Annotated in this window: 99 protein-coding genes (1 of these 99 running past the window's edge); 55 read left to right on the plus strand and 44 right to left on the minus strand. The window is 48.2% G+C overall.

Annotation, left to right across the window (positions count from 1 at the left end):
• Positions 1-166: 166 nt before the first annotated feature.
• Both LJ740_RS05365 and LJ740_RS05370 read left to right on the plus strand, forming a co-directional pair.
• Positions 167-748 (plus strand): carbon-nitrogen hydrolase family protein, encoded by a 582-nt coding sequence (locus LJ740_RS05365; protein ID WP_229528878.1) that lies wholly within the window; start codon positions 167-169, stop codon positions 746-748.
• 151 nt (positions 749-899) lie between these two features.
• Positions 900-1,556 carry a type 1 glutamine amidotransferase gene (locus LJ740_RS05370; protein ID WP_229528051.1) on the plus strand — a complete coding sequence of 219 codons (657 nt, stop codon included), beginning with the start codon at positions 900-902 and terminating at the stop codon, positions 1,554-1,556.
• A gap of 138 nt (positions 1,557-1,694) precedes the next feature.
• On the opposite strand, the gene LJ740_RS05375 is transcribed toward LJ740_RS05370, so the two are convergent.
• Positions 1,695-2,855: a DcaP family trimeric outer membrane transporter gene (locus LJ740_RS05375; RefSeq protein WP_229528052.1), complete on the minus strand. Its 1,161-nt coding sequence runs from the start codon at positions 2,853-2,855 to the stop codon at positions 1,695-1,697.
• A gap of 205 nt (positions 2,856-3,060) precedes the next feature.
• Here LJ740_RS05375 and acs point away from each other — a divergent pair, with 205 nt between their 5' ends.
• The 5 genes from acs (at position 3,061) to LJ740_RS05400 (ending at position 9,231) form a co-directional block, all read left to right on the plus strand.
• Positions 3,061-5,004, plus strand: coding sequence for an acetate--CoA ligase (gene acs, locus LJ740_RS05380; protein ID WP_229528053.1), 1,944 nt, complete (start codon positions 3,061-3,063; stop codon positions 5,002-5,004).
• Between the two features lie 12 nt (positions 5,005-5,016).
• On the plus strand, positions 5,017-5,661 hold the full coding sequence (locus tag LJ740_RS05385) for a response regulator (protein ID WP_229528054.1): 645 nt from the start codon (positions 5,017-5,019) through the stop codon (positions 5,659-5,661).
• A 134-nt stretch (positions 5,662-5,795) separates the two neighbouring features.
• Positions 5,796-6,761, plus strand: coding sequence for a calcium/sodium antiporter (locus LJ740_RS05390; RefSeq protein ID WP_229528055.1), 966 nt, complete (start codon positions 5,796-5,798; stop codon positions 6,759-6,761).
• Between the two features lie 166 nt (positions 6,762-6,927).
• On the plus strand, positions 6,928-8,187 hold the full coding sequence (locus LJ740_RS05395; protein ID WP_377307174.1) for a mechanosensitive ion channel family protein: 1,260 nt from the start codon (positions 6,928-6,930) through the stop codon (positions 8,185-8,187).
• Between the two features lie 168 nt (positions 8,188-8,355).
• Complete coding sequence (locus LJ740_RS05400) at positions 8,356-9,231, plus strand: type 2 periplasmic-binding domain-containing protein (protein ID WP_229528057.1); 876 nt, start codon at positions 8,356-8,358, stop codon at positions 9,229-9,231.
• A 28-nt stretch (positions 9,232-9,259) separates the two neighbouring features.
• On the opposite strand, the gene LJ740_RS05405 is transcribed toward LJ740_RS05400, so the two are convergent.
• Entirely contained in the window at positions 9,260-10,531 is a 1,272-nt protein-coding gene (locus tag LJ740_RS05405) for a PepSY-associated TM helix domain-containing protein (protein ID WP_229528058.1), read from the minus strand.
• A gap of 62 nt (positions 10,532-10,593) precedes the next feature.
• Positions 10,594-12,705, minus strand: coding sequence for a TonB-dependent receptor (locus LJ740_RS05410; protein WP_229528059.1), 2,112 nt, complete (start codon positions 12,703-12,705; stop codon positions 10,594-10,596).
• Between the two features lie 378 nt (positions 12,706-13,083).
• Here LJ740_RS05410 and LJ740_RS05415 point away from each other — a divergent pair, with 378 nt between their 5' ends.
• Positions 13,084-13,890, plus strand: coding sequence for a sporadic carbohydrate cluster 2OG-Fe(II) oxygenase (locus LJ740_RS05415; RefSeq protein WP_229528060.1), 807 nt, complete (start codon positions 13,084-13,086; stop codon positions 13,888-13,890).
• Positions 13,883-14,356 (plus strand): LIC12192 family sporadic carbohydrate cluster protein, encoded by a 474-nt coding sequence (locus LJ740_RS05420; RefSeq protein ID WP_229528061.1) that lies wholly within the window; start codon positions 13,883-13,885, stop codon positions 14,354-14,356. The genes LJ740_RS05415 and LJ740_RS05420 overlap by 8 nt, the downstream gene beginning before the upstream one ends.
• A gap of 64 nt (positions 14,357-14,420) precedes the next feature.
• On the opposite strand, the gene LJ740_RS05425 is transcribed toward LJ740_RS05420, so the two are convergent.
• Positions 14,421-17,837, minus strand: a complete 3,417-nt coding sequence (locus LJ740_RS05425) for a PAS domain-containing hybrid sensor histidine kinase/response regulator (RefSeq protein ID WP_229528062.1) — start codon at positions 17,835-17,837, stop codon at positions 14,421-14,423.
• 132 nt (positions 17,838-17,969) lie between these two features.
• Between LJ740_RS05425 and LJ740_RS05430 the strand changes: the two genes are divergently transcribed.
• The 4 genes from LJ740_RS05430 (at position 17,970) to LJ740_RS05445 (ending at position 22,530) form a co-directional block, all read left to right on the plus strand.
• Positions 17,970-18,236, plus strand: a complete 267-nt coding sequence (locus tag LJ740_RS05430) for a DUF4212 domain-containing protein (RefSeq protein WP_229528063.1) — start codon at positions 17,970-17,972, stop codon at positions 18,234-18,236.
• A gap of 9 nt (positions 18,237-18,245) precedes the next feature.
• Entirely contained in the window at positions 18,246-19,952 is a 1,707-nt protein-coding gene (locus tag LJ740_RS05435; RefSeq protein WP_229528064.1) for a sodium:solute symporter family protein, read from the plus strand.
• 71 nt (positions 19,953-20,023) lie between these two features.
• Positions 20,024-21,871 (plus strand): DUF294 nucleotidyltransferase-like domain-containing protein, encoded by a 1,848-nt coding sequence (locus tag LJ740_RS05440; protein WP_229528065.1) that lies wholly within the window; start codon positions 20,024-20,026, stop codon positions 21,869-21,871.
• Between the two features lie 2 nt (positions 21,872-21,873).
• A complete protein-coding gene (locus tag LJ740_RS05445; protein ID WP_229528066.1) occupies positions 21,874-22,530 on the plus strand; it encodes a 3'-5' exonuclease in 657 nt (218 codons plus the stop codon).
• Here the strand turns inward: LJ740_RS05445 and LJ740_RS05450 are convergent.
• The 3 genes from LJ740_RS05450 to LJ740_RS05460 all read right to left on the minus strand — a co-directional run bounded on the left by LJ740_RS05450 (position 22,527) and on the right by LJ740_RS05460 (position 25,430).
• Positions 22,527-23,009 carry a hypothetical protein gene (locus LJ740_RS05450; protein ID WP_229528067.1) on the minus strand — a complete coding sequence of 161 codons (483 nt, stop codon included), beginning with the start codon at positions 23,007-23,009 and terminating at the stop codon, positions 22,527-22,529. The genes LJ740_RS05445 and LJ740_RS05450 overlap by 4 nt on opposite strands.
• Positions 23,010-23,062: 53 nt before the next feature.
• Entirely contained in the window at positions 23,063-24,391 is a 1,329-nt protein-coding gene (locus LJ740_RS05455; protein WP_377307173.1) for an alpha-amylase family glycosyl hydrolase, read from the minus strand.
• Between the two features lie 205 nt (positions 24,392-24,596).
• The gene (locus tag LJ740_RS05460; RefSeq protein ID WP_229528069.1) at positions 24,597-25,430 is read right to left on the minus strand and encodes an alpha/beta hydrolase; all 834 of its coding nucleotides are present in this window, start codon (positions 25,428-25,430) and stop codon (positions 24,597-24,599) included.
• A 168-nt stretch (positions 25,431-25,598) separates the two neighbouring features.
• On the opposite strand from LJ740_RS05460, the gene LJ740_RS05465 reads away from it, so the two are divergent.
• The 4 genes from LJ740_RS05465 to LJ740_RS05480 all read left to right on the plus strand — a co-directional run bounded on the left by LJ740_RS05465 (position 25,599) and on the right by LJ740_RS05480 (position 29,430).
• Positions 25,599-26,474, plus strand: a complete 876-nt coding sequence (locus LJ740_RS05465) for a helix-turn-helix transcriptional regulator (protein ID WP_229528070.1) — start codon at positions 25,599-25,601, stop codon at positions 26,472-26,474.
• Between the two features lie 95 nt (positions 26,475-26,569).
• Entirely contained in the window at positions 26,570-27,349 is a 780-nt protein-coding gene (locus tag LJ740_RS05470) for an alpha/beta hydrolase (RefSeq protein ID WP_229528071.1), read from the plus strand.
• A gap of 228 nt (positions 27,350-27,577) precedes the next feature.
• Positions 27,578-28,480, plus strand: a complete 903-nt coding sequence (locus LJ740_RS05475) for a class I SAM-dependent methyltransferase (protein WP_229528072.1) — start codon at positions 27,578-27,580, stop codon at positions 28,478-28,480.
• 2 nt (positions 28,481-28,482) lie between these two features.
• Positions 28,483-29,430, plus strand: coding sequence for a GNAT family N-acetyltransferase (locus LJ740_RS05480; protein ID WP_229528073.1), 948 nt, complete (start codon positions 28,483-28,485; stop codon positions 29,428-29,430).
• A gap of 32 nt (positions 29,431-29,462) precedes the next feature.
• On the opposite strand, the gene LJ740_RS05485 is transcribed toward LJ740_RS05480, so the two are convergent.
• From LJ740_RS05485 to LJ740_RS05500, 4 genes are all read right to left on the minus strand, one after another.
• Positions 29,463-31,661, minus strand: a complete 2,199-nt coding sequence (locus LJ740_RS05485; RefSeq protein WP_229528074.1) for an outer membrane protein assembly factor BamB family protein — start codon at positions 31,659-31,661, stop codon at positions 29,463-29,465.
• Between the two features lie 78 nt (positions 31,662-31,739).
• Positions 31,740-33,119: an ATP-dependent RNA helicase DbpA gene (gene dbpA / locus LJ740_RS05490; protein WP_229528075.1), complete on the minus strand. Its 1,380-nt coding sequence runs from the start codon at positions 33,117-33,119 to the stop codon at positions 31,740-31,742.
• A gap of 140 nt (positions 33,120-33,259) precedes the next feature.
• Complete coding sequence (locus LJ740_RS05495) at positions 33,260-34,648, minus strand: M16 family metallopeptidase (protein WP_229528076.1); 1,389 nt, start codon at positions 34,646-34,648, stop codon at positions 33,260-33,262.
• Positions 34,632-35,978, minus strand: a complete 1,347-nt coding sequence (locus LJ740_RS05500; protein ID WP_377307164.1) for a M16 family metallopeptidase — start codon at positions 35,976-35,978, stop codon at positions 34,632-34,634. The genes LJ740_RS05495 and LJ740_RS05500 overlap by 17 nt, the downstream gene beginning before the upstream one ends.
• Positions 35,979-36,450: 472 nt before the next feature.
• Between LJ740_RS05500 and LJ740_RS05505 the strand changes: the two genes are divergently transcribed.
• The 5 genes from LJ740_RS05505 to LJ740_RS05525 all read left to right on the plus strand — a co-directional run bounded on the left by LJ740_RS05505 (position 36,451) and on the right by LJ740_RS05525 (position 39,809).
• Complete coding sequence (locus LJ740_RS05505; RefSeq protein WP_229528077.1) at positions 36,451-36,828, plus strand: helix-turn-helix domain-containing protein; 378 nt, start codon at positions 36,451-36,453, stop codon at positions 36,826-36,828.
• Positions 36,828-38,165 (plus strand): type II toxin-antitoxin system HipA family toxin, encoded by a 1,338-nt coding sequence (locus LJ740_RS05510; RefSeq protein WP_229528078.1) that lies wholly within the window; start codon positions 36,828-36,830, stop codon positions 38,163-38,165. The genes LJ740_RS05505 and LJ740_RS05510 overlap by 1 nt, the downstream gene beginning before the upstream one ends.
• A 252-nt stretch (positions 38,166-38,417) precedes the next feature.
• Entirely contained in the window at positions 38,418-38,567 is a 150-nt protein-coding gene (locus LJ740_RS05515; RefSeq protein WP_229528079.1) for a hypothetical protein, read from the plus strand.
• Positions 38,564-38,854, plus strand: a complete 291-nt coding sequence (gene nadS, locus LJ740_RS05520; protein WP_229528080.1) for a NadS family protein — start codon at positions 38,564-38,566, stop codon at positions 38,852-38,854. Before LJ740_RS05515 ends, nadS begins: the two co-directional genes overlap by 4 nt.
• Before the next feature lie 88 nt (positions 38,855-38,942).
• On the plus strand, positions 38,943-39,809 hold the full coding sequence (locus LJ740_RS05525; protein WP_229528081.1) for a formyl transferase: 867 nt from the start codon (positions 38,943-38,945) through the stop codon (positions 39,807-39,809).
• 8 nt (positions 39,810-39,817) lie between these two features.
• Here the strand turns inward: LJ740_RS05525 and LJ740_RS05530 are convergent, their stop codons facing one another.
• The 6 genes from LJ740_RS05530 to LJ740_RS05555 form a co-directional block, all read right to left on the minus strand.
• The gene (locus LJ740_RS05530) at positions 39,818-40,711 is read right to left on the minus strand and encodes a carbon-nitrogen hydrolase (protein WP_229528082.1); all 894 of its coding nucleotides are present in this window, start codon (positions 40,709-40,711) and stop codon (positions 39,818-39,820) included.
• Positions 40,704-41,759 carry an agmatine deiminase family protein gene (locus LJ740_RS05535; protein WP_229528083.1) on the minus strand — a complete coding sequence of 352 codons (1,056 nt, stop codon included), beginning with the start codon at positions 41,757-41,759 and terminating at the stop codon, positions 40,704-40,706. The genes LJ740_RS05530 and LJ740_RS05535 overlap by 8 nt, the downstream gene beginning before the upstream one ends.
• A 149-nt stretch (positions 41,760-41,908) precedes the next feature.
• Complete coding sequence (locus LJ740_RS05540; RefSeq protein ID WP_229528084.1) at positions 41,909-42,667, minus strand: 3-hydroxybutyrate dehydrogenase; 759 nt, start codon at positions 42,665-42,667, stop codon at positions 41,909-41,911.
• Entirely contained in the window at positions 42,664-43,692 is a 1,029-nt protein-coding gene (locus LJ740_RS05545) for an extracellular catalytic domain type 2 short-chain-length polyhydroxyalkanoate depolymerase (protein WP_229528085.1), read from the minus strand. The genes LJ740_RS05540 and LJ740_RS05545 overlap by 4 nt, the downstream gene beginning before the upstream one ends.
• A 2-nt stretch (positions 43,693-43,694) precedes the next feature.
• A complete protein-coding gene (locus LJ740_RS05550; RefSeq protein WP_229528086.1) occupies positions 43,695-44,891 on the minus strand; it encodes an E22 family MetX-like putative esterase in 1,197 nt (398 codons plus the stop codon).
• 21 nt (positions 44,892-44,912) lie between these two features.
• Positions 44,913-46,220: a GntP family permease gene (locus LJ740_RS05555; protein WP_229528880.1), complete on the minus strand. Its 1,308-nt coding sequence runs from the start codon at positions 46,218-46,220 to the stop codon at positions 44,913-44,915.
• Between the two features lie 370 nt (positions 46,221-46,590).
• Between LJ740_RS05555 and LJ740_RS05560 the strand changes: the two genes are divergently transcribed.
• From LJ740_RS05560 to LJ740_RS05595, 8 genes are all read left to right on the plus strand, one after another.
• Positions 46,591-48,915 (plus strand): TonB-dependent receptor, encoded by a 2,325-nt coding sequence (locus LJ740_RS05560; protein ID WP_229528881.1) that lies wholly within the window; start codon positions 46,591-46,593, stop codon positions 48,913-48,915.
• Positions 48,916-49,248: 333 nt separating this feature from the next.
• The gene (locus LJ740_RS05565) at positions 49,249-49,902 is read left to right on the plus strand and encodes a response regulator (protein WP_229528087.1); all 654 of its coding nucleotides are present in this window, start codon (positions 49,249-49,251) and stop codon (positions 49,900-49,902) included.
• A 37-nt stretch (positions 49,903-49,939) separates the two neighbouring features.
• The gene (locus LJ740_RS05570; protein WP_229528088.1) at positions 49,940-50,383 is read left to right on the plus strand and encodes a hypothetical protein; all 444 of its coding nucleotides are present in this window, start codon (positions 49,940-49,942) and stop codon (positions 50,381-50,383) included.
• A 31-nt stretch (positions 50,384-50,414) separates the two neighbouring features.
• Positions 50,415-50,789, plus strand: coding sequence for a VOC family protein (locus LJ740_RS05575; protein WP_229528089.1), 375 nt, complete (start codon positions 50,415-50,417; stop codon positions 50,787-50,789).
• 150 nt (positions 50,790-50,939) lie between these two features.
• Positions 50,940-51,386, plus strand: coding sequence for a DUF6491 family protein (locus LJ740_RS05580; RefSeq protein ID WP_229528090.1), 447 nt, complete (start codon positions 50,940-50,942; stop codon positions 51,384-51,386).
• Positions 51,387-51,663: 277 nt separating this feature from the next.
• Positions 51,664-52,266, plus strand: coding sequence for a M23 family metallopeptidase (locus tag LJ740_RS05585; RefSeq protein WP_229528091.1), 603 nt, complete (start codon positions 51,664-51,666; stop codon positions 52,264-52,266).
• 181 nt (positions 52,267-52,447) lie between these two features.
• Positions 52,448-54,376 (plus strand): extracellular catalytic domain type 1 short-chain-length polyhydroxyalkanoate depolymerase, encoded by a 1,929-nt coding sequence (locus tag LJ740_RS05590; RefSeq protein WP_229528092.1) that lies wholly within the window; start codon positions 52,448-52,450, stop codon positions 54,374-54,376.
• Positions 54,377-54,525: 149 nt separating this feature from the next.
• On the plus strand, positions 54,526-56,199 hold the full coding sequence (locus LJ740_RS05595; protein WP_229528093.1) for a methyl-accepting chemotaxis protein: 1,674 nt from the start codon (positions 54,526-54,528) through the stop codon (positions 56,197-56,199).
• Between the two features lie 22 nt (positions 56,200-56,221).
• Here the strand turns inward: LJ740_RS05595 and LJ740_RS05600 are convergent, their stop codons facing one another.
• From LJ740_RS05600 to LJ740_RS05615, 4 genes are all read right to left on the minus strand, one after another.
• On the minus strand, positions 56,222-57,868 hold the full coding sequence (locus LJ740_RS05600; protein ID WP_229528094.1) for a hypothetical protein: 1,647 nt from the start codon (positions 57,866-57,868) through the stop codon (positions 56,222-56,224).
• Between the two features lie 155 nt (positions 57,869-58,023).
• Positions 58,024-59,478 carry a hypothetical protein gene (locus LJ740_RS05605; RefSeq protein WP_229528095.1) on the minus strand — a complete coding sequence of 485 codons (1,455 nt, stop codon included), beginning with the start codon at positions 59,476-59,478 and terminating at the stop codon, positions 58,024-58,026.
• A 255-nt stretch (positions 59,479-59,733) separates the two neighbouring features.
• On the minus strand, positions 59,734-60,174 hold the full coding sequence (locus LJ740_RS05610; RefSeq protein ID WP_229528096.1) for a DUF2059 domain-containing protein: 441 nt from the start codon (positions 60,172-60,174) through the stop codon (positions 59,734-59,736).
• A 218-nt stretch (positions 60,175-60,392) separates the two neighbouring features.
• A complete protein-coding gene (locus LJ740_RS05615) occupies positions 60,393-61,304 on the minus strand; it encodes an HPP family protein (RefSeq protein WP_229528097.1) in 912 nt (303 codons plus the stop codon).
• Between the two features lie 171 nt (positions 61,305-61,475).
• On the opposite strand from LJ740_RS05615, the gene LJ740_RS05620 reads away from it, so the two are divergent.
• Positions 61,476-62,693: a Vgb family protein gene (locus LJ740_RS05620; protein WP_229528098.1), complete on the plus strand. Its 1,218-nt coding sequence runs from the start codon at positions 61,476-61,478 to the stop codon at positions 62,691-62,693.
• 49 nt (positions 62,694-62,742) lie between these two features.
• Here LJ740_RS05620 and LJ740_RS05625 read toward each other — a convergent pair whose 3' ends face one another.
• Entirely contained in the window at positions 62,743-66,192 is a 3,450-nt protein-coding gene (locus LJ740_RS05625; RefSeq protein WP_229528099.1) for a PAS domain-containing hybrid sensor histidine kinase/response regulator, read from the minus strand.
• 473 nt (positions 66,193-66,665) lie between these two features.
• Here LJ740_RS05625 and LJ740_RS05630 point away from each other — a divergent pair, with 473 nt between their 5' ends.
• On the plus strand, positions 66,666-66,977 hold the full coding sequence (locus tag LJ740_RS05630) for a cupin domain-containing protein (RefSeq protein ID WP_229528100.1): 312 nt from the start codon (positions 66,666-66,668) through the stop codon (positions 66,975-66,977).
• 57 nt (positions 66,978-67,034) lie between these two features.
• Here LJ740_RS05630 and LJ740_RS05635 read toward each other — a convergent pair whose 3' ends face one another.
• Together LJ740_RS05635 and gltB are read right to left on the minus strand one after the other, a co-directional pair.
• The gene (locus LJ740_RS05635) at positions 67,035-68,450 is read right to left on the minus strand and encodes an FAD-dependent oxidoreductase (protein WP_229528101.1); all 1,416 of its coding nucleotides are present in this window, start codon (positions 68,448-68,450) and stop codon (positions 67,035-67,037) included.
• Positions 68,451-68,461: 11 nt separating this feature from the next.
• Positions 68,462-72,928, minus strand: a complete 4,467-nt coding sequence (gene gltB, locus LJ740_RS05640) for a glutamate synthase large subunit (RefSeq protein ID WP_229528102.1) — start codon at positions 72,926-72,928, stop codon at positions 68,462-68,464.
• A 485-nt stretch (positions 72,929-73,413) separates the two neighbouring features.
• Between gltB and arcB the strand changes: the two genes are divergently transcribed.
• The 7 genes from arcB to LJ740_RS05675 all read left to right on the plus strand — a co-directional run bounded on the left by arcB (position 73,414) and on the right by LJ740_RS05675 (position 86,531).
• Entirely contained in the window at positions 73,414-75,813 is a 2,400-nt protein-coding gene (arcB, locus tag LJ740_RS05645; RefSeq protein ID WP_229528103.1) for an aerobic respiration two-component sensor histidine kinase ArcB, read from the plus strand.
• A gap of 146 nt (positions 75,814-75,959) precedes the next feature.
• A complete protein-coding gene (locus tag LJ740_RS05650) occupies positions 75,960-77,732 on the plus strand; it encodes a sensor histidine kinase (RefSeq protein ID WP_229528104.1) in 1,773 nt (590 codons plus the stop codon).
• A gap of 5 nt (positions 77,733-77,737) precedes the next feature.
• Positions 77,738-79,084 carry a sigma-54-dependent transcriptional regulator gene (locus LJ740_RS05655; protein ID WP_229528882.1) on the plus strand — a complete coding sequence of 449 codons (1,347 nt, stop codon included), beginning with the start codon at positions 77,738-77,740 and terminating at the stop codon, positions 79,082-79,084.
• A gap of 262 nt (positions 79,085-79,346) precedes the next feature.
• Positions 79,347-82,352, plus strand: a complete 3,006-nt coding sequence (locus tag LJ740_RS05660; RefSeq protein ID WP_229528105.1) for a TonB-dependent receptor domain-containing protein — start codon at positions 79,347-79,349, stop codon at positions 82,350-82,352.
• 62 nt (positions 82,353-82,414) lie between these two features.
• Complete coding sequence (locus LJ740_RS05665) at positions 82,415-83,308, plus strand: alpha/beta fold hydrolase (protein ID WP_229528106.1); 894 nt, start codon at positions 82,415-82,417, stop codon at positions 83,306-83,308.
• A 5-nt stretch (positions 83,309-83,313) separates the two neighbouring features.
• On the plus strand, positions 83,314-84,801 hold the full coding sequence (locus LJ740_RS05670) for an SLC13 family permease (RefSeq protein ID WP_229528107.1): 1,488 nt from the start codon (positions 83,314-83,316) through the stop codon (positions 84,799-84,801).
• Positions 84,802-84,845: 44 nt separating this feature from the next.
• Complete coding sequence (locus LJ740_RS05675) at positions 84,846-86,531, plus strand: NAD-dependent malic enzyme (protein WP_229528108.1); 1,686 nt, start codon at positions 84,846-84,848, stop codon at positions 86,529-86,531.
• Positions 86,532-86,629: 98 nt separating this feature from the next.
• Here LJ740_RS05675 and LJ740_RS05680 read toward each other — a convergent pair whose 3' ends face one another.
• The 13 genes from LJ740_RS05680 to LJ740_RS05740 form a co-directional block, all read right to left on the minus strand.
• Positions 86,630-87,082: a YHS domain-containing (seleno)protein gene (locus LJ740_RS05680; RefSeq protein WP_229528109.1), complete on the minus strand. Its 453-nt coding sequence runs from the start codon at positions 87,080-87,082 to the stop codon at positions 86,630-86,632.
• 130 nt (positions 87,083-87,212) lie between these two features.
• Positions 87,213-88,574, minus strand: coding sequence for a magnesium transporter (mgtE, locus tag LJ740_RS05685; protein WP_229528110.1), 1,362 nt, complete (start codon positions 88,572-88,574; stop codon positions 87,213-87,215).
• 359 nt (positions 88,575-88,933) lie between these two features.
• Positions 88,934-89,209, minus strand: coding sequence for an HPr family phosphocarrier protein (locus tag LJ740_RS05690; RefSeq protein ID WP_229528111.1), 276 nt, complete (start codon positions 89,207-89,209; stop codon positions 88,934-88,936).
• Positions 89,206-90,051, minus strand: a complete 846-nt coding sequence (gene rapZ, locus LJ740_RS05695) for an RNase adapter RapZ (protein ID WP_229528112.1) — start codon at positions 90,049-90,051, stop codon at positions 89,206-89,208. Before rapZ ends, LJ740_RS05690 begins: the two co-directional genes overlap by 4 nt.
• A complete protein-coding gene (ptsN, locus tag LJ740_RS05700) occupies positions 90,048-90,491 on the minus strand; it encodes a PTS IIA-like nitrogen regulatory protein PtsN (RefSeq protein WP_229528113.1) in 444 nt (147 codons plus the stop codon). The genes rapZ and ptsN overlap by 4 nt, the downstream gene beginning before the upstream one ends.
• Before the next feature lie 16 nt (positions 90,492-90,507).
• Positions 90,508-90,795: a ribosome hibernation promoting factor gene (gene hpf, locus LJ740_RS05705; RefSeq protein WP_229528114.1), complete on the minus strand. Its 288-nt coding sequence runs from the start codon at positions 90,793-90,795 to the stop codon at positions 90,508-90,510.
• Between the two features lie 27 nt (positions 90,796-90,822).
• On the minus strand, positions 90,823-92,316 hold the full coding sequence (locus LJ740_RS05710) for an RNA polymerase factor sigma-54 (RefSeq protein ID WP_229528115.1): 1,494 nt from the start codon (positions 92,314-92,316) through the stop codon (positions 90,823-90,825).
• Positions 92,317-92,387: 71 nt separating this feature from the next.
• Complete coding sequence (gene lptB / locus LJ740_RS05715) at positions 92,388-93,113, minus strand: LPS export ABC transporter ATP-binding protein (RefSeq protein ID WP_229528116.1); 726 nt, start codon at positions 93,111-93,113, stop codon at positions 92,388-92,390.
• 35 nt (positions 93,114-93,148) lie between these two features.
• On the minus strand, positions 93,149-93,655 hold the full coding sequence (gene lptA / locus LJ740_RS05720) for a lipopolysaccharide transport periplasmic protein LptA (protein WP_229528117.1): 507 nt from the start codon (positions 93,653-93,655) through the stop codon (positions 93,149-93,151).
• Positions 93,618-94,187, minus strand: a complete 570-nt coding sequence (gene lptC / locus LJ740_RS05725; protein ID WP_229528118.1) for an LPS export ABC transporter periplasmic protein LptC — start codon at positions 94,185-94,187, stop codon at positions 93,618-93,620. Before lptC ends, lptA begins: the two co-directional genes overlap by 38 nt.
• Positions 94,184-94,738, minus strand: coding sequence for a 3-deoxy-manno-octulosonate-8-phosphatase KdsC (kdsC, locus tag LJ740_RS05730; protein ID WP_229528119.1), 555 nt, complete (start codon positions 94,736-94,738; stop codon positions 94,184-94,186). The genes lptC and kdsC overlap by 4 nt, the downstream gene beginning before the upstream one ends.
• Entirely contained in the window at positions 94,738-95,715 is a 978-nt protein-coding gene (locus tag LJ740_RS05735; RefSeq protein ID WP_229528120.1) for a KpsF/GutQ family sugar-phosphate isomerase, read from the minus strand. The genes kdsC and LJ740_RS05735 overlap by 1 nt, the downstream gene beginning before the upstream one ends.
• A 15-nt stretch (positions 95,716-95,730) precedes the next feature.
• Positions 95,731-96,690: a calcium/sodium antiporter gene (locus LJ740_RS05740; protein WP_229528121.1), complete on the minus strand. Its 960-nt coding sequence runs from the start codon at positions 96,688-96,690 to the stop codon at positions 95,731-95,733.
• Between the two features lie 478 nt (positions 96,691-97,168).
• Here LJ740_RS05740 and LJ740_RS05745 point away from each other — a divergent pair, with 478 nt between their 5' ends.
• From LJ740_RS05745 to murA, 7 genes are read left to right on the plus strand one after another with little or no spacing between them, the layout of a single operon-like run.
• A complete protein-coding gene (locus LJ740_RS05745; protein ID WP_229528122.1) occupies positions 97,169-97,963 on the plus strand; it encodes an ATP-binding cassette domain-containing protein in 795 nt (264 codons plus the stop codon).
• Position 97,964: 1 nt separating this feature from the next.
• Positions 97,965-98,744 (plus strand): lipid asymmetry maintenance ABC transporter permease subunit MlaE, encoded by a 780-nt coding sequence (mlaE, locus tag LJ740_RS05750; protein ID WP_229528123.1) that lies wholly within the window; start codon positions 97,965-97,967, stop codon positions 98,742-98,744.
• Positions 98,745-98,754: 10 nt separating this feature from the next.
• Positions 98,755-99,222, plus strand: a complete 468-nt coding sequence (gene mlaD / locus LJ740_RS05755; protein WP_229528124.1) for an outer membrane lipid asymmetry maintenance protein MlaD — start codon at positions 98,755-98,757, stop codon at positions 99,220-99,222.
• A gap of 33 nt (positions 99,223-99,255) precedes the next feature.
• Positions 99,256-99,882 carry a phospholipid-binding protein MlaC gene (mlaC, locus tag LJ740_RS05760; RefSeq protein WP_267498172.1) on the plus strand — a complete coding sequence of 209 codons (627 nt, stop codon included), beginning with the start codon at positions 99,256-99,258 and terminating at the stop codon, positions 99,880-99,882.
• A complete protein-coding gene (locus LJ740_RS05765; RefSeq protein WP_229528125.1) occupies positions 99,875-100,186 on the plus strand; it encodes an STAS domain-containing protein in 312 nt (103 codons plus the stop codon). Before mlaC ends, LJ740_RS05765 begins: the two co-directional genes overlap by 8 nt.
• Before the next feature lie 17 nt (positions 100,187-100,203).
• A complete protein-coding gene (locus LJ740_RS05770) occupies positions 100,204-100,467 on the plus strand; it encodes a BolA family protein (RefSeq protein ID WP_229528126.1) in 264 nt (87 codons plus the stop codon).
• A gap of 43 nt (positions 100,468-100,510) precedes the next feature.
• The gene (gene murA / locus LJ740_RS05775) at positions 100,511-101,773 is read left to right on the plus strand and encodes a UDP-N-acetylglucosamine 1-carboxyvinyltransferase (RefSeq protein ID WP_229528127.1); all 1,263 of its coding nucleotides are present in this window, start codon (positions 100,511-100,513) and stop codon (positions 101,771-101,773) included.
• Between the two features lie 54 nt (positions 101,774-101,827).
• Here the strand turns inward: murA and LJ740_RS05780 are convergent, their stop codons facing one another.
• The 3 genes from LJ740_RS05780 to LJ740_RS05790 form a co-directional block, all read right to left on the minus strand.
• Positions 101,828-102,913, minus strand: a complete 1,086-nt coding sequence (locus LJ740_RS05780; RefSeq protein WP_229528128.1) for a trypsin-like peptidase domain-containing protein — start codon at positions 102,911-102,913, stop codon at positions 101,828-101,830.
• 111 nt (positions 102,914-103,024) lie between these two features.
• Positions 103,025-104,398, minus strand: a complete 1,374-nt coding sequence (locus LJ740_RS05785) for a DegQ family serine endoprotease (RefSeq protein WP_229528129.1) — start codon at positions 104,396-104,398, stop codon at positions 103,025-103,027.
• A gap of 73 nt (positions 104,399-104,471) precedes the next feature.
• Entirely contained in the window at positions 104,472-104,903 is a 432-nt protein-coding gene (locus LJ740_RS05790) for a ZapG family protein (protein ID WP_229528130.1), read from the minus strand.
• Positions 104,904-105,110: 207 nt separating this feature from the next.
• Between LJ740_RS05790 and zapE the strand changes: the two genes are divergently transcribed.
• The 9 genes from zapE (at position 105,111) to LJ740_RS05835 (ending at position 111,888) form a co-directional block, all read left to right on the plus strand.
• On the plus strand, positions 105,111-106,208 hold the full coding sequence (gene zapE / locus LJ740_RS05795; protein WP_324255604.1) for a cell division protein ZapE: 1,098 nt from the start codon (positions 105,111-105,113) through the stop codon (positions 106,206-106,208).
• Positions 106,209-106,512: 304 nt separating this feature from the next.
• Positions 106,513-106,941, plus strand: a complete 429-nt coding sequence (gene rplM, locus LJ740_RS05800) for a 50S ribosomal protein L13 (RefSeq protein WP_229528132.1) — start codon at positions 106,513-106,515, stop codon at positions 106,939-106,941.
• A 12-nt stretch (positions 106,942-106,953) separates the two neighbouring features.
• A complete protein-coding gene (gene rpsI / locus LJ740_RS05805) occupies positions 106,954-107,346 on the plus strand; it encodes a 30S ribosomal protein S9 (RefSeq protein ID WP_229528133.1) in 393 nt (130 codons plus the stop codon).
• A gap of 283 nt (positions 107,347-107,629) precedes the next feature.
• Entirely contained in the window at positions 107,630-108,223 is a 594-nt protein-coding gene (gene petA, locus LJ740_RS05810) for a ubiquinol-cytochrome c reductase iron-sulfur subunit (RefSeq protein ID WP_229528134.1), read from the plus strand.
• A gap of 1 nt (position 108,224) precedes the next feature.
• Positions 108,225-109,493, plus strand: a complete 1,269-nt coding sequence (locus tag LJ740_RS05815) for a cytochrome b (protein WP_229528135.1) — start codon at positions 108,225-108,227, stop codon at positions 109,491-109,493.
• Complete coding sequence (locus LJ740_RS05820) at positions 109,493-110,239, plus strand: cytochrome c1 (RefSeq protein ID WP_229528136.1); 747 nt, start codon at positions 109,493-109,495, stop codon at positions 110,237-110,239. Before LJ740_RS05815 ends, LJ740_RS05820 begins: the two co-directional genes overlap by 1 nt.
• Before the next feature lie 138 nt (positions 110,240-110,377).
• On the plus strand, positions 110,378-111,010 hold the full coding sequence (gene sspA, locus LJ740_RS05825) for a stringent starvation protein SspA (protein ID WP_229528137.1): 633 nt from the start codon (positions 110,378-110,380) through the stop codon (positions 111,008-111,010).
• Positions 111,011-111,037: 27 nt separating this feature from the next.
• Entirely contained in the window at positions 111,038-111,484 is a 447-nt protein-coding gene (locus LJ740_RS05830) for a ClpXP protease specificity-enhancing factor (RefSeq protein ID WP_229528138.1), read from the plus strand.
• A 56-nt stretch (positions 111,485-111,540) separates the two neighbouring features.
• Entirely contained in the window at positions 111,541-111,888 is a 348-nt protein-coding gene (locus LJ740_RS05835; protein WP_229528139.1) for a hypothetical protein, read from the plus strand.
• 2 nt (positions 111,889-111,890) lie between these two features.
• On the opposite strand, the gene LJ740_RS05840 is transcribed toward LJ740_RS05835, so the two are convergent.
• The 4 genes from LJ740_RS05840 to LJ740_RS05855 all read right to left on the minus strand — a co-directional run.
• Complete coding sequence (locus LJ740_RS05840) at positions 111,891-112,139, minus strand: beta-lactamase family protein (RefSeq protein WP_229528140.1); 249 nt, start codon at positions 112,137-112,139, stop codon at positions 111,891-111,893.
• A gap of 162 nt (positions 112,140-112,301) precedes the next feature.
• On the minus strand, positions 112,302-113,591 hold the full coding sequence (locus tag LJ740_RS05845; RefSeq protein WP_229528141.1) for a sensor histidine kinase: 1,290 nt from the start codon (positions 113,589-113,591) through the stop codon (positions 112,302-112,304).
• A 2-nt stretch (positions 113,592-113,593) separates the two neighbouring features.
• Complete coding sequence (locus LJ740_RS05850) at positions 113,594-114,277, minus strand: response regulator transcription factor (RefSeq protein WP_229528142.1); 684 nt, start codon at positions 114,275-114,277, stop codon at positions 113,594-113,596.
• A gap of 37 nt (positions 114,278-114,314) precedes the next feature.
• Positions 114,315-115,343 carry the 3' portion of a S41 family peptidase gene (locus tag LJ740_RS05855; protein WP_229528143.1) on the minus strand. The gene runs 384 nt beyond the window's last position, so only the last 1,029 of its 1,413 coding nucleotides appear in the window; its start codon lies off the right edge, out of view — the gene reads right to left on this strand; it ends in the stop codon at positions 114,315-114,317.

The following is a 115,343-nucleotide window of genomic DNA, read 5'->3' on the forward strand; positions in this document are numbered from 1 at the left end:
GGTACTCGACTTAGTCGTAATTTAGGGTTGACAGGTGTCAGTACCACTTCTTTGGCAATAGCCCAGATATAGGCTGCCATTTCTCTGGCAATGGCAGCGATAATGAGATTGTGGTGTTTCCTATATTGTATTTCCGGAACTTTCCCTGACGGGCTACGAGCCTGAGCTGGCAAAAGAATTATCGTTTACTCACGAAGATAGCCGCCTGCAGCCCTTAATTGATATGGCTATTGACAAAAATATTAGTATCGGCGCAGGAGCTCCGTTGAAAGGTGAAAACTTACCTAAAATTGGACTGCTTTTTATTTCCGCAGCAGGAACGGTGGAATCTTACGCCAAGATGAATTTACATCCAGGGGAGGATAAGTTTTTTGATAAAGGGGAGCATTTTCATCATGTTAACTTGGGTGGTTACCTGGTTGACAACGCAATATGTGCAGACACAAATAATGAAAAACACGCGGAACATTATTTTGGGTTAGGTGCCGCAATATACGTTGCTGGTGTGCTTATTACCAAGGGAGGTTACCAGGCGGACACGGAAGTTATGAAGAATTACGCAAAAAAATTTGACCTGCTCGTTGCTATGGCAAATCACAATCGCCCTACCGGTGGGTGGGCAGCAGCAGGAAAAAGTGCGATTTGGAGTAAAGATGGTTTGTTAGCAACAGCAAATGAAACCCAATCAGCAATAGTGGTTGCAGAACAATGTGCCACTGGTTGGAGTGGTTGTGTCATTGCAATCTAACACGGCAGTTTAGGGTCAACATTATGTGGCTGACTGAGTGTTTTTCATATAGCGCTTAACCAACAAGGCACTGCACTTTAATTTTAACATTAGCAATAAAACAGGATGCGAAATGCGGGCACATTATTTACAACATGTACCATTTGAAGGTTTGGGTAGTATTGAATTCTGGCTCCAAAGCGCAGGCTACCAAATATCAGGCACTCAACTTTTTAACGCTGAGGCGTTGCCTAAAATAGAAGATATTGATTTCCTGGTGGTATTGGGCGGTCCCATGAGCGTCAATGATGAAGCGGGTTTTCCCTGGCTGAAAAATGAAAAAGAGTTCATTAAAAGTGCAATAACGGCGGGGAAACCTGTTTTGGGTATCTGCCTTGGAGCACAACTTATTGCAAGTGCCATGGGTGGGCAAGTTTACCCCAACTCATTAGCAGAAATCGGGTGGTTCCAGGTAGAGGCGGTGCAACCAGAAAACGCTTCCGTTTTTCAGTTTCCGGAAGAAATAAACGTATTCCATTGGCATGGAGAAACTTATAGCCTGCCTGTTGGTGCAAAGCAGCTTGCAAGGAGTGAGGGCTGTGAAAATCAGGCTTTTCAAATCGGTAAGCATGTTATCGGATTGCAATTTCATTTGGAAACGACACCTGAATCCGCACGGGCAATTGTGGAAAATTGTAAAGATGAACTCGTTGAAGGTGCCTTTATCCAGACCGAATCCGAGATTTTATCCGTGTCCGATGAGAGCTACTCATCCATAAATTTCTTGATGAGCAATATTTTGGCGTATTTGCATGCGGGTAATCACTGACAGGTGAGCATCTTGCACCAGACATGACGGCAAAACACGACACTGAATGGCATAGAACCCCCGGCCCTTTTTCATAGACAAGCAAACACAATGAAAGTGCTCTTTTAAAAAGAGCACTTTAATGGGGGATATGTACTATCAGAAGGCGTATTTCGCTGAAAATTGCAGCCGATTCATGTCCCCTTCCAGGCCGCTTTCAATTTCCCGTTTCGCAAAGGCGTATTCAGCCCCAAAGGTTAATTCTTTCGACGGCGAGAAAAGCAAATTAGCCCTTGTACTCCAGGTGGATTCGGTTGCGCTTAGTCCGGTAAGGTCGGTATCGTTATCTGCGTTGAAGGCAGAGTAGGTGAAGTTGGAACGCCACTGATTGTTCCAGAGGTGTCGATAGGATATGGCGTAGCCGGTGGAATCAATGGCCTGAAGTTCGTTGTTGGCATCTAATACCGCGCCATTGACGGCATTTAAGGCCGAATAGCGGCCCAATCCGGCACCGGTATTAAACATCAGCCGCAGGTCGTCCTGACCAAACTTAAATTTGGCACCAAGGCTGATACCATAGCTGGTTTCGGTGCTGTCGATATCATTACCGCCCTGTTGATTTTTGTAGGCCAGTTGACGTACCAGTGCGGCCACCATGAAATGGCCCCAGTCGCGTTGATGATTGTAGCGCAATACCAGATCCGGCACGGCATTGTCATCGCTGACGATGCGGCCTCCACCTCCATAAGGCGTAATGGTCGATTCAGGGTTTTCCAGGGCGATTTGAAAAGGGCCTTGCGTATACCGCACCAGCGCCTGACGGGCGAAAATAGTGCCATCGGTAACACCGATAAAATCCAGGGTTTCGGGCAGGGCAGAAACATCCTGAAAGGTGGTCCAGGTTTGCCCAAACAGCCAGTTTTTATAGGTCAGGAAAGCATGACGGATTCGTGGCTGGTGGCTGTTGCTGATACGCTCATCACCATCCGGGACCACCTGCATATCAAACTCCAGTACACCTTTTATAGTGTCCTGATTGTCCAGTTTGGTTGAGGTGGTAAAGCGAAAACGCGATTGTCGGATATGAGCATCAAATTGGGTATCTTCATCCATTCCCGCCACGGGGGTTAAACTGGGAATGTAAAAGTCCCGACCGATATTACCGGATGCCAGGGTGCCATCACTATAATTACTGGCGATGGCGTCCAGTTTTACATAACCGGAAAAACCAAATTCGGTATTGTTGATAGGGTTTGCCAGGCCAAAGTGGGACTGGCCGGCTAACAGAAGCAGGAGCAGAGGCGACATGATTTTTTTCATTTTTTATTACCAGAAGCTATGGAACACGCTTTTAAAAATGACCCCATTTGCGTTATTTTGATATAGGGCTATGGTCTGATGGGACCAAAGTCTGAGAAACGTTGTCCCTGAGCCAGACATCAGAGTCGGGACCAAAGTCCCATATGGAATTTAGCGGCACTATATTAAAGTGGTCGGAATTATCTTAAATCCTGGAAGGGTGGTTATGAATATGCCTGTAGATCAGCAAGCCATTGAGCGCGATTACCAAATTACACAACAAGATTATCTGCAACAGTACCAGGCGTCGATGCAAAACAACGACGACTTTTGGTTGCAAAAAGCCAGTACGCTGGACTGGATTAAAGCGCCCAGCAAAGGGTTTGAAGGCGGGTTTCAGCCGGGTAAAGTGAACATCAACTGGTTTGCCGATGGTGAGCTGAATGTCAGTGCTAATTGTATCGATCGACATCTGGCTGAGCGCGCCGGTGATACTGCGATTATCTGGGAAGGTGACAGCGCTGATGAAGACAAGAACATCAGCTTTCAGGAGCTGCACGACGAAGTGTGCAAACTGGCGAATGGCCTGAAAAAGCTCGGTGTTGAAAAAGGCGACCGGGTGGCTATTTACATGCCCATGATCCCCGAAGCTGCTTATGCCATGCTGGCGTGTGCCCGCATTGGCGCCGTGCATTCAGTGATTTTTGGTGGCTTTTCTCCTAATGCGATTGCCGACCGGGTTAACGATTGTCAGGCCAAAGTGGTGATCACCGCAGATGCCGGGCGTCGCGGCAGTAAATCGGTTCCTCTGAAAGCAAACGTCGATGCCGCATTGAGTGACAAGGCGTGCCCCACTATCAGTCATGTCCTGGTCTTTAATGCTACTGGTCTGGATGTGCCGATGGGCAGCGTTGACGTGGCAGCGGAAACCCTGTTGGCGGAATGTGACTCGCACTGTGAACCGCAGGCGATGAATGCCGAAGATCCGTTATTTATTTTGTACACATCGGGCTCTACCGGGAAACCCAAAGGTGTTTTACACACCACCGGCGGTTATCTGGTTTACGCTGCCACCACGCATCAGGCCGTGTTTGATTATCAACCAGGAGAAGTGTACTGGTGTGCGGCTGATGTGGGCTGGATCACCGGACATACCTATATTGTTTATGGTCCGCTGGCCAATGGAGCCACAACGCTGATGTTTGAAGGTGTGCCCACCTACCCGGATGAGCGTCGCATCGGCCAGATAGTCGATAAACATCAGGTAAATATTCTGTATACTGCGCCCACCGCAATTCGCGCTCTGATGTGCAAAGGCGACTTTGCCGGTGAGGGCTCCAGCAGAGCCTCATTGCGCATTTTGGGGTCTGTGGGTGAGCCAATAAATCCGGAAGCCTGGCAATGGTATCACAGGGTATTAGGTAACAGCCGTTGCCCGATTGTGGATACCTGGTGGCAAACCGAAACCGGGGGCATGATGATTACTCCGCTTCCCGGAGCCACAGAAATGAAACCCGGCTCTGCTACGAATCCGTTTTTTGGTATCGAACCTGAATTGGTGGATAACGAAGGGCGGGCACTGCAAGGTGCGACAGAAGGAAACCTGATCATCAAACGCAGTTGGCCCGGCCAGGCGCGTACCCTGTGGGGGGATCACGAGCGCTTTGAGCAGACCTATTTCTCTACCTATCCGGGCAACTACTTTACAGGTGACGGTGCGCGACGCGATGAAGATGGTCACTACTGGATAACCGGACGGGTGGATGATGTATTGAATGTTTCTGGTCATCGTTTAGGTACAGCCGAAATTGAAAGTGCTCTGGTATCTCATCCGGCTATTGCTGAGGCAGCGGTGGTGGGTTATCCCCATGACATCAAGGGGCAGGGGATTTACGTTTATGTTATTCCGGTCTCCGGAACCCAGGTTACTGATGAATTAACCAAAGAAGTGGTCAAATGGGTACGTCAGGAACTCAGTCCGATTGCTTCTCCAGATTTAATGCAGTGGACACCGGGGTTACCTAAAACCCGCTCCGGCAAAATTATGCGCCGGATACTGCGGAAAATCGCTGCCGATGATTTCGCCAGTCTCGGAGATACTTCTACACTCGCTGATCCGGCGATTGTCGATACCCTGATTGAAAATCGTATGAACCGTTCTCAAGGGTAACGAGAGCCTATCGTGTCGGTTATCCTGATTGCAGATGATCACCCTCTTTATCGGGATGCCTTGCGCATCTCGTTAGGGGCGCGTTTACCCGATTCTGTGATCCTGGAAGCCGCCGATATGCAAAGCACCCTGGCTTTGCTCAAAGAAACCCCTGATCTGGATTTGTTGTTACTGGATTTACACATGCCTGGCAGTGATGACTTATTTGGTTTGTTGCACATCCGCAAGTTACACCCTGAAATTCCGGTGGCGGTTGTCTCCGGCCTGGAGCAGGTGGAGATTGTCAGCAAGGTGATGGACGCTGGTGCTATGGGCTTTGTACCTAAAATAACTCCGGCTGAAGAAGTGGTAGAAGCCATCAAGCAAATGCTGTTGGGGGAAACCTGGGTACCTGAGCGAGTGGCCGGTCAACTGGGCGACAGCGATGAAGAGTTCAGTGCACTGGCGGATAAAGTTGCCACCCTGACACCGTCTCAATATAAGGTATTGTGTTTGTTGCGGGACGGGCTTCTCAACAAACAAATCGGTTACCAACTGGGTATCGCAGAAAAAACCGTAAAAACCCATGTTACCTCGGTATTGCGCAAGCTGGATATTACCAACCGCACTCAGGCGGTACTGATTGCCAATCAACTTAAATTACAGGCGCCGGAATAACGGCAAAACCTGTGCTGTTCACATTCTGGTAAGCGAAACGCAACAAGCGCTGAAATATTGTTTTTGTATTTTCACTGTTTACCCTGATAATCCGGTTTTCTGATAAAGGTCTCAGCGACCGGAGATTTGCACCCATGATTTGGCCCACCCTGGCAATTTTAATCGGATTACCGCTACTGGTCTGGAGCGCTGAGCGTTTCATACGCGGGGCAGCTAAAACCGCCGGATACCTCGGCGTTTCTCCCTTGTTTATCGGTATGTTTATTATCGGGTTTGGTACCTCGGCTCCCGAGATCATTGTGTCTGTGTTTGCCTCTTTGCAAGGCAATGGCGGTCTGGCACTGGGCAACGTTTATGGTTCCAATATCGCGAATACCACCTTGATTGTAGGGTTAACTGCGCTGTTGTGCCCGATTGCGGTGAAATCTGGCATTGTGCGCAAAGAGTTGCCCATCTTACTGGCGGTAACCTTTTTGTCAGTTTGGCAACTAACAGACTTAACTTTGTCCACAGATGAAGCCTTCACCCTGTTGGGTATCCTGGTTATTTTAATAGCATGGAGCGTCTGGCAAACCATTAAACAACCCAAAGATCCGCTGGTGGACGATGTTGCTGACGCGGTTCGTACTGAGAAAACCGCTTTGCGTTCCTATTTGTTTTGGTTGGTGGCCGGGCTAATTTTGTTAGTTGTCAGCTCCCGGGTACTGGTTTGGGGAGCGGTGGAAGTCGCGCAGTATTTTCAGGTTAGTGATTTGATCATCGGTTTAACCATTATCGGCATTGGTACCTCGTTGCCTGAGCTCATATCTTCCATCATAGCCGTGCGGAAAAACGAGCACGAATTAGCGATTGGTAACGTTGTAGGCTCGAATTTGTTTAATCTGTTGGCCGTTGCCGGTGTTGCCGGGGTGATTAATCCTATTCAGGTGGATTCGACCTTTTTGTATCGCGATGGCATGATAATGACGGCATTGACTATCGCATTGATGGTTTTTTGTCTGGGCATTAAAGGGCCTGGCAGAATCAACCGTTACGAAGGTTTCGCATTTTTTACTTGCTTTATTCTGTATAACTATTATTTGATCACAACCCAATTTTAAGCCATCAGGTTCAGCTATACTGAGTACTGTTTGGTATGACCCCAATGAGTAAGCACATTATATGACAACTACTAACCGCGTTTCTGATCCCTTTGATCTTGCCACTAACTCGTTGGGCACAACGTTAAATCAGTATTGGTTAACAGCACAGGAAGCCGTATTAAGTATGGGCTTTGTGGTGCAATTATCTATTATATTGACTATCTATTTGTTCGCGTTTTTGACCGCCGCTCAGATACGCAATCGCATTGCGCCTGCGGCTAAACCACCGGAAAGCGGTGCTCATACTCTGAAAGTGCTGGGGCACAAATTAGTTGGCATTATTTTTCCCATTCTGTCTATCTCCTTCTTAAAACTGTCTACCGTGTTGGGCGAGCAATATCAGTTTGATGCCTGGTTGCTCAATGTCGCTTTGGTGGTCGCGGTATTATTGTTTTTAAATACCGTTGTGCGGGCTTTGGTAGACAGTGAAAACATCGCCATGTTTATGCGCTGGGTAATATTGCCCATCGTATTTTTGCATCTGGTGGGCATATTGCCTGGGATTGTAGCGGTGATGGAATCCATGGCCATAACCATCGGCAACGTACAGGTATCAAGCTACGGTGTCGCCAGAGTGGTGATATTTGGTGTGGTGCTGTTTTGGCTGGGCAGGGCGTCCCGCAATGTTGGTAAAGAGATTATTCGCAATCATCAAAAGCTGGATGTCACCACGAAGGAAGTCTTTACCAAGGTCTTTGAAGTGGCGCTGTTCTGCGTCATGTTTGTGTTGTTGCTCAACATTATGGGTATCAACCTGACTGCCCTGGCGGTATTTGGTGGAGCCGTGGGTGTTGGGTTAGGTCTGGGCCTGCAAAGTATTGCGTCGAACTTTATTTCAGGGATCATCATACTGATGGATCACTCACTCACCATCGGTGATTTCGTGGAGCTGGAAGACGGCAGTAAAGGTTTCGTACGGGAATTTCGCATGCGGTACACCGTGCTGGAAACCTATGACGGCAAAGACATACTCGTGCCCAATGAGAAGTTCATTAATTCTTTGATGATCAACTGGACCCACAAAGATCCGAAACAGCGCTATCGCATTGATTTCAGTGTGGCCTATAAAACCGATATTCGCGCCATGTGCGACATTATCAAAGAGGCCGTAGGCCAACATCCTCAGGTTATCAGTGGTGAAGACATTCCATTTGAAGAGCGCCCTGATTGTGAAATTGACTCCTTTGGCGACTCCGGCGTAAATATGTTTGTGGAGTTCTGGATGGTAGGTATAGACGATGGTAAGAATCGCGTTGGTGGTGATTTGCTGTTGATCGTGTTTGAAACCTTGCGCGAGCATAATATCGAAATTCCGTTCCCGCAGCGCGAAGTGCGGGTGCTGGATGGCTCTGCTATGACAATGCGCAATACCACTTCCGAATAACCGCAACTGTAATCCATAGGTTCTGTTATCGGTGGCGCTTCAGGCTGGTTTTGCCGAAAGCTGACGCTCACCCGCAAAAACAAGCACGCCCTGTCAGTTGCTTGTTTTTGCACTATACTTTGGGCCTGACTGCCGCTGAATTTGGAATTTGAGACAGGCGCATACTTTATGCAAAGTGTTTTTCGTTGTTTCACGATTGTTGTTGTGCTTTTTGTGTGTGGTTTTGCATCGGCAAAACAACCGGTAAAGATTTTAGGACATGCAGAAAATGCCCATACAGGTCAGCTTTTTTTCTCTGAATTTATGAATCTGCTCTGGCGTGAGCCTGAGTTGTCAGACCATTACCAGTTACTTGAAATTGCCGAAGATGGTTACCGAAAACAAAAGCTGGAAGTCCTGTTAAGACGCAAAGTGATTGATATTAACTGGGCGGGTGCCAAAAAGCAGTTGAACAATCAGGCCATCAAAATCCCTTTGCCTGTTGTGGGAGGGCTACTGGGTTATCGCATTGCACTGATCCGCAGCGAAGATGCCGGTCGCTTCGCCGGGATTGCCAGCCTGGATGACTTAAAAGCTTTCCGGGCCTGTCAGGGCAAGACCTGGCTGGACGCTGACATACTCGAATACAATGGTATCGCTGTGGCACGGGTTTCTAACAACCAGTCTATGGTAAAAATGCTGTTTCAGGGGCGTTGCGATATGTTTCCTCGAGGCATCCATGAAGTCGTCAGCGAGCTGGCAAACTATCAACGGACTTTTCCTTCCGTCATGATGGATAAATCCCTTGTCATCCAGTATGACTTTGCGTCATATCTCTATGTCCGGCATTCGGATGCGCTGTTAGCTGAGCGCTTAACCACGGCATTTCGTCGGGTTATTCACAACGGCAGTTATCGCAGGTTGCTCGAGGAACACGACTACACCAAACATATATTTCCACTATCACAATGGGAAACGGCGCGGTTTATCTATTTGCAAAACCCTGAACATGATACAGATCTAAAGGCCAGTCCAAACTACCTCAATCTCAGTGGCCACAAGTGAAGCCACACGGTTCCAGTCAGCTCGGAAGCTAAACTGCCCTGACCCGGTTAAGGGTTTTGTCCAGCAGCCAGACACATAACATACTGAGTCCCGCCAGCGGCAAGGCGATGGCCAGTGTTAATACAGTGATACTCAATGCCCTGGAAGGTTGTATACCCCGGCGCGCTTTGGGGGCTCCCAGGGAACCTTCGGGTTTGCGTCTCAGCCACAGGATCATTCCGCTGATCCCCATCCAGATAAGCACTATCAGGGCTATCAAGTTGATGATCTGATTGCTTCGGCCAAACAAACGCCCTTCGTGCAGGCTGATGCCAATGGACGTGGCTTGTCCTATGGCTCCAATATCCTGCCATTCGATTTTCAGTAACACTGAGCCTGAATACTGATCCACAAACAGGTATCGGTTACCGGCCAGGTCTCGCCCGTGATGGCCTGGCATAATGGCGAAACTGCCGTTTGGCCCCCAGGGAGACTGAATTTCAAAGCCATGATGAAAACCGTTTTGATGGGCCGTATGTACTAATTGATTGACGGATACCTGAGGCTGTCCGGGAATGGTAGCGGGTTGTGATTGCGGGCGACGGCTGAATACTTCCTGGGGAAACGCCTGATTGATACCAATGGCGAATTGATCCAGCAAATTCCCCCAGACTACCGACCAGGGCAGGCCGGTGGCAATAATCACCAGCATCCAGACAGAGAGTAAAAATCCGGGGATGGCATGAAAATCGCGCCAGGCTATGCGACTGGATTGATTGAGTCGAGGAATCAGTGCTCCACGTAACCCCTTTATTCTGGGCCACCATAGATAAAGCCCGGAGACGATCATAATAATGGTCCAACAGGCCACTAATTCAACCAGTACTTCACCCAATGTCCCCGCCATCAATCCGCCGTGAATTTGTTTGGCAATGGCTGTCAGACGCCAACTGTCATTGATGCTGCCCACTGCGGTTAACGTATCAGGGTTCACCATGATTGTGGTCCGCTGCTGGTGGGTATCGGTCAGGGTGACTCTGGCGTTTTCTTGTATACCATGGGCGGGTCGGTAGCTATTTAAAATGCCGCCGGGAAGCTCTTTTTTGGCGGCATTCACTATGGCATCGTGGTCGACATTACTGACCGGTTGCCTGACATCCTGACGGTAAAAAAGCTCGCCATAAAGGGCATCTTCTATTTCATGTTGAAACAGGTAAATGCCGCCGGTAATGGCCATCACCAGCATGATGGGGGTGATCAGAATGCCGGCGTAAAAGTGCCAGCGCCAAATTGTCGGATAAAGCCCGTCGCGAATTGCCATAATATCTGTACCTTGTTTGCCTGGCTTGTGCCTGAGTTGTCATGCCAGGCAGCCTGTTCGGATTAAAATGTGTAACTCAGACCCGCAGAAAAAGTTCTGGGTGAGCCCGGTCTGAACCGGCCTTCTGGTGCCCAAACCGGGGCTTCTGCGGTGAGCAAATATTCGTTATCCAGCAGGTTTTGTACCTTGATATCAAATAGCAAAGCCTCGGTGAACGCGTATTCCATGCGCAGGTTCAACAGGTTTTCAGCGTCGGTTTTGCGGGTGTTAGCTTCGTCCAGGAACCAACTGCCGGTGTGTTGAATTTCCAGTTCTGCGGATAATCCGGACAACACTTTGGGTTGGTATTGCAGGCGCACATTCACAATCGGGTCCGGGGAGTTGATTAGCGTTTTTCCATCAAGTACGCTTTGGGTATCAGAAAACCTGCGCTTCACGCTATTGTCTGTCGTGGCGCCGGCCAGCGTCAGCATCAGTTCGTCGCTGAGTTGCGCCTGTAATCCCAGTTCAATTCCCTGGTACTGCTCTTCACCGCCATTGACTGATATGTTGCCGGCAGGCGTTGCAATTCCTGTTACGATTCCGCCTTTGGCAATCATGCGATAAACCGCGGCATTTAAACTTATGCCTTCACCTAACCAGCCGCGATATCCCAGTTCATAGCTTTGAATGGTCTCAGGCTCCAGTGAGAACTCTGCCTGTGAACTGCTGAGTATGTACAAATCGGAATCATCGGGAATGCGAAATCCTTTGGCGTAGCGCAGATACACATTGTGTCGTTCAGAAATAGCGTAGCTTAAAGAAGCTTTGGGTAGCAATTCACTGAAATTATCTTTTCTTTCTTCCAGAAGTAAAAAGGGTGATGGATTTTCAGCAGAAAAATCAGCGCTACTGAGATGGTTTGTATAGTCATAATCCGAATGCTCGTATCTCAAACCCAGTACCAGGCTAAGTTTTTCCGACAGAGACTGGGTGTGCTGGATGTAGGGAGCCAGGCTGGTGTAATTGACGTCGTAGTCAAGGTGCAATCCTTGCGGGTAGGTTGTGCCCCAAACCACTTGCGTAGTGCGGGTTTGTTCGGTTGTTCTGGCGAAGTCGGTTAGTTCTGCATCCAGACCCAAAATGGTGGAACTGCTTTCGTTCCAATTCAGATACAGTCTGCTAAGCATGCCAAGCGTATCGGTAACCGCTTTGGTGATGGGGGTCGTGGCGGGCTCCCAGGTGTGCATATACTGGCTGTCAATGGTGCGTATATAGGGCGTGATCTGTAGAGTAATGTGTTGCGACAGCGCTTTTTGGATCTCTGAGCTCAGTCGAAAGTACTCGGCTTTATCCCTGGCTTCTGCGCGGTTAACTGCGTCCGCCAGACCATCTGATTTCGGATCGTTTTGCAACGCTTCAGGCGTCAGTGCGCCTGCCATCTGGGAATCGAATTTGGTGTAGCTCAGAATATTGTTAATTTCCCAGCCGTTATCTTCATACAGGTGTCTAGCAATGATCTGAGTTCTGTCCCAGGCGGTGGTATCACGCCAGCCATCGTCACTCTGGTAAGACACTGCCAGACGGGCGGCGTTACTGTCGTTGAGCGCGCCGGATGTATCTAAGCGAATATCCTGTAAATTGTTTTCACCAAAGCGATAACTTACCAGGGTTTCAGGTTCATATACCGGTTGTTTACTCTTTACATTCACGACTGCGGCTAACGCGTCAGAACCATGGATGGCGGTACCTGGCCCTTTTAGTATTTCCATACCACCAGGAGAGGTTAAAGCGCCTGAATACGAGAAAGCCGCGTGATTAAAGGAAATGGGAGACTGCAGGGGGACGTTGTCCTGCAGATACAAATAAACATTATCAAAAGAGACCGGCAGACGGATGGATGGCGCATCCACAGGGCCTCTGAGTTTAGAAAAATACACACCCGGCATACGGTTTACGGTTTCGCCAATCCAGGTGGCACGATCAAATTCACTGTCCTGTGCTGAAACCGTTTCGATAGTCACGGAGGCATTGAACAGTGTTTCCTCATTTCCGGTGGCCGTAACTACAATGACTTCCAGAGCATCGTTTTCGGCACTGCTATCGTCGGGAGATGAGGTCGCGGCATAGGCACTGAGTGACAGGTTTAGAGTGAGCAATGCGCTGTATAGCGGCAATTTCAGAGGCTTTTGCATTAGTAATAGTTACTCTGGGTTAGTAAATTAACGGACTAAAAATTGCCAGTTAATTTACTAAACTGGTGACTAAAATAAATGCGACAAATTGCCGCAGCCAATGCCGAAGAGCGATGGGTTTGACCCGTTGTTGAAATGGTCAAACCTTCCATATACCAGGTGTACTGCGGGTAAAACTAGCACCGGATCATATTGTTCTTTTTGCGACTGAAATTGTTCGACTGTATGCCGATAAAAAATCGTATTGTTGATGAAAATCAAAATCACTCTGCGGTTTACCGATATCTTTGATGTTGCATGATTACAGTGGTTCAGCTTCAGGTTACACTGGTTGTGCACATCGGGCAGATTGCATGTTCCCCTTCAACAGGTAAGTAGATGAATTTATTGAGAGAAAATGAGCGGATAATCACACAGCGTTTTTTAGAAGATGGCTATGTGATCCAGCCGGCAGAAAACCTTGCGGCACTAAATCGCATCCGACAAAAAATTGCAGAACTCACGGCGGCTCACCTTGGGCTGACGTTGCCGGAGGATGTGGGGGCGTTTTTGGATAACATCGCAGAGGTTATTGGTCCACAACAACTAAATGACCTGAGATTGCATTTAATCGCCGGACTGATGGCGACGGATTGGTTTAGAGAGGCCTATTTCTCCACTGCCCAGAGTTTACTGGAAACCTTAATTGGCAATGAGTTGGCGATGCAGCGCAATATGGGCATGAGTGTTTTGCTACCGGAAGACGACAGTTCAATTGTGCATTTACACTCTGACGCCTGGGGCTCAGAATGTTCGCCTTTTGAAGTCGTGCTTTGGGTTCCGTTCGTGGATTGTTTCCGCACTAAAAGCGTATTTCTATGTCCGCCCGCCAAAGATCGGCAATGGCGACAGAAGCTCAGCAGCTTTTCCGAGCAGGGCACTGATGCCTTGTTTCACGCTGTAGAGCCTGATTTGGTCTGGCCAGATGTGCCATATGGCAGTGTACTTTTGTTCACACCAACGGTTATGCATGGTGGCCGGGTTAACAAAGAAGACACTACTCGCTGGTCGATTAATATTCGCTTCAAAGGGCTATTTACACCCTATGCCGGCAAACGGCTTGGAGAGTATTTTGATCCCATTACCATTCGTGGTGCAACCCGCATCGGCATGGAGTTTGAGTATCCGGGAGGCTTCAGTGACTAAGCAACAGGGTTATCGCGGTTATGTCAGCAGTCGCCCAGTCAGGGCGGTATCACATCCGCAACGGGTACAAAACCTGGTGATCCGGGACTACGCCAATAAAAAGCAATTGCACTACCTGCTCAGCTCAACCGAGTTTGCCATGCCCGGTTGTTACATGATGCTGGAGGATATCCTGACCGAACTGCCCAAACTGGAAGGGGTTATTCTGTTTAGTGCGTTTATGCTACCAAAGCGCAAAGCCCGGCGCCTGAGAATTTATGAAAAGCTATTAGCCAGTCAGTGTGTGCTGCATTCAGCACTGGAAGAGATGGTATTGAAAACTGAAGCCGATATTGAGAAGTTTGAGGACGTCATTGATGTAGTAAACAGCCTGCCAGATGCACCTCTAAACGATGTGTACCAATCCTTTCGCTTAAAAATGGACCCGCAGGACCCATTCGTTAAAGCCTTTTTTGCAGCGCTCTGATCATTTCAGTTAAGTCATTGTATGGTGCGCAAGGCCATTTCAGCGTTTTTTAGCTGCGCTATAGTCATATCCTGAAACTCTTTAACAAGGAGCGCAACTTGGCGGGCTTAACGGGTTTTGGCAGGTAGCTGATACCCAGATCCCGGGCTTGCTGGATGATGTTTTCATCCCGCTCTGCAGTGATTAAAATGGCCGGAGTTTGGTTGTTTAGCGCACTGCGAATATGACGCATAAAGTCTAAACCGCTACGACTTTCTCCGAGTTGATAATCCACCAAAATAACATCCGGTTGCTGTTGTTGCAGGGCCAGCAGGGCCGCGTCGAAGTTATCTGCCAGTTGTGTTTTTATCTGCCAGCGGGCCAGCAGGGTTTGCATGGCATCCAGGTTGTGTTTGTCATCATCCAGGCACAGGGCCGTCAGTTTGGCGATGTCTTGCTTGCTGGTTTCTGCGGGGTGCTCCGCTTGTGCTTGTTTTTCGGCCACCGGCATTAGCAAAGCAAAACAGCTACCCTGATGGACCCTGGATTTCAGGGTTAGCGGCATATTCATTAACTTGCTCAACCGTGCGACAACGGCCAGCCCCAGGCCCAGCCCGGTCTCCTGGCCATCGTGGGCGCGATAGAAATCCTGAAAAATGTGCTGTTGGTGTTGTTCTGAAATACCTTCACCGGTGTCCCATACCTGCAACAGCAGTTGCTGCTGTCTCCGTCGGACACTGAGCAACACTCCACCGCGATGAGTGTACTTTAATGCATTGGAAAGCAGATTGCGCACTATGCGATGCAGGTAAACCGGATCTGCGCATACCCAATACTCCCGGGGACAATGCAGGTTGAGTTTTAGTTGCTTCTGTTCAGCCATAGAAGTGAACTCAGTAAGCAGCCCTGATAACAGTTTGCTGAGGTTCTGTGGACTGCTTTTGGGTTTTAAGGCTCCCTGATCCAGCCTGGCAATTTCCAGCAATGTGGCGATCAGGTTTTCACCGGCTTGCAGGCTCTGATCCAGTTTTTGCAAGGTCTGATGTAGTTCCACCGACATCACCATGCCTTCGGTAGCTGATAAATATAACTTGGCGGAATTAATGGGCTGTAAAATATCGTGGCTGGCCAGGGCCAAAAATTGTGTTTTGGAGGCATTGGCCTTTTCTGCCAGCTCCCTTGCTTCCACCAGTTGTCGTTCCACTTCAGCGCGGCGTTCAATTTCTTTGAGGAGCTCTGAATTGATGGCTTTAACCTCATCCGCCCGGGAAGACACCCGTTTTTCCAGGTCGATATTGGCTTCTTTCAGGGCTTTTTGGAATTCGATGTGCTCTGAGATGTCATTAAAACTGGTTACGAATCCGCCGTGGGGGAGAGGATTACCGATCATTTCTATAACCCGGCCATCACTGCGCTGGCGCACAAATTTGTGAGGCTTTCCGGCCCGCAGATGCTCCATGCGTTTATGAACCAGGCTTTCAACATCACCGAATCCACACTCCCCTCGCTGCGCATTAAATCGCACCAGGTTTTCAATCGGTGTGCCTACCTTAATCAAGGTTTCAGGATAATTAAAAATATTCAGATAGCCTCGGTTCCAGGCCACCAGACACAAATCCTTATCAATAACGCTGATCCCCTGTGCCAGACTTTCCAGCGAGGCGAACAGGGTATTTTGATTGGTTTGTATGGCTTGCGTGGTATCGTCAAACACCGAAACTAACTGTTCAAAATTCATTTGCTGGTTTTTCAGTACCGCATTGATCAGCAAATTCGAACTGGGCGCACCGATAACCCCACCCAAAGAGCGTTCACAAAAGACAATAAACTCCTGCTGCGGGGAGTCATCCGGATGAATACTTTGCCGTTGAGTTTGCTCAAAATCAGACAGTAATTGATTGGTGCGGTTACTGCCTAAAAACGTGCGCAATACGGTGATCAGATCTTCATTGCTGATGGCTGAAGTGGTTGGAATATGCTCCAGTGACGGTGTTTCCTGAGTTGAGACAAAACTTTGAGCCTGCAATTTGTCCATCAGATTGGGGCGGGCCATCAGGGAAAACAATACAAAAAACAGCGAATTGATAGCAAGGGCAATGGAGGCAGTAATACTGATGGTATCGCTATCCAGGCTGCTGGTGGCCGTGCCATTCACTAAGGGGAAGATCAGCAACAAAATCCAGGTAAATATCCCGGCAATCAGGCCTGCTATCACACCGTGTGCATGGGCGCGCTGCCAATAAAGCCCGCCTAGCAATGCCGGTGACAACTGAATAACTAGTGAAAAGGCCAGCAGACCAATGCTGGAAAGGGACATATTGCCGGATAAAAAGATGTGGTAGCTAAAACTCAGCAATAAAATTCCGGCAATAACCCCGCGTCGCAACCACAGAATAAAATGGATATGGGAATGTCGGTGATGCAATCGCTCCGATTTGTTGAGCAATTTAGGCAGGATCACGTCATTGCTAAGCATGGTGCTCAGGGTCAGTGTCGAGACAATAATCATTGCGGTGGCCGCCGACAGCCCTCCCAAAAACACCATTGCCTGTAAGAAGCGGTTACCCGATTCCGTGGCAATGGCAATCACATAACTGTCTGGTGTTACCTGCTGGCCTGCAAACAAGTGGGTACCGGCGGTTGCAATGATGGGAATGAGGATTGCGGTAAGTGCCAGATACCCGGGAAACACCCAGCGTGCGGTTGCCACGTGTTTTACATTCAGGTTATCGATGATGGCAACGTGAAATTGCCGGGGTAAACAGAGTACCGCTATGGCTGCAACCAGTGTTTGTAGCCAAAATGCGGGTTTAAAAAAGCTGTTTTCAATCGCCTCTGTTTGTAAAAACTGCTGACTAAACAACTGGGTTTCAGTGGTGGGGCTCCACAGTGCGAATACGGCGATACAGGTTAAGGCGGCAATCTTTAATACTGACTCAAAAGAAATAGACAGCATCAGACCATGGCGATATTCCGTAACATCGGTTTTTTGAGTGCCAAATATCACGCAAAAAACGCCGAGAAATAGGGATGCTGTCAGAACAATCAAAGTGGTGTTTTTTTCCCCGGATACCAGACTAAAGGCAGTACCAATGGCTTGCAATTGCAATGCGATATAGGGAATTGTGGCAAGTAGTACAATCAAAGTGACAATCAGTGCCACATTTTGCCTTTTGCCGTAGCGGGAAGACACCAGATCCGCGATGGTGGTGACATGCTGTTTTTTACTGACCTCGATCAGCTTGATGATCAGCCGGTAGCCGAACAGGTACAGCAGGATTGGCCCCAATAAGATGGGCAGGTAATTCCACTGGTTACGGGCGGCCTCTCCAACGGCACCAAAATAGGTCCAGGCCGTGCAATAAATTGCCAGCGCAAAGCTGTACACCAGAGGGTGAGAGCTGAATTTTTTAGCCTGGCGACTACGACCATCGCCCCAACTGCCCAACCAGAAAATAAACGCCAGGTAACCGGCAGCCAGTGCAAACCAGATAAACGTCATATATCGCTATTCAATCGTTTTTCCGGCAGTGTAGCACAGTAAATCGGGACCATAGTCCCATTGGGACCAAGGTCTTATTTGATGATAACCATTAACTGTCTATCTTAAGCATTGTAATTTGGAGAAATAACTATGGCTTTTCAATCAGAAGAACAAAAAACGGCTTACTGGCGGCGAAATATACGCCTGATGCTGACGTTATTGGCAGTGTGGTTCGGCGTCTCATTTGGTTGCGGTATCCTGCTGGTGGATGTCCTCAATCAGATCCCATTTTTCGGCTTTAAGTTAGGCTTTTGGTTTGCCCAGCAAGGGGCTATTTACGTATTTGTTGCGCTCATCTTTGTGTACGTTGTCAAGATGAATCAGCTCGACAAAGAATTTAACGTTAGCGAAGAATAGGGGAGCGCTATGGGTATTCAAACAATGACCTTTATTGTCGTGGGGATCACGTTCGCGCTGTACATCGGCATCGCCATATGGGCGAAAGCGGGCTCCACCAAAGAGTTTTACGTTGCCGGTGGTGGCATCAATCCGGTGGCCAACGGCATGGCGACTGCGGCCGACTGGATGTCTGCGGCGTCTTTTATTTCCATGGCAGGATTAATTTCTTTTATGGGCTACGACGGTTCGGTTTATCTGTTGGGATGGACCGGCGGCTATGTATTGCTGGCTTTGTGTCTGGCCCCGTACTTACGCAAGTTTGGCAAGTTCACTGTGCCTGACTTTATTGGGGATCGCTATTATTCTCAGACAGCCAGAACCGTTGCTGTGGTTTGCGCTATTTTTGTCTGCTTCACCTATGTGGCCGGACAAATGCGCGGCGTTGGTGTGGTGTTCAGCCGCTTTCTGGAAGTGGACATCACCATGGGCGTGATTATTGGCATGGGGATCGTGTTCTTTTACTCGGTGCTTGGTGGCATGAAAGGCATCACTTACACCCAGGTTGCACAGTATTGTGTGATGATATTTGCCTACCTGGTACCAGCCGTTTTTATCTCCATCATAATGACCGGTCACGTTATTCCGCAATTTGGGTTTGGTGCTGATTTGGCGGATGGCTCGGGACAGTCGTTATTGCAAAAGCTGGATGGTCTCTCCACCGAACTGGGCTTTACGGAATATACCTCCGGTACCAAGAGTATGATTGATGTGTTTTGTATCACTGCCGCACTGATGGTGGGCACCGCCGGGTTACCTCACGTAATCGTGCGCTTCTTTACGGTGCCCAAAGTGCGTGATGCCAGAAAGAGTGCCGGGTGGGCTTTGGTCTTTATCGCCTTGATTTATACCACCGCTCCGGCCATTGCTTCTTTTGCCAGGGTCAACATGATTGAAACCATCAACGGGGAAGAGCAAACCGGTACGCAGTACTCCGAAGCTGCGTCATGGATTAAGAATTGGGAAAAAACCGGGCTAATCCAGTGGGACGACAAAAACGGTGATGGCAAGATGTTTTATTCCGGCGATGAGCGCAACGAAATGAAGGTGGACCGCGACATTATGGTGCTGGCCAACCCCGAAATTGCCGACTTACCGGTTTGGGTTATTGCGCTGGTGGCTGCCGGTGGTGTGGCTGCGGCCCTGTCTACTTCGGCGGGACTGTTGCTGGTAATTTCCACCTCCGTTTCTCACGATTTACTGAAACGCAATCTGATGCCGCAAATTACCGATAAACAGGAACTGTTTTACGCACGTCTGGCGGCGGCGGTGGGGATTGCCATCGCCGGATACCTGGGCATTAACCCACCTGGATTCGTGGCGCAGGTGGTGGCCTTTGCCTTTGGCTTAGCGGCGTCGTCGTTCTTCCCGGCGATTATTCTGGGCATCTTCCATAAGAGAATGTCCAGTCGTGGTGCTGTGGCTGGCATGTTGGCCGGTATCGGATTTACCGCCACCTACATTATTTACTTTAAGTTTATTAATCCGGCAGCCAGCACACCTGACAACTGGTTCCTGGGTATCTCACCAGAGGGTATCGGTACGATTGGGATGATGATCAACTTTACTGTGGCCTTTGTTGTCTACAAATTGGGGGCTGAGGCACCCGATGAGGTACAGCAAATGGTGGAGGATATCCGCTATCCCAAAGGTGCCGGTGAAGCACAGGCTCACTAAATCTGTTGCTACTCAATAAACGGTTCGGGTTGATACCCGGACCGTTTTCCTGTTTAAAAAGAGATTAAATCATGTCGAACCTTCCGCAACAGGCGCTGGATTTTATCTCCGGTATTTCACCCTGGGAGTCACTAACCCACCCGGAGCGGGTGGCATTTGTTAGCGCAGCGAAACTCATCTATCTGAACGAGGACTCACTGCCCTTATTGCAGGCTCAGCAGGAGGCCGGCAACGGATTGTTGCTTATTCAAACCGGCGAGTTTGAAGTTCAGAGCCGGGATGCACAGGATCAGATATCAGGGCGCTACATCAGTGAGTCTGAATACGTTTTCTTGTGTGCAAATCCCTTTCATATTCCCGTTGAAAACATTGTTAAGGTGCATTCGCCCGGGCTGGTGTATTGCCTTGATGTTGCTGCACTCATTAAATTGAGTGACCAGACCCGCGCTGTACAGCGTTTTTTCACAGACCTGGCCCACAGTATTCACTATGACAACCAGCCTTTTCAATCTGCCGAATGGCAGGAAGCATCTTTGCAGCAGCTGTGCCACCGACCTTTGGTGCAGGTAACGCCCGATACCAGTGTTGCGCAGTGTGCCGAGCTGATGACAGAATGCAATGTATCATCTGTGCTGGTTTGCGAAGGCGAGACATTGCAGGGAATTTTAACCGACAAAGATTTGCGCACCCGGGTGCTGGCAAAGCATCTGAGTTCAGATGTGGCGGTTAGTGAGGTGATGACAACGGATCTTCAGGTGGCTAGCCCGCAGCAAGACTGGCTGGATGCCGTGTGCCTGATGTCGGAGAGTGGATTCAGCCATGTGCCGATTGTGGATGAGGACAATCGCCCGGTGGGGATCATGACCAAGTCAGATGTTATAAACCGGCAAAAATCTAACATCGTCTGGCTAATAAAATCCCTTTCCCGCGCCACAAGCTTGTATGAACTTATGCAACACGCCTGGCAAATCCCACATTACATTCGTTTTAACATGCAGGGCAAACAGGGGTTTGCCAATGTCGGGCAATGGTTGGCCAGGGCGACTGATGTTATGACCCGTCGGTTACTGCACTTTTATTTTCGCGAGCATGGTGAGCCACCATTTGCCTGGTGTTGGCTGGTGTATGGCAGTCAGGCCCGCAAAGACCAGTTGCTCACATCCGATCAGGACAACGGCTTGCTTTTGGCGCAAGCGCCTGATACCGGGCAAGCCGATTATTTTCGCGCTATGGCGCAATATGTGTGCAATGGCTTAGCCAAATGTGGGATAGCACTGTGCAACGGCAATATTATGGCCAGTAACCCGGAGCTGCGCAAAACGCTGCAGGAAGCCGTGGTTGAAGCTGAACAATGCGTTTCGGAACCCAGTAGTGAGCGCTTGCTTCATTTCAATATATTTTTAGATGTTCGTCTGGTACAGGGCAGTGAAACACTCTTTGCACAACTGCAATCCCGGCGCGCTGAATTGTTCAAAAAACCGCTGTTTTTGGCCGCGCTGGCCCGAGAAGTGAACCGCTGTGAGGTGCCCCTGAGTTTGTTTCAGCGTTTCATTTATGAAGACAATGAGCACAAAAAAGCCATAAATCTGAAAGTTAACGCGGTGGCCATTGTCAACAGTATTGTGCGCCTGTATGCGCTTTCTGTCGGGTTAAAAGTAGCCAGTACACCGGAGCGGTTAGCGGCGTTGAGCGAATCCGGACTCCTGTCTTCCAGAGACTGTGCTAATCTGAAAAGCATCTGGCTGTATTTAAATGAACTGCGCTTAAATAGCCAGCTGGATCAGCAAAAACCCGATAATCTGGTGGATATCCGTCAGCTAACACCTATGGAAAAATACCAACTCAAAAAAGCGTTTCAGAGTATTAAAAAAGCCCAGTCTGCGTTGCTGCTGAAATTCAGCAGTGGTCTTGGGGGGTAGCTTTGGACTTTTGGCATGCTGTGCTAAATCGACTCGGTTTGCGGATAGCAGATGGCGAGCTGCTGCGGCAACGCATGTCTGAGGTGGCACTATTGGCCGTGGATTTGGAGCTGACCGGACTGGATCCGCAACAGGATGATATTGTGTCTGTAGGCTGGATAAAAGGTGCCGGATTTAGTTTGGATCTGTCCAGCAGCCATCATGCGCTGGTGCAAACCGACAGCAGTTTAAAGCAAAGCCCGGTAATACATGGTATCACTGATGTTGAGTTACAAAGCGCAGTAAGTCTGCAACAGCAACTGGTGCAACTTGCGGCGTTGGCTGATGATCACGTCTGGGTGATGCACTGCCATCGACTGGATTGGGGCGTGTTGCAAAAAAGTTACCGACAGTGCCAGTTAACCTGTCCTTCACCGGTGATCATCGATACTTTGTTGCTGGAGCAATATCTGCTGGGGAAATCCGGCTATCAGAATAGCCCTGTGAGCCTCACCGAGAGTCGCCGACGGTACGGTCTGGCAACCGCGCCTGCCCACAATGCACTGGAAGATGCCGCCGCCACGCTGGAATTATTATTTGCTCAACTGGGGCGCTTAGGAGTTAAACCAGACGGACAATTTAAGCAGCTCTCACATACCGGCGCATTAATTTCAGGCTAACGCAGGTTATTGCCAAGTCGGACAATACCAACTGTAAGGCCCTTGTCTTCAAATACTGCGCTTTGACCGGGGGAAAGCTGTTTCACGGCGGAATAGTCCACCGCTTCACCACTGGTGTATCGGGTTCTGAGTTTAATATTGAACTGGTTTTTTGCTTCGTCTTCGGCCGCTATCAACCCTGTCGTTTTTGAACGATTATCCGGTTGTAGCGGCGCATTCACCGGCGATAGTCCTGCCGTAGGAATGCTCAGCGCCCGGGTTCTTTCGAAGTGAATTTGCGCATAAAACTGCCGATATATCGCTTCCGACTGATTGTTGCATACCACCACGGAAAAGCGATTTGACGAGCCACCAAACAGCCGGTTGGCTTCCAGCACTGCGCCGGTTTGCAGTTCAACCAATGCCTGACAACTTTGGGCCATGGTCTGGCCCGAACAAATACCCGCTAAAACCAGCAGGCCAAGCGCTTTTTTCTTCATTAAATAATACCGCTACAACTAAGTAGCTTAAGTATACATTTTTACAAGCAGGTTTAGTTTTGTAAAACTCTGTAACCCCAGGCTGGTAAGGTCATCTCACTGTTTTCATTAAGGTTTATTTGGTTATCTGAAAATATATCTGAGTATTTGCCGTGATACAGTGTCTCGTTAAAAGAAACGGTTTTAGGACTATCAGAGAAGTTGAATACAGCAAAGATCTTATCGCCGTCTTTTTCCCGGACAAAACTCAATACCGTTTTAGCTTCACTGTTGGGAACATGCACCATGCGACCACCAAACTGACCGTTCCACAGGGCTTTGTTGTCATGTTTCAGGGCGAACAAGGTTTTGTAGAGGTCGCCAATCGGATGGGGCTTCCAGACGATAGGGTCTTTTTCGAAAAACGCCAGTCGTTTGGCGTTGCCGGCTTCCTGCCCGTTGTACATCATAGGAAAACCTTCGCCAATAACTGATAAGGTGATCACTGCGTCCAGTGCCTCCCCATAGTTTTCGAACATGGTGCCTTCCCAGGCGTTCGAATCATGGTTGGCTACATGTACCATGCGATAGGCTTCTGCTGGAAAGGCACTTTCATTCCAGGAGTAATAAACAAATAGGCCATTAACATCGGCATGGCCTTTTACGATCTCATGCATGGTTTTCGACCATGACCAGGCGTAAGTCATATCAAAGGCTTCGGCATGTAGATCCCGAGATTCCCATTCTGCCAGCATTAAAACGGGTTTTATGGCATCTAACTCTTTGCGCACGTTGTTCCAGAAATCCACCGGTACAAATCCGGCCACGTCACAGCGATAACCATCAACACCAACTTCGGCCACCCAATATTTCATCGCTTCGGTCATATACTTGCGAAGCTCAGGCTGAGAAAAATCCAGATCGATAATATCTGACCAGTCCCACCAGGGGGTTGGTCTGAAGTCGCCTTTGTAATCCCGCTCGTACCATTCGGGGTGTTCAAAGCGCATCCAGTTGTCCCAGGCCGTGTGATTTGCGACCCAGTCCAGAATGACGTACATGCCTAAATCATGAGCCGCATCCACAAAAGCTTTCAAATCATCCAGGGTGCCAAATTCAGGGTTGACCTTCATGTAGTCTTTTACTGAATAGGGGCTGCCTAAACTGCCTTTGCGGTTTTCTTCTCCTATCGGGTGAACCGGCATTAACCACAGCACATCAATCCCTAGTGCTTTCAGGCGTGGCAACTGCTCCTGAGCTGCTGCAAAGGTGCCTTCTGGTGTAAACTGACGGGTATTGATCTGGTACATAGTGGCGTTTTTGGACCATTCCGGGTGGGTCAGCTTGACGTAGGGTTGCGGCTGATAGGGGTCCTTCACCTCTGGTGTGCTACCACAGGCCATTAACAGCAGACTTAAACAGACACTCACACAACAACGAATAGATAAACGCATACCACTCCCAAACAAAATGGTTCAAAATTTAGCCTTTAACTATAGTTAACAACCCGCCGCAGTATCAAATATCTGCATACGTATTCAGTTCAAAAGTGCCATAACGCCCGGTGTGGTAGGAGCAGTATTGTCTTAAGTTATCCTTGTTGTGGGGTTATTTTGATTGCAGTGCAAATAGTTCAATAAGACCGTAATAAAAGGCCAGAAACATCACAGTAGCGTGCTGCTCATCCGGAAAGTAGCGAGATCTGATGTGTAAATCAGGATTGTTTAGTGCGTTAAGTCCGGCAATAAACTCATTGCCCCATTGGCGATTCGTCATGCCCAGTTCCCCCAGATGAGCGTTGTTGGCTAACCCGATAAAGACACTGAGCTGGGTGTCTTTCAGTTTATTCTGATTTTTGGTCAGAGTTCGGTTCAGATAATTATCATCCCAGACAAAGGTGGCATCGGCAATCAGATACTGATCGAATAATTCTGGCTGGGTTAAAAGTACATGAGCAACAAATAGCCCGCCAAAAGACATTCCCAAAATCCCTCTTTGCTGGTTGGATCTATAAGTGGAATCAATGTGGGGGATCAATTCCTGTTGAATAAAATGAGCAAAGCGGTCGGCACCGCCACTGTTGTCTTTTAATTCGTCCAGTACTTTGCCTTTGAAAATCAAGTCTGTTTTTGTCGGGGTCAAGTCTCTGGAACGATTGGTATTGGGAATCGCGACAATTATGAATTCTGGTATTTGTTGGTTTAAGTCTTCTGCGCCCAGTGATTCCACCATGCCGGTGATGCCTCTAACCCGTGTCACACCCCCGTCCAATAAATAGAGAACCGGATACGTTTTTTCAGGTTTTTGTTGATAAGAGCGGGGTAAATACACTGCGAATTGCCGGTTTTCCTGCATAATCGTTGAGTTCACCTTATGCCAATAACCACTGATTATAGGCTCGGCTGAATTATCAGTGGCTTGCGCAGACCATGAAAAAGCCATTGCACTCAAAATTAGAAAGATAACTGGAAGAATTGTTTTCATATCGAATAGCATTTTATTTTAAGGGTTATTGTTGCTTTCAACCTTAATGTATTTCGGTGAAGAACAATTGCAAAATCTTGCGCTTTTTGTTTATGCTTCTTCACAGGACAACCACGGATAGTCGTTATGTTAAGGTTTCATGCCAATAAACCTGCCGGGAATACCTCACAGCAACTTGCCTTATCTCAGTCATTGGATTTACCCCTAGGGGTGAATTTCCGGGTATGGGATGTTCCGACGAATAACGTACAATATCAGTACGAACAGGGTCATACACTCAGCCTCTATTTAAGTGGAGGATATCGTACCTACCGCAAAGATATGCCTGATAAAAAAGGTTACCCCGGCGCACTTTGCCTGATGCCGCAAGGTCACTGGAGTCAATGGCAAACACTGGGGCCTATTCGAATAGCGCATTTATATGTCCCAGATACCCTGTTACGGCGAGAAGCGGAGAGACACTTTGACATGGATGCACGGTTCGCCAATTTGCGGGACTTGGTGTATCAACAGGATCAGGCACTTAGTCATCAAATCCTTAGCTTTATCAATACCTTGAACTCTGGTGTGGCAATAGAACACATTTATCTGGAGCAAATGATAAGCAGTTTGTCTTGCGAGCTGTTGGCCAAATATTGCGATACCGGGGCGCTCAAGAACAGTGTCGCTGGCGGTTTATCGGCCCAAGACAAACGCACTATTAAATCTTATATTCTGGATAACCTTGGCAATAAGTTGAGTATTGAAAGGCTTGCCGCCAAGCTTGCACTCAGCCCCTATCACTTCGCACGCATGTTTAAGCTGAGCTTTGGTGACAGCCCTGCGGATTATATTTTACGGCATCGTGTGGAGTGGGCCAAAGTCTTACTTAAAGGGCAAAGTCCCCTGACCGATATCGCCTTGCACTGTGGCTTCAGCCATCAAAGTCATTTCTGTAATTACTTCAAAAAGTTATGCGGCGTGACACCGGCAAAATATCGAAAAATGCTGCATTCGACTTAAAAAAAACTCTATACATCGCGTTTTACTTCGACCCTTTGGGGTTTCAGGTTATACATGTCCCTGCTTTTAATTTTGTTCAGTAAGGGATTGCATTGATGAAACCTGTTTTAAGTATTTTGTTCTGGATTGTGGGTTGTACGTTTGTTCAGGCCACCGAGCGCCAGCTTGATTTAGTTGTGGGGAACGCCACTCAAATTCAGATTGATTCGACGATTCTGCAGCAGCAAAGAAACGTTGTTGTACATCTGCCCGATAATTATCATTCTTCCCAACAGAGGTATCCTACTCTTTATTTGTTGGACGGTGAGCGCCACCTGAACCACGCTGTACTCGCGACGCGACTATATCAGGAGTTAAATCAGGTTCCGCAACTGATCATTGTTGCCATTCATAATCGCCCTCAGGAAGATGCACGCAGCCATGATCTTTACCACAATCGTAAGCAGTTCGCCGAATTCATGGGTAAGGAACTACGGGAATATATTGATGCCAGGTATCGCACAACAGAAGATGCGACCCTTTATGGGCACTCATTAGCTGCCTTTTTCACGGTAGATTTACTCAGTGCTCATCCGGAGTATTTTGACCGGTATATCGCTGCCAGCCCTCCGTTGCAAAACTTCGCTGCCGACTTTTATCAAAAGCTGGTGGGACAAAATCCAATGAAGCCAAAGTCACTCTATCTGACAATGGCCTCAAGAACGGCTGAGGGGGATGAGGTTTTTGACGCCTATCTCAAGTTCACGCAGCTGTTGGAAAATAAGACTCCCGGTAACCTGCAATGGACGGCCGAGGTATTTGCAGATCAAAATCACATTACTAATTATTACATCAGCTTTTTTAAGGGTATCGGCATCGTATTTGATGAACACTGACGTCTACTGAAACATCATTGCACCATCTGAAAGGGCCGCGTTGAATAAAATTCAATTCACTTACTCATGGACTTCTGGTCTGTTTACCTCTAACGTGGAGCTTAACGTTGCACAATTGAACGAGCGAAAGGGTGAAGGACCGAATTCTGGACAAGAAGCTTGAAGCAATGTCGGGCTGGTTAACCTCGTTAAGCTCTTTTGGATGATAAAAACAGAGGGGAGAAAATCGTGAAGGACAATGAAGCCAGTTCTACCGCCTATACCGTGTTACAAGGATTGCTCTTTGTGGCACAAAAACCTGAGCTAAGTCATCTGGTGTCGCCGCGAAATCGCGAGCTGGGTACCCATATCCTGCAAAGTTCCGCCCAGGGACGCAAAAGACTTAATCAAATTAATTCCGCTGCCGGTAAGATTTTACTGCCACTGATGGAGCGGCTGCTGTTACCTTCCATCAGTCTGCATTACGTGCTGCGCAAAGCCTATATTGAAAAGAAAGTACGCGAGGCGATTGACGCCGGCGCCACTCAAATCATTAATCTTGGGGCCGGGTTCGATACACTGCTGTATCGTCTGGCGGAAGAAAATACACAGCTCAATTGTATTGAAATTGACCATCCTGCAACCCATCAGGTGAAAAAGCAGGCCCTGACTTCTGAGCAATTAAAACTGGATAACCTGCATTTTTTACCGGTGGACTTTACCCATCAAACCTTGCAGCAGGAGCTGGGACAGTGCAGTGCTTTTGCGCCAGAAAAGCCGACTGTGTGCATCGTCGAAGGGGTGCTAATGTATTTGACACCAGAGCAAATATACAGCCTGTTGCAGTCTTTACTGGATTTGCTTGATAGCAGCCCCAGACATTTAGTCTTTACTGCGGTAGAACCTGCCAGTAATCATCCGGAATCTTACGGACCCTTGTTGAAGCTTTACCTGAAACTAAAAGGTGAACCGCTAAACTGGCTGTGTGAGGAAAATGACTTAAAAGCCTTTATAGAACGGTCAGATTTTAAATTGCAGGAAACCGCCAACAGTGACGTTTTTCGGCAGTATTTTATGCCTGATTATCCACACCGCCTGCACAAGGGGGAATACGGTGCTTTTGCTGTCTCGACCTCAACAGGGGAGGCGTAAATATGCCGATTTGTATGCGCCTGGCAGGCAGCACCGCAGAGTTGGACAGTGTTTTTCGGTTGCGGCACCTGGTGTTTGCAGAGCAGGAAAATATATTACAAGGCAATAGTGAAAAGCGGCTGTATGATCGCTTTGATGCCTTTCCTTCCTCGGTACAAATGATGGCTCAGCACAACGGGGAAACGGTGGGGGCCTTTCGCTTTTCAATGGATGACAGTTGCGGCTTGCCTGCGGATGAGTATTTTGATTTTCGTCCATATGTACCCAAAGATGCCCGGTTAATGCATTCCGGTATGTTTTGTGTTCACCAGGATTACCGTGGTGAGAAAATCGCCATGGGACTCATTTTAATGGCGGCCTATTACGCCATTTCAAATAACATCACTCATGTTGTGGCTCCAATCAATCCAACCATTGCGCCTTTGCTTCGGCGTATCGGTTTTAAAAAAGTGGGTGAGCAGTTTCATGACCCGCATCTGGATTGTCAGGTTTTACCTCTCTTGATGGATATGGCTGATATTAAAGACTTTTTTGTCGAGTTTATTCGTCAGAATAAACTGCATGACTTCATCATGGATTATCAACGCTGGTTCTGCAAAGCAGGAGAAACTATCGTTAAAGCCGGAGATGAAGGGGCTGAGGCCTTTATTATCATTGATGGCTGTGCCGAAGTGCGAATACCAGAAAAGAACACCGTGCTGGCGACATTAGAGCCGGGAGAAATGTTTGGTGAACTGGCTTTGATCACGGGAGAAAAGCGCAGTGCCGATGTGGTGGCCAAAACCGATTTGCAAATGATGGTGATGACTAAAGAAACCTTCTTGAAGCGCTTTGTAGAAGACTCCAACAAAGCGCTGACGTTGATGCGCATGATCAGCAAGCGCAGTCAAAGTATGATTATGAATCTCAAATACGGACACCTGGCAAAGGAAGATGCATTAGCTGACTAGTGGGCTGGCTTTCTGTCTATTTGAAAATGATGTTAGTTGACACCATTAACCATAGCAACCTTCGCAGCAATAGGCGCTGCGACTGGAATATCTGTCTCCACTTTTCCAAAATTTTGTCGTAAGATATCATCGGAATAAGAGCCTTTTATATAAAAATATTGGTTTGAGGCTCTACGAACTGCAAAGTCAGAGATACCATCGCCATCATAATCTGCTACTACGGGTATATCGGAGGCATCGAGTCCAAACCTGACCCTTTGAATGCCATCTGAAGCCTCAGAGTTATAATTACTTCCTGAAGAATTCAGTACGTACCATGTTTGTGTAGAAGGCCGTCTCACCGCTAAATCAGCTTTGCCATCCCCATCAAAATCACCCGTTACCGGTATGTCTTCGGTTCGTGCACCAAAACGATATCTACTTATTCCATCATCGTGCGCAGAGAGGGCATCAACACCCGAAGAGTTTCGGATATACCAGTATTGATTGGAAGGCCTACGAACGGCAATGTCTGCTTTACCATCGCCATCGTAGTCAGCTACAACAGGAATATCTTCCTTGTTTAAAGCAAACTGAATCCTGCTGATTCCATCGGCAAATCCAGATAGCTCGTCCACACCGGAAGAATTGTGTATATACCACATGAAGTTGCCAGGTCTACGCACCGCAATGTCGGTGATGCCATCGCCGTCATAATCTGCAGGTACAGGGATATCTTCTTCGTCCAGACCAAACTGAAAACGAGTGATGCCATCGTTAAACTGAGTGAGTGGATCAATTCCAGATGAGTTTCTTATGTACCAATATTTATTCGAGGCGCGTCTTACTGCAATATCTGTGATTCCATCACCATCAAAGTCTCCTGAAATGGGGATATCCCCAACAGAAAAACCAAATTCGTGCCTCTGAATTTCACCATCAGAAGAGTTGAGAACGTATTGCATGGAGGTATTTGGCCTACGTACTATCAAATCCGCTTTGCCATCACCGTCATAGTCGAGTGGTGGATTAAAACTATTCGTTTCAACAAGACGGATTTGTGCTCCGGTGTTTTGGTTGTTGCTTCTATATTTAGGCCATGGAGTTTGCGCAAGACCTTGACTATCTGTTTGCAGCGCTATAATTGTCCCTTTTGAATTGGCTACAATTAGTCTGCCCTCATTGTCTAAAGACGGAGATAAAATTAGGTCTCCTTCAGTTTCATAGCGCCATAGTTCAACGCCATCTCTGTTAATTGCATAAACATGATTATCTAATGAGGTAAAATACAGTGTTCCATCATTACCAATAAGAGGGGAAGAAAAAATTATTCCTTCTGTTTGGAATTGCCATTTTTCACTACCGTCGGGGTTTAACGCATATAGCGTACCTCCATAATCCCCGACGTAAATTGTGCCATCAACATCAACTGTGGGTTGCGTTTGTCCAGAAAAGTCAATACGCCAAACTAATTCACCCTCTGGCGAAACAGCGTATAAATACCCTCTTTCACTGCCGATATAAATATTGCCGTCTATCCCTATAGAAGGACTGCCTTTGAAGATATCCTGTAAATCAAATTGCCATCTGGATTGCCCTTCGGGAGAAATCGCTTCGAGATAATAGTTATCCTTACCAAGCATATAAATGGTGCCATCGTCCCCGACAATGGGAAAGGTAAAAGGAGACTGGCTGGCATACTTCCATCGTTCAGTGCCGTCTGCTCTAAGTGCAATCAAATGTTCGTCAGTCGTGAAATAGAGAGTACCGTCTTTGGCAATCGCAATGGCACTGATAGAAAGCCCCGATGTTACGTAAATCCATTTCTCAGTACCGTCTGTATTGAATGCGTATAATGCACTTTGCTCGTCATTAATAGCTACGTCATGGAAATAAAGCGTTTCGTCTGTGCCAATAACCGGTGACAAATAGATACGTCCTTCGGTTTGAATCTCCCAGTTTATATCACCCTCGGGACTTATGGAGTAGAGTTTACCTAAATCGGTGCCGAAATATGAGTTTCCTTCTTGGTCCAGCACCGGCATAGAAATGAGGCGGTTTGCGACGGGTAACGACACACGCCAGATATCTCTGTCTGATTGAATTACCTCTCTGTTCGATTGCGGGGAGACCCGGGCTGGAGAGGTGAGATGGTTACCTATCAACTGCTCAACATATTTAGATCCCGGATTGGCAACTGCCTGGAGACTACAGACAACAAGGAGTAACAGATGTAAATTAAGTAATTTCATAATCGGCCAATGATGGATAACCCTTTGGGATATTCTTGCAAGTTAAAGATACAAGGTACCAGTGTGAAACCCGTTTAGTTAACTGAGCTTTCTGGCCTTAAAGCGTCTGCCTTTAATTTTGCCTTCTTTGAAGTAATTAATGGCGCGCTTAACACTGCGTATTTTCACCGCGACAAACGAATGGGTGGCGGTGATTTTAATTTTGCCAATGTCATCACCGGGAATATCGGCATCCTGAGTCAGGGCACCCAGAATATCGCCCGGGCGTAGCTTGTTCTTTTTGCCACCATCAATGGCCACTGTCTGGAACTTTGGCTCCAAAATGCGATTGGCGTGAAAGCGCAGAGCCTGGATGCCTTTCCACTGGGCTTTTTGTCCCTGTAACTCTTCTATAGCCCGAACAAAGTGTACTTCTTCCGGTGCTGCCAATGTTACTGCCATACCTTCACTATCGGCCCGGCCGGTTCGGCCAATACGGTGAATATGGGCTTCTGATTCCATGGCTACCTGATAGTTGATCACCAGGCTGACGCCATCTATGTCCAGTCCCCGTGAGGCCACATCCGTTGCCACCATGATCAGCTCACTTTGATTGCTGAAACGGGCAATCACCTGATTGCGCTCTTTTTGTTCTAAATCACCGTTCAAGGCAATGGCACTAAAGCCCATGTCTCGCAAATCGTCAGCCAGCTCCTTACAGGCGATTTTGGTATTACAGAAAATGATGCAGGACTCAGGTTGATACTCAGATAATACTGCCGCAGTGGCTTTAACTTTGTGATCCTTTTGCACTTCGAAGAACAGTTGCTCAATCTTTTTGTTGTCGTGGGTGGTTTTTACCACCACTTCTACCGGCGCATTCTGGATAGACTGGCTGATGCGTTTTATGCTCTCAGGGAAGGTGGCTGAGAACAACAGGGTTTGGCGATCCTGGGGCACTTCCTGAATCACAGTGGTCATCTCTTCTTCAAAGCCCATATCCAGCATCCGGTCAGCTTCGTCTAGCACCAGGGTTTTCACATGCCACAAGTTAAGATGCCCTTTCAAAATTAAATCCATGATGCGGCCTGGTGTACCCACAACGACATGGGCGCTGTGCTGTAACGATTGGATTTGTGGGCCTATTGCCGTGCCGCCGTAAAGTGTTAACACCTTGAGATTGGTCATGCGCTTGCCTAGTTTGCGCACTTCTTCGGCCACCTGCTCGGCCAACTCTCGGGTGGGGCAAAGCACCAGGCTCTGTACGCCAAAGCTGCTGGTATCGGTTTTTTGCAGCAAACCCAAGGCAAAGGTTAGGGTTTTCCCGCTACCGGTTTTGGCCTGTCCCAGCACATCTTTACCCGCCAAAATTTCCGGCAAGGCCTTTTGCTGAATCTCGGTCATCTCGGTAAATTGCTGACTTTGCAGCGCTTCGTGCAACGCCGGGTTTAAAGGAAGTAAATCAAATTTGCTATGCACAAGACACCTGTTTAGTTGGAATTGAGATAATCGCGAGGATCAATTGCCGGGAATTATCCCGATTATTGCAGGCAGGTACAAATTTAAAATAAAAAGCCCGGCGAGCCGGGCTTAATATAGAGCGAAATAGCTGTGGTTTTTTACAATGAAAAACCCGGCGCTGTGATATTAACTTCGGTGATGTCACCGTACTTTTTCACGATCTCTTTAATGTCTGCGCTTTTACCGATAATGGTAAATTGCAGGTTTTCACGTGGGAAGTAATTGTTAATCAGGGCTTTGCTGGCTTTGGCATCCAGTTTGTCGACATTACTTTGAAAGTTATTGATAAAACTTTCGTTAAAGCCGTAGATAAACATATCCCCCAATAAACCAGACAGTTGTCCGGTGGTTTCATATCGGGGAGGAAACAAGCCCTTCACATAGGCTTTGGCGGATTTCAGCGTGGCATCATCCAGCCCTTGTTCCCATAGCCGCTGGTAAGTACTCAGGGCCAAATCTATAGCCGCTTCGGTATTTTCTGTGGCGGTAAAGGTGGAAATGTAAAAGCTGCCGGCGTGTTTCATGGCATCGAAACGGCTTCTGGCACCATAGGTTAACCCTGAGTTAACCCGCAGTTCGTCGTTTAGCCAGGACGTAAAGCGGCCACCCAGAACGGTGTTGATTACGCTTAATGCCACAAAATCCTCATTGCTTCTGGCGATGCCCTGACCACCAATGAAGAAGGTGGTTTCTCTGGCATCGTCTTTATTAACCAGAACAACCCGGTTCTTCTCAAAGCCGGAGACGGTTGGAAAAGCCGTTGCTTTGGCGGCTTTGCCCGTGCCTTGCCAGTTACCAAATAAAGACTCAACCAGGGTTAACATGGCTTTTGCATCAAAATCGCCCACTAACACCAGTGCGGCATTTTCCGGGCGGAACCAGCCTGTATAGAAAGATTTCAGATGCTCAAGCCCGGCTTGCTCTACCGAAGTCTCATCGCCACCAACCGGACTGCTGTATGGATGTCCTGCAAAAATTTGCTGGTTAAAGTAGGCGCCAATGACATTGCGAGGACTTTCTTTCTGGCGTTTCAGGTTACCCAGATAACGGGTTTTATATTTGTCGAACTCTTCAGCATTAAAGGCCGGAGCCTGAACCACATCGGCCAGTAGCTTCAGAATTTTATCCTGATCCTTTTTGGCAAATGAGGCTGAAATACGGCTGTCGTCCAATGACACGCCGGTGCTCATTTCTGCACCCACAAACTCAAGCGTTTCCTCGAAGCTGTTTTTGTCCAACTCGCCGGCACCAAACAACATATTTTCGGTGGTCATGGTGGCCAGTCCCGGCAGATCACCATCGCGGGTAGCACCGGCATTAAATACCACTGTGGCATCAATTAGTGGTACTTCTTTTTGTTCCATCAGATAGATGGTTAAACCGTTTTCCAGCGTCGTTTTTTGGTATTCGGGCAAGCTGTATGCGGCGAGCGCCTGTTGACTGAGAAACAGCGCAACAACCAATATGACTTTATAGATCGTTTTCATGGCTGTCCTCCTTAGAATCTAAAATGCCAACGGTGCGGTTGCGTTTGATCAGATAGGTTTTTGCCACCCGCTGAATATCCTCTGCCGTCACTTTTTCAAAGTCTTGCGGCGCACTAAACATCTTCTTGTAGTCGCCGTGGAATAGTTCGTAACGGCCCAACATATCGGCGCGATTATTAATGGTGCCGATATCGCGATAGAAATTCACCAGACGTTGGTTTTTCACTTTCTGCAGCTCTTTTTCAGTGATGCCCTCTTTGGCCACTGCGTTCAGTTCGGCAATGATGGCTTTTTCCAGGGTTTCAGCATCCGCTGACTGGCTGGCTACGCCGTAAACATAAAATAAGTTGGGATCAAAGCTGTCGAATGCAAAGGTGGAAATGCTGTCGGCCACCTGTTGCTCAAAAACCAAAGCCCGCACTAAACGAGAACTGTTGCCGGAAGATAAGATGTCGCTCAGCAATTGCAGCGGGTAGTAATCTTCATGGGAATTGGGCGGCATGTGAAAGCCCATCATAATATTGGCACTGGTGACTGATGGTTTTTGTGTATAAACGCGGCGTTCGCCTTTTTGTTCCGGCTCAACCGTGTGGATTTTTCTGGGTGGTTCCTGTGCCGGGATCGGCTCAAAATACTTTTCGGCCAATCGCTTAACTTCTTCGGTATCCACCGCGCCCACAATCACAGTCACGGCATTGTTGGGGGCATAAAAGGTTTTGTGAAAGGACTTGAGGTCGTCCATGGTCCAGTTTTCTATGTCCGAAGCGTGACCAATGACAGGCCAGCTGTAGGGATGGGCGCGAAACGCCGCATTTTTAACTTCTTCCCAGATAGTGCGAAAGTTACTGTTTTCCAGACCCGTAGAGCGCTCTGAGGTGACAACACCGCGTTCGCTTTCTACGATTTCGGGATCCAAGGCCAGATGCTGAATACGGTCAGCTTCCAGGTCGAACATAACTTCAATGGCATCAGCCGGGAACCAGTCAGTGTATACCGTCAAATTCTCACTGGTATAAGCGTTGTTAGCCCCGCCGTTAGCTTCCATGGTTTGGTCAAACATTTTGGGGCCGTATTTTTTCGCACCATTAAACATCATGTGTTCAAAAAAATGTGCCAAACCTGTGGTTCCGGGATATTCGTTACGGGAGCCCACTTTCCAAAAGATATACATGTTGGCGTTGGGGATTGAATGGTCTTCCATCACCATGATGGTCATACCGTTTTTTAGGGTGAATTTAGTGATATCGTCGGGCGACATTTCTGCCTGTAATGGCAGTGTGAGGCCCATTAACAGTATCAACCCGATGCGGGTACAAAATCGTCTAAGCATGGCTTACCTTTGCCTTATTGTTATCTGAAAGCAAAACCTTAGCCTGGATTGCGCCTGATGGGAATTGTTAGCCTTTGTAAATTGTGTTTAAAAGGGTTAATTGCATTCTGAGGTTGGCAAATTTGTTTATCCGATCGCTGAGTGCCAAAAGCAGGCCACCGGTAACTCTGGTTGATTGACTTCTATTACCGTTTTCTGATTTCTAAATTCCTATCTTGCACTGAATTGCTATATCGAAAATACAAAGCCTTTAAAAATGGGCTGACAAGGGAAGTTGGGTTCTGCGTCTTAATGCGTTGGCAGACGCTAAGGTTCCTATAAATGCAAACTCATAATAGTGAATATAAGCATTGTACTGCAGGTTTTAGCTACATAATAATGCTTTTTCACACTATTAATTGGTTTTCGCAATAATGTTTATTTACATTATACTGTCAATATTATAAACACTATAACGGAAATTGGCACTATTATGGAGCTCGATAGAAAAAGTAATGCAGCTATCTTGAAGGTGATAGGTAAGCGATTCTTACAGGCACGTCTTAATGAAGGACTAGAGCAACAGGAGTTGGCTGATAAAGCTGGCGTAAATGTCTCAACGGTTCAGAGCTTAGAGGGGGGTAAACGAAGCGTTGGAATGATAAAGGTGTTAGCTGTAATGCGTGCCTTGGGCAAGTTACATGAAATAGATAACTTTATGCCGGAGCCGCCAATTAAGTCAGCATCTTTGCTTACAGCAAGAAATGAAAAGCGTAAGCGTGTATCAAAACCTAAGGGTGGAAAAGAGCCGTCAACGGGTTTTGAGTGGAATAAACCGATTCAACAATTACATGGAGATAAGGACAAGTAATGGCAGAAGTAATCGAAAAGGCTGATATATATCTGTGGGATACATTGATAGGCTCAGTCACTTGGCAAAGGGGATTGGGGTTCTTTGAGTATTCAAAGCATTTTCAGCGTTCGGGCATTGAGTTGTCACCAATTAAGATGCCGTTAAGCGGTAAGTCTTATTCGTTTGGTGATTTATCAAAAGAAACCTTTAAAGGTTTGCCAGGAATGTTGGCCGATAGTTTGCCGGACAAGTTTGGTAACCGATTAATTGACCAGTGGCTAGAGCATAAATCTCGCGATCCAGAATCATTCAGTCCAATAGAGCGTCTTTGTTATATCGGCTCTCGTGGTATGGGGGGGTTAGAGTTTAAGCCGACTGTTGGTGAGATCAAAGAAAGCGTATCTGAGATTCAATTAAGTGAGCTTGTTGATCTGGCGAATGAGGCGCTCCAAGAAAAGACTGAGTTAAATACGACGTTTGCTCATGAGAGTCAGGATGCGCGACGCGAAACTGTTGAGCAAATTATTTTAGTTGGTACATCAGCTGGCGGTGCGCGAGCAAAAGCGGTTATTGCTTGGAATAAAGAAACCAATGTCATTAAAACTGGTCAAGCCCCGGCTGGTGAAGGTTTCGATTACTACTTGTTAAAGTTTGATGGCGTTGATGGCAATAAAGATAAGGAGTTGCTTTCAGATCCGAAAGGTTTTGGTTTACTTGAATACGCTTATTACTTAATGGCCCTGGATGCTGGCGTTGAAATGAATGAATGTCGCTTGTTTGAAGAAAACGGGCGTTCTCACTTTATGACCAGGCGCTTTGACAGGCTTAATGGTGGTGACAAGATTCATATGCAATCGCTGTGTGGTATGGCTCACTATGATTTCAACGTATCTGGCGGCTACTCTTATGAGCAGGCGATAGGCGTTATGCGTGAGCTAGGTTTATCGGCCAAAGAAATTGAGCAGTTCTATTTGCGGATGGTTTTCAATGTGGTGTCTGTTAACCAAGATGATCACACAAAGAACATTTCATTTTTAATGGATCAGTCTGGTGTTTGGCGGCTGTCGCCAGCTTACGATATCACTTATAGTAATGGTACTGGCTGGACAAGTAAGCATCAAATGACCATTAATGGTAAAACACGAGATATTCAGTTGGACGATTTATTAGCTGTGGCGCATTTTGCTGACATTGGTAAAGCGAAAGCTAAGAAAGTGGTAAAGGCTGTGGTGGAGACGGTTTCTAATTGGTCGCATTACGCGAATAAATCCGGTTTGGTCGCCTTTGGCTATATGGATGAACTTGTGGCCGAAGTTGGCAAAGCTCATCGCCTGTACTTGGGGGAGGACTTATAGTCTTCAATGTGGGGCAAACTGCCAAAGCTCAATGTTTCGCTGAAGAAATTATGGCTTATTTATGAGGGGCGCTATGTTTGCATTTGCTCAAAGTTGTCATGGAACAATATTGCTCTGACCCTCCGCTTCCTTAAAGCTGCCGTCCACCACTTTAATCTTATGTTTAAAAGTTAGGTTCTTTTTTATGTAAATTAAGTGCGTCATTGGCGTATTTTTGTTTAGTGTTAAAGTCACCAAATAGTAAATATTGAAATGCCTATATTCACCAAGTTCATAACTGAGTTGATGACCGACGACGAACAAATTTATATGTTATTGGCTTACCCGAAAAATGTGCAGGACAACCTGACAGACGCACAGCTTAAAAAGCTAAAGCAAATCGTAGAGAGGTGGTCAGAATGAATGACGACTTGTTTAAACAATTAATAGAGAGTGTTGGTCAAGCCAACGATATCATCAAAGGTAATGCCAGGCCTACCCGTACAACGAAGTTTGCTGAGCCGCAAGTAAGAGCCATTCGCGCCAAAACAGGATTAACACAAGCCCGATTTGCTGACGTATTGGGTGTGAGCAAACGCACGTTAGAAAATTGGGAGCAAGGCCGCCGCCATCCAACAGGTCCTGCTCGCGCCTTACTTAAAATTTTAGATGCTGATCCCAAGCACGCATTGGAAGCACTTAACCAATAAACGACCTTTAAAAGTTTGTCAGATTCAGGGCTGACCTTTTCATCGGTTTTGCGTTAAGGTGATAAGACGCTATCCTCGCGAGTGACTGATGAAGATTACCATTCTTGCTAACAGGGACCTGCACGCAAACATTGCGCTTAATCTGCTACGGCCCTTATTTGAACAACATAATGTGACCGTGTTTTTGTCTGAGTCTGTAGGCTTGCCGAAAAAGGACTGGGTAATACCTGAGGCGTTAAAGCAACTGAAGTTTTTAGAGCAGGCATTGTTTAATCAGGTGATTTGCCCGTTGGCAGAGCAGCAAAAAAACAAAGCGCGTTATCTGACTTTTGATGAGCTGGGAGAACTAGGCGGAAATAGTGGCGAAAATGGTTGCCGTGTATTGGAAAACATTAATCAGCCAGAGGGGCTGGCAACATTTAAAGCATCTGAACCTGACCTGGTAATTTCCATCCGCTTTGGCAAAATCATCAAATCTCCGGTTATCCAGGGGCCCAGATTGGGCGTGCTAAACCTTCATTCCGGATTGCTGCCGCAATACCAGGGCATACTGACCACCTTACATTCTCTGCTTGCCGGAGAGTCACAGGTAGGTTGCACACTGCATTATATTGATTCCGGTGACATAGATACCGGGAGCATTATCGATACTGCAAGGGTATCGGTTGATAGCTCTGTATCTTTGTTTGGGCACGTTCTTAAGTTATACCCGCTCGGCGTGCAAATGATACTCAAGGCCGTTGAACAGTTGCAGCTGTGTGGGCAACTGGATTGTTACGAGCAGGATATAACCCGACAGCGATATTTTGGTTTGCCTGAAACCGAGCACTTTACGGCGCTTGCACGACAAGGTTTTGCGCTCTGGCATCAGGAGGAAGTTATCGAGGTATTGCAGCGCTATGTGCCGCAAGACAAGGTGAGGGAAATAACCAGGCTGAGCGGACACTCAGCCTGAGAGTATGATTAACTGCGCCAGCGCTTGGTGAGATCCTGATAATCGTCAATGCGGCGATCTCTGAAATAAGGCCAGATACGACGCACCGATTCACATCGCTGCATATCAAAGGTCACCATCAGATTTTCTTCTTTATTAGCGGATGCACTGGCGAGAATTTCACCTTGAGGGCCGGCGATAAAACTCTGTCCCCAAAACTGAATACCAGGATCGCCCACCATAGGTGAGGCTTCAAAGCCGGTGCGGTTGGCCACCATAACAGGTAATGAGTTAGCAACCGCATGACCGCGCTGAATGGTTTGCCATGCGCCAAATTGTCTTTGCTGCTCTTCTTCGCTGTCGGTTTTATCCCAGCCGATTGCTGTGGGATAAAGCAGAATTTCTGCTCCGGCCATAGCCATCAATCGGGCGGCCTCCGGATACCACTGGTCCCAACAAACCAATACGCCTAAACGGCCCACGGAGGTGTCAATCGGGGTAAAACCCAGGTCGCCAGGAGTAAAATAGAACTTCTCATAAAAGCCCGGATCATCCGGAATATGCATCTTGCGGTATTTACCCACCATGCCCTGTTTGCCGTCAAACACCACTGCGGTGTTGTGATACAGCCCAGCAGCGCGTTTTTCAAACAGAGAGGTCACCAGAACGATATTCAGATCGGCCGCGATTTGCGCAAAATAGTCGGTGGCAGGGCCAGGGATCGGCTCTGCCAGATTAAAAAAATCGGTGTTTTCTTCCTGGCAAAAATACAGGGTGCTGTGCAGCTCCTGTAGCATCACCAGTTGACAGCCTTCTTTGGCCAGACGTTCGATTTGGACCTTACTGGCTTCCCAGTTTTTGTGTTTGTCGTTGTCGGCAATGGCCTGTTGCACCAGACCAACGGTGAGCTTGCGGTCACTCATAAACTGTCACTCCACGGTTTAACTGTTCAATAATTTCAGGCTTTAAAGTGTTTGTGGGTACTTGCATACTGATGCAGTGCAAGCTACCGTACTGCTCTACTAATGCCCGACAATTTACCGGTATAACCTTGTAGTCCGGATAGGCTTTTTCAAGGGTCTGAATCGCCAGATTGTCTTCTGCTTCGTCGTACACTGGTGCAAAAACGTGTTTATTGCTGAGCAGGTAGTTGGCGTAAGACGCAGGCAATCTGTCACCTTCTTTATTGACAATGTGGGGTAGCGGTAATTCAAAAATTTCACTATCCGGCAATTGTTGCTGGCATTCATTCCGCAGATCATTGAGTCCCTGAAAATGGCTGTCTTCCGGGCGATTAAAGGCGGTCTGGATCACTAAATGATTTTTCGGGGTAAACCGCACCAGGGTATCTATATGGCCGTCGGTATCGTCGCCTTCCAGGTGGCCGTGCTTTAAAATAATCGTGCGCTTTGCGCCTAACTGCTCGGCAAAGCGCTTTTCATAACTGGCCAGTGTCATGTCGCCATTGCGTTCAGGATTGGTCAGACAAAGTTCGGTGGACAATAATAAACCGTCACCATTGATTTCCAGCGCGCCGCCTTCCAGCACCAGGTCAAATTCGGTTAATTGTTTGCGACACATATCTGCCAGATAGGCGCAATTTACCCGGTTGTCTTTACTGGCATCAAATTTGTTGCCCCAACCGTTAAAGGTAAAACTCACCGGATAGCGATGGCCACTTAACTCGCAGGTTAAAAAGCCATAATCCCGAATCCAGGTGTCGTTGTAATCGGCAGGCAGCAACATCACGCTGGAGCTGGGATGCAGTCTTTCCTGCAACAGGGGAATTTGCTCCGGGCGCGCCAACAAAATAACCGGGCAGGAGTAGGTATTCAGTTTGTTGATCAGCGAGATGTAAGTGTTTTGCACATCTTCCAGCCAGTCAGCCCAGTCTGTCTGGGCATCAGGCCAACTGAGTAAAATCGCTTCCTGAGATACCCATTCAGGTAATAATCGAGGTACAGATCCCATAATCATTTTCGTTAAGGATAAAGGTGGCAATTATAGCGTGGGATCTGGCAAAAAGTTTAGATTAATGAAAGAAAAAATAGTGATTTTGCGTTGAAGATTTAAAGGGGGGAGTTCCCCGAGTGGCATCGGGGAAACGCCAATAACAAAAATTATCGAACTGTCCAGCCGCCATCCAGCACCAGTGACTGGCCGGTCATGTTGCGGGCTTCTTTGGCCATCAGGAATTTCGCCGTATGGGCAATCTCAGCGATATCGATAAAGGCCTTTTTCGGCATCGGCTCCAGCATAATATTGTTGATCACTTCTTCTTCACTGATGCCATGGGCCTGCGCCTGATCCGCGATTTGCTTTTCCACCAGAGGGGTTTTTACGTAGGCCGGGCAGATGGTGTTGATGGTGATATCGGTATCAGCAGTTTCCAGCGCCAGCACTTTGGAGAATCCTGCCAGACCGTGTTTTGCGGCTACATAAGCGGATTTATAGGGGGATGCCACCAGACCGTGAATAGAGCCAATATTGATAATGCGACCAAAAGCCTGGTTACGCATACCGGGCAACAAGGCGCGGGTGAGCCGGGCCGGGCCGGTCAGCAGTATATCTACAATCAATTGCCAGCGATCCATGGGAAAACTCTCCAGCGGACTGACATGTTGGATACCGGCATTGTTGATTAGCACGTCCACTGGTGCATCCAGCTGTTCTACCATGGCATCAATATCCTGTTGTGAAGTAACGTTTAATACGAAAGTCTGCGCTTCAATGCCTTCTTCCCGCAACACACTCTGTGCCTGTTGCAAAGCATCCGCATTCAGGTCGGTCAGAATAAGTTGATGCTCTTCGCCTAATAATCTGGCGACTCCCAGGCCGATACCACTGGCGGCACCGGTGATTAAAACTCTGTGTTTCATTGTGCCTCTCCTGTGAAAGGTTGTGATTGCAAGCCATCAATCAGCTGCGTTATCGCCGTTAATTGCGCCCCAGAACGCTCGGCAAAATTATCCCCCGTGTAACCCCACCAGTCCCAACAGGCCAGTGGATTTAATGGGTTACCGGAAGCCACCTGCGGATATAACAGCACCAGATTTTTCTGCTCTGCCAGACTGTTGAAGCCGCCATTTGCGATGTAATCCGTTCCAATAGTGGCGTAATTTTGCTGACAGCCATGGAAACTGACGTGCAGCTCACAGGGTTCACCTGCGGCACATTGCTCAGGCACGTACAACCAGGCGTTTTCGTCCAGTCCGGTGGCGCTGTCATTAACTTCTGTTGGCTGTGGAATAGTATAGAGCTGGCCGGTTGAAGGGCTTGACTCGTCCGCCGCTTGTTCAGGGTACAGCCAATCCAGCATTACTTTGGCGGCGTTATAGTCGCAGTTATTGATAAAAGGTGTACTGGTTTCACTGCAGGCAACGCCAAAATCTTCGGTGGGTAAGCCGTGGTTGAAGGGCTTGTCCTGCACGTACTGAATGTGGGCTGTGGCTAGCAATGCCTGATATTGAGTATGCAGGGCATCTGAAACACTGGCCCCAACCCGATTGTCCAGGGTACCGTGCAACAACCAGACTCTGTCGTTTTTAAGGTTTTCCGGATTGGCTATCAGCGCTTTGTCAGCGGCGTATTTAACCGATTGGGTTAAGTCTTTTTGTTGCAGGGGCGCACCATCGGCCAGGCATTGCTTCATGGCCGTCATCAGGTTGCCTTCTGAGCAAAGGTACGGTCCTGCGGCCACAATACCGGCCCCGGAGACTTTGTCAGAATGGGCAATATGGTATTGATTCGCCATATAGCCACCGGAGGAAACGCCGGAAACCGTGATCTTGTTATTCAGTTCTAGCCTGAGCGGGTCAGTATCCGCCATTGCCTGATGAGCAGGCACTGAGACTGTGGCAATGACCAGACCACAGGCAACGAGATTGAGATAAGATTTTGCCATAGCTACTGCTCCAAAAACTGTTTGATGGTATCTGCTTGTTGCTGGATGCCGTAAATGCCGTCCAGATGGCCCCAGTCCCCCTGAATTTCAGCATAGTGTGATGTTTTTCCGGCTTGCTGCAATTGCTGGTGGGCCTGTTTCGCCATCTCCGGAAACAACAATAAATCTCCGGTGGCGGGCAGAAACAGGGTTTCGGCCTGCACTTTGTTTAGCGCGTTCTGCAGGTTGCCTTCATGACCGGCGATAAATAACTGACAGGCTCGCACCAGATACAAAATATGATTGGCATCCATGCTGCTGGCGCGACCTTGTGCAGCGCTATATAGCCAGTCCACTACCTTAAAGTTTTGGGTGATACTGGCTGCAGGCCCTGCTTCCATGGCGGAATGCTGAGGGTTGAGCTGATTGAAAATACGCGGATGCATGGCTTCCTGAGTAATGGTTGCCAATGACCGGGTTAATCCGGCCAGCGGAGGCGTTTTGTCGTAATAATCACCCTGCTGCCAGTTGGGGTCGTTTAAAATTGGCGCAGACCACTTTTGCAGTCCGGCCACTAACCAGGCGTCCGCTTCAGCCACACCAATAACCGATATCATTTTACCCACCTGTTCCGGATAGGCCACCGCCCACTCGATGGCCTGCATCGAGCCCATGGAAGGCCCCACGACGGCATGCAGTTTTTTGATACCCAAACTGTCGGTAAGGGCTTTTTGCGCTTCCACAAAATCGCGAATAGTGACCACCGGAAATGACAAGCCCCAGGGTTTTCCGGTTTCCGGATTAATTGAGGCTGGGCCGGTAGTAATCACTTGCTTATCATTGGCGTTGGCATTCACCAGGGTATCCATACTAATGACATAAAAGCGATTGGTATCAATGGCTTTTCCCGGTCCAATAATGGCATCCCAGTAACCGGGTTTGGCGTCCGATTCGTGATATTTACCAGCGGCATGGGAACTGCCGGTAAAATAATGGGTGATCAAAACGGCGTTTGATTTGTCCGCATTCAGTTGTCCGTAAGCTTCCCAGCCCAGGGTGACGTTAGGAATGGTTTTGCCATTGTGGGTTTGAAAATTGTCTATGCTGAAACGTTGTTTTTCCACCAGAAAGCTGGCCCAGCTAAACTGACAAAACAGCAGTAAACTGAGCAGGGCCAACAGGTGCTTGCGAAACAGGGGGAGACAGGGAATTTTTTTCATGGTTGTTGCATCTCAGTCAACTTAAAACAGGATAAATAAGGTTACTGCCAGAGCCAGTCCAATCAGCGGGACTACGCCGCTCATGGCAAACATGGACCAGTAAGCGCTGGCATGAGTTTCCTTACAAATGGCCCGAATAGTGGTAACAACATACCCGTTGTGAGGCAGGGTATCCAGTGCGCCGGAACTGATTGCGACAACCCGGTGCAGTTCTTCGGGATTTACCCCCTGATCCATATAATGGGGAGCCAGCAACGGCAGTGCGATGGCCTGGCCACCGGATGCGGAACCTGTCAGGCCAGCGATCACCGATACTGCCACTGCAGCTCCAATTAACTCGTTCCCCGGAATATGGGTCATAACATCCACTGCCACCTGAAAGGCTTCGGTGTTTTTGACTACAGCACCAAAACCAACCACAGCGGCGGTATTACCTATTGCAATCAGACAACCGGTTGTGCCTTCATTGATGGCGTTACTGAGATTTCTGAAGTAGGTGAAACACATCACCAGAATGGTCAACACGCCACCACCCAGGGCTAAAATTAGTGCTTTGTGACCAAAGGCGTCGTGCAGGAAAAAGGACAATAACAGAACCACTACCAGGGGAATAAAGCCCATCGCCGGATGGGGAAGCTGGTCTTTTTGCTCCGGACTTGTGCAGCTAGGATCGTCTTCTCTGTGTTCAAAGTGTTCGCCGTTGGCCACTGCCTTGCCAATCATTCGCTTTAACCACCAGTAACCAAACGTGGCCATAAATACCGCCACGATAAGACTCACCTGCCAGCCAGCATAAGGCGTTGTGCCCAGATATTTGATGGGGATCCAGTTTTGTATTTCCGGTGAACCGGCTGACGTCATGGTAAAGGTCACCGAGCCAAAGGCCAGTACTGCCGGAATAAAACGCCGCGGCAGGTTGGCATCTTTAAATAAACTCAATGCCATGGGATAGACGGAAAATGCCACTACAAACAAGTTTACCCCGCCGTAGGTTAAAATGGCGCACGCCGCAATAATGGCAAACACCGCATGTTGCATACCCAGTTTACCCACAATCCAGTGGGCAACACTGTCTGCTAATCCGGTATCTTCCATAAATTTGCCGAACAATGAGCCCAGCAAAAACATAAAAAACCAGGATGCGATAAAACTGGTGAAGCCAGTCATGTAAAAACTGACCAGGTCTTCATTTTCAGCCAGTAGTGGTAATCCATTGCAAAGTGCCACCAGGATGGCGCACAGCGGGGCACTGATAAACAAATTCATGCCCCGCATGGTCAGTGCTATCAGCAGTGCCAAACCACCAATAAGCCCTATCATTCCAATCATTTCTGTCAAGATGTCGTACTCCTGTTGCCGTTGCCCTTACTGCATAAGCAAAACCAACGTCTTTAAGACAGCCACTTCCTCAGCCTGCGCCGAGGAGGTGACTGTAAAACCCTACAAAACTGACATTGAGATGAAGGAGTTTCGGGTTGATTCTGAAACAGGCCCGAAAAATTTCATATGGTACTTAAGTACAGCATCGCGATTGTAAAAAATTGGTTAATGTATTGTTGACATTGAGAGTAGGCGGGCTTAAAACCGCTCGTGTCTGAGCAGGTAACTTGTTGAAATAAATAAAAATAAAGAACTTCCTGAGACAGATATGGCACAGTAAAGGGTATGTACCATGAACAACACAACTACGAATATTGCGATGAATTTTAACAAAAGACAGTCCGATACAGGGCAAACTGGCAGCGGTGCACGCAGTAAATTGTCTCTGGCAATTTTATTGGCACTGTCTGGTAGTGTTTTATCAACGAACGCATTGGCACAGGAAACTGACCAAAGCGAAACCAAAGGCCTGGAGAAAATTCAGGTAACTGCCCGTAAAACGGTAGAGAGCATTCAGGAAGTGCCGGTGGCCATCACTTCGGTTTCTGCCGTAGAGCTGGCTGAAAAAGGCATGGCAGAAATTACTGAGATTCAGACTTTGTCGCCTAACACGACACTGCAGCGCAGCCGTGGTACCAACAGTACCCTTACCGCGTTTATTCGGGGTGTCGGCCAGCAAGATCCGCTCTGGGGTTATGAGCCGGGTGTTGGTATCTATATCGATGATGTTTATCTGGCGCGTCCTCAGGGAGCGGTACTGGATATCATTGACGTGGAGCGTATTGAAGTATTACGGGGACCGCAAGGTACCTTGTACGGTAAAAACACTATTGGTGGTGCCGTGAAATATGTCACCAAGCCGATGTCCGGAGATCCGGAGTTTTCAGTGAAAGCCTCGGTGGGTAGTTATGGTCAACGAGACCTGAAAATGACCGGCCAGTATCCGCTGAGCGAACAACTTTACGTTGGCTTCGGATTTGCCAGTTTAAATCGTGATGGTTTTGGTGAGTATCTGCAATCAGATTTACCGGATCAGGATCGGGAAAACTACAACAAAGACGTGACCGCAGCGCGCTTAACGCTGGAATATCAACCGTCTGATGATTTGTTTTTCCGTCTGGCCTGGGACAAAACGGATGATGATTCCAACGCCAAAGGCGGCTACCGTTTGCTACCCAGCCTGCTGACCGATGCTCCGGTGCCCGACAGTGTTTACGATTCGTACACCAGCTTACCTACCTGGAACAAGGTTGAGTTGGAAGGCATTAGCCTGACAGCGGCCTGGGATATTAACGACAATACCACTCTGAAGTATATTTTTGCGGACAGAGAGAGCTATTCACCGACCAACATTGACTTTGACAATACGCCACTGCCGATTTTTGACGTACCAGCCATCTATGACGATGAACAAACCACTCACGAGTTGCAGTTAAACTACAGCGCAGACGGATTCAGTCTGGTGTCTGGTCTGTATTATTACGACGGCGAATCCTGTGGTCAGTTTGAAGCCATTCTGGGTATTCTTGGTGCGTCCCTGGGAGCGCCTGGTTTAACCCGTGAAGTTGCGGGCTGCAGTAATTCTAACAGTACGGCCCTGTATGCACAGGGTAGCTTTGATATCGGTGAAAAATGGTCCATGACGCTGGGTGCGCGTTATACCAAAGATGAGCGGGAAGCCACAGTTGACAACGGTTTAGTGTTTGACAATGTGTATCCGGAAACCGGTTGGGTAGACGGATATATTCGTCCTGACGGCGACCTTGTCCCCAATGTATTGGATGACGAAGACGACTGGTCCCGCTTTACACCACGCGTTGGGGTGGAATACCAGCACACGGACGACATCATGTTCTACGCGTCGTATTCGCAAGGCTTTAAATCCGGTACTTATAACCCGCGTGCCACGACAGCAGAACCTGCCGCTGATCCGGAAATCGTTGACAGTTTTGAAATGGGGATGAAAAGCGACTGGGGTGATAATCTCAGAGCCAACCTGACCTGGTTTACTCTGGATCACAAAGATCGTCAGTACATTTCGATTCTGCCCGGCGACGGTTTTGCCGATTTGAATCAACGTCTGGCGAATGCCGGTGAATCCAAGGCTGACGGTATTGAAGCGGAATTTACTTACCTGGCAACGGATGATTTGACGCTGAACTTAAATCTTGGCTGGATTGATGCAGAGTTTACCGAAGTACTGGATACCGATCCGACCACCGGTGAACTGTTTGATAAGTCTGACCGCTTTACCATTTCTAATACGCCGGAGCTGACTTATAACCTTGGGTTAAACTACGCCTTTGATAATCAATTTGGCGACTTTGTGTTCAATGCCAACTACTACTACCGTGATGATTATGTGTTGTTTGAAGAAGACAGCCTGTTAACCCAGGACGGTTATGGTTTGCTGAATATGAGTCTGAACTGGTACAGCGCCAGCGGTGACTGGACGGCCGGATTACATGTTAAAAACCTGACTGACGAAGAGTATATGGTAGGTGGCTATCAGTTTGTAACGCCAGATCCAACGGACCCTACTGATATCAGTAAGTACACGCCAGGTCTGGGCGGCGACAATACCCTGATTGCTTATTATGGTGACCCTCGTACTGTTACGTTGACAGTGGGTTACCGGTTCTAAGTGTGTGTGGTGTCGAATGACAACAGAAATTAACTTCAGGTAATGGCTTAAGCACTGAGTTGGCGGTGTGTGAGCTGTGTAATAACGGTGCTCTTATGCAGTTCACACATCAAAAACACAAGAGCCGGAAGATGACAATCAAAGTGCCTGACTCGGCCTCAAAGCACAACAGCACAGGGACGATAGCTGCCTGATTGTCTTGGAAATGCCTGCAAAGAAGTCTTTTTTCTGTGGATTTTGGCATAGGTGAGCAGGTGCAATTGCACCTGCCTTTTTTATCTGTTGAATTGTTTCTGGTGAGTCCTTCAAGTACATTACGGGGATGAAGAATTTATGTTTACCCCTGATGCCGTGAAAGCCATTGTTGCTGACGACCATCCATTATTTCGTGCTGCGTTAACTCAGGCAATTTTGCAATCCCTGGGGAAATGCCAGATCATCGAAGCGCAGAGTTTTCCGGAAGTGCGGGACGCATTAACTGCGCAACCCGAAGTGGAATTTATCTTTCTCGATCTGAATATGCCTGGTTGCGATGGCTTTAGTGGTCTGACCGAGTTACGCCATACCTGGCCAGATATCCTGGTAATTATGGTTTCCGGAAATGAAGATCCGGCCATTATTACCCGGGCCATTCATCTAGGGGCCAGCGGTTACATTCCCAAATCCGCCTCGTTGGGGCATATTTCAGAGGCCGTGGATATGGTGGCTAACGGCGAGATCTGGTTGCCGCAGGATATTGATTTATCTCAGGTCACCGAAACCGAATCAGAAGAAAAAAAGCTGGCGGCCAAAGTGGAAAAACTGACACCGGCACAATTTAAAGTGTTGCAACTGCTGACCGACGGCCTGCTTAACAAACAAATTGCGTGGGAATTGCAAATTCAGGAACGCACTGTTAAACATCACGTATCGGCTATTTTAGAGAAGCTGGAAGTCAATAACCGCACCCAGGCTGGATTGATTCTGCAGCAATTGCGTCAGGTGTAATTGCTATAGAGCACAAGGTTAACTTCAGGGAAGCACCATGAACGGACAAACACAACTTATCATTGCTGCCTGCTGCAGTTTTATCGCCTCATTGTTACACGTTGCCATCGTCTTCGGTGGGCCTGGCTGGTATCGCTTTTTTGGCGCCGGAGAGCAAATGGCGAAAATGGCAGAAATGGGCAGCAAACAACCCATGATCACCACCTTAATCATCGCCACAATTCTCGCAGTTTGGGGACTCTACGCATTATCTGCGGCCGGCGTGATAGTGCGCTTACCTCTGTTGAAAACCGCGCTGGTGCTGATTACCCTTGTCTATCTGGTGAGAGGCCTGGCGGGGTTGATATTGCCGTTTGTGACCAGTCATCCAGCCATTACTCAAAACTCAGTGACATTCTGGATGGTGAGTTCTGTGATTTGCACCAGTTTCGGCCTTTTTTATTTGCTGGGCACGCTTAACCACTGGTCGGAATTGTCGTAAGCTTAAGTACCACTTCTTTTGTGAGGTTCTTATGCATCTGGATCATATCAATATCAGTGCGCCCGCCGCTCTGATTGAGCAGGAAAAGCAGTTTCTGTGTGAGCTGTTCTCGTTACACGATGGGTTCAGACCTACGCTAGCCAGTGATGGTTACTGGCTTTATCATCAGGACAGCGCCGTGGTCCATCTGGTAGTGAGTGACGTTCATGTAGCTCATGAGACACCCGGATATCTGGATCATGTGGCCTTTAAGTTACAGGGGCTAAAAGCGTTTGTAGAAAAGTTGCAGGCGATGAACATTGAGTTTCAAAGCAAAACTCAGCCTCAATTAGCAATTACCCAAATTTTCTTATTCAGCCCGGCGGGAATTCGCCTGGAGTTAGTGTTCAGGAACGAAACTCTGTAATGGGCTGTGATATAGATTTCTGAGGCCCGTTAAAATCACCATTGACCCTGTCGATCAGTACCGATTTTTTATGTGTTTAAGTTCGATAAAGGGTGAATATTTAGGCTATGCTTATGCTATGCGGTCACATGATTATCGGAGAGAAAGGCCATGAAACCTGTAAAAATGCTAGTTAATTTGTCGCTCGTCGCATTGCTGATGGGGTGTGCCAGCTCCTCAGAGCAGGCGAAAAGCCGATATGACAAAAACAATGATCCGCGTGTCGGGGAAGAAGTCCGACAGGTCTGCCATACCCGTTCGATCAGAGGCTGGAGCAATGTAGATAATGACAGGGATGCGCTGCTGGTGCATTTGAATAATAACCGAACTTATAAAGTGAGCCTGATTGGGGCATGCGACCCGGACTGGGCCATGATTGAGATTGCCGTAATTACCCGCACTGGCCTGGGCTGCATGGGAACAGGAGACCGCATTGTTACCGATGCGCAACCTGAGAGAAGGACATCCTGCAGTATCAGCCGTATCAATGAGTGGCATTCTGATATCGAAGAAAACTCAACGCCTTCAGAGTCCGACAGTGACGATGATCCGGATTAAGCCACCACAGAGCAACGATTCACACTGGTAGTATATTGAAAAAACATTAGCTCTAACAATTCAAATGAATTTGTTGCGGGTTCCCTAACGTCTGCCAACAGTTCCAAACGAAATTATCATCGATAAATTACCCGGACAGCCACACAAATTACCCGGACAGCCACACCAACGGCACAATAATGGAGTGGTGTCAGGGTAGTCGTTCGGGATAGTTATCCGAACGTTTAAACCATCACAAATATTTTCACGACTAAGTGTCTTTAAATAAGGAAATTCAATGAAAAATCTTTTTGTGTTGGTCGTTTTATCATCCGTATCTTTTATGGCATGTGCAAAACTTGAGGTTGATTGTACTGCTTTCCCTGAACAACAAAATTCGCTGTATGTGCTTCCTTATGAATTTGGCACCAGCCATCAGGTTTATGCCACAACAGAGCACTACCGGGCTTCAAATAATGGTGTGGGTCTTTATGCAATTGATTTTGTTATGCCGATTGGCACTAAAATCGTAGCCGCCAGAGAAGGTGTGGTTGTTAGTGTCAGAGCGTCTTTTATTGACGGCAACAATATTGATTTACAAGAAAATTATGTATTTATTCAGCACCAGGACGGTAGCGTTGCCCGATACTTTCATCTAACCCACAATGGTGCGCTGGTGGAAGAAGGAGATAAGGTGAATACCGGAGACGTTATTGCGCTGAGTGGAAATACAGGTCAAAGCGGCGGGCCTCATTTGCATTTTGATGTGCAGCAATGCGGACCTAATTTGCCGCCCCATTATAATCAACTTCCCTGTGGCCAGACGGTGCCCATCAGCTTTAAAAACACCCGTTTTCATCACTGTGGCCTGAAGTCAGGAGAAAGTTACATAGCTAATTAGCCTGACAGACAGTTCTACAGATATCTCACTCTGGCACTACGCCATACTGTACTAAAGTACCAGCGGAATTGTGCGAAAAATGCACTAGATTAGGGAAAGCGTTGGGATGGGAAAGTAATTTCTTAGATGTGTAACCCGTATTCCTGGCGTTAACAATTAACTTGTGACAATAGGAACAACAATGATGCAATCCCTACGATTAGCCCGAAATGCAATTTCAGGCACACTCTTATTTTTAACCTCTGTACTCTTTTCAAACTCATTGCTGGCAGGGAGCTGGCAGAATAACGTCAATATTGGTGGCTTTAACAAAGTCCATATTTACACCCCTGATACCACGTCTGCTATCGGTGATGGCAAAGGCTTGCTGCTGGTATTGCATGGCTGTACCCAATCCATTGATGCTTACCTCACCGCCAATCTGGAAGATGCCGCTGAGCAATATGGTTTAGTGATTGCGGTACCAGATGCCATGAACAAAGCGGGATTTAGCTGCTGGTCTTACTGGCAGGGCACTAAATCCCGCAGTGCCGGGGATTATAAAAACCTGATCACTTTGGCAAATACCTTGTCGGGTGACAGTTCCCGTAACATTGATCCCGATCAGGTATATATTGCCGGATTATCCTCAGGCGCGGCATTTGCCAATACCACAGCCTGTCTTGCACCAGACGTATTTGCCGGCATGGGGATCAGTGCCGGACCCAGCATCGGTACCAGTTCAAGTGGCGCAATTGGCCCCTGTGAAAGTGCAGATGTAGCTGCTCGCTGCAGTCAATATGGTGGCAGTTATGGCAGTCATTTTGATAGCCAAATTGCCTCTATTGCGCAAGGCGAAAACGATACCACCGTTAATCTGTGCTATAACCAGCAAAATGCTGACGGCATGGCTGAGCTGTATGGCGTCAGTCAACTGCCAGGTACTAATACGCTTTCTGAAGGCCCCTCAAATACCGCCCGTGAAACTCAGTGGCAGGATGGTCGGGTGACCATGTTGTGGTTTGACAATCTTGATCATTCCTGGTCTGGTGGCCAGGGAGCCAGTGGCTCATATGTCAATGGTAACAGCATTAACTATGCCTCTTATCTGGGTCAGTACTTTTTGGACAACAACCAACGGGTAGACAGAAACGCCGGTCCTGTGCTGGCGAATGTCCAGTTTTCCGCAAACGGTAGTCAGATAACCATCAGCGGCAGTGCCACAGATGCGGAAGGTAGTGTTCTGGATGTCAGTGCCAGCATCAGCGGTCCGGTTAACGATACCCTCAGTGGCAACGTTAACGGCAGCAATCAATTTACGCTGGTGAGTGGGTCACTGCCGGATGGATTATATACGGTGGTGGTTGTCGCAACTGATGATGAAAACAAACAAGGCGATCCGGCCACCGGTCAGGTACGAGTTGGACCTGAGCCGCCAGCGACAGCACCTGATTTGTCTGATATTGCTGTAGTTGTACAGGGGCAATGTGCCACTGTTACCGGTAAAGTAACCGACGTTAATCTCAATCTGGATACCGTAGAAGTCAGCTTTGCTACCGGCACTGTGGTTGCCGATGTCACCGTGCCTGATTTTAGTGCTGAGGCCTGTAATCTGCCCGGTGGCAGTAATACCGCTCAGGTAACGGCAACCGACCTGACCAGTCTGTCTTCATCTCAAAGTGTTAGTTTTGATGTTGACGCCGGTCAAACTGCGACACTTGATGAGCACATATCGGCTGGCAGACTGGATTACACCAACTATGCAAACTGTTATCTGGAATACAGCACTGCGCCCTTTAAACTTAACGAAATAACTGTCGGGCAGCAGTGTCAGTGGCAGGATGATGATGCTTCCTGTACCGGGCCATTACAAGCCTGCAGTGGTTCAGGTGGTGGCTCAGGTGGCGGTTCAGGCGGTGGTTCTGGCGGCGGTTCAGGCAATCAGTGCAGCGAAGTGACCACGGCCAATTACTATCACAAAGTGGCAGGTCGCGCCTACAGTACGGGCAATATTTATGTGCCTGATTACTTTGCCAACGGCAGTGATGATGCAATGCCGGGTTCTACCTGGGGTAACAACACTCTGCACTCAGACGATGATGTCACCTGGTATCTGGGCACCTGCCCATAGGGCCCCTGTTTAAAACAGCATGTTATTGGCCGGATTTTTATCCGGCCTTTTTCATATGCAGGCATGGTACTTAAGTACAGCATTCAAATGTTAAAAAAATGTTTAAAGTGACGAGGTGGCAAAGTAAAAAGAGTTTCGTGTAATAAGTGATGAGCCTGAAAAATAAACTGACGGTGTTAACCCTGGTCCCTGTTGTCTTTTTGTGCGCCATTTTAATGTTGACCTTCTGGATGACGTTGCTGTCTTCTTCTGAAGAGCAAATTTCTGCTACCCGCAATAATCTAATGTCCCTGAAAAAAGCCGAGCTGAAAAACTACCTTGAATTGAGTTTAAGTGGCATTGAGTTTGTTCTGTCGGACAAGAGCTTAAGTCACGATGAAGCCCGACAAAAAGTACAGCATTACATTCAGTCACTGTCCTATGATGGCAGCAATTATTTATTTGCCTATGCAGAAAATGGCGACCGGGTGGCACTGGGTAGCAACCTTTCGGGTGTAGGTGAAAATTACTGGAATGTACAAGATCCCAACGGTAAATATGTAGTGCAGGGCTTGATCAACGCCGCAAAAAACAAGGATGGCTTTTACCTTTACCACTGGCCCAGAAGTCAGGGACAACAGCCATTGCCGAAACTGAGTTACACCCTGTGGTTCCCGGAGTACAACTGGATGGTGGGCACCGGATTCTATATTGATGATATTGATCACGAAGTGGCCCAAATTGCTGGCCAGGCTGAGAATGCGGCGGCGAGTTCTTTGAGTTTTGCCCTGTTGGTGTCTGTCGGAGTAAGCGGTTTAATGGTGTTTATGGTGCGGGTAGTGGCTAAACGTATTATGCGCCCCCTGGAAGAAATGAACGACAACCTGCTAGAGATCTCTACCGGCCAGGGGGATTTAACCCGTCGATTGCACATCAAAAGCCAGGATGAAGTGGGGCAACTGGCTGCCAGCTTTAATCAATTTGTAGATAAAATACGCGGAATTGTGGAGCAGGTGCTGGATTGCTCCTGTCAGGTAAAAGCGGCATCTAAACTCATCGATGAGCGCAACGAACAAATTCACAACTGGGTTAAACAACAAAATCAGGAAACCGACATGGTGGCTACCGCCATGACCGAAATGGCCGCGTCGGCAATTGAAATCGCAGGCAGTGCTGAACAGGCCGCCAGCTCGGCCTCAGATGCTGAAGTGAAAAGCCAACATGCTATTGCTGAACTGCAGGAATCTGTGCAGCATGTTCGTGAACTGGCCGATGATGTGAGCAGTGGGGCCAGCGCTATTGCTACACTGGAAGAAAATGTCAGTGATATTGTGTCGGTGCTGGAGGTCATCAGGGGCATCGCAGAACAAACCAATTTGCTGGCGCTAAATGCCGCCATTGAAGCTGCCCGCGCCGGAGAGCAGGGACGGGGATTTGCGGTGGTGGCGGATGAAGTCAGAACCCTGGCCAGTCGCACTCAGGTGAGCACCGAAGAAATCCAACAAACCATACAGCGCCTGCAGCATACTGCTGACGCGGCCGTCCGGGTGATGCAGGGAGGGCAAAGCAAGTCACAACTGACCGTCAATAAAGTGGAAACCGCCGGTGCCGGTATTGCGGTGATCACCAAAGATATCAGCAACATGACAGCCATGATCGCCCAGATTGCCACAGCCTCTGAACAGCAACATCAGGTCAGTGAAGATGTTAACCGGCGCATCAGTAAAATCGCAGAAACCAGTGGTGAAACCGAACACCTGTCAAATCTCAGCACCAATGACAGCCATAAACTGCTTGGCTTAGCTGAGCAATTACAGCAACTGGTCAGTAAGTTTAAGGTGTGATTTTTGGCCTGTGATATTTGCTTTAGTTTGGTTTAGAAGCAGCGTTTTCTTCTGTGTTTCTTTTTGCCGGATATTTGGCAAAGATAAAGGCAAAGCCACAGGTGATCCAGATAATCAGCAGTTGCAGCACCCAGTTAAACCAGACGTTAACCCCTTGGCGATGCACCTCAATGTAAGGGCCGTAGATATAAGCTCTTTCTTCTGACCAGGTCCCCACCATTGCCCGAAAACGCAGATGGTCGAAAAACAGTACTCCTGAACTGTCCGGCAACCTGCTGTCGAGATACGCCCGAAACAGGGTGTCGCTGTTAGTATCTTTCGGGATACTGCGTCCTTCTTGTAACAACTGCTCCTGATAGACACCGGCAAAATGCTTTTTGGAATCCTGATAGTAGTTGCTGTGCCCGATAAGTGCAGTGCACAGGATCATGGCGATACACAGGTAAGATGCAGAGCGCCAGTGGGTCCAACTGTAAAGCCGAAACACCAGGTACATCACAAAAGGCAGAAGGATATTGGTAACACTGGCAGCGGCCCATGTGCCGGTTTTAACGTTCTCTTCACCGTAAAATTGTCCGCAGAACCACACCACAAAAATCGCTACAGGTAAGATGATGGCGGCTTTTTTCGGTTGAGTTAACGGATTAACACCCTTGATATGCCAGTGGGCATAATACCGATACGCTGAAGTCAGTGTCGGACAATCCGGGAGGTCATTCTGGAGATTTTCCAGTGTACTTTGCAGCCAATACTGAAATGCCTGGCTACCAACTTTATCCCGGTTCCCATATAAATGGCGCAGCAGATTAACCTGCTCTTCATCGGGTTTGTCAGTTTTAGCGCCACTGATAAATAGAAACAGCAACCCCAGAGCTTGTTTAATCAACGGCGAATGCCCTGAGAGCAACAGGTCTGAAAATCTCCTGGGGTCCAGCTTAATGGCAATATGGAGCAATGCATCGACTTGTGTCTCATTGAGTAACAGAAGCGTTTTGTTATTACTCAAATAATCCGCCGCCAGAGCTTGTATGAATATGCTCAGGTTTTTTGGCAGGGTTGCCAATTCCTGTGTCGAGACGACAGTGACTAATTGCTCGACTTGTTCGGCCAGTTGCTCAGGTCTTTTCTTTTCGGGTTGCCTGGCAAACGCTGAATCCACCTCAGGTGAAACCGGAGAAGGCGAGAAAAAGATATTTTGAGCTATGTCTGCCAGTTCTGAAACGAGCGTGACATGCTCCTGGCTGTTTGCTGTGTACTGGTTAAGGAAGCTCAGAATTTGATGACATTTGTTAATCAAAGGCAGCGGTTGATGCAGCAGCCACTGCTTCGCCAATGTGGCGTTTTCATCCATTTTCCCCAGCTTTTGTACCACAGAGGCGGCATCAGAATGGCATGTTAGTAGTTTGAGTTCTGACTGGCTTAGCCGCACAGCCGTGTAAGCGCCATCGTAAGAGCGATAAATGACCTTATAATTTTTGCCAGAGCGGGTGTCGTAGTAATAACCGGGATTCTGGTTGCTGTTTATCCGGTTGAGCAGCGTCACGCCATTTTTCTGTGATAAGGGCTTGAAATGCGCCGGCAGCGTCTGAAAATACTGTTCCTCAGCCTTGGCTTCAGTGTGAGCGACGGCCTTTAACTTTTTCTGCTGCTTGCGAAGTTTACGACTCATCAGGCCCTGGCTATCAATTTATTGAAGTTAACTGAAATTATAGATGATTTGGCTGCCGGTTATGGCTGTCAGGATAAAAATACTATTGGTACTTCACCAGAAACAAAAAAAGTTGCCGGCGGCAACTTTTTACTTTCTGAATCTGCTGGAATCGCTTACAGCGTTACCAACGCCACCATGGCTTTGCCTGAGGCGGAACGGCCGTGCAACAGGTATTTACCTTCGCTGATAGTGTTAATACCAAAAATACTCGACATGGTGCTGTCGGCATCAAAGCTCAGCATTTCAAAGTTTGAAGGCTGTTCCTGTCTGTCTACCAGGTAGAATTCACCGGATGTTTCTGTGGTCGCTTCGTCAGCCGGTGCACCGGGCGAAGAAGTGCCATCGGTTTTATTGATAGTGACTGTCACCGAGTCATTGAAGAAGGGGTCACCTTCGCAGTTGTTGTCGCTGTACACAGCAATGGCTAAGGTCAGTTCACCTTCGTCCAATACGGATTTGTCACGCGTGTTATAATCCTGGCCGTTGTTGGCGTCACCAAAGATAACGTATGGGTCGTGCCGTTCCAGTTTGTTGTGGGTAAATGCGCCACCGGTATCGATGAGCGTGCAGCCAACATTTTCAGCTCCTGTTAAAAAGCGATAACCAATAGTGAATTCCGTCGGGATTGCGTCGTAACTGATGATCTGGCCTTCTGATAAACCGCTAGTTTCAATCGTGACATTTTCTCCGTTGCTATAAACGGCTTTTTCACTGCTATCACGGGTAATTTGGCTGGCACTGAGGGAGCGCACCCGGATATTGCTGGTACTGTCAGAACCACTGGTCAGGCGACTGGCATCATCACCGTTACATTTGGTACTGTCGATACTGCAGCTTTCAGCGAGCTCCCAAATCATACCGAACTTATCGGAATCTTTGATTTTAGAGCCATTTTCAAAGGTGACATCTTCTTCCAGTTTGGCGTAACCGGCAACGACTCTGCCATCCTCACTGACCGCCGACGCTCTGTATTGCCACAGGCCGCCATCGCCACTCATGTTCATTGTGGTGCTACCTGCTTTGAAAGCCGGTAATTCACCATTGCCCTGGTCAATATCATACTTTACCGGGAAAAACTCGCCGTCAATCATTTCAAATACATGGATACCCGCCATGTCGGTGCCCCAGGTCCAGCCATTAGCCACCATTAGCTTGCTGTCAATACCATTGTGTTGGTATCTGGCCATGATGTTGCTGTCGTAATAGCTATCAAAGCGCATTTGAAATTGACGCCATGGGCGGTTGTCACTGATGGAATGGATGGGAGTAAAGCGATTGTCAAAAGCGCAGCTTTCTCCGTCGGCTGCAAATTGTGTCAAATCAACTGTCGTGGTGATCGTACCCGAGCGCTCGTATTCCTGACCGTCTTTGGCCACCAGAGTAAAAGTTTCGTTGGCTGACTGTTTGGCAAATAGTTTTGCAACGCCGGTAACCACACCATTGTCTACGTCAATAGCATTCATCACCCCTGAATAATCCAGGGTACAGGTTTTTATAGAGGTGGCAGAAGCTGCACCCGACGAAAGAAGCGCGATGATCGCAACGGATAATTTAAGGTTGTTTTTCATTATTAAACTCTCTGTAACAATTTTGAAAAAGGCGCTGACTGCCTTGTCTTGATAGGGCGAAGTTTAGTGATCTTGAGAGCAAAACGAACTTAAAAATGAAGAACTTAGACTATAGTCTAATACGAGTTAGACTTTAGTCTAATATTCATCAGTGACCACTCAAGTTGTTGCCCGGGCGGGAGTCTCTGGATGATGAAATGGTAAAGGATGCTGGCAGGGGGCAAGTTTGCTTGCCCCTAATTATTGTTTTGCGGGTTATTGTCCGGCCTGTGCGCCAGACTGGACTTTCATCATGGCTTTTTGAGCGGCTTCCTGTCCCCAGGCTTGGCCTGCCATCATAGACTCCTGCATGATCTGAGGTTGCACTTTCACCAGCCTTTGACCTGCGTCGCTGCGGTAAAATTGGTTAATGGCTTCGACATCTTCTTCAGTGAGATGCTTTTGATAAATAGGGATAATGCGCTGCATTAATACCGAGAAGTCCGCCTGAGCCTGAAATTCTGTCCAAAACGCCTCCGGTGCATCGGGCATGGATTGTTTCATTGCTGGCAGCATTTGCGCCATCATCTGTGCTCCCAGATCTGCGGCGCCGGTGGCCACAAGCAGATCTTCAACGCTTTGTTGACTGGCGGGTTCTGCCTGAGTAAAGCCCGCAAAAGACAGTGAGGCGAGTAAAGTTAAAGTCCTGATGTTCATTATTTTCTCCTTTTTGCAAAGCAAATTGTGATTTCATATTGAATCGCAGGTTATAGCATGGATATCAGGTTTTTGTTACCGGAACCGGCAAGACAGGTAATTGGCTGGTGGATTTTAGTTCTCTTAATGAAATATTTGCACTGATGCAGCGATTGGCAAACTGATATAAACTCAGTTTGCCAGGGAGAGGTAACAACTGAACTAGCGCTACCGAAATTTTAAACGGGGTTATTTTTGGGACGCATTTTCTCTTTTGCCCAGGCTGCAAATTCCACTAACGAACACGTGCCGGACTGCCCCTTGCCTTCACCGTCAACGATGCGATAGATGATCTGATGGCGGGTTGGCTCCGGGTGTTCATGTTGATCGATGACCTGGCGCACCGACCATTTCCTGCCTGGCTGACTATTGGTATAAAATGCGCCGGCCTCGAGATTAAAGCCTTTCAATAGTTCCTCGTGAAAAATGGCATCAGCCAAATCAATAATGTGTTTGATTTGTTCATCGCTGGCATCAATCACTAATTCTGAGCGGTTTATTGCTTCGTGAATATGCTGCTTTTTGATTTGACGGGTGTCAGGGTGATAACCCACACTTTGATAACGCATCAGGCTTTGTGGGTATCTGCGCCAACTGAAGATGTTGTTGAACAGCAGCGCTACCAAAAACAGTACACTGCAGTTAAGTAGTGTGGGGGTAATAACGTACCAGTATCCTAATTCGGTAATACTGGTGCCGCCGATAACAGCGGCTAATGCTGTGGCCCCGCCAGGCGGATGTAAACTGCGGGTCAGGTGCATGACTAAAATGGACAGCGCCACTGCGATGGCGGCAGCCAATCCAACCGCAGGGATAAAAAGTGCGCAGGTTACTCCGATAATGGCGGATAACAGGTTGCCGGCAAACAATGCCCAGGGGGTGGACAGCTGTCCGTGTGGTACGGCAAACAGCAAAACCGTAGATGCGCCCATGGAGGGCAGTATTGCAGCGGTACCGGCAGTACCGGTAAAAAACTGAGTAAGGTAAAAACAGCAAAATATGGCCAGTACGCCCCCCAGTGTTGCCACCAGTTTTTCAGACGAAACCACATTACTTTGGAGCCCCAGGAAGCGGACAATAGCGTGCAGCATGATATAAAACTATTATTGAGTGTAATTTTTTGCGATGGCGTAATGTCTACTATTACGCATTGAGTTACAAGAATTGAAGGTTTTTTAATATGCGGTTTAATTATTACTGATTGGTATTATGCCTTCAGGCAAAAAATACCGGGCCACGAAACAAAAACTGAGGTGATTATGGTGATTGCGAACTATTTTGCTGGCAAGTCCCGTCAACTGTTGATGGGGTTGGGTCTGATGCTGACGGCCTTACCGGCGCTGAGCGAACCACCGGCGCAACTGCAACTATGTACCGCCTGTCACGGCCTTTCCAATCTGGAGTACAGTGCCGGGTACAATCAGGCACACTGGAAAACGCTGATGAGTTACATGGTCGACTTGAACGAGTCTCAGGCCGATGAATTAAGCGCCTATCTTGCTAAACAATATCCTGAAAACCAACGTCGGGCCTCTGTACAGGTGCCCGGTGAGAGGCAGCTGAGTTATCGTTATTGGCAGGTTCCGACACTCGGACAGCGTGCCCGCGATCCGGTGCAGGGTAAAGACGGTGTGATATGGTGGGTAGGGCAGTGGGGAAATATACTCGGGCGACTGGATCCCAAAACCGGTGCGATGAAAGAGTATGTGCTTCCCCCCGGTACATTTCCCCACAGTGTGACACTGGATAAAAATCTCACTCCCTGGTTTTTAGGCAACAAAAACGGCACTGTCGGCTATTTAGAACCTGAATCTGGCACTTTTAAGGTGTTCAGGATGCCAGATGCCAATGCCCGGGACCCTCACACCGGCGAGTTTGATCAGCAGGGGATTTTCTGGTTTACCTTGCAGCACAGCAATATGATTGGGCGATTAGATCCGGCTACCGGTGATATTAAACTGGCCACACTGCCAACCCCGGGCTCGCGCCCCTACGGCATTAAGATCGATTCATCAGGCACCCCCTGGGTATCCTGCAACGGCAGCAACTGCCTGATCAAAGTTGACACCGAATCCATGCACCTGGAGGAAATCAAATTGCCCGGAGACAAGAGCCATTCGCGACGCCTGGCCATTACGCCTGACGATATGGTGTTTTATGTGAATTCAGGTATGGGTAAACTGGGCAGATATCATCCTAAAACCGGCACAATAACAGAGTGGGACAACCCCAGTGGAGAGGACAGCCACCCCTATGCGATTGAATACGCCGATGGTGCCATTTGGTTTAATGAATCCAGCAAAAGGCCGGAAACGCTGGTGCGCTTTGATTTAGCGACAGAAACCATGCAAAGCTGGCAAATCCCCAGCAAAGAAGGCGTTTACAGCGGACTTATAAGACATATGCGGATGGGCAGTCAGGGATTGATTATTCATCAGACAGCCACCAATCAGTTAGCTGAAATTACCTGGTCGCAATAGCTTATTTGGCGATTAAGACAACTGGATGGGGCTGATGTTTGCTATCCGATCAGCCCAATCCTTTTTTTAACAGGCGTTTCAATGTGGCTGGCTTTACCGGTTTTGCGATAAAGCCGAAGCCCTGTTCCATGGCCATTTCCCGAATGGTTTCGGCATGATCGGCACTGTTAATAATTACCGGGATTGCTTGACCCAAACTGGCGCGAATGTGTTGCACCGCGTCTATGCCATTTTCACCATTGTCCAGGTGGTAATCCGCCACAATAATATCGGGGGCGAAATGTGCACAGGCTTTCAGCGCCTCCTGGAGATTGCTGGCACTGTGTACCAGGCATCCCCAGGTTTCCAGCCGCAGGGTCATAGCTTCCAGCAAAGCCGGTTCGTTATCAATGACCAGCACATTCACACCCTGCATATCGGTTTTACACACCGCTTTGTTTTGCAGGGTTTCACCCGGATTAATGTCTCCTTTGATACAGGGCAGCGTAATTCTGAATTCACTGCCCTGTTTCCAGGTGGAGTCAAAGCTTAGCTCATGACCCAGGATACGGCATATGCGGGAAGCAATAGCCAGGCCTAACCCAAGCCCCTGGCCTGTGTGTTGACGGCTGGCTTGTTCGAAATCTTTAAAGATACGCGCTTTATCTTCATCCTTGATGCCCTCTCCTGAGTCTTTGACGATGATCATCAACTGTTTTTCAATGCGGCATTCAATATTGACGAATCCGGATTCTGTATAGCGGATCGCATTGGTCAGCAAGTTCTGCAATACCCGCTTTAACAATCTGGCATCGGTACGGGTGAGTTGATGCAAAATGGCGGCCTGAAAAACCAGCCCTTTTTGTTCACACATGAGTCGGTACTCGTCCAACAGGGGCGTGATCAGTTGATAAACATCGACATCTTCCACTTGTGGTGAGATCACTCCGGCATCCAGCTTGGTAAGTTCCAGTACAGAATTAACAAGTTGTTCGGCGTTTTCTAAAGCGTTCTGGATATTACTGCTCAGTTCAGCCAGTTCTGGTGTTTGCAGCTTTTCTTTTAGTATGGAATTAAACAGGGTTGCGGCATTAAAAGGTTGCAGTAAATCGTGACTGATTGCCGCGAAATAACGGGTTTTGTCCTCATTCGCCTGAACAGCCAGTTGTCTTGCATCTTCCAGTCGCTGATTCATCGCCTCCAGATCCTGGGTACGTTGCTGAACCCGGTTTTCCAGATGTACATTGAGTTCTTCCAGGGCCTTCTGGTTTTCCACAAATTCCGTGATATCGGTATAGGTGGTAACAAACCCACCACCGGGAAGTGGGTTGCCTTTCATTTCTAATACTTTATTACTGGGATGCACACGGCGAAAACTGTAAGGTTTTCCGGAGCGCAGGTAGGCGACACGTTTGGCCACTTCTTCGTCGATCTGACCTTTCTCAATATCACCAAATAAGCCGCGTTGCGCGTTAAGTTGAATTACCTCTTCCACCGGGCGGCCCACGTAAATTTCGCCGTCCGGGTAGTTGAACATATCGATATAAGCGCGATTCCAGGCCACGATACGCAGCTCTTTGTCCACTACGGAGATGCCCTGGTCGATGTTCTGTATGGTGGACTGCAGCAGGGCGCGATTAAACTTGTACACTTCACTGGCTTCGTCCACCAGTTCGACCACTTCACTGAGCGCTACATTGTTGCTGCCGCTGGCCGATTCCAGCACCAACCGGGCGGAAGCACCGCCAATAATGGCAGACAGCTCCTGTTCTAATTTATCTGACAGTACTTTGGGGGCCGTGCTATTCCAGTCGGGTTCAGTCTCGCCATAATGGCTATGAAAAAACTCCTGTACCCGGTCGGTTTCCAAAAATCGGGATAACAAGCTTTGGATGCTGGCCAGGCTCAGGTTGTCGTAGCCGCGTTTTTGATTGTCGTTGCGCACCTGGTTGTTGATAAACAATGAGGCCTGCAACTGTTCGGCCACCAGAGGGCGTTGACGCCAGCACAGCCAGAAAAAAGTAAGCAGGTTACCGCCTAAACTGATCACCAGACCATGGCTGATAAAATCCAGTTGCAAACCAAACATGGCGGTTGGCAGCAACAAACTGAACCCCATAAAACCCTGCTGCAATATTTCACTGTCCGGAGCGCTGGAAAACAACAGCGTCGGCAGTAACAGGGTGTAGCTCCAAAGTGCGGTGCCCACCAAAATACTGTACAGGGCGGCCTTTTCATTGGCATTGCGCCAGAACAGTCCCAACAACAGTGCCGGAGCACATTGTGCCACGAGTGTCATGGCCATCAGACCGGTATTGGCCAGCAAACCATAGTCCCGGGTGATTTGGTAATACAACCAGGCCGAAAGTAATACGATGATAATGGTGAGACGGCGAAACAGGATCAGCTTTTTCGGGCTTAGTCGCTCGGCTACCTGCAATTGCCGCGTGCGGCTTACTAACCAGGGGGTAATCAGATCGTTAGACACCATGATACTGAGTACAATGGCGCTGACGATCACCATGCTGGTGGCAGCAGCAAATCCGCCTAAAAAGGAAACTAAGGTCATAAACTGACTGTCGGCCGCCATAGGCAATAACAACATAATGTTGTCAGGCGCCAGTTGGCTATCCTGAAACCAGAGTAAACCGGCCGATGCGATGGGCAGGGCAAACACATTTAATGCCAGCATATACAGCGGAAACAACCAGCGAGAGGGCAGCATTTCTTTTTCGCTGGTTTGTTCGATAAAACAGACATGAAACTGGCGGGGCAGGCAGAACATCATCAGTACCCCGATAAAGGTCTGGCTGACATAGGTGTACCAGCTGGCCGATTCGTCGCTGTGATAACTCAGGTGCTGACTCTGAGCCGTCAAATCTGCAATGCCATCAAACATAAACCAGACCACAAAGATGCCAACGGCCAAAAAGGTCAGCAATTTTATAATGGACTCAAACGCGATGGCCAACATCAGGCCGGGGTTGTGTTCAGAAGTACGAACCCTACGGGTACCAAACAAAATGGCAAAGGCCGCCAACAACAAAGTAAAGAATAAGGCGCTGTTGCCACCGGCGCCACTGTTGCCGGTAACAATATTGACACTGTTGGCAACGGCGCGAATTTGCAGACTGATATACGGCACGATGGCAATCACGCACACCAGACTAATCAGCGCTGAGATGCGCATCGAGCGACCATAACGGGTAGCGATAAAATCCGCCATGGAGGTCAGGTTGTTGTCGCGGCAAATTCGCGCGACTTTCAGCACCAGCGGCCAGGCCAGGATATAGACTAAAATCGCCCCGGTGTAGGTGGGCGTGATCCACCAACCAGTTTCGGCCGTCTGGCCAGGTACACCATAAAAAGACCAGGAGGTGCAGTACACCCCCAGGCCCAGACTGTAAATAGCCGGCTTTATCTTCTGCCAGCGGCTGGCTCGGTCACCCCAAAAAGCAATGCCGAATAACACCAGCAAATACAACAGCGAGGCAATCAGTAACAGTGTAGGTGTCAGCATGGGACTTTCAGCATAGAGTTGTTATTCTTGGCGCGTTAACAGCCCACTTTAACGAATCTCAGCCTGAATGAGAATGGGTAATTAGATCCATTGATAGGGGCTATCGGCACTGACGGGCACTAAGGCCATGGTCAAATGATGCAATGGTGATAGTGATATCACCCTTATCAGGATGCGGGCAGCGAGGACTTTTGACGGTCATTGAACATCATTAGTGATTAACGTTTGCATGATAAAACGCCAAATCAGCAACGATGGCGGGATGATAGTGAGTCATACAATAGGTGTGAAGGGAGTATTTAACCACTGCACCTGTGGGCAATAAAATTGAACAAAGTGTATGGTAGTGATGCTCAAACATTGGCATCTTTCCGGCCTTGAGTGTTTTTGTATTTAAGGCGTATTGGTTTTAGGGGAGTGCACCTTATTGAGGTATTATCCGCTCTGATTTATCGCAAGCGTAGGGAATTAAAGTGGAAGTTATCAGAAGTAAAGCGTTCACCGCAAATAGTGCCTGGGGAGCGAAGGATATTGCCAATATGAACGGCATTACCACCCGGTTGCATTGGACAGATCAACCCTATAAATGGCACGTCAATGACGGTGAAGAAGTGTTTGCTGTTATGGATGGTGTTGTGGAAATGTTGTACAAAGAAAACAACGAAATTAAATCTACAATCCTGCATTCAGGCGACATATTTTTTGCCTCTGTAGGTACGGAACACGTTGCTCACCCTAAGGGGCAGGCCAGGATTCTGGTGGTTGAGCGAGCGGGTAGCGTGTAGTACATACACAAAAAAGGCCAGCATTGCTGACCTTTTAAATGTGTGATTGCGAGACGCTTAGATATTCAGGTAATCCAGAATACCGTCTGCGGCTTTGCGGCCTTCATCAATGGCAGTAACCACTAAATCTGAGCCACGCACCATATCGCCGCCAGCAAAGATTTTTGGGTTGCTGGTTTGATAGGCGTATTTGCCTTGCGATGGGGCGCGTACCCGGCCTTTTTCATCCAGAATAATACCGTAGTCGGCAAACCAACTGGCGGGGCTGGGTTGGAAACCGAAAGCGACGATAACGGCATCAGCTTCCAGAATATGCTCTGAACCTTCTACCGGTTCCGGGCGACGACGACCTGCGGCATCAGGCGCACCTAACTGGGTGTTCACCAGTTTTACGCCCACTGCTTTGCCGGTTTCGTCGACAGCGATATCCAGCGGCTGCAAATTAAAGCGAAAATCAACACCCTCTTCACGGGCATTGGTAACCTCGCGGCGTGAACCCGGCATGTTGGCTTCGTCACGACGATAGGCACAAATCACGCTCTCAGCGCCCTGGCGCACCGACGTTCGCACGCAGTCCATCGCGGTATCACCACCGCCCAGTACGACGACTTTTTTACCTTGCATACTGATGTAATCAGCCGGATCTTTTTCCAGCTTCATCAGGCGATTAGTATTGGCAATCAGGAAGGGCAGCGCATCGTATACACCCGGCGCCGCTTCATTGTCGAAACCGCCTTTCATATACTTGTATGTGCCCATACCCAGAAATACCGCATCGTACTTATCGATCAGGTCCTGGAATTGCACGTCTTTACCCACTTCGGTATTGAGTACAAACTCCACACCCATTTCGGTAAAGATTTCGCGGCGCAATTGCACCACTTCTTTTTCCAGTTTGAAGGACGGGATACCGAAGGTCAGCAGACCGCCAATTTCCGGGTATTTATCGAATACCACGGGTTTAACACCGTTGCGCACCAGGATGTCGGCACAGGCAAGGCCCGCAGGACCGGCACCAACGATAGCGACCTTTTTACCGGTTTGCACCACGTCCGACATATCCGGACGCCAGCCCATTTTAAAGGCGGTGTCGGTAATGTATTTTTCGATACTGCCAATGGTGACCGCACCAAAGTCATCGTTCAGGGTACAGGCCCCTTCACACAAACGGTCTTGCGGACACACACGGCCACAGACTTCCGGTAAGCTGTTTGTCTTATGGGAAAGCTCTGCGGCTTCCAGAATACGCCCTTCGTTGGCCAGCTTTAACCATTGCGGGATAAAGTTGTGTACCGGGCACTTCCATTCACAATAAGGGTTACCGCAGTCCAGACAACGGTCGGCCTGTCCCTCTGTTTGGGAAGCCGACAATGGATGGTAAATCTCGCCAAAGTCAGCGCGGCGCACGTGCACCGGCTTTTTCGGCGGATCGATACGTTCTACATCAACAAATTGATAAACATTCTTAGCCATAAATTACTCCGTTACTGCGCCTGCACTCTGAGCTCATTCGTAGAGCGACTGATATGGCCAAGCAGGTTCTTCACATCACTGGTTTTGGGTTTGATCAGTTTGAACTGATCTAAATAATCCGCGAAATTAGTCAGGATCTTCAGTGCGTGTTCGCTACCGGTTTCTTCATAGTGTTGATCCACCAGGCCGCGAAGATGCTCTGACAGAATGATTTTGTCACCGATGTCCAGAATTTCCACCAGTTCCTGGTTTACCCGGTTTTGCAGATCGCCTTGCTCGTCAAGAATATAAGCAAAGCCACCGGTCATACCGGCACCAAAGTTCACGCCAATCTTGCCTAAAATAGCAACAATACCGCCGGTCATGTATTCGCAGGCATTGTCACCTGTACCTTCTACCACCGCGATTGCCCCGGAGTTACGCACCCCAAAACGCTCACCGGCACGTCCGGCGGCGAACAATTTACCGCCGGTGGCGCCGTACAAACAGGTGTTACCAATGATGGCGCTGTTGTGGGTGTCGTATTCCACGCCTGCGGGTGGGTAGATCACCAGCTTGCCGCCGGTCATGCCTTTGCCTACATAATCGTTGGCATCACCTTCCAGGCGCATTTCCAGGCCACCGGCATTCCAGACGCCAAAGCTTTGCCCGGCTGTACCCTTAAAGCTGATGTTTACCGGGTAATCTGCCATGCCCTGGTTGCCATAATGGCGGGCAATAAAGCCAGACAACGACGCACCTACAGAGCGGTCGGTATTGCGTATGTTGAAATTCAACTGAATACCCGACTTGTTTTGCACCGCAGATTCGGCGCGAGCCAGAATCGCCAGGTTCATATCACCGTTATCCAGAGGCTTGTTGGTCACTTCTGAACAGAACAGGCGCGTATGCGAACCGGCTTCCGCTTTGGCCAGCATGGGTTTTAAATCCAGTTTGCGCTGTTTGGCGTTGATGCCGTCCAGTACCTGCAGATATTCTGTGCGACCAATCAGGTCGTCCAGCTTCTGAACCCCTAAACTGGCCAGAATCTCTCTGACTTCCTGAGCGATAAACTTAAAGTAGTTCATCACCATTTCCGGCAGACCGATAAAGTATTCGCTGCGCAGTTTTTCGTCCTGAGTGGCAACACCTGTGGCGCAGTTGTTCAAATGACAAATACGCAGGTACTTACAACCCAGCGCTACCATAGGTCCGGTACCAAAGCCGAAGCTTTCTGCGCCCAGAATCGCGGCTTTAACCACGTCCAGACCGGTTTTTAATCCACCGTCGGTTTGTACCCGTACCTTGTGGCGTAAACCATTTTCTACCAGAGCCTGCTGGGTTTCAGCCAGGCCAAGCTCCCAGGGGCAGCCGGCATATTTTACTGAAGTCAGCGGGCTGGCACCGGTGCCACCGTCGTAACCAGAAACAGTGATCAGGTCAGCATAGGCTTTGGCAACACCGGTTGCGATGGTGCCTACACCTGGCTCTGATACCAGTTTTACCGAGATCAGCGCTTTTGGATTGACCTGTTTTAAGTCAAAGATCAGCTGTGCTAAATCTTCAATCGAATAGATGTCATGATGGGGCGGTGGTGATATCAGTGTTACACCTGGCACTGAGAAACGCAGTTGCGCTATATATTTGTTCACCTTATCGCCGGGCAGCTGGCCACCTTCACCGGGTTTTGCGCCCTGGGCCACCTTGATCTGAATAACATCGGCGTTCACCAGGTAATGTGGGGTTACCCCAAAGCGGCCTGATGCCACCTGTTTAATTTTCGAGTTGCGGGAATTGCCAAAACGCTTGGGATCTTCACCCCCTTCTCCGGAGTTGGATTGTCCACCCAGAGTGTTCATGGCAATCGCCAGCGCTTCGTGGGCTTCCGGGCTCAATGCGCCGATAGACATGGCCGCACTGTCAAAGCGTGGATAAAGACTTTCAGCCGGCTCCACCTGATCAATAGAGATAGGCTCTTTGCCGGTATTCAGTTTTAATAAATCGCGGAAATGCGCTGGTGAACGTTGATTCACCAGATCTGCAAACACCTGGTAATCGGCATAATCACCGGATTTAACCGCTTTTTGCAGACTGGTTACCACGTCAGGATTATAGGCGTGGTATTCACCGCCATGCACGTATTTCAGTAATCCACCATGACTCAACTGCTTGCGTTTTAGCCAGGCAACACGGCCCAGGTTCATCAGATCCTGCTCGAAATCACTGAAGCCTGCACCCTGAATGCGCGATGGCACACCACGGAAACAGATTTCCATGACCTCATCAGCGACACCCACTAATTCAAACAGTTTGGAACTGCGGTAACTGGCGACCGTAGAGATCCCCATTTTCGACATGATCTTAAACAGCCCTTTGTTGATCCCCTTGCGGAAGTTCATAAAGGCCTGCATGTGGCTTAATTCAATCTCGCCTTTTTCCACCATCTGCTCGATGGTTTCATAAGCAAGGTAAGGATAAACGGCAGTAGCTCCAAGTCCTAACAACACCGCAAAATGATGAGGGTCACGGGCTGAGCCGGTCTCCACCACAATATTTGCGTCACAGCGCAAAGACTTGTCCACCAGGCGGCGCTGAACTGCACCAACGGCCATCGCAGCGGGAATGGGTAAGCGATCTTTTTTGATATTGCGATCAGACAGTACCACAAATACCGCTTTTTTGGTTTTCACCAGGTATTCGGTTTCATCACAGATACGTTCAATGGCGCGTTTTAAACCTTCTTCAGGCTTGTAGTTCAAATCCACTACTTCTGAATAGTAGTGTTCCGGATCGTACTCTCTCAACTGCACTAAATCGGTATAAGTCAGAATAGGCGAAGAAAACAATACTCTGTCGGCATAGCCGGAGGTTTCACTGAAGACGTCCTTTTCACGACCAATACAGGTGGCCAGAGACATCACGTGATTTTCCCGCAGCGGATCGATAGGTGGGTTGGTGACCTGCGCGAATTGCTGACGGAAATAGTCATACATAATGCGTGGTTTTGAGGACATCACCGCCATCGGCGTATCATCACCCATGGACCCGACAGCTTCCTGACCATCACTGGCCAGCACTTTAACCACCTGTTGTAACTCCTCATATGAGTAGTTAAACAGTTTGTGATAGACGTTCAGTTCATCATCGTTGTAGGTGCGCTGACCAATCAGCGTTTCTTCGTACTCTTCGATGGGTTTTAAACGACGGATATGGCTATCAATCCACTCTTTGTATGGGTGACGGCCTTTCAAATCTTCATCAATTTCGGTACTGCGCCAGATTTTCCCGGTGCGGGTATCTACCGCCAGCATTTCACCGGGGCCAACCCGGCCTTTTTCGACCACATCAGCGGGTTGATAGTCCCAAATACCCACTTCTGAGGCCAGGGTAATAAAGCCGTCTTTGGTGATTACATAACGGGCCGGACGCAAACCGTTGCGATCCAGGTTACAGGCCACATGACGACCGTTAGTTAGTACGATACCAGCCGGGCCATCCCAGGGTTCCATGTGCATGGAGTTAAACTCATAGAAAGCACGTAAGTCCTCATGCATGGTTTTATCGTTCTGATAAGCGGGTGGCACCAGCAAGCGCATGGCGCGGAATAAATCCATACCACCGGCCAAAAACAGTTCCAGCATGTTATCCAGCGAAGACGAATCGGAACCTTCCATATTTACAAAAGGTGCCGCTTCTTTTAAATCCGGGATCAAAGGCGTGCGGAATTTATAGGTTCTGGCCTGTGCCCAGTCGCGGTTACCGCGAATGGTATTAATTTCACCATTGTGGGCCAAAAAGCGGAAAGGCTGTGCTAACGGCCACTTTGGCAGGGTATTGGTGGAGAAGCGCTGATGGAAGACACAAATGGCTGATGCCATGTCTTTGTCAGCCAAATCCAGATAAAAACGTGGTAAATCTTTCGGCATTACCAGGCCTTTGTAGATCGACACCAGATTTGACAATGATGCGATATAGAAATCTTGATCTTTAGCAAGACGTTTTTCAGCGCGGCGACGGGCCATAAATAACCGGCGCTCAAGATCCACAGCTCGCCAGCCTTGTGGCGCATTCACAAACACCTGTTTAATCGTTGGCAAACAGGAAACCGCCAAGTCTCCCAGTACTGAAGGATCAGTAGGGACTTCGCGCCAACCTAATACCGCCAGTGTTTCGTTTTCAAGCTCTTCATCCAGGATGGCCATGGCCGCCTGGGCTTTTTTGTCATCCTGGCTAAGGAAAATCATTCCGACCGCATAGTTCTTTGCTAAAGTCCAACCATGCTCTTTGGCGACTTTTTGAAAAAATGCGTCAGGTTTTTGTAATAAAAGTCCACAACCGTCACCGGTTTTGCCATCTGCAGCGATACCGCCACGGTGCTGCATGCGGTCCAGGCCATGAATTGCGGTGTGCACCAAACGGTGACTTGGCTCGCCATTCACATGGGCGATCAGGCCAAAGCCGCAATTATCCCGACTGTCATTGGGATTGTATAGTTTCATTAACTCAACTCCTTCAACCTAAGACTGGGCAGGGTATATGTTCTCTCACCCAACGTTATCGTTGGTGTTCTTTCAATTTTGCGACTTCCATGTTCTTATTTTGTGTCGTCAGGGGTATACCAGTCTGGCTCGAATCTTTATGCAATTTGTTTTCAAGCGGGCTGATCAAAATAACTGTATTACAGAAATAAATCAATTGCTGTAATAAAATTACAAACGGGAAAGTGGGATAAAAATATTGTTTTCATGCTGCAAAATTACACTATTGTGACAAAGTTTTCATTTGGGGGTTTACCAATAGGATAAAACTTCTATTTTTGGAAACCTTATTAAAATCACCCGCTAATAGAACAGTAAGTTTACAGCTAGAACAGTTTAGAATATTTATGTTTATTATATGAATAAACAATAGTGATGCTGTTCCACTCGTGGCAGACCAGGCAATTACTTGCTAGGATGCGGCTAAAAATTTAAGTGAGTTGAGTATGTCGTCAAAACCAGAACAGCAACCCAATCCGGTTGAGCAAGTTCAATCCCAGCAACTGGATTCCTGGGCGGAAAGGGCTGCCCGTTGGATTTCTCAATACGGCGCAACCAAAAGCACCCTGGTGCTGTTTCTGTTTAGTCTGGTGGTGACTTCCATAGGTTCATTTATTATTCGCTTTGTTATCGGCGCGCATATTGAGCTGGAGGATTTGATCACGGCGATCGTGCTGACCTGCACCGTGGCGCCAATGGTATTTTTAGTGTTTAGTGCCCTGGTTAAACAGTTGGAAGTATCCCGGCAAAAAATGCAATCTGCGGTTGCCGAAATGGAGCGGATGCGGGAGGCAGACATCCGTCTGCATCAGGAGCTACAAAATAATATTCATCAACTCAATAAAGAAATAGAAACCCGTCAGCAGGCGCAACTGGACCGCGAGCGGGTGTTTGCTGAGCTGGAAAACCAGATGCACAACCGCACGGAAAAAGAAGAACAGGCCCTGCGCTATTCTATCTTGCTGCGCTCTATTATTGATGCCTCGCCGGACTTGATTTACTACCGCAACGAAGAAGGCAAATTTGCCGGTTGCAACCGGGTTGCCGAACAGATGACGGGTAAAACCGAAGAAGAGTTGATGGGGCTGACACCGCATCAGGTTTACGATGAAGAGCTTGCCCGTCAGGTGGTGATGAGTGACAACGAAGTACTGGAAAGTAATGCCAGTATTACCGAAGAACTATGGCTGCGCTTTGCTGACGGTCGCCGTCGCTATTATGAAATGCGCAAGGTGCCGTTTTTTGATCCCAAAGGCAACCGTTTAGGCTTGCTGGCCTTTGGTCGTGATATTACAGAGCGCAAGCAAGCTGCCGACGCGGTGAAAAAAGCCAGTAAAGATAAAACAGCATTTATTGCCACCATTAGCCATGAATTACGTACGCCGCTAAACGGTATTGTTGGTCTGAGCCGCATGCTGCGGGATACTCAGCTCAACAAGGAACAATTTAACTGGGTCAGCACCATTTATGCCAGTGCCATCACCCTGGGCAACATCTTCAACGATATTATTGACCTGGATAAAATCGAACGGGACAGACTGGAACTGCAGCTTAAAACCGTTAATCTGAAAGAGTTTTCTCTGGAGCTGGGCAGTATCATCGAATTACTGGCGGCCGATAAAGGCCTGAGCTTTAAATCCCATCTGATCGAACCCATTCCACCCTTTCTGGAAGTAGACGGTACCCGCCTGCGCCAGATTTTATGGAACCTGCTGTTTAATGCTGTGAAGTTTACCCCGCAGGGCCATGTCAGTCTGACCATTGAAGCATCGATGCCGGAGGACGGCATTTCACTGGTGAAGTTTAAGATCACCGATACCGGGGTGGGGATACCGCAGGAAGAACTGGAAAAGATCTTCGCCATGTATTACCAGGTAGACCATCCCAACCATAAAAGCGCTACCGGCACCGGCATTGGTCTGGCGATTTGTCAGCAGATGGTGTCTATGATGAAAGGCCATATCTCAGTAAACAGCGTACTGGGTGAAGGTACCTGTTTTACCGTTGAGTTGCCGCTGGCGGTAAGTTCTCAGGGCATACGCACGCAACAGTTGATGACGCGCTCGCTGGATATCCTGTTGGTAGAAGACATTCAACTTAACGTTATGGTGGCCAAGGCGCTGTTGGAAAAATTAGGGCAAAAAGTGTCGGTGGCCATGACCGGCGAAGACGCGTTGGAGCAGGTGCGCAATCATCATTATGATCTCATATTGCTGGATATTCAGTTGCCCGACATGAACGGTTTCGAAGTGGCTTCCATTTTGTGTAAAGAAGGGTTGATCAAAAATACCCGGGTGGTGGCACTGACCGCAAACGTGATTAAAACCCGTCAGGAATATCTGGATAACGGCATGGATGACGTTATCGCTAAACCTATTAAAAAGAGCCGGGTGATTGAGGTGTTTAACCAGTTGTTTGCTGAAAGTGAGCCACAACAGGCCAGCGCTGCACTGCCGGAACCCGGTGTTACCCCTGATAAGCACTTACATGCGGCACTGGATATGGAACTACTGGAAATGCTGCTGGATACCATAGGTATCGACATGATGCAAAACAGCCTGACGGTGTTTGAGCAAATGATGCCAAATTATCTGGAACTGCTGCAACTGAGTTTAAGTGCCAAGGAAAAATCCGAAGTGTGCAGCCATGCCCACAAAATTAAGGGCGCGGCCGGATCTGTAGGCCTGTCAGCTGTGCAAAAGATTGCCAATAAAATCCAGCAGGGAGATCATCCTGCCTGGTGGCAAAATGTCTATGATTGGGTCGAAGAGTTGCAACAAGCCTATGGGCACGATTTGCAAAAACTGAAAGACTGGATGGCCGCTCAGGACAATGACATTGACTAAGCCGTGGCGCGTTTAAGCAAGGGACGGGCAAGCACCTTCTCTTGCTCAGTCGCTTCGAATCACAATTAAAGCGCCTCTGTTGTTTGTAATCTATTTGTTAAACGTTTATAACAATGCGCTCTGTTGCATGGGCTGAGTGCTGAGTTATGTTCCGAAGCATCACATTTATTATCTGGTTGTGCTATTTGATCCTGGTGGGGCTCCTGTCTTACTCGATTGCTGTGACTTCCGAAAAAAATCGCGCCGACCAGCAGATTTCAGATGTTGCCAGTCGCCTTGGAATAGAGCTGGATAAATTCCGCACTTTACCCCGGGTACTGGTGTTGCACCCTGTCATTGTCGAAGCCCTGCATGCTCCCACTGCCGCGACACTGAATAAAGCCAACCAACTGCTGCAAACTTATAACACCCATCTGGCCAGTGATGCAGTGTACCTTTTGTCGGCAAGCGGCATGACCGTTGCATCGAGTAATTGGCACGAGCCGGATAGTTTTGTGGGCAATGATTACGGATTTCGACCCTACTTTCAGCAGGCCATTGAAGGGACGGACGGCAACTATTTTGCTTTGGGTACTGTGTCGGGTAAACGCGGCTATTACTTTTCGTTTCCGGTGCGCGATGCCGGGCTTATCATTGGTGTTATGGTGGTCAAAGTGGCGCTGAGCGTGATTGAAGACAATGACATTAACAGTGGCTTCGAACTCTTACTCACCGACAATCACGGTGTCATTTTCTACAGCTCTAACCCGCAGTGGAATTATTCTTCATTGGTGTCATTGGCACCGGATGTAGAAGCTGAATTGATCCGTCAAAAGCAATATGGCGCAGGCCCCCTGGCCGTATTAACCGACCACAATGACTTACCGTCACTACTACAGCAGTCCGAAGTGACGCTGCCCAATCAGGTTGCCGACACCAGCTATCTGGTGGCTTATAAAGTGATGAATCAGGTGGGTTGGCACTTGCTGGCATTAACGCCCCGAAGTCAGGTGTTTGTGTTGGTTATGTGGACCCTGCTGGCGGCCAGTGCCTTGTTTATTTTAATTGCTTTGCTGAGCCTGTATTGGCGGCGGCATCTGATCGCCCAGCGTCAGTTAGCTCAGGTTAATGAACAACTTGAACAACGGGTAGAGAAGCGCACAGCCGAATTGCGCCAGACTAATATTGCGCTGGTGGATACAATCGATAAACAGGCCCTGACCGAACAACGCTTAAAAGAAACCCAAAATGAGCTAATTCAGGCCGGTAAACTGGCACTGCTGGGGGAATTGTCTGCCAGTATTAATCACGAGTTAAACCAGCCCTTAACGGCGTTACTGACATACAGTGAAACGCTGCTGCTGATGCTTAAAAAAGGTCGTACCGATGGCATTGAACAAACCATCGAAGAAATTATTAAGCTGACCCGCATGATGGCGAAGATAGTCGCACAATACAAACTGTTTGCGCGCAAATCGGCAGGCAGGGTGGGGCCGGTTGATTTGCAGGAAACCGTGCGTGCTTCGCTGGCGATACTGGAGAGTAAAATTCAAAAAATGCAGGCTGAAATTCAGATTCAGCAAAGCGATTCTGGCTTACAGGTGATGGCTGAATCGGTGCCGTTGGAGCAGGTTCTGGTTAACCTGATCAACAATGGCTTGCAGGCTCAGGAAAGTTGCCAGGCGGTAAAACTCAGTATCACCGTTGAAGCTATGCCACAACAGGTACGTATTAGTGTCCGGGATTATGGTCCGGGTCTTGAACCGGGTAATCCCAATCGGGTGTTTGAACCTTTTTACACAACTAAAGGACGAGGGTTGGGGTTGGGATTAACTATTTCTCAGCGCATTATTGAGTCTTTTAACGGTACCATAACCGCGCAGCAGCACCCCGAGGGCGGTGCGATGTTTTCTCTAATTTTGCCCAGGAGCATGGCGTGAGCGCAATGACCTTACCTATTTATATAATTGACGATGAACCTACCATTTTGCGTTCGCTGCAACAGTTGTTGCAGCTGGAGGGATACAAGGTTGATGTGTTTACTGACGCCCGCGAAGCCATGCGCAAACTGGAACCGGACTTTAACGGCGTATTGATTTCCGATATCAATATGCCAGGAATGGATGGCGTTGCGTTCTTGCGCGAAGCGCTAAAGCTGGATCCGGAGCTTTCCATTGTGATGCTTACCGGGCATGGTGATATTTCTACAGCGGTAGAATCGATGCGCCTGGGAGCCTATGATTTTATCGAAAAGCCATTTTCCAATGAGCACATTCTGGACGTTATCAAACGCGCGGGTGAAAAACGTGCATTGGTACTGGAAAACCGAGAACTGAAAAACGAACTGGATGCGCAAGCCGGTGCTGGTCCGCGAATTTTAGGGCATACCACTAAAATCAAAGCCCTGCGGCGCATACTTCTGCAGATACGGGATATCCCGGCAGATGTCCTGATCAAAGGCGAAACCGGAGCCGGAAAGGATCTGGTTGCGCGCTTTTTGCACTACAACAGCAAACGACAAAATGAGAACTTTGTGGCAATCAATTGTGGTGCCATTCCTGAATCCATGATTGAAAGTGAATTGTTTGGGTTTGAGGCTGGTGCCTTTACCAGCGCCCAGAAAAAGCGGGTGGGAAAAATCGAACACGCCAATGGCGGTACGTTTTTTCTGGATGAAATCGAAAGTATGCCCATGGCACTGCAGATAAAGCTGTTGCGGGTACTGGAAGACAGACGGATTGAACCGCTGGGCTCCAATCGTCAGGTTGAGCTGGATATTCGGGTAATCGCCGCCGCTAAAGTGGATTTACTGGAGTTGGTGGAAAAAGGCGAGTTTCGCGAAGATCTGTACTATCGACTCAATGTGATCAACGTGGAGATACCGCCGTTAAGGGAGCGCAAAGAAGACATATCGCTGTTGTTTCAACATTTTGCCGCTATTGCCAGTACCCGTTTTCACACGGACGCCCCGCGCCTGACCAACGAGCAACTGCTTCGCCTGCAGCAACACAACTGGCCGGGAAACATCCGGGAATTGCGTAATGCCGCAGAACGCTTTGTTCTGATGGGAGGACAAACGGCGTTTGATGATGGGACGCCAGGCGTTGAAAATGACAAGCTGACACTGGTTGAAAAAGTCGCCCATTATGAAAGACAGCTACTTCAGGAATCATTGCGGGCCAATGAAGGGCGACTGACCGATGTACAACAGCACCTGGGATTACCCCGTAAAACCCTCTATGACAAAATGCGCAAACACGGCCTGGACAAAGGGGATTATAAGTTACCCTGATTCCTATTTGTTAATGGAAGGTAATGGGTGGATGTTCACCCATTTACAAAAATGTAACGTGTGGGAGTTCACCCAAAAAGCCAGGTGAAATAAAGTTCTCTATATTTAACTAATTGAAAAACAACAATAAAAAGCTATTTTTTTGGATTGGCAAAGTCTTTGCAATTGTTGCTTTGATGTTAATGCGTGATGATTCGCCCTAAGCGCCACGCTGCATTGTCTGAAGACCCATAGGACACACTTTTAACGTTAAGGTAAAACAATGATTAATAAAATTACCCAGGTTATTCGCTACGACCGCTTGCTGACCTCCACTTGCATGTTAGCGGTAGCATCATCTCTGAGTATGGCTGTAGCCGCACAAACCGCTGAAGAACAAGACAAAGATATTGAAAAGATTGCCGTGGTGGGCTCGCAAATAAAAGGTGCGGAAATAAGTGAAGCATTAGCCGTATCGCAACTGAGCGCTGAAGATATCGCCACCATGGGAGTTGATTCCGGTGATGAATTGTTGCAGCTGATCCCGGAAAATGGCCAAAACTTTTTTAATGAGGCCGGCAATATCAGCGGTGGTGTCAATGCCGCGCGCGGTGATGTGGGGGCGTTTAACCTGAGAAATATCGGGACAGGTAATACATTGGTATTGCTCAATGGTCGTCGCATGGTGAATTCCGCGGCTTATCAAACCGAAGTGGTTGGTGGCAGCTTTGTACCGGTGAATACTGTGAACTCTCAAACTATCCCGGTGTTTGGTGCTAAACGGGTAGAAGTTTTGCGCGATGGAGCGTCAGCTATCTATGGTGCCGATGCCGTCGCAGGTGTCGTGAATACGGTTACCCCTACCGATTTTGTCGGGTTTGATGTACGGGTAAAATGGCAGGAGTATGAGAACCTGCCTCGCAATGATCAAACGCTGTCCATGCATTGGGGTAAAGACATCAATGATGGCAAAACCAATATCGGGGTGATTTTCAACTATTATCAGCGAGATCGCGTTAATTCACAGGACGATCCCCGCTGGTCCAATGCTGACCTGACGGATCGATTATCTCCGGATTCACCCTGGTATGGTCACTCTGAGTTTGATTCTACCAGTGCCAACTCATTGTATGGTCAGTTTGATATTATGGATCGGGTGGCAGCTTCTAATCCGCTGCGCACTGAAGGCTTGGTCGATGGCAGCGGCGAATTTGAAACTTTCCCCTCCGGTGATGCCCGATGTGTTTGGGAGCTGGGCAATGGCCTTTGCGCAGCACCAGACGGGCAGGGCACAGAGCGTTACAACATGAATCTGGATCGCGACCTGACCTCTGAGCTGGAGCGCACCAATGTTTTCATCAATATTAATCACACTTTCGAAAACGGTTGGGAAGCCTTTACCGAAATCATGGGTTATAAGTCCGATACTAATCTGAGACGTCACCCGACAGCTTCGTTTTCCTCCTCTAAATTAATTGTGGCGGCTGATAATTACTACAATCCCTTTGGTCCGTGTGGTTCACCCAACAGGTTGGACAATCCGGCAGTCATGGAGGGAGTACCCTGCGAGGGGCTGGCACTGGAAATTGATAACTACCGCTTTGCTGAATTGCCGCGTATTGTTGATAACTCGGGTGAAACCTATCGTTTTCTGCAAGGACTACGGGGTTATCTGGGGAACTGGGATTGGGAAACCGCGGTTTCCTATTCGAAAGGTACTAAAGATGATGTCACCCACAACCGTGTTTCCAATACGCTGATGCAGGAAGCGCTGAACGATACCACTGCAGCCGCTTATAATCCTTTTGCTGTCGGCGTTGATTCCAATATCGAACGGGCATTGATAGATGTGTATCGCAAAAGTGAATCAGAGTTAACCACGTTTGATTTCAAAGTTTCCAATGCTGATCTGTTCGAATTACCCGCCGGCGCTGTAGGTTTCGTTGCTGGTGTCGAATGGCGCGAAGAGTCATTTAAAGATGATCGCGATCCACGCCTGGATGGCACTATTCAGTTTATCGATGATGATGGTGATACCTATCCGTTTGTGTCTGATGTCGTGAATTCCAGTCCTACGCCGGATAATAAAGGCAGTCGCAATGTCAGTTCGTTGTTTGCTGAATTCCAGATCCCAATTTTGGACAATCTGGATTTGCAACTGGCTGCGCGTTACGAGAACTTTTCCGATGTTGGCGATACCACAGTAGGCAAAGTGGCCTTTGGTTACCGACCCTTTGAACCTGTGTTGTTGCGTGGCTCCTGGTCTGAAGCTTTCCGGGCCCCGAATCTGGTTACTATCAATGAAGAAATCGTCGCGCGCACCCAAACCCGCACTGACTATGCTTGTTTGTATGCGGCTGAAAATGGCGGGGACCCTGACCAGGACGCATTAGATTGCAATTATTCGCTGCAACGCATAGCCCAGGGCAGCGAAGATCTGCAACCTGAAAAATCGGACAACACCTCTGTGGGTATTGTTGTTGAGCCGCTGGAAGGGTTAGCGATCACTCTGGATTACTGGAGCATCAAGAAAAAAGACACCATTGGTCTGCTTGGCGAGGAAAACCATTCTTTGCTGGACCTTCTGTACCGTCTGGAACAGGGCACGGCAAATTGTGAAGGTGCGACATTTAATTCAGCCGTAAATCGCGGTGATATCGATCCGGATGAAGCGGCATTTTATAACGCCGCAGGTATCTGTGCTGCGGGTCAGATCAACTACATAGACGACCGGTACGCCAATTTAGATACCCGTACCGTGTCAGGGCATGATTTAGGTGTGTACTACACCTTGCGCTCTGATTTTGGTCGATTCAAGCTGGATTACAATGCCTCCTTCCTGGATAAATTTGAGCAGGAAGCGGGGGGCGTCGCACAACAACTGGTGCAGGCGCAGGCCGATGGCATACTGCCGGCGCATTTCCCGGTGATGGGCTTTGATGATCTGGTGCGCCGCAATGGCAACCAAAAAGAAAAACACAGCCTGCGCATGACCTGGCGTAAAGATGCCTATGGTGCATCGCTCTCTGCCTACCGAATTGGTAGTTTTTATCAGGCAGAGCTGACACTGGAAGACGGCACCCGCTACAACATACCGGCCATGACGACTTTTGATGCCACCGTGGACTACACCGCGCAAATTCATGAAGTTGACACACGCTTCCGGTTGGGGGTGAAAAACCTGACGGATGAACGCGCTCCTTTGGCGGCATCCAGCTTTGGTTACTTTGAAGATGCCCATCAGGATTATGGACGTTATTTCTATCTGGACGTACGCGCCAGCTTCTGATCCTTACAGCATAAAACCGGCGTCACTCAGACGCCGGATGTAATCCATTAAAGAGAACGATTATGATGAAAATGTTTTCCATGACGGCAGCGTTGTTGTTGCTGTCTGTTTTTCAAAGCGCTTGCGCGACGATACCCACGCAACCCTGGCAGGGGCGAGAGGTGGGCAATTACTCATTTACCCAATGGCCTGGCGGGAAAATCAACGTGGAGTTTATTGTTCCACAAGGGGCCGGTGAAGATACGCCGGTATTACTGGTTATTCCCGGAGCAAAACGCAACGCCGATGAATACCGTGATCAATGGCATGAACTGGCGTTAAAACACCAGTTTGTGGTGTTGGCTATTGGTTGTAGTTTGCAGGTTTGTGACAGTGAGTACTTATATAATCTGGGGGGGCTGACCGACCACCAGGGGCAACCGCAACCCGAAGCCATGCAGTTTTATTCGGTTCCTGAGTTGGTATTTGACGATTTTGTGCGCCGATTTGGCTCCGCGCAAACCCGGTTTGCGTTGTACGGGCATTCTGCCGGCGGCGGATTTGTACATACCTTTATGTTGAATCGCCCCAATGCGCCGGTATCTCAGGCGGTAGCGGCCAACCCGGCGTTTTTTACCATGCCGGATGAAAGCCCGTATCCTTTTGGACTCGGCGGTACTGCGCATACGCCAGAGTCAGTTGATGTCTGGTTGCAACAACCTCTGACCATCATGTTAGGGGATCAGGACACCGGGCCTCGTACCAAGGCGCTCAGTAACAGTGCCAGGGCCAATGCTCAGGGACGCAACGTGTTTTCTCGTGGATTGCGGTTTTACGCCACAGTCATGAACACTGTGATAGAACGCAATATCGAATCCCCATGGCGCATCGACGTTGTACAGGGTGTCGGTCACAGCAGCACCAAAATGGTGCCCGGAGCCGTTCATTATCTGTTTCCGGAAATGCTGAAGGAGTAATGAGCATGGCCCAAGACTTACCCATTACAGACAATCAGCAAGCCGCCAGTGGCCGCGCCGGATACCAAAATCTGGGCATGTGGTTGGGACCTTTGCTGTTTATATTAATTGCAATCTCCCCAACCCCCGAAGGGCTGAGTGATACCGCCTGGATGACGGCGGCGATCGGTGTATGGATGGCAATCTGGTGGTCCACAGAAGCGGTGCATGTCGCCGTTACGGCGTTACTGCCTTTAGTGGTGTTTGCGCCACTGAATATTTTGCCCATAAAGGCGGCATCTGCCCCCTATGCTAATCCGACGATTTACTTGTTTTTAGGTGGTTTTATTATTGCGACGGCATTGCAGAAAGCCAACCTGCACAAGCGTATCGCCTACTTTATTTTGAGTTATGTCAGTCGTTCTGCGCGTTCCATTATTCTGGGGTTTATGATTGTCAGTGCCATTTTGAGTATGTGGATGACAAACACATCGACCACCATGATGTTGCTGCCTATTGCATTGTCCATCGTCTCTACCATGGAAACAGAACAATCCGGTTTTTCGCTGAAAGAGCGGCGGCATTTTCAATTGTCGTTGTTACTGGGCATTGCTTACGCCGCAACCATTGGCGGCATGTCTACGCTGGTGGGCACACCCCCCAATGCCTTTTTAGTGGGCTTTATGAATGAAACCTACAATGTGCAACTGGATTTTGCAAAGTGGATGCTCATCGGAGTGCCACTGAGTGTCACTCTGCTCCCCATCGCCTGGCTGGCACTAACTCGTTGGATTTACCCGGTCTCGTTTGTAACCCCGGATAGTGCGCGTATGCAACTGGCAAAACAACGCCAGGCATTGGGGCCGGTCCGTCAGGAAGAATGGCGGGTAGGGATAATTTTTAGTCTGGTGGCACTGGCGTGGATGACCCGGCCTTTGCTGTCGACCTGGTTATCTATTGATGGACTTTCCGATGCCGGAATAGCGATGTTTGCCGCTGTTGCACTGTTTATTGTTCCTGCGGGAAAGGGACGGGAAGGTGCATTAATGGCATGGGAAGACATGAAATCCATTCCCTGGGGGGTACTGGTTTTGTTTGGTGGGGGCCTGAGTCTGGCTGCGGCGGTATCTGATTCTGGTCTGGCGCAATGGTTAGGCGAGGGGCTCGTGAACATGAATGCCTTTGGCATGATTGTGTTGGTTCTCTGTGCGACCACCCTGGTGATCTTCCTGACTGAGCTGACCAGCAATCTCGCCACATCGGCAACCTTTCTGCCGGTTGTGGCTGTGTTGGCGCTGGAAATGGGAGGCGAACCTATGATGCTGATGATACCAGTGACTCTGGCGGCAAGTTGTGCCTTTATGCTGCCGGTGGCAACACCACCTAATGCTATCGTGTTTTCCTCGGGTTACATCAGTATTCCGCAGATGGCGAAAGCCGGATTTATCCTCAATCTGATGAGTATCCTGTTGGTAACAGCACTTGCCGTGTGGGTAGCTCCGCTGATTTTCTGAGCTACGCAATTGCATCTGAATAACAACACCTGAGATTACTGTGAATGCACAATAAGAATCAAAAACCCTTATATTTGCCCCATGCGGGGCCATCGCTTTTGGATATGCCTTTGCTTAACAAAAGCAGTGCCTTTAGCGAAAGTGAGCGTATTGCCTTTAATTTAGAAGGTCTGTTACCGCCTCAATACGAATCGATAGAGCAGCAGGTTGAGCGCACCTTTAAGCAATACCAGCAATTAACATCGGATATGGCACGGCATATATTTTTGCGGGATATTCAGGATAGCAACGAAACTTTGTTTTATCGTCTGGTTGAACAGCATATCGAGCTGATGATGCCGATCATCTATACCCCAACGGTGGGTGAGGCTTGCCAGCAATTCTCGGATATTTACCGCAGTGCCCGGGGATTATTCATTGCCCATCATCAGCAAGATCGAATCGATGACATTTTACATAATGCCACCAAGCGCAATATCAAAATCATTGTGGTGACTGATGGTGAGCGGGTGCTGGGATTGGGGGATCAGGGCATTGGTGGCATGGGTATTCCGATCGGAAAACTATCGCTGTACACCGTCTGTGGTGGTATCAGTCCCGCGTATGCCTTGCCTGTGATGTTAGACGTTGGCACCAACAATGAGGCGTTACTATCTGATCCCATGTACATGGGATGTCGTCACCGACGCATCAATGAGCAGCAATACCACGAATTTGTGGATGCTTTTATGCAGGGCGTAAAGCGACGTTGGCCCAACGCCCTCATTCAATTTGAAGATTTTGCGCAACATAACGCAACGCCGCTGTTGCAGCGTTATAAGCAGGAATACTGCTGCTTCAATGACGATATTCAGGGCGCGGCGGTGGTCGCTGTTGCAGTCATGCTTGCCGCCTGTGCGGCTAAAAAAGTGGATATCACTCAGCAACGCGTTGTTATTGTCGGGGCAGGGTCAGCTGGCTGTGGAATTGCAGAACAATGGATTGCCTGTCTGAGAGAGCGAGGGCTGACCGATGAACAGGCACGGCAGCAGATTTATATGCTGGATAGGGATGGAATACTGACCACGTCCACCCCTGATATGAAGCCATTTCAGGCCCGTCTGGCACATGCTGGCTTACCGGCAGGGCTTTCTAGTCACACGGAACACAGTTTGCAGGATGTTATGCATGCGGTGCAACCGGATATGTTGTTGGGCGTTAGCGGTCAGCCTGGTTTGTTCAATGAAGCTGCCATTAAAGCAATGCATCAATATTGCGCGCAACCGGTGATATTGCCGCTGAGTAATCCCTCACGTCTGGCTGAAGCTCAACCCGAAGACGTCTTGCGCTGGACGAATGGCGCAGCCTTGCTTGCAACGGGCAGTCCGTTTGACGATGTCAGCCTGCAAGGGGCTCAGCACGTAATTAGTCAGAGCAACAACAGTTATGTGTTTCCTGCAATTGGTCTGGCGGTGGTCAGTACCGGGGCTAAGCGCATCACGGATGCAATGTTGATGGCGGCCAGTAAAGCGTTGGCCGGTTGTTCGCCTTTGGTAAATCAGGGCTGTGGCGGGTTACTACCACCTTTGCAGGAAATTCAGGCGATCAGTAAAGACATTGCGCTGGCCATCGCGAATGTGGTTGTTCAGGAGGGGGATGTGCCCGGGCTGAGTGAGGCTGAATTGCGGCAGCGTATAGAGGAAAATTTTTGGACTGCCAATTACCGACCTTATCTGAGAAAAGCGTTTTAATCACTAACCGTGCTTCGCCAAACTGGCAATCGCGTTCAGGCTGCAGTCTGGTTCTGCCTGTCCCCGCGCGATGGCGGGGATAAAGTGACACTTAGCAATCAGAGTTCATCGGCGGGCACGTGTTTAATTTCCGGCCAGTTGTTGTCGGCTTTGACAATATTGCCGGCAACATCTTTTAACCAAAACGCGTGAATTTCTTCGTTTTTATTAACGAACAATTGTCCGTCGACAATTTTGAAGGCTTTGCCATTGACTTCAAATTTTTTGCCAAAGCTTGTGCAGGTTGAACAATAACCACCGTAAGCAGGGGCATACTGCTGCGGATTTTGGTTGAAGGTATTGCGGTTTTCAGCAGAGCTGAACCGATAAATGGCTCCCTGGTAAACAGCAGTAAATTCAGCCTTACCCATCACAGGTTTGTTGTCAGTGAAATAGGCCACGGCATCATGCCCTGCCAATATCACGCCATTGTCATCGGTTTGGGTATCAATCCCAGCCAGAGTATTTAAGCTAACGAAAAGTGCAAACAGTGTAGAAACGATACGGATCATTATTGTATTCCTGTAGTGTAATTAACAGACAACAAGACCTCAGGAGTATTGGAGTAATTTCTGACTTTTGGGTTATGAGTTAGCGCGTTTTGGTTTGAAATTTAATTCGAAAACCATGTTGGATGCGGGTCTACAGCAACAGCCAGGTGGCGGTGCCCAAAAACGCAAAGATACCCACCACATCGGTAATGGTGGTGAGAATCACACTGCCCGCCAACGCGGGGTCGATTTTCAGCTTTTTCATCACGATGGGTAGGATAACGCCCGACAGGCCCGCTGCAACCATATTGACCATCATGGCAAACGCAATCACCAATCCTAACATGTAATCTTGTTTCCAGACGGCAACAACCGAGGCAATCAAAACCGACCAGATGATGCCATTGAGAAAGCCGATAGCCAGTTCTTTACTGATCAACCAGCGAGAGTTTGAGGCGCTGACATGGCCCAGTGCCATACCGCGAATAACCAGAGTGAGGGTTTGGTTACCGGCCACACCCCCCATGCTGGGAACGATAGTATTGAGGATGGCCAGAACCGCCAACTGACTTAATGTGGCTTCAAACAGGTCGCTGACCATGGCGGCCATCAGAGCCGTAAACAGGTTGACACCTAACCAGATGGAGCGGCGTTGCGTACTTTTGAGTACCGGAGCGAAGGTATCTTCTTCATCTTCCAGACCCGCCATACTCATCATGGAGTGTTCGGCCTCTTCACGGATGATATCAACCACGTCATCAATGGTAATACGGCCTACCAGTTGATGATTGGCATCCACAACAGGTGCCGACAGCCAGTTGTGACGCTCGAACAATTTAGCTACTTCGGTTTCGTCCAGATCCACCTTGATGACTTCCGGTTCTTCTTCCATGATTTCTTCAACACTGATCTCCGGGGCCGCAGTAATCAGGCTGGTAAGAGGCACCGTCCCAATCAACCGATCATAGCGGTTGGTGACATACAGCATGTCGGTATCTTCCGGTAGTTCCTGCTTGAGTCTCAGGTAGCGCAGAATCACTTCTACACTGACTTCCGGTCGCAGTGTAATAGTGTCGGTGTTCATAATGAAACCGGCGGTACCTTCACCATAGGATAAGGCTTGTTCTGCTCTGGCTCTGTCCATGCTGTCCATGGACTCCAGGACATCCTGAACCATTCTGTCAGGCAGACCGTGCAGCATTTCTGCAAGGTCGTCGGTGTCCATATCTTCCAGGGCGTCAGCAAGTTTTTCAGGCACCATTTCGCGCATGATGCCGTTGCGCACATCCTCAGACAGTTCTTCTAACACATCGCCGTGGTAATCAGTATCGATGAGTTTCCAGAGCAAAGAACGATTGCGAACCGGGGTGGATTCTAAAAGTAACGCGACATCTGCGGGGGGAATGCTGTGCAGCATTTTGCGCACATGCACAAACAGGCCATTACTGAGCGCGTCGTTAATGGCATCCAGTTGCGTGGTGACGTATTCCTGTTCGAGCTTATTTTGTTCCATCAGTGTGCTTCCTCACCAGAGGGCACAAGAGAGAATACTGCCATGTCAAACGTTGCTGACTGGCTTTGCGGATACTGAGAAACGTTGCTGCGGGCTGATATAAGGGTGTAGAAAGCTGTACCGAATCCGGCTAAATCACGATGTTTTAGATTTAGATAAGGTGTTCCCGGCACTTATCGACACTCCTTATTTTTGCGATGAACTGATTTCCATTAACAACCTGAAAGTCCTTTACAGATGAGCGTTCTGTATACACAGGTCATTGTTATTGTTCGTTTATTATAGTTTATAGCAATAAGTGGCTGCTGGATATCTACTAATGAAACAAATCACAATCCAGGTTTAAATATTGTGAAACACTACTCAGCTTCGTTAAACCGCGCGGAGAATAATGCGGAAATTGCCTCTAATGCCGGCTCGGCATCATTGCCTTCGCAAATGACTTTCACCTGTTTGTTTTGTGACCCTTCCAGCATCATTAAGCCCAAAACACTGTCTGCAGAAGCACTTTTGCCGTCTTTGTGCAGCATAATAGTTGCGGAAAATGAGGCGGCCAGCTTCACCAGTTCGGTGGCTGCTCTGGCGTGAAGGCCCAGTTTATTGGTGATGGTTAGGGTTCGTTCTGCTCGATTCACGCGTCCAGATCCCGGTGTCTGATTTGCACATCAGGGTGAGCAACAGAAAAATAATTCGCCAGGGTTTCAGCGATGAATACTGAGCGATGTTGTCCGCCGGTACACCCTATGGCAACGGTCACGTAACTGCGGTTGTTTCTCTCAAGATGCGGCAGCCAGGTTTCGATCAGGTTTTGAAATTGACCGATCACTTTCACCACGATGGGCTGTGCTGTCAGGTATTGAGCAACGGGCGCATCTTTACCTGAATAGGGTTTGAGTTCAGGTATCCAGTGTGGATTAGGCAAAAAGCGCACGTCAAAGACGTAATCGGCGTCTTTCGGAATACCGTTTTTAAAGCCAAAGGATTCAAAAACCAGGACCAGTCGTGAGGACTTCTTGCCCAGAATGCGTTCTCGCACCAGTTCTGCCAACTGATGGATCGACAATTTATCGGTATCAATGTGCAGGTCTGCGCGTTCGTAAATAGGGACCAAAAGTTCCCGCTCTTTAACGATAGCGTCAGCCAGAGAAATGTTGTTTTTGGATAAGGGATGAAGGCGTCTGGTTTCGCTGTAACGCTTTACCAAAATATCGTCACTGGCATCCAGATAAATAATGGTCAGGTCGGTTTTGTTGGGCAAAAAATCCAGATTCTCTGTGAGTTGTTCTGGGTCTTTAGGTAAGTTACGCACGTCAATACTGACGGCAATCTGGTCGTATTCACTGACAACCGCGTGGGTCAGTGTGGGTAACATACTCACCGGAAGATTGTCTACGCAATAGTAGCCAAGATCCTCAAGCGCCCTTAATACTACAGACTTTCCTGAGCCGGACCGTCCACTGATCACAATTAATTTCATACCAATGCTTCATATAATGCGTTGTCTGAATGGCAATTGCGGATTACTTTGGTGACCTCTTTGTCACTGAGTTTTTGAGCTATACGGGCCAGGGTTTGCAAGTGACCTTCTGTTTGCTCAACGGGCACCAAAATCGCAAAAAATATATCGACCGGTTGATTGTCGATTGCGTCAAATTCTATACCAGGCGAGCAGGTGAGTACAATAGCCAGGGGACTACTCAGACCTTCAACACGACCATGTGGTATGGCGATGCCGTTGCCGATCCCGGTACTGCCCATTTTTTCCCGGCACAGAAGACTGTTCAGAACGTCTTCTTCATTGAGTTCGCTGAGTTTTTCACTGGCAACAACACTGATGATTTGCAGAGCGCGTTTTTTGCTGGTAATGGGGACTGCACAGCGCGTGCAGTCCGATGAAAGGATGTCTTTGATTTCCATCCTCGTTTAGACTCCTCTAATGACTCTTGAGCTTTTCTTTATGCTTAATTACCTGCCTGTCGAGCTTGTCGATGAGAGAGTCAATGGCAGCGTACATGTCTTTGTGCTCGGATGTCGCAAAAACTTCTCCACCGTCGAGGTGCATGGTTGCTTCTGCTTTTTGATTGAGTTTTTCAACGTTTAAGATGACATATACATTGTTTATGTGATCAAAATGTCGTTCCAGTTTAGTGAATTTTGTATCGACATAATCGCGAAGAGAATCGGTGATTTCGACGTGATGACCTGATAAGTTTATTTGCATAATTGGTCGTCCTTCTTGTAGGGAAGTCTATAACAGACTCTTACGTTGGTTAGATGGAGGAATCGAGAGCGATTCCCGGTATTTTGCAATGGTTCGCCGGGCTACCATAATGCCCTGATCGGCTAACAATTGCGCAATTTTGCTATCACTGAGTGGCTTGGCCTGATTCTCAGCGGCCACCAGTTTTTTAATCAATGCCCTGATGGCGGTAGAGGAGCATTCCCCACCATTTTCTGTGGCCACATGGCTGGAGAAGAAATACTTCAGCTCAAAGATCCCTCTCGGGGTGTGCATGTATTTCTGCGTGGTCACACGGGAAATCGTAGATTCGTGCATATCCACCATTTCAGCCACGTCGTTAAGCACCATGGGCTTCATCATTTCCGGCCCGTGCTCGAAAAAGCCGTGCTGTTGCTGGACAATACAATTGGCCACTTTGAGTAGGGTGTCGTTGCGGCTTTCGATACTCTTGATAAACCACTTCGCTTCCTGCATATGCGAGCGAATAAACTGCCCGTCGGCACTATTTCTGCTGCCCCGGCTCATGGCGGCATATTGCTGATTGATATTGAGCTTTGGCACGGAATCGGGGTTGAGTTCGACAATCCAGCGTCCGGATTTTTTCATGACCGAGACATCGGGGATCACATAATCTGGTTCTTTAGTATTCAAGGTACTGCCCGGATGCGGATTCAGGGTTTGCAGTAACTTTAATACTTCTTTGAGCTGTTCTTCACGCAATTTAGATTTTCTGATCAAGGTACGAAAATCTTTTGCCATTAACAGATCGGAAAAGTCACACAGCAGTGATTTTGCTTCCTGTAACCAGGGAGTGTCTTTGGGGAATTGCCCCAACTGCACCAGCAAGCACTCTTGTGGTGTGATTGAGCCTGAACCTAAGGGGTCGAAGTGTTGAATGCGTTTTCTGACACATTCCACTTCGTCGATTTCAATTTCTTCATCATCGAGGCTTTCGAGGATTTCCTCAACCGAAACGGTGAGATAACCGGATTCATCAATAGAATCTATGATGGCCAAAGCAATGGCTTCATCGGTTTCGCTGAACGGGGTCAGGTGTAATTGCCAGAGCAGATGATCCTGTATGGATTCACTGGTTTCACCCTGATACACCTGGTCGTCATCCGGGCCTACACCACCTGACGAGGCGGGTGCTGATGATGCGCTGTAGTATTCGTCCCAGGTGCTGTCTATGGGAAGCTCATCGGGTAAATCGTTCTTTTCCAGTGCATCACTGGAGTCAATGCCGTCTGAACCACTGAATTCGTTGTCGCTGTCGGCGCCATTCAACTCAGCCGTTTTGGGTTCTTTGAGTAATTCCAACGCTTCATCGCTACCGGCTTCGGTATTTTCATCCACTTCCAGCAATGGATTGGCGTCTAACGCATCCTGAATTTCTTGTTGCAGGTCAAGCGTTGACAGTTGCAGCAGACGAATTGCTTGCTGCAATTGAGGGGTCATTGTTAGCTGTTGGCTAAATTTTAGTTGTAAAGACGGCTTCATTAAAAATGGTTTTTTCCGACTCCAGAGCTCAGGGTTACTGTGCCCCAATCTTTAGATTGTTGTTAGTGTTACTATAGCCTGAATTGCTCACCCAGGTATACATCTCTTACTTGCTGATTTGCTAAAACTGTTTCGGGTTCGCCTTCGGCAATGACCTGTCCATGACTGACAATATAGGCCTGTTCGCAGACATCCAGCGTTTCTCTGACATTGTGGTCAGTGATCAGTACGCCGATCCCCCTGTCCCGCAAGTGGTGAATAATCTTCTTTATATCATTAACAGAAATAGGGTCAACGCCTGCGAAGGGTTCGTCCAGCAAAATAAATTGCGGATTGGCGGCCAGAGCGCGGGCAATCTCTACTCTGCGACGCTCACCGCCAGACAAGCTCATGCCCAGATTATGACGAATGTGATTTAAATTAAATTCATCCAGCAGTTCATCGGCAAGTTCTTCGCGTTGCTCGTTATCCAGCTCTTTGCGCATTTGTAAAATGGCCATCAGATTCTGGAACACACTGAGTTTTCTGAAAATTGAAGATTCCTGGGGCAAATAACCGATGCCATGACGCGCCCGCACATGCATAGGTTGCAAGGTCAGTTGATGCTGATCAATAAAAATCTCCCCTTTGTCCAGGGGAACGAGACCGACGATCATGTAAAATGTAGTGGTTTTCCCGGCCCCATTGGGTCCCAGTAAACCAACTATCTGGCCGGTACTAACTTCAATGCTGACATCTCGCACCACCTGACGGCTTTTATAGGATTTTGCCAGATTATTCGCGTATAACGTGGGCACTTAAATGAGTTTCCTTGTTCGGTTGCACTTGCAGATTAATTTTTATCGTCGGTCTGAAAAACAGTGGTCACTCTGCCATCCGCTTCGTTGCTTCCGGCGATTAACTGTTCTTTCTCTAAATTAAAGCTGATCTTTTCACCTTTCACCATACTGGTGTCCTGATAAAGTTCTGCCGCACCATTAAGCTCCAGGGTCCGAAACTCAACAATGTAACGAATTTCTTCAGCTTTGGCGGTGATTTTACTGCCGTCATCCATAGTTTGGGAATAAACAGCGGGTTTGCCAAGCGCCACAAAGATTTCTTTGCCTTTGCCATCCTCTGCCGACACTCTCACTTCGTCAGCATTAATGGATAGGGTGCCCTGGCGCACGTTAACATCTTCTTTGAATACAGATGTTTTGCGTTTTCCATCGACAAACTGAGATTTTGAATCAACCTCAATGGGAAGTTTAAAGTCATCTTTCCCAGCCCATGCCGGACATGACAGCAGGAGCAATACACTGCTAATGGGCAACAGGTTGTTGATAAATCGTTTTAACATGGTCTTTGAGTTCCAGTTTACGGGTCAACAGATTAACTGTTAAGCCGTTGCTTTCAATAATGAAATCCAACCCGGTGATGGTGACCGGGTTATTCGATTTGGCTGTTTTGTTGAGCAAATCAATTTCTACAAAGCTGGTTTCGATAGTTTGTACAAAGTCGTCCTGATTAAGACTTTTGATAAGGACATTTTGCTCAAGTTCAATACGTTGATCACTATACAGTGTCCCCTCATTTGCAACAATTTGCCAGGGGGAGTCTGTTTCATCGGTGTAAATGGTGTATTCGGGTTGTTCAAACAGCGTAAAGCCGAGAATATCGTAGTGCTCCATCGAGGAGGCAAACACCTCGTGGTTGACGCTGCCAGATTCGTTATAGAGGGTACTTTTCATATTGCGGGCCTGATAATTGGGATTCCAGGCTTCCGGTGTGTCGTCTATGGTTTGTGGCGTATTATCATCGGCAATCATATTCACGTAGAGGGTTAGCAATACGATAAATAACAGACCGATACTGATGTGAATACGACTCATACGCTACTCGCCAATATACCTTGCAGTTTTCCTTTGCTGAATAATATCAGGTCACATAATTCCCGAACACATCCGAATCCACCCGGTGTGGTGGTGCGGTAATTACTTAAATGCAGTACGCCCGGATGCGCATCGGCGGGAGCCACTTTTAGTTGGGCTAATTCAAACATGCCGGTATCGGGTAAATCATCGCCAATCGCGGCAGTGTGCTGCGCGGGAATATTCAGGGAGTGTTGCAGTGTTTGTAACGCAGACTTTTTCTGCTCTTCGCCTTGGATAATATGACGCACCCCCAGCGCTGAAAACCGGTCAGAGACTATCTGCGATTTTCTGCCGGTTATGATGGCAACTTCGACGCCGGCGGTTAACAGTGCTTTCAGACCATAGCCGTCTTTGGTGTGAAACGCCTTGAGCTCTTCTCCCTGGTTACCCAGATAAATGCGACCATCGCTGAATACCCCGTCTACATCACAGGCCAGCAGTCTGATGTCGCGCATATACTCTATCAGTTGAGGGGCCAGCGGGCCGTAAAGCGTGTCAACTTGTGTCATTAAACCACCCCGGATTTGACCATATCTAACATATTTAACGCACCAATGGGACGCTGCTCGTCATCTACCACAATCAGGCCACTGATGTTGCGGTTCTCCATTTGGGTCAGCGTTTCTGCCACCAACATATCTTTGCGGGCGGTATAGCAGTTTTTGGTCATCACATCTTTGATGAGCGTGGCGTGAACGTCTTTTCTGGCATCGATAACCCGGCGTAAATCGCCATCAGTAAACACCCCAATCAGCTTGCCTTGCTCGTCAACGATGCCCGCCAGGCCTAAGCTTTTTTGAGTGATAACGACCAGGGTATCCCGCACACTGCTGTTTGCGTCAACGGTGGGAACGCGATCACCGGTATGCATAATATCTTGTAAGGTGAGTAACAGTTTTTTGCCCAGTGAACCACTGGGGTGCGACAGGGCAAATTCTTCAGCAGTAAAGTTTTTGGCGTCCAGCAACGCGATTGCCAGCGCATCTCCTAACACCAGGGTTACACTGGTGCTGGATGTTGGGGCCAGTCCCAGGGAGCAGGCTTCCTGCGGCACCGCTATAGACAGGTGGATATCAGCATAACGCCCCATGGCAGATTCCGCAGAGCGGGTCATCGCAATGATTTTTATACCCAGCCGCTTGACTACCGGCAACAAAGACACCACTTCAGAGGTTTCACCAGAGTTGGAAATCGCCAGTAACACATCTTCCTTACCCAGCATCCCCAGGTCACCGTGTCCCGCTTCTCCTGGGTGCATAAAAAATGCCGGTGTGCCGGTGCTAGCCAGTGTTGCCGCAATTTTATTGGCAATGTGACCGGATTTTCCCATACCGGTAACGACAACCTTGCCCTTGCAACCAAGCAGCAACTGACAGGCCTGGATAAAGTGTTCATCAAAGGCGTTTCTGAGGTTTTGAATCGCATCCAGCTCGATATCCAGAACCCGTTGGGCTGAGGTAATCAGTTGTGCAGTATCGACTTTCATTAGGCTTTTACCCGGTTATGCCACAAACAGAAAGGTGAGGTAGCCGATATATCCGGCCACCAGAATGCCACCTTCCCAGCGGGTTATTTTGCGCACACCACGTAAACCAAAGCTGAATAACAGCAGCAATACGGTGAACACCAGCATCACGTGGATGTCCCGGTTAGCAGCATCAGCATCGATTAGGCCCGGTGCGATTAATCCCGGCATCGCCATTACCGCTAAAATGTTAAAGATGTTAGACCCGATAATGTTACCCAGTGCCATGTCATCTTCGCCTTTTAATACACCGGCAATACTGGCCGCCAACTCGGGAAGGCTGGTACCAATGGCAATGATGGTCAGGCCTATCATCAGTTCGCTCATGCCAAAATATCTGGCGATGTTCACCGCTGAATCCACCATAATATCGGCGCTGATGGGCAATAGCACCATGCCCACCATAACCCAGAAAATCGCTTTGTGGGTTGGCACATCGGATGGAATTTCTTCAGCCGTGTCGGTGCCATAAGGATCTTTGCGATCAGCCTGAATAGACAGCCAGGTGAGACCACCAATTGTAACAAAAAACAGAATCATCAGCGCGATACCCTCGCTGCGACTCAAACTCAAATCTGCCAGAAACCAGGCCGCGGTGAGTGACACGATAAGTAGTATCGGCATTTCCCGACGAATAGTGCCGGAGCTGACCATCAGGGGTTTAAACAGCGCAGTAAGGCCCAATACCAAACCGATATTGGTGATGTTTGAACCGATAGCATTGCCCACTGCGGTGTCGGCGTTACCGGCCATTGATGCAGTGGCTGATACCATGATCTCCGGGGCGGATGACCCCATGGCGACAATGGTCATCCCGATAACCATGGGGGAAATACCGAAGTTTTTAGCCATGGCTGAAGCGCCATAAACGAACCTGTCAGCACTCCAGCTCAGCAGTGCAAGTCCAACGATAAAAAGGGCAATGTCTGTCAGCATGGATAAAAATCGATCTTCTTGAAATGTAGTGGCAAGGGAATGACTCTAATATGGGTACAACTTTAAAAGTTTAAACTATTTGAACCCCAATGTTGAAGTAAGTTCGGCAAATACCGGCGTTTATTGAGTCCGGGTGCACAAAAATTGCGCCGCATCGTCGCGGACTGTACCTGACAAGGCCGGGTAATTTTGTCTGGCAAAGCCCGGTCGGGTGAAAATCGATTGTTTCTGAAATTTAGAATATATCTTGTTACTTTTTGATTTTGTTTTGCCGCCTTGAAACTTCGTAAAATAGCACCAATATCGGGGCATCGGATAAAATGAGCTGAACGACCTTAGTATCGGGATACACACTGATACACACTCCTTTACAGGCTACTGACAGAATAAGGTTTCAACTTGCTCTATAATTTGTAAAAAGCCAACACCGAAAAGGACTGAAAAAAGGGAGAGGGCGGCGCGCTCGGGATTGCACACTATGAAAAATCTGGTCGAAATTAAAAATCTGACATTCAAACGGGGTGATCGCACGATTTACCACGATATTAGTATGTCTATACCCGAGGGTAAAACTACCGCAATTATGGGGCCGAGCGGTATCGGTAAAACCACCATGTTGCGTTTAATTGGTGGCCAGCTCAAACCCGACAGCGGTGATGTGCTATTTGCCGGTAAGTCAATCCCGGGAATGAATCGGGCGCAATTGTATGCATGTCGCCGTCATATGAGTATGTTGTTTCAAAGTGGCGCCTTGTTTACCGAAATGTCGGTCTTCGACAATGTGGCATTTCCGCTCAGAGAGCATTCACACCTTTCTGAGGATGTGATCAGAACTATTGTACTGTTGAAATTGCAGGCGGTGGGTTTGCGCGGCGCGGAAAAATTACTGCCCAGTGAGTTGTCCGGCGGCATGGCAAGGCGGGCTGCGTTGGCCCGCGCGATTGCGCTGGACCCGCGCCTGATCATGTACGACGAACCCTTTGCCGGGCAAGATCCTATATCGATGGGCGTGCTGGTAAAATTAATTAAAGATTTGAACGATGCACTGAACCTGACCAGTATCGTGGTAACCCATGATGTGACAGAAGTGCTCACTATCGCTGATTACATTTATATTATCGCTGAAAAGCAGGTTATTGGCGAAGGGACACCGGAACAGATCAAAAATTCTGATTCTGCCCTGGTACAACAGTTTTTGCGCGGTGATGCAGATGGTCCGGTGCCTTTCCATTATCCGGTTGACGATATCAGCTCAGCGTTGTTAGGGAGTTAATATGGAGTTTTTTGCAAGGACCGGACGCAATACTATCGATGGAATAACCCGGATAGGTCGTGCGTCAGTGATGTTTTGGGGCGCCATTGTCGCCCGTCCAAGACCGATGAAATCGATTCCGCTGACCATTAAACAAATGTATGTGGTTGGTGTGCAATCCTTGTTGATTATCCTGGTATCTGGATTGTTCATCGGCATGGTGATGGGCCTGCAGGGCTATACCGTGCTGGTAAATTACGGTGCCGAAGAAAGCCTGGGGCCCATGGTAGCATTGTCTCTGTTACGGGAACTTGGGCCGGTGGTCACGGCGCTATTGTTTGCCGGGCGGGCCGGTTCAGCACTGACGGCAGAAATCGGTCTGATGAAAGCCACAGAACAGCTCAGCAGTTTGGAAATGATGGCGGTAGACCCGCTTCGTCAGGTTATCGCTCCCCGATTATGGGCGGGCATTCTGACCATGCCAATGTTGGCACTTATTTTCAGTGCTATTGGTATTTTAGGCGGTCATCTGGTTGGTGTTGACTGGCTGGGTGTCGATGCCGGCAGTTATTGGTCAATCATGCAATCTGCCGTGGACCTGAATGAAGATATTATGAATGGCGTCATCAAAAGCGTGGTGTTTGCCATTGTTGTTACCTGGATAGCGGTATTCAATGGTTATGACTCCATTCCTACCTCTGAAGGGATTAGTAAAGCGACAACGCAAACTGTGGTGCACTCGTCGCTTGCGGTACTGGGACTGGATTTTGTTTTAACCGCTGTAATGTTCGGAACTGAATAGGAGCTCATTAATGAATTCTCGTAAAATGGAAATTGCTGTTGGATTGTTTGTTTCGCTGGCGGTAGCCGCATTTTTGATGTTGGCCTTGAAAGTCGCTGATCAGGGTATGCAAGGCTCGGGCGAAACGTATGAGCTGTTTGCCAAGTTTGACAATATTGGCGGGCTGAAAGCGCGCTCAGCCGTGAAGGTGGGCGGTGTGATCATCGGTCGAGTTGACAGTATTTCGCTGGATAAAGACGATTTCACCCCTGTAGTAAAACTGGTTGTTAGTCAGGAATATGGTGATTTCCCTGATACCAGTTCGGTGTCGATTTTGACCTCCGGGCTGCTGGGTGAGCAATATGTGGGTTTTCAACCGGGTTTTTCATTTGATGGTGTAGACACCCTGAAACCTGGCGATTTCATCGAAGACACCAAGTCGGCGTTGGTACTGGAAGATCTGATCGGTCAGTTCCTGTTCAGCCGAAACGATGAATAATACAGATTAAAAATGATATTTGAGGGCAATAACATGTGGTTAAAAAAATTGGGATGGCTGCTATGCCTGTCGATGTTCTCGCTGGGCGCTATAGCAGACGAAAATCCCTATAAAATTTTACAAGAAGTAGCGACAAAAACATTTTCCCGCATTAAAGCGGAACAGGCCACTATTCAACAGGATCCTGACTTGCTGAAAGTTGTGGTTGAAGAGGAATTACTGCCCTATATCGATTATAAATTTGCCGGTGCCAAAGTGTTGGGTAAGCACTTTAAGTCGGTGCCCCGCGAGCAAATTCCGACCTTCTTTGAAGAGTTTCGCAAGTACCTGATTGCTACTTATGCGGTGGCTTTGGCGCAATACGAAGGCCAGGATGTGGTCTTTGAACCGGAGAAAGATTTCGATGGTAAAAAAGCGGTAACGGTGCGCGCTATCGTCAAAGATACCGAGCGTCCGGACATCAAAATTGCATTCAAAGTACGCAAAAACAGCAAAACCAAAGAGTGGAAGGCCTATGACATGGTGGCGGAAGGGATCAGTGTCTTGTCCAGCAAGCGCAGCGAATTCGAGTCGATTTTGCGTCAGGAAGGTATCGAAAAAGTGATCGCCATTATGCAAGAAAAGAACGCTCAAAAAATTACACTGGATAATGATGCTTAAATCAGTCGACAAAATTACCCTGACTTATCACGAGGGTTGCCTGAAACCAGAAGGCAGCCTGACTATTGAGTCAGTCCCTTGCGCAGACAAACAGATAGTGCCGTTGCTGAGCCAGTTTAACGAGGTTGTAAAGCTTGATCTGGCAGCCGCTGAAAACAATGATACGGCGGGGCTTGCCTGGTTAATTAATCTCAAAGCTAACCTGAAAAAATCGGGTAAATCACTGCAGCTGCTCAATGTACCCAATGCGTTAAAAAAGCTGAGTAAACTGAGCGATGCTGATAAACTGCTTGAAATAGACTAAAACAGACAGGTCATAAAATGGATCCACAACAGATAGAAGCGATTTTACAAGACAATTTACCACTGAGCTTTGTGAAAGTGGACGGTGATGGTTCCCACTTTCAGGTGATAGCCGTGGGCGATTGTTTTGACGGTGTTAGCCGGATTAAAAAACAACAAATGATTTATGGTCCATTGCAAAGCCATATTTCCAGCGGCGAGTTGCACGCGCTGACGATGAAAACCTTCACCGAGGCGCAGTGGCAAAAAGACAAAAAATTATTGTTCCCCGATCTGAGTTAATTCCTCTTTTACTTTCGTTCACCTTTTTCCCACCGGATTATTCATGGATAAATTACTCATCAAAGGCGGCCAGCCTTTATCTGGCACGGTCACCATTTCGGGGGCGAAAAATGCGGCGCTGCCCATCCTGCTCGCCAGTTTGCTGACGACTGAACGCTGTGTTTTCAGCAATGTGCCTTTTTTACGAGATGTGAATACCAGCCTGGCGCTGCTACAGCAACTGGGCGCCGAGGCATTCAGAGCGGAAGATGGCGATGTCCATATCAACCCGGCCTCTGTAAATAACCACACGGCGTCGTACGATCTGGTCAAAACCATGCGGGCCTCAATCCTGGTGCTGGGACCATTGTTAGCCCGCTTTGGGGAAGCCAATGTGTCTTTGCCTGGAGGCTGTGCCATTGGTGCCAGACCGGTGAATTTGCACCTGGAAGGCCTGGAACAAATGGGCGCCAGTATTGAAGTTGCCAATGGTTACATTCGGGCCTCAGTGAACGGGCGTTTACAGGGCGCGCATATTGTGATGGACAAAGTCAGTGTTGGCGCCACCGAAAACCTGATGATGGCGGCCACACTGGCAGAGGGTGAAACCGTTATCGAAAATGCGGCCAGAGAGCCTGAGATAACCGATTTAGCCTTGTGTCTGCAGGCGATGGGCGCACAAATTACCGGAGCGGGATCGGCCACTATCCATATTAAGGGCCGTGCACAACTGGGTGGATGCCAGCATAAAGTCTTACCAGACAGGATTGAAACCGGCACCTTTCTGGTCGCTGCAGCTGCTACCCGTGGCAAAGTGCTGTGTCAGAATGCAGCGCCTGACAGTCTGGAAGTGGTTTTGCGTAAACTCAGTAAAACCGGGGCTGTGATTGAAACCGGGAAAGACTGGATCAGTCTGGATATGCAAGGCAGGCAACCTAAAAGTGTACAGATCAGTACCGCTCCACACCCGGGCTTTCCGACCGATATGCAAGCGCAGTTTGTGGCATTAAACGCGGTAGCAGAAGGCACCGGCACCGTCACGGAAACAATTTTTGAGAATCGTTTTATGCACGTACCGGAATTGCAGCGCATGGGAGCAGATATTGCGCTGGAGGGACACAGCGCAATTACCAAAGGCAATTCAGTATTAAGTGGTGCCCAGGTAATGGCTACCGATTTACGTGCTTCGGCAAGCCTGATCATTGCCGGTTTGACAGCCGCAACCGGTGAAACCCTGGTGGATAGGATCTATCACCTGGATCGCGGTTATGAAAAAATAGAGAAAAAGCTCCGGGGCCTCGGGGCTGACATTACCCGAATCAGTTAAAACCTTTTGTCATTGCAGGCACCTTCGGGTGCCTTGTTATTTCTGTAGCCTGCACTAACCGGCGCGCAATACGCTGTCTAAGTCGCCAATGACAACCGGTAAAACGATGGTTTCACCACCGCGTTTTACCTCGAAGTCCAGGGTGGTTCCCGGTAGGGTATTCGCCACAATGGACTGCACTTCCAGGGCGCTATTGATTGTAGCGCCATTGACACTGATCAATACATCACTCACCTGAATACCGGCTCTGGATGCCGGGCTGCGGTTTTCCACGCCGATAATAATCACCCCGGCAATCTCGTGATCACTGCCTTGCAGACCTGCATAACCCCGGATAACGCGACCTTTACTGATAATGTCACGCATCACTTTTTGAGCCATTTGTGACGGTACCGCAAAAAATACACCGGGCACGTCTTTCGGTTGACCCCCTTCTAAAATCTTGTAATTGGCATTGTTGATGCCTACCAGGTAACCATTGCTGTCTACCAGGGCCCCACCGGAATTACCCTGGTTTAGGGTGGCATCCATCTGAATAAAGTTGCGGTGGCCGCCTATGCCTAACTGGCTCACCTCAGAGCGACCGGTGGCACTGATAATACCCTGGGTGATGGTTTGTCCCAGATTGTAAGGGTTGCCAATGGCTAACACTAAATCACCCACCTGGGTTTTGTTGGTTTCTTCCAGTTGCGGAATAACCGGCAGATTATCCGCATTGATTTTCAACACGGCTAAATCAGTGAGGGGATCGGAGCCAATCACCTGGGCTTCATAAATGCGGCTTTGTTCAGCCACAATGACTTCAATGGAGTCGGCCCCTGCAATAACATGCAGACAGGTCAATATGTAGCCGTTATCACTCATAATAACGCCGGAACCCAGTGAGGTGCGCTCTACTTCATTATTGCGAAACAACGCGGAGCGTCGAATGGTTTTCTGGCTGTAGATATTAACAACGGCAGGAGCGGAGCGATTTATTGCATCGGCAAAACTCACCTTTTTAGGCATATCTCCGGGAAAGATATTGCTCATCTGTAGCTGGTTGCCATTGCGTAATTGTGGGATCAGTAGCAATAAAATTATCGATACAGCAATACCCAGTAAGATGGATTTAATGATAAAGAAAATTGAGTTTTTCAAGCTAACCCCCGCGATTGTAGCGGGGCCTAGAATAGCATTGATTCAGTTTGAATCAATATGGGAAGCACTTGAGCAGTGCATTTAGCACTGCTCAGCGATGCTGATGTTGTGTTAGCGAATGACCACGTACAGGGATGATTCACCACGACGCACATTCAGGGCCAGAACCCCTCTTTCAAAATCGTTCAGGTAGCGGCGCAATTCTGCTACGTTGGTGATGCGATTGCGGTTTATACCGACAATAATATCGCCCTGTTCCAGACCTAAACGGTTTGCGTATGAGTGCGGTTCAACTTCTGTGACTTCGACACCTGCTTCACCATCTTCCGTGGTACCATCGGCAAAGGTCGCGCCCTGGAATGCCGGGTGAATGTCCTGTGCCGCGACATTGGATTCGGTAGAGTCATCCAGGGTTACCGAAATGTCCATTTCTTTGCCTTCGCGGATCACCCCAATTTCAACAGTCGCCCCGGCGCCAAGTGTCGCGATTTTAGCGCGTAATTCGCTGAAGCTGGATACCGAGCGACCATTCAGGGAAACAATCACGTCACCGGCTTTCAGGCCACCTTTGTCTGCGGCTGAATCCGGGGATACCTGGCTGACATAAGCCCCTTTGCTGACGCTTAAGTCCATTGCCTCAGCCAGACCAGAGTCAACATTGCCGCCCGTAATACCCAGTAATCCGCGACGTACTTCACCAAACTGGATCAGTTGATCCACTAAGCTTTTCATCATATTGCTGGGAATGGCAAATCCGATGCCCACGTTACCGCCGGTAGGGGCAACAATGGCAGTATTGATACCCACCAGTTGGCCTTTCAGATTCACCAGAGCACCACCGGAATTTCCGCGATTAATCGCGGCATCAGTCTGAATATAGTTTTCCAGGGCATTGATCCCCAGTGCCGAAGAACGGCTTAAAGCACTGACGATACCGGATGTTACTGTTTGCCCGATACCAAAGGGGTTGCCAATGGCCACAACAAAATCGCCAACCCGCAGCTCATCCGAGTCTGCCAGTTTGATATCAATCAGTTTGTCGGCTTCTACTTTTAACAAAGCGATATCTGAGTCTTTGTCTTCACCGAGCTTTTTGGCTTCCAGTTCGCGACCGTCACTCAATAACACGGTGATTTCGTCGGCATTGTCGACAACATGAGCATTGGTAACGATGTAACCATTTTCAGCATCAATAATGACACCACTGCCAAGACCGGTGAATGGTTTTTCCTGCACCTGTTCTCTGGGGGAGTTAGGGCCATAAAAATAACGGAACAAATCAGGTACCCGTTGGCGAATTTTTTGTGTGCCTTCAACAGATATGCTGACCACAGCGGGGGTGGTTTTTTCCAACATGGGTGCCAGTGTCGGCACGTCATTGTCACCACCTAAAAAGGGCAGGGCAGCCTGGCTGGCTGAGGATAGTCCCACCACTAAACTTAGGCATATGATTCGAGTCCAGGCGGACCAAATGCGCATTTTCATTGTTTCATTTTCTCCGATGATATAACTCTCATAAAGACCTGAGTGACGCGCCTAAGTTCCTAAACCCTTGCTGTTAAGATGTTTCAGAATGTTTTTTTGCGTCACCCGCGAACAGGCCAGATTGTCCCTCTGAGTAATCCAGAGGCTGATAATCTGTATTCCGTTCTTTTTTGGGTTCTTTCTTTTGGGTTTTCAAGTGCAAAGTGGCTTGCTGATGAAAGTACTCCAGTTGATTCAGTTCTTTGTCGGTGGTGGTTTCATCAATAATTAATTGATAGTGATTTAACTGCTCGGCCAATACTGCGCACTGCTCCTGAATTTTCCCCAGGGCAGACTGCGTTTCGGAAATATGAATGTTGGCTTGCTCGGCAATCAACTGTTTTTCTGATTTTTCTTTGGCTTCTTCATTGGCGTCAGGACGCTTTGGCTCAAAGAGTGTTTTTCCGATAAATACACCGATCCCGATACCGGCAATTAATAATACGATTCCGATTAACCAATCCATAATACACCTCGCTAACAACTCATTTGAGCATAACACAAATTTTAAAATACCAGCGCAATTATGCGGTTGCGGGCGGCTTTCAACAAGACGGACTTCTGCCAACAGCATATAAATTGTGCGTTAATGTGCATTTTTTATTTGTAAGCGCATATAATCAGGCGCCTTTGAACTGAACCACATTATCAGGACTGTCGGAATATGTTGCACATGACGCCGTTGGAAAAGTATCAACAAGATTTGAAATCTGCGGATTTTCAGTATGATTCGGCGCAGGAAAATGCAGTTAAAGAATTACAACGTCTGTATGACGAATTAACTCATCCGAAGCAAAAGAAAACCTGGCGGGTAAAAATTAAAGCGGCCTTCGGAAAAGGCATGAACAAGCCCACGACCCAGGGAATTTACTTTTGGGGCGGGGTTGGGCGAGGTAAAACCTACCTGGTGGATACCTTTTATGACTGCTTGCCTGGTGAACGCAAAATGCGGGTGCATTTTCATCGGTTTATGCACCGGGTACACAGTGAGCTGAAAACCCTGGCGGGCAAATCCGATCCACTTAAAATCGTGGCCAAACAGTTTGCCGACGAAACCGACATCATCTGTTTTGACGAATTTTTTGTGTCAGACATAACCGATGCCATGATCCTGGGCACCCTGATGGAAGAATTGTTTGCTCAGGGAATTGTGTTGGTGGCCACCTCCAATATTGAGCCGCAGGGGTTGTACCGCAATGGTCTGCAGCGGGCGCGTTTTTTACCTGCTATCGATTTGATTGAGCAGAATACCCGCATCATCAATGTTGACAGCGGCGTTGACTATCGTCTGCGCACCCTGGAGCAGGCGGAAATTTATCATTATCCGCTGGATGATGATGCAGATAAAAACCTGCATCATTATTTTGGACAACTGGCCCCGGAATCCTGCGAAACTGAGGCGATGCTGAACATTGCCGGGCGACAGGTTCAGGCCGAGCGCAATGCCGATGGCGTGGTGATGTTTGAGTTTGATGTATTGTGCGGTGGACCTCGCAGCCAAACCGATTATATGGAGATAAGCCGTTGTTATCATTCGGTACTGCTGGCCAACGTCAAACAAATGAATCAACAGGTGGATGATATCGCCCGTCGTTTTATCGCCATGGTGGATGAGTTTTATGAGCGCAACGTAAAATTGATTATCTCTGCCGAGGTGGCCATTGACGAACTTTATACTCAGGGGCAGCTTTCATTTGAGTTTAAGCGTTGCATCAGCCGGTTAAAGGAAATGCAATCTCATGATTATCTCGCAACTCAGCATCTGCCTTAGAGGGAAATCATTGCTGGTGTGACTTGTGTCAGGCGGCGCGGGTAGCCGTTAGCACTTTGCTTGCCTGCTCGAAGATAAATGGCATGTTTGCCCAACAGCAGCCCGCTCAGGTGAAAAAAGCTTAAAATTTAAACGTGCTTTTACGATTAAAATCTGTATAATTCGCGCCCTGCCCGTTAATGGCAACAGGGAATGTGCCGAAATTGAACCGACTCGAAGGGGTTTTTCGTTCAATAGCATGGCGACTGTTATCCGGTTTGAGGTAACAGATTTTTTTGAATCAAATCTTTTTGGGTAAAGATTAATGAAAACTTTTGTAGCAACACCAAGCACGATCAAACGTGAGTGGTTCGTGGTAGACGCCACAGACAAAACTTTAGGACGTTTAGCAACTGAGATTGCTCGTCGTCTTCGTGGCAAGCATAAGCCAGAGTATACTCCTCACATGGATACTGGCGATTACATCGTAGTAGTAAATGTTGAGAAGCTGACTGTTACTGGTAACAAAGCTCAAGACAAGATGTATTACTCGCACTCTGGTTATCCAGGCGGCCTGAAAGAGACTAACTTCTCTAAATTACAGGCACACAAGCCAGAAATGATTTTGGAAAAAGCGGTTAAAGGCATGCTGCCCAGAGGTCCTTTGGGTCGTGCAATGTTCCGTAAATTGAAAGTTTACGCTGGTGCTGAGCATAATCATGTTGCTCAACAACCTACAGTGTTAGATATTTAAGGAGCATAGATAATGGCTGTAAATCAATATTATGGTACTGGACGTCGTAAAAGCTCTACTGCACGTGTATTTTTACGTGCGGGCACTGGCAACATCGTAGTTAACAAGCGTCCACTGGATGAGTTCTTTGGTCGTGAAACTGCACGTATGGTTGTTCGTCAACCGCTTGAGCTGGTTGAAATGAGCGACAAATTTGACCTGTACGTTACTGTTAAAGGTGGCGGTATCAGTGGTCAGGCAGGTGCTATCCGTCACGGTATCACTCGTGCATTAATGGAATTCGACGAAACTTTACGTCCTGCATTGCGCAAAGCTGGCTTCGTTACTCGTGACGCTCGTCGCGTTGAACGTAAGAAAGTGGGTCTGCATAAAGCACGTAAGCGTCCACAATTCTCCAAGCGTTAATTTTTCGCTTTTTGTCAAAAACCCGACTTCATGTCGGGTTTTTTGTTTTTTATTGCTACACTTAGGCCGATGTTAGGCCAACCGATATCCCTTCAGGTATTTCACGATAACCTGTAAAAAGCCTGTCAATCGTGACTAATTCGTTGTTTTGACCATGAATTCCTTGTGTTGAGTGTGGTTTTTCTTTTATCATTTTGGCCGACTTGGAAAAGCTTTATATTTACTTACAAATATCTGGCAAGAAAACAATAACTCACTATATCCGACCTCTGGAGTAAAGTGGATGAGCAATGCGCCCGTAGATAATGGCCGGCGTCGATTTCTGACAGTGTCTACCTGTGTGGTAGGTGGTGTTGGTGCAGTCGGAGCTGCCGTTCCTTTTATCGCTTCCTGGAATCCGAGTGCCCGTGCGAAAGCAGCCGGTGCCGATGTGGAAGTAGACATCAGTAAATTAGAACCCGGCCAACTTATGCGAGTTGAATGGCGTTCAAAGCCCGTGTGGATAGTACGTCGCACACAAGAGGTTTTGGATGCGCTGGCGGGTCATGAGGATCAATTACGCGATCCTGAATCCGTAGAACCACAGCAACCTGTGTTCGCCGCAAACCGTCACCGCTCTTTGAAAGAGGAATATCTGGTGTTAGTGGGTGTTTGTACTCACCTGGGTTGTTCACCACAGCATCTGAAAGACGGTGCCTTTGCTGAATATGTGGAAGGTGTTCCTGAGGGCTTCTTCTGCCCGTGCCATGGCTCTAAGTTTGATATGGCTGGTCGTGTTTTCCAAAGCGTACCTGCGCCACTCAACCTGGTGGTACCGCCATATCAGTTTCTGGATGACAACCGGGTATTGATCGGTTCAGAAGCGGAGGTAGCATAATATGTGGAAAAACTTACTCGACTGGATTGAATACCGAATTCCAATGATGCGCGTTGCGAATATGCACGCGATCCAATATCCGGCACCCAAAAATATGAATTTTTGGTATGTGTTTGGTTTTCTTGCCACCATCGTTTTAGTTAATCAGATCGTTACAGGTATCTGGTTAACCATGAACTTCGAACCTTCTGCCGAGCGCGCTTTTGCCTCAGTGGAATACATCATGCGTGAAGTCGACTACGGCTGGATGCTGCGTTATATGCACTCCACAGGTGCATCTGCATTCTTTGTGGTGGTGTACATGCACATGTTCCGGGGCATGATTTATGGCTCCTATCAAAAACCGCGAGAGCTGATCTGGCTGTTCGGTATGTTTATCTATCTGGCGTTAATGGCCGAAGCCTTCATGGGTTATGTATTGCCCTGGGGTCAGATGTCTTACTGGGGCGCACAGGTTATCGTATCCCTGTTCGGTGCTATTCCGGTGATTGGTCCTGATCTGGTGATTTGGATTCAGGGGGATTATGTTATCTCCGGTGCCACATTAAACCGTTTCTTCGCCCTGCACGTCATAGCACTACCGCTGGTTATCGTAATTCTGGTATTTCTGCATATCGTGGCCCTGCACGAAGTGGGCTCGAACAACCCGGATGGCATTGATGTTAAAAAGCCAAAAGGCACACTACCGGAAGAAGAGAAAACCGACTTTACCATCCATGAGTACTACACTAATCGCTATGATTACACCAAGGATGTGATTCCGTTCTTCCCTCATATCGTATTGAAAGATATGGTGGCCTTCTGTTTCTTCCTCGCTGCATTTAGTTATGTGATGTTCTTTAATCCGGATATGGGCGGTTACTTCCTTGAGCATCCTAATTTTGAAATTGCTAACCCGCTGAAGACGCCTGAGCATATCTTCCCGGTTTGGTACTTCACGCCTTTCTACGCCATATTGAAAGCCGTACCTGATAAGCTTTTGGGTGTTATCGCTATGTTTGCAGCCATTATCATGTTGGTATTATTGCCCTGGATAGACCGCGGTAAGGTACGTTCATGGCGCTATCGTTGTGGCCTGCACAAATGGAATCTGATTGTGTTTGCGATTGTCTTTATCTTCCTGGGTTATCTGGGCGGTACGCCACAGGAAAACTGGAAGATTACTGCTTCGCAGATTGCGACTGTAATGTACTTTGGCTTCTTTGGTTTGCTGTGGTTATACAGTAAAAATGAAGACACCAAGCCATTACCAGAAAGGGTGACGAAATAATGATTAAGCACATAAAAAATACCCTTATTGCTGCGCTGATTGCTGTTCCATCGATGGTCTTTGCGGCTGGCAGCAACTACCCGCTGGATCACGCAGACTATGATTTAACTGATAAAGCCTCATTGCAAAATGGCGCTAAGTTATTCATGAACTACTGCCTGGGTTGTCACCAGATGCAGTATCAGCGTTACCAACGCACTTTTAACGATTTAGGCATTCCCGAAGAGCTGGGCCAGGAACATTTACAGTTCACGGGTGAGAAAGTGTCTGATTACATTCGTTCTGCAATGCCCACTGAGTCGGCAGCAGAATGGTTCGGTGCGCCGCCTCCGGATTTAACTCTGGTTGCCCGAGTACGCGGTGCAGACTGGTTGTACACTTATCTGAGAACTTTCTATGTTGATGAAAGCCGCCCGTTCGGTGTTAACAACATGGTGTTCCCGGAAGTTGGTATGCCGCACGTACTGCAGGAGTTACAAGGTACACCGTCTAAAACCACCGAAAAGCGTATGGTTGACGGTGAAATGGTGGACCGTTACGTCGGCATCAAAAGCGACGGTACAGGTGAGCTGAGCCCGTCTGAATACGATGCTGCAATGCTGGATCTGGTTAATTTCCTGGTTTACACCGGGGAGCCTATGCAGCTGGAGCGTAAAGCTATTGGTAAATGGGTCCTGGTATTTATTTTGGTACTGTTCGTATTTGTTTACCTGCTGAAGAAAGATTATTGGAGAGAAGTGCATTAATCTTGCTTCAAATCGTGTAGAATAAAAAAGGGGCAACGCTGCCCCTTTTTGTGTTTAGTTTTGAGAGTTAGCGTCTCACAATACTGGCCGCCTAATAAGCCGGACAGTGAACAGATTGAGTTTTGTGGAGGATAATGAATGGCGGTAGCCACTAACAAACGTTCTATTATGACGTTGTTTTCGGACACCCTGGATATTTACAGTCACCAGGTGCGTATTGTACTTGCGGAAAAAGGTGTTGCGGTTGAAATCGGGTATGCAGATCCTAACAATCTGCCAGAAGATTTATTACAACTGAACCCTTATGGCACGGTACCAACCCTCATCGACAGAGAATTGGTGCTCTATACTGCGCATATCATAATGGAATATCTGGATGAGCGTTTTCCTCACCCGCCATTGATGCCAGTTTACCCGGTATCTCGCGGTCAGAGCCGTCTGATGATGCACCGTATTGAAAATGACTGGTACACCGTAGCGGCAAAGATTATGAAAGGCGAAGGCGACGTTCAGGCGCATCGCAATGAGTTACGCGAGTCTATTTTGGCATTGGCACCACTGTTCGCAGAGCAGCCTTACTTCATGAGTGAAGAATTCAGTCTGGTGGACTGCTATCTTGCTCCGCTGTTGTGGCGTTTGCCGGCATTGGGTATTGAGCTCAATGGCAACGGCAGCCGCGAAGTGAAAAACTACATGAATCGCGTTTTCGAACGTGAATCATTCAAGGCATCCCTGACTGATCAGGAACGTGAAATTCACAATCCACTTTAATGCTTGAATGGTAAAACGACAGTGAATATGACATCAAACCGTCCCTATCTGATACGTGCTTACTACGAATGGATAGTGGATAACAATTTGACGCCTCATCTGGTGGTCGATGCAACTTTTAAAGGTGTGATCGTGCCTGATGAGTACGTCAAAGACGGACAAATCGTACTCAATGTTTCGCCGTCGGCCTGTGGTAATTTACTGATAGGTGATGTGGACATTGAATTTGATGCCCGATTTTCTGGAGTGCCCAGGCACCTAGTGGTGCCTGCAAGTGCAGTGTTGGCTATTTATGCCAGAGAGAATGGTGCCGGCACCATGTTTCCAAGAGAAGAGAAACACGGACAAACCGACTCCGCCGACACTGAGCTGGATTCATTAAAAAGCGTGCTGGAAGAGGGGGATTCTGACGGTAACGACGATGATCCACCAAAGCCGCCAAGAGGACGGCCCACGTTGAAAGTGGTAAAATAATTATCAAAGGCGCCTGCGGCGCCTTTTATTTTTGCGCTATGTTGCCGGAGACTCTAATGACCACCCTGAGACGCCTCTTAATGGCCCTGTTGCCGCTGCAATCACTGTTTACCGTTACTGCCCTGCTGACCTTTTTAAGCGTGCTCTATGTGCTATTGTTGGCCGGGAATGACTATCAGTCCTGGCTACTGCCTCTGGTTATGCTGTTTGCCTGGAGTGCATCCATTGCCTTTACCTTGCAAGGACACCGTTTCTTACAGGGGGTTAATACCCCCCAGACATTCTGGCAAAAGATAAAGCTTAAGCTGGTAACTGGGCTTGTCAGGCTACTGGAGTTGTTATTTATGCTTACTTGCGCAATATTGCTGTGGCTGAGTGTGAGGGCATTAGGAATGCTGTTTTAGCTTTATCCAAAACCCACGTAATAGCCACTGATCAGGCGCTCTGTATTGATATCCTTTACTGAGCGGAAAGTTGCATTCAGGTAAGGCGTCTGATGTATAGCGCTACTTATAAAATCGAAATGACGAAACTGGCACGATAGTTCGATAATACGGCTAAGTAGCAGGTAGTTGGTGTTGGAGTACTGGTACTGGCTATGTGGTGCAAAAATTTGCCAGACCGTAGCGCTGCTGCACCAACATTCTAAGCGCAATGATGTTTGCGTTCGGCAAAGTGTTGGCGTGCTGCGGTAGTAGCTCACTCAATTGGTTATCAGGTGACAGCTTGTATGCACTAATTAATTTAGTGATTGCGACCACCTATGCAGTTTATCAAAACTGGCAATTTAAATTGTTTTGTTGGCATTAACACTGCGTTAGTTTGGATTTTCGTTTTTTTGCTGGCTGTTATGACCAGCACAATGCGTAGCGGAAAAGTCAATAGTCAGACAAAACCAGTTGTCACAGATACTAGAATTTAGCTGCCAGTGGTAGCCCTGACAGATGCGGTTGACCAAATGCAGTCCTTGTCCGATGCCTTCACTATTATGGCCTTTTACGCCAGGACTGAGCAGGTCATCAGGACTATCTTCTGCTACCGGGTTGGCAATACGCAGTTCATCGCTCTTAAGACTAATCTCCAACTGGCAGTCACTGGCATGGTGAAACGCATTGTCGATGACATTATTCAGCAAAATGTGCAGTAAATTCTTATTGGCACTGATGCGATAGTCTGCGGCAACATTCAGCTGTAACTGCAGATCGTCCTGGCGCATTAACCTGGGGTTATTTATCAGGCAATGCTCAATTTCGGCCAATAGACAAAGTGGTTGTTGTTGCATTGATTCTTCTCGCGCCAGTGCCAGTAATACATGAATAGTTTGCTCCATTTGCAACGCCGATTGTTTTAGTTGAGAAAGAGTTAATTCATCTGGCGCTGCAGTGCTGTTAAGTCGACTAAGTACCATTTTTAATACTGTGGCTGGTGTGCGAAGTTCATGGCTTATATCACGGGTAAAATCGGTTTCACGTGTTAACGCGGCTTGTAGTTGTGCAACATTGTGCTGAATGGTGTGGCCCAGATAGCCTATTTCGTTATCCGGCAATATATCGCCGAGATTGAGCTCAGTACCCGGTTTATGTTGTTTTACCCTGGTACTGATCGCTTCTATTGGCCGGATAAATTTCAGACTTAAATAGAGTGATAAGGCAAAGGCAATCGCCAGTACCACAAACAGCGCCAACCCTAAATAAGGTAGCAGCTTTGGCAGGTAATCACGGGTCACTTCAAAGCTGGTAACATCTGCTGCTAATATCCAGTCTGTGTTACCTAGCATTACTGTGTGCAGGTGCAAAGTGCCGCCGCCGCCATTAGGAAACTCTATCCTTTCTGGCCTCATCTGATGTAACTGCTGAATCTCTTTGGACATTGATTGCCAACCGGCATGCAGCGCCATAAAGGGCTGGCTGGGGGCAATGACATTGCCGGTCTTTTGATATTGCCGGGTAATATGCTCGGCTTCCGCCGTTACCAGGCGGTTAAACACATTGTCTTCAACTACCCATGCGTAGCCGAGCATTAATAGCATAAAGCACAGTGCTAACAGCAGGCTAAATACCATAATGCTTTGCTGTAAACTGGCTTTTAAACTTTGTGAAGCTAACATACCTAACCTTGCACTTGCAGTTTAAAGCCAATGCCATGCAATGTTGCCAACATAGGCGTGGAAAAGGGTTTATCCAATGCCTGACGCAGAGTGTAAATGTGCGAGCGGATAACATCGCTATCCGGCGCTTCGTCACCCCATATTTTATTCACCAGTTGCTGGCGGCTAACCGCATTTGGGTACGCTTGTACCAATAACAGCAGGATGGCGAAATCCGTACTGCTAAGCTTTAGGCATTTGCCTTCACGTTTGACGAGCTGCTGCTTTTCGTTAACGGCCAGTTCACCAATCACAATAGTTTGTGACTGGTGCAGTTGATGGCGGCGGGCCAAAGCCTGGCAACGCAACAACAATTCAGTAAGGTCAAACGGCTTAGTTAGATAGTCATCTGCACCTGCGTCAAAGCCCAGACTCTTATCAGCAATACTGTCGCGTGCGGTCAGCATTAAGACTGCCGGTACAGGATCGCAGTTTTGCTTTAGTGCTTTACACACCGCAACGCCATTAGTATCTGGCAGCATTACATCCAGCACGATGACATCATAGTGTTGTTGCTTAGCTAGTGACAGCCCCAGATTGCCAGAGGCTGCGTAGTCTACCTGCATGCCCTGTAGGCTAAGAAAGTCGCATATTTCGCGGCCAATCTCTGGGGTGTCTTCAATTACAAGTACTGACACTATCGTCATCGCACTGATTCTCTGTTTTTGTTAATCTGTGTACAGCTTATTGCAGCTTAGCATGGTTATCAGCGGTACTCAGGTGTTGTAGCACCTGTTGAAGGGTGGTATCGATAGCGTTTTGCTGATCCTGCAGCTTGTCTGCAATAGGTAGCTCCGGTAGTACAACACTTACGGTGTTATCACCGCTTGGCCTTACCAGCAAACGGGTTGCAACATACGCCCGCAGCTGTGAGTGGGGTAAATTAAATAGGTTACCTTGTGCACTCTGGTTGGCGAAGCCACCCGTTGCTTTACCAGCAAGTAAGCCAAACTGATTATCCTGAATAGTGGTGGCAAATACGATTGCAGCAGAGTAACTAACCGGCCCAACAAGCACGACAACTTTGCCTTTAAAGTGAATCTCCGACGCGTTTGGCATTACATAGTCATCCCATTCAGTTCTGATAATCTCACCAATGTCACCTTTATATCCAAACAGGCCGCGATTGTCTGTGTTGAGCTTTTCTGTAACCTGCGATACCAAACGGAAAGGCTTATTGGCGATATAGCTAGCCAGCTCTGTAGCCGTATCAGTATTGCCGCCTGTGTTGTGGCGGATATCAATTACCAGCGCGCTGACGTTGTCTTGGGCAATTTGGCTAAAGGCGGACTTTAACTGGTCAGAAAATACATCCGGCTCCACATCAAAACTGTTTACATCCAAATAGCCGGTAGAATCATTCAAACGGCGATAAACAACGTCGGCCGTTGTATCAGGATCATGTGTCTGGACAATCTGCCAGTTTTGTTGGTTGTTGATACGCAGGCGTTGTGTTTTACCCAGATGATTGTATTCAATATCGAACTGATCAATAAATCCGTATACCGCCCACAGTAGAAACGGCAAGCGTTCAGCGACAAAGGCCTGTCGTAGAACGGTAGTTTCGCCACCGACATAACGTTGGAGGTTAGTGAAAATATCTGCCACTGCCAGCTCATTTATACTAATAAGCTGACTGCCAGCAGGAAGCACTTGCTCGGCATATCGGTATTGTTTTGCAACGAAGACTCCATTGGTACTAAGTTTAACTAA

This window comes from Planctobacterium marinum (assembly GCF_020687805.1).
GTDB lineage: Bacteria > Pseudomonadota > Gammaproteobacteria > Enterobacterales > Alteromonadaceae > Planctobacterium > Planctobacterium marinum.

Excerpts from the sequence above, each read along its gene's own strand:
- LJ740_RS05375 (WP_229528052.1), bottom strand. The coding sequence starts at position 2,855 with ATGAAAAAAATCATGTCGCCTCTGCTCCTGCTTCTGTTAGCCGGCCAG.
- acs (WP_229528053.1), top strand. The coding sequence starts at position 3,061 with ATGAATATGCCTGTAGATCAGCAAGCCATTGAGCGCGATTACCAAATT.
- LJ740_RS05390 (WP_229528055.1), top strand. The coding sequence starts at position 5,796 with ATGATTTGGCCCACCCTGGCAATTTTAATCGGATTACCGCTACTGGTC.
- LJ740_RS05395 (WP_377307174.1), top strand. The coding sequence starts at position 6,928 with ATGGGCTTTGTGGTGCAATTATCTATTATATTGACTATCTATTTGTTC.
- LJ740_RS05400 (WP_229528057.1), top strand. The coding sequence starts at position 8,356 with ATGCAAAGTGTTTTTCGTTGTTTCACGATTGTTGTTGTGCTTTTTGTG.
- LJ740_RS05405 (WP_229528058.1), bottom strand. The coding sequence starts at position 10,531 with ATGGCAATTCGCGACGGGCTTTATCCGACAATTTGGCGCTGGCACTTT.
- LJ740_RS05410 (WP_229528059.1), bottom strand. The coding sequence starts at position 12,705 with ATGCAAAAGCCTCTGAAATTGCCGCTATACAGCGCATTGCTCACTCTA.
- LJ740_RS05415 (WP_229528060.1), top strand. The coding sequence starts at position 13,084 with ATGAATTTATTGAGAGAAAATGAGCGGATAATCACACAGCGTTTTTTA.
- LJ740_RS05425 (WP_229528062.1), bottom strand. The coding sequence starts at position 17,837 with ATGACGTTTATCTGGTTTGCACTGGCTGCCGGTTACCTGGCGTTTATT.
- LJ740_RS05430 (WP_229528063.1), top strand. The coding sequence starts at position 17,970 with ATGGCTTTTCAATCAGAAGAACAAAAAACGGCTTACTGGCGGCGAAAT.
- LJ740_RS05435 (WP_229528064.1), top strand. The coding sequence starts at position 18,246 with ATGGGTATTCAAACAATGACCTTTATTGTCGTGGGGATCACGTTCGCG.
- LJ740_RS05440 (WP_229528065.1), top strand. The coding sequence starts at position 20,024 with ATGTCGAACCTTCCGCAACAGGCGCTGGATTTTATCTCCGGTATTTCA.
- LJ740_RS05450 (WP_229528067.1), bottom strand. The coding sequence starts at position 23,009 with ATGAAGAAAAAAGCGCTTGGCCTGCTGGTTTTAGCGGGTATTTGTTCG.
- LJ740_RS05455 (WP_377307173.1), bottom strand. The coding sequence starts at position 24,391 with ATGGCCTGTGGTAGCACACCAGAGGTGAAGGACCCCTATCAGCCGCAA.
- LJ740_RS05460 (WP_229528069.1), bottom strand. The coding sequence starts at position 25,430 with ATGGCTTTTTCATGGTCTGCGCAAGCCACTGATAATTCAGCCGAGCCT.
- LJ740_RS05465 (WP_229528070.1), top strand. The coding sequence starts at position 25,599 with ATGTTAAGGTTTCATGCCAATAAACCTGCCGGGAATACCTCACAGCAA.
- LJ740_RS05470 (WP_229528071.1), top strand. The coding sequence starts at position 26,570 with ATGAAACCTGTTTTAAGTATTTTGTTCTGGATTGTGGGTTGTACGTTT.
- LJ740_RS05480 (WP_229528073.1), top strand. The coding sequence starts at position 28,483 with ATGCCGATTTGTATGCGCCTGGCAGGCAGCACCGCAGAGTTGGACAGT.
- LJ740_RS05485 (WP_229528074.1), bottom strand. The coding sequence starts at position 31,661 with ATGAAATTACTTAATTTACATCTGTTACTCCTTGTTGTCTGTAGTCTC.
- LJ740_RS05495 (WP_229528076.1), bottom strand. The coding sequence starts at position 34,648 with ATGAAAACGATCTATAAAGTCATATTGGTTGTTGCGCTGTTTCTCAGT.
- LJ740_RS05500 (WP_377307164.1), bottom strand. The coding sequence starts at position 35,978 with ATGCTTAGACGATTTTGTACCCGCATCGGGTTGATACTGTTAATGGGC.
- LJ740_RS05505 (WP_229528077.1), top strand. The coding sequence starts at position 36,451 with ATGGAGCTCGATAGAAAAAGTAATGCAGCTATCTTGAAGGTGATAGGT.
- LJ740_RS05510 (WP_229528078.1), top strand. The coding sequence starts at position 36,828 with ATGGCAGAAGTAATCGAAAAGGCTGATATATATCTGTGGGATACATTG.
- LJ740_RS05515 (WP_229528079.1), top strand. The coding sequence starts at position 38,418 with ATGCCTATATTCACCAAGTTCATAACTGAGTTGATGACCGACGACGAA.
- nadS (WP_229528080.1), top strand. The coding sequence starts at position 38,564 with ATGAATGACGACTTGTTTAAACAATTAATAGAGAGTGTTGGTCAAGCC.
- LJ740_RS05525 (WP_229528081.1), top strand. The coding sequence starts at position 38,943 with ATGAAGATTACCATTCTTGCTAACAGGGACCTGCACGCAAACATTGCG.
- LJ740_RS05530 (WP_229528082.1), bottom strand. The coding sequence starts at position 40,711 with ATGAGTGACCGCAAGCTCACCGTTGGTCTGGTGCAACAGGCCATTGCC.
- LJ740_RS05535 (WP_229528083.1), bottom strand. The coding sequence starts at position 41,759 with ATGGGATCTGTACCTCGATTATTACCTGAATGGGTATCTCAGGAAGCG.
- LJ740_RS05540 (WP_229528084.1), bottom strand. The coding sequence starts at position 42,667 with ATGAAACACAGAGTTTTAATCACCGGTGCCGCCAGTGGTATCGGCCTG.
- LJ740_RS05545 (WP_229528085.1), bottom strand. The coding sequence starts at position 43,692 with ATGGCAAAATCTTATCTCAATCTCGTTGCCTGTGGTCTGGTCATTGCC.
- LJ740_RS05550 (WP_229528086.1), bottom strand. The coding sequence starts at position 44,891 with ATGAAAAAAATTCCCTGTCTCCCCCTGTTTCGCAAGCACCTGTTGGCC.
- LJ740_RS05555 (WP_229528880.1), bottom strand. The coding sequence starts at position 46,220 with ATGATTGGAATGATAGGGCTTATTGGTGGTTTGGCACTGCTGATAGCA.
- LJ740_RS05560 (WP_229528881.1), top strand. The coding sequence starts at position 46,591 with ATGAATTTTAACAAAAGACAGTCCGATACAGGGCAAACTGGCAGCGGT.
- LJ740_RS05565 (WP_229528087.1), top strand. The coding sequence starts at position 49,249 with ATGTTTACCCCTGATGCCGTGAAAGCCATTGTTGCTGACGACCATCCA.
- LJ740_RS05570 (WP_229528088.1), top strand. The coding sequence starts at position 49,940 with ATGAACGGACAAACACAACTTATCATTGCTGCCTGCTGCAGTTTTATC.
- LJ740_RS05575 (WP_229528089.1), top strand. The coding sequence starts at position 50,415 with ATGCATCTGGATCATATCAATATCAGTGCGCCCGCCGCTCTGATTGAG.
- LJ740_RS05580 (WP_229528090.1), top strand. The coding sequence starts at position 50,940 with ATGAAACCTGTAAAAATGCTAGTTAATTTGTCGCTCGTCGCATTGCTG.
- LJ740_RS05585 (WP_229528091.1), top strand. The coding sequence starts at position 51,664 with ATGAAAAATCTTTTTGTGTTGGTCGTTTTATCATCCGTATCTTTTATG.
- LJ740_RS05590 (WP_229528092.1), top strand. The coding sequence starts at position 52,448 with ATGATGCAATCCCTACGATTAGCCCGAAATGCAATTTCAGGCACACTC.
- LJ740_RS05595 (WP_229528093.1), top strand. The coding sequence starts at position 54,526 with ATGAGCCTGAAAAATAAACTGACGGTGTTAACCCTGGTCCCTGTTGTC.
- LJ740_RS05600 (WP_229528094.1), bottom strand. The coding sequence starts at position 57,868 with ATGAGTCGTAAACTTCGCAAGCAGCAGAAAAAGTTAAAGGCCGTCGCT.
- LJ740_RS05605 (WP_229528095.1), bottom strand. The coding sequence starts at position 59,478 with ATGAAAAACAACCTTAAATTATCCGTTGCGATCATCGCGCTTCTTTCG.
- LJ740_RS05610 (WP_229528096.1), bottom strand. The coding sequence starts at position 60,174 with ATGAACATCAGGACTTTAACTTTACTCGCCTCACTGTCTTTTGCGGGC.
- LJ740_RS05615 (WP_229528097.1), bottom strand. The coding sequence starts at position 61,304 with ATGCTGCACGCTATTGTCCGCTTCCTGGGGCTCCAAAGTAATGTGGTT.
- LJ740_RS05625 (WP_229528099.1), bottom strand. The coding sequence starts at position 66,192 with ATGCTGACACCTACACTGTTACTGATTGCCTCGCTGTTGTATTTGCTG.
- LJ740_RS05635 (WP_229528101.1), bottom strand. The coding sequence starts at position 68,450 with ATGGCTAAGAATGTTTATCAATTTGTTGATGTAGAACGTATCGATCCG.
- gltB (WP_229528102.1), bottom strand. The coding sequence starts at position 72,928 with ATGAAACTATACAATCCCAATGACAGTCGGGATAATTGCGGCTTTGGC.
- arcB (WP_229528103.1), top strand. The coding sequence starts at position 73,414 with ATGTCGTCAAAACCAGAACAGCAACCCAATCCGGTTGAGCAAGTTCAA.
- LJ740_RS05650 (WP_229528104.1), top strand. The coding sequence starts at position 75,960 with ATGTTCCGAAGCATCACATTTATTATCTGGTTGTGCTATTTGATCCTG.
- LJ740_RS05655 (WP_229528882.1), top strand. The coding sequence starts at position 77,738 with ATGACCTTACCTATTTATATAATTGACGATGAACCTACCATTTTGCGT.
- LJ740_RS05660 (WP_229528105.1), top strand. The coding sequence starts at position 79,347 with ATGATTAATAAAATTACCCAGGTTATTCGCTACGACCGCTTGCTGACC.
- LJ740_RS05665 (WP_229528106.1), top strand. The coding sequence starts at position 82,415 with ATGATGAAAATGTTTTCCATGACGGCAGCGTTGTTGTTGCTGTCTGTT.
- LJ740_RS05670 (WP_229528107.1), top strand. The coding sequence starts at position 83,314 with ATGGCCCAAGACTTACCCATTACAGACAATCAGCAAGCCGCCAGTGGC.
- LJ740_RS05675 (WP_229528108.1), top strand. The coding sequence starts at position 84,846 with ATGCACAATAAGAATCAAAAACCCTTATATTTGCCCCATGCGGGGCCA.
- LJ740_RS05680 (WP_229528109.1), bottom strand. The coding sequence starts at position 87,082 with ATGATCCGTATCGTTTCTACACTGTTTGCACTTTTCGTTAGCTTAAAT.
- mgtE (WP_229528110.1), bottom strand. The coding sequence starts at position 88,574 with ATGGAACAAAATAAGCTCGAACAGGAATACGTCACCACGCAACTGGAT.
- rapZ (WP_229528112.1), bottom strand. The coding sequence starts at position 90,051 with ATGAAATTAATTGTGATCAGTGGACGGTCCGGCTCAGGAAAGTCTGTA.
- ptsN (WP_229528113.1), bottom strand. The coding sequence starts at position 90,491 with ATGGAAATCAAAGACATCCTTTCATCGGACTGCACGCGCTGTGCAGTC.
- hpf (WP_229528114.1), bottom strand. The coding sequence starts at position 90,795 with ATGCAAATAAACTTATCAGGTCATCACGTCGAAATCACCGATTCTCTT.
- LJ740_RS05710 (WP_229528115.1), bottom strand. The coding sequence starts at position 92,316 with ATGAAGCCGTCTTTACAACTAAAATTTAGCCAACAGCTAACAATGACC.
- lptA (WP_229528117.1), bottom strand. The coding sequence starts at position 93,655 with ATGTTAAAACGATTTATCAACAACCTGTTGCCCATTAGCAGTGTATTG.
- lptC (WP_229528118.1), bottom strand. The coding sequence starts at position 94,187 with ATGAGTCGTATTCACATCAGTATCGGTCTGTTATTTATCGTATTGCTA.
- kdsC (WP_229528119.1), bottom strand. The coding sequence starts at position 94,738 with ATGACACAAGTTGACACGCTTTACGGCCCGCTGGCCCCTCAACTGATA.
- LJ740_RS05735 (WP_229528120.1), bottom strand. The coding sequence starts at position 95,715 with ATGAAAGTCGATACTGCACAACTGATTACCTCAGCCCAACGGGTTCTG.
- LJ740_RS05740 (WP_229528121.1), bottom strand. The coding sequence starts at position 96,690 with ATGCTGACAGACATTGCCCTTTTTATCGTTGGACTTGCACTGCTGAGC.
- LJ740_RS05745 (WP_229528122.1), top strand. The coding sequence starts at position 97,169 with ATGAAAAATCTGGTCGAAATTAAAAATCTGACATTCAAACGGGGTGAT.
- mlaE (WP_229528123.1), top strand. The coding sequence starts at position 97,965 with ATGGAGTTTTTTGCAAGGACCGGACGCAATACTATCGATGGAATAACC.
- mlaD (WP_229528124.1), top strand. The coding sequence starts at position 98,755 with ATGAATTCTCGTAAAATGGAAATTGCTGTTGGATTGTTTGTTTCGCTG.
- mlaC (WP_267498172.1), top strand. The coding sequence starts at position 99,256 with ATGTGGTTAAAAAAATTGGGATGGCTGCTATGCCTGTCGATGTTCTCG.
- LJ740_RS05765 (WP_229528125.1), top strand. The coding sequence starts at position 99,875 with ATGCTTAAATCAGTCGACAAAATTACCCTGACTTATCACGAGGGTTGC.
- LJ740_RS05770 (WP_229528126.1), top strand. The coding sequence starts at position 100,204 with ATGGATCCACAACAGATAGAAGCGATTTTACAAGACAATTTACCACTG.
- murA (WP_229528127.1), top strand. The coding sequence starts at position 100,511 with ATGGATAAATTACTCATCAAAGGCGGCCAGCCTTTATCTGGCACGGTC.
- LJ740_RS05785 (WP_229528129.1), bottom strand. The coding sequence starts at position 104,398 with ATGAAAATGCGCATTTGGTCCGCCTGGACTCGAATCATATGCCTAAGT.
- LJ740_RS05790 (WP_229528130.1), bottom strand. The coding sequence starts at position 104,903 with ATGGATTGGTTAATCGGAATCGTATTATTAATTGCCGGTATCGGGATC.
- zapE (WP_324255604.1), top strand. The coding sequence starts at position 105,111 with ATGACGCCGTTGGAAAAGTATCAACAAGATTTGAAATCTGCGGATTTT.
- rplM (WP_229528132.1), top strand. The coding sequence starts at position 106,513 with ATGAAAACTTTTGTAGCAACACCAAGCACGATCAAACGTGAGTGGTTC.
- rpsI (WP_229528133.1), top strand. The coding sequence starts at position 106,954 with ATGGCTGTAAATCAATATTATGGTACTGGACGTCGTAAAAGCTCTACT.
- petA (WP_229528134.1), top strand. The coding sequence starts at position 107,630 with ATGAGCAATGCGCCCGTAGATAATGGCCGGCGTCGATTTCTGACAGTG.
- LJ740_RS05815 (WP_229528135.1), top strand. The coding sequence starts at position 108,225 with ATGTGGAAAAACTTACTCGACTGGATTGAATACCGAATTCCAATGATG.
- LJ740_RS05820 (WP_229528136.1), top strand. The coding sequence starts at position 109,493 with ATGATTAAGCACATAAAAAATACCCTTATTGCTGCGCTGATTGCTGTT.
- sspA (WP_229528137.1), top strand. The coding sequence starts at position 110,378 with ATGGCGGTAGCCACTAACAAACGTTCTATTATGACGTTGTTTTCGGAC.
- LJ740_RS05830 (WP_229528138.1), top strand. The coding sequence starts at position 111,038 with ATGACATCAAACCGTCCCTATCTGATACGTGCTTACTACGAATGGATA.
- LJ740_RS05835 (WP_229528139.1), top strand. The coding sequence starts at position 111,541 with ATGACCACCCTGAGACGCCTCTTAATGGCCCTGTTGCCGCTGCAATCA.
- LJ740_RS05845 (WP_229528141.1), bottom strand. The coding sequence starts at position 113,591 with ATGTTAGCTTCACAAAGTTTAAAAGCCAGTTTACAGCAAAGCATTATG.
- LJ740_RS05850 (WP_229528142.1), bottom strand. The coding sequence starts at position 114,277 with ATGACGATAGTGTCAGTACTTGTAATTGAAGACACCCCAGAGATTGGC.